Raw genomic sequence first — 115,343 nt, 5'->3', positions numbered from 1 at the left:
CGACGATTGGGGCGGCGGCGGCGGCGGCGGCTGGGGTGACACTGGCGGCGGTGGCGGCTGGGGTGATGACTCTGGTAGTGCTGGCGGTGGAGCTGTAGCTGAATCGTCTGATGAATTATATCCAGAAGATATCTATTTGATGGATGTAAAGGTTGATATCTTATTCGATAGAAGAAGAGGTAAGTGGATTCACGACATCCAAGTGTTATCATTAGTTCTTCCTGCTGAGAATAACGGTGGTACTCTAGAAAGACAAGTTGCTTCATTCTCTTACAAAGAGGTTGTTGAAAACTTATTCAAAGAAAACAGAGATGCACTATGGTACAATGATAAGAACCTTGCTGAAAGTAAAAACTTATCAGATGCATTCGATCTATTGTTATTCGATGGTAAGATCACTAAATACTCTAATACTCAAGATAAAGATATCGCTTTATTGTATGGAGATGCTAAAGGTGATATTGCCCTAATGAAAGGCTTAGAATACAAATATGATTTAGTTGAGTTTGAATCAGACTTATGGTCTAACTAATTCGATAAATCAAAATATATAAAAAGGACACTCTATTTTCTGTAGAGTGTCCTTTTTTGTAGAATATTTTTCCCAGTTGTTGTCAATCTATCATCCATTCATTTAATAAAAAAAGAGGTCTAATCAATGAAGATTAGACCTCTTTTCAATATAATTATTTCCTTTCGGAATGAATTACTTACCAGTTGAAACTCTGAAGAAAGATTTAACTTCCATACCAGATTTCACGCTACCTACGTAAGCTTTAACCGATTGGCTAGGCTCTTTAACGTAAGCTTGCTCAAGAAGAGTGTTTTCTTTTAAGAATTTCTTCACGTAACCGTCTGCAATACGCTCTAAGATATGCTCAGGCTTACCTTCTTGACGTGCACGCTCAACACCAATTTCTTTTTCTTTAGCGATAACTGCAGGATCTACATCATCAGCAGATAAAGCTAATGGACGCATAGCAGCAACTTGCATACCTACGTTTCTACCAGCTTCTAATACAGTTTCGTCAGCAGCTTCTGAAAGCTCAACTAATACCGCGATTGATGAACCGTGCTTATATGCAGCAACTGCAGCACCAGAAACGTTAGCGAAACCGCTAATTTCCATTTTTTCACCCATTTTTGCAGTAAGAGCAGTGATTGCTTCAGTAGCAGGAGCACCGTCGATCTCTAATGCAAGAACGTCTTCAGCAGTTTTAGCGTCTGAAGCAACAGCAGCGTCAAGTAATTTTTGACCTAATGCTTTGAACTCGTCGTTTACAGATACAGGTTCAGTTTCGCAAGCGAATGCTAAAGCAACTGATTTAGAGTTGTCATCGTTAGTGTAAACGAAAACTTGACCTTCAGTAGTCTCTCTATCAGCTCTTTTAGCAGCTAATTTTTGACCTTTTTTACGAAGGATCTCAACTGCTTTGTCGATATCGCCTTCAGCCTCAGCTAAAGCTTTTTTACAATCCATCATACCCGCACCTGTCATAGTACGAAGCTTTTTTACGTCTTGTGCTGTGATAGCCATCTCTAAAAGAATTTAAAAGATAGGTTAAAAATTGGTAGTATTACTACCTTGAATTTATTACGAACGAACCCGCAAGGTACTTGGTACGATGCGGGTTCGGTTTAAAACCCTAATATAAGTCTAAACTTATTTAGCAGCTTTTCTTACCGCCAAGCCTTCTTTAACTTTTGCTTTCAACTCAGCTACTTCCTTACGGATAGCTTCAAGAGCTGCAGCATCACGGTCAGCTTTTTTCTGCTTGAAGATATCGCCTTGCTTCACTTTTAAGTCGTGAAGTTTAGCTTCAAGCTCTTTGATATCTTTAATATCCATTGTTATTCAAAATTTAAAGGTAAAACGAGATAAGAATTACTCATTAGAAGCTTCGTCAGCCGCTTTCTTTTCTGCTTCAGCAGCAGCAGATGCAGCTTCGTCACGCTCTTTCTTACGCTCGCCAATTCCTTCTTCGATCGCAGAACCTACAGCACCCATGATAGCACTTACAGATTTGAATGCGTCGTCGTTTGCAGGGATAACGAAATCAACTCCTTCAGGATTTGAGTTAGTATCAACCATTGCAAATACAGGAATACCCAATTTTTGAGCTTCTTTTACAGCGATAGATTCACGCTTAACATCAACGATAAATAATGCTGCTGGAAGACGAGTTTGGTCAGCGATACCGCCTAATACTCTTTCTAACTTCTCACGCTCACGTTGCATCATTAGACGCTCACGCTTTGCAAGAGAGTTATACTCATCCGACTTCATTAATTTGTCGATTGATGACATTTTTTTCAATGACTTACGTACAGTTTGGAAGTTAGTAAGCATACCACCTAACCAACGCTCAGTAACGAAAGGCATTTTTAATCTTGCCGCTTCTTGTGCAACGATGTCTTTTGCTTGTTTTTTAGTAGCAACAAACATCACCTTACGACCAGACTTTACAATATTTTTTAAAGCATTTTGTGCTTGCTCTAAAGCAGTCTTTGTTTTGTTCAGGTCAATGATGTGGATACCATTGCGCTCCATGAAAATGTAAGGAGCCATTTTAGGGTTCCACTTTCTGGTCAAGTGACCAAAGTGAACGCCTGCATCAAGCAGTTCTTTGTATTCTAAATTTTTCATTCTTCTAACAAGTAGATTTTTTTTGCAAAACGTATTCTAAGCAGCGCGGCAGATAGTCTTGAAACAAGACCATCGTATACCGGCAAAACTGCAAAATACTTGATTAACGTTTCGAGAATTGGAATCTTCTTCTCGCTTTTCTGCGACCTGGCTTCTTTCTTTCCACCATACGAGGATCACGAGTTAAGAAACCTTCTGGTTTCAATGTCAATCTGTGTTCTGCGTTGATTTCGCAAAGAGCTTTAGAGATTGCTAAACGTACAGCTTCAGCTTGTCCGTTAATACCACCACCTTGCACATTTACGTTGATATCGTACTTGCCAGACTCATTAGTCAATTCTAATGGTTGTTGCACTTTGATTTGCAAAACCTCAGATGGGAAATAATCACCAAACTCACGTTTGTTGACAGTAATTTTTCCTTCACCTTGACTCAGGTAAATTCTTGCTACAGAAGTCTTTCTTCTGCCTGAAGTGTTAATTACTTCCATCACTTAATCTTATTAAAGTTCAATTTTCTTTGGTTGTTGAGCTTCGTGCTTGTGCTCTGTACCTGCATAAACATACAAGTTACGGTATAAGTCACGACCTAAACGCCCTTTTGGCAACATGCCTTTTACTGCGTTCTCTACTAATCTTGTAGGGAACTTTGCTCTCATTTCTGAAGCAGTTCTCGATTTTAAACCACCTGGGTATCCAGAGTAACGAAGGTAAACCTTCTCATCCTCTTTCTTACCAGAAAGCTTAACTTTCTCTGCGTTGATAACTACAACGTTATCACCACAGTCAACATTTGGTGTAAAGCTTGGCTTCTTCTTGCCACGTATGTACATAGCAATTTCAGTTGCTAAACGACCCAATGTCTTACCTTCAGCATCGATTAAAACCCACTCTTTTTGAGCTGTAGCTTTGTTCACTGAAACAGTTTTGTAACTGAGTGTATCCACTGTGATTCTTCGTTTAATAAAAATTAAAACTTGAAGCATTTACACTACTGAGATACAGATAGTTGCAAATACTTCGACCTGAACACGCAAAACGGGTAAACGTTTGCGACGGGCAAAGGTATTACTTTATTTTTTGATTACCAACAATTTAGCACTTATAAATGTCTAAATAATTCATAATTACATCATAAAAATAAGGTGTTCCTATCTGTATATGAACACCTTATAAATAAATATTTGGTAAACTCTCTGTTAATCTATTGTATATTGACTGTTTTTGACCATGTTCCAAACATAGGTTCACTATCACTTGTACAACCTATTGTAGAGTCAAAGAAATTATAGATAATATTGATTGTAAACTTGTCTTGAGGTAGCTCAGAATTATCTCCTGGTGTACTAACAGTATAAGTTGTACTGAAGTTGTAAGTGTAATAACCGTTGCTATCTTGTTCCAATGAATGATCCGTAACTTCGAAACCAATTCTATTTGAATGTGGTAAAGCTGATGTGTTATTATCTACTACTGCATCAAAAGCTCCTTCAAGAACACTTGTACTAAATTGAATACCTGTTTGACCAGAAACATTAATAGAGGTACTTGTTCCATTGAAAGGTAAAACTGATTTTATAGTACCTGTTAGTGTAAAAGTCGAATTTTCAGCAGCTGAAGTAGGGACATTACTATCGTCAATATCAATAATAAATGGAGCCTCTATTACTTTTATTTTTTGACTAATATTTGAAGTTTTCCCATCATCTGTATAAGCAGTAAATGTTATTGTATAATCTCCTTTAGAATAAGGAGCAGGCTGATTATAATTTAGATAGCCTTCATTTGCATTTAGAGTTGTGTCTTGTTGTTGAATACAATTGCCATCAGCATTTGTTTGGATGTCGCTAATCGGACGACCGTTATTTGTTTTTGCTAAAACATCTAGCTGTATGGGTTGTAATGGATAAACCTCTAGTATATCACTTTGATTATCTATTGAGATTGAAGGCCCATTATTGGGAGTTTCATTGTTGTCATTATTTCCACAGCTAAAGAAAGTGATAGTGAAGATTGATAAGATGATGATTGATAGATTTTTCATTGAGTAGTATAATTTGATATATTATAAAATACGTTAAAATCTATTATTCGTCGGTAAATTGTTTGCTAGCGTTACATTTATTATGTTAAAAACGATGAAAAACTTATTCAATGAGTTGAATGCTAGTGATTTGATATAAAAAAAGCTAAGTCCAATGAAGAACTTAGCTTTTAGTCAGCATTTGAAAATCAAATACTTATAATATGTTTAATTACCACTGAAATAATGGGAATTGACGCATCCACTCATTGATCTCAGTTTTCACTTTCTCAATTTCAGCATCATTTTCATGATTCATCAATACACGATCGATGAAGTCAACGATTTTACCCATATCAGCTTCTTTTAAGCCACGAGTAGTAACGGCAGCAGTACCAACACGCATACCAGAAGTAACAAATGGTGATTTGTCATCAAATGGAACCATGTTTTTATTGATTGTGATATCCGCTTTGATTAAAGTGTTCTCAGCAATCTTACCAGTTAAGTTTTTCGAACGTAAGTCGATCAACATCATATGGTTATCAGTACCACCAGAAATGATTTCATATCCTTTTGCTAGGAAGTGCTTAGCCATTTCTTGTGCGTTCTTTTGAACTTGAGTTACATATGCATCATACTCAGGAGTTAAAGCTTCACCAAAAGCAATTGCTTTAGCTGCGATAACATGCTCAAGAGGACCACCTTGAGTACCAGGGAATACACCAGAGTCTAATAAAGAAGACATCATACGTGTTTTACCTTTTGGAGTTTTTAATCCCCAAGGGTTTTCGAAATCCTCACCCATCATGATAACACCACCTCTTGGACCACGAAGTGTCTTGTGAGTTGTAGTAGTTACGATATGACAGTGTTTGATAGGATCATCAAGTTTACCTTTAGCGATTAAACCTGATGGGTGTGAAATATCAGCAAGTAATAATGCTCCAATTTCGTCTGCCACGGCACGTAATTTTTTATAATCCCACTCACGAGAGTAAGCAGAAGCACCAGCAATAATTAATTGAGGCTTTTCTTTACGAGCAGTTTCAACAACTTTATCGAAGTCGATTAATCCTGTTTCTTTTTCTACACCATAGAACGTTGGCTTGTAAAGTTTTCCTGAGAAGTTTACAGGAGAACCGTGTGTTAGGTGACCACCATGAGATAAGTCAAAACCTAAAATTTTATCACCTGGCTTTAATACAGCAAGCATAACAGCTGCATTTGCTTGTGCACCAGAGTGAGGTTGAACATTGGCCCAAGCCGCACCAAATAGTTCTTTTAGACGGTCGATAGCAAGGTTTTCTACCTCATCAACTACTTCACAACCACCGTAATAACGTTTGCCAGGCAAGCCTTCAGCGTATTTGTTTGTTAATACACTGCCCATAGCTGCTCTCACTTGCTCTGAAGCAAAGTTTTCTGAGGCAATAAGCTCGATGCCTGAAATTTGTCTTTCTTTTTCGCGATCTATTAGATCGAAGATGATATCATCCTTCTTCATGGTTGCAATAGGGTTTGTTTTTTAGTTGAAATTCCTAAAAAATAGGGGGTTGTACCTTTATAGACATCGCAAAAGTACTAAATTTCAAATATTCAATAATGGAATTTGAGAAAAAAGATGTTTTTCCGACGAAAAATTGTGAATTATATAAGAAATAGAGCAAAAAATTGAATAAAAAAAATAGCCATAACGTGTGAGGTTAATGGCTATTTATACCTATTTCTTGAAAAGAAGGACTTAATTAATCGTAGAGATGACTGATTTTTACTAAGCCATCAGGATTAATTATTTTGATACTTCTTTTGTTGATTTCAATCAGTTTCTCATGTTTGAACTCTGAAATAATTCTGATTGCGGTTTCTTTCACAGTACCTACAAGGCCTGCAAGATCCTCTCTAGTTAGGGTTATTTGTTCTTTGTCCTCAAAAGCTTTGTCTAATAGAAGCAAAGCTTCTGCAATTCTACCTCTTACAGGTTTGTAAGCGATATCAGTAAGTTTTGATTCAGCATTGTCTATCTCATCACACAGTAAATGAACGATTTGCTGGTAGAAAGCAACATTCTCATGGAGTAACTCCATAAAAATCGCTTTAGGAATAAGACAAATTGATGAATCTTCTATCGCTATCGCAGATGCACGATATCGATTGCCCTTAATTAAGGATTTGTAGCCAACAAAATCGCCAGGTTTAGCAATGCGTAAAATTTGTTCTTTACCGTTGCTTCCTAACTTAGTTACTTTGACTAGTCCATCACTGATACAAAAAACTCCAGTTGGTACTGACTCTTCTTGGAAAATAGGTTGCCCTTTTTTGTAGAACTGACAAGTATGTTGCTGAACTTTTTCTAGTTGATCAGGTGTAAGACAAGAAAACAAAGATTGGCTTCCCTTAGCTTTAAGTGCACAGGTGGGTTGTACCAATTTCATCTTTTTTATTGTAAGTGGATAATTCTGATAAAAGCGTTTAAAAGTAATACATGTATTAACAATTTTCCAAAAAAAAATGACATTTGTTACTTTTTAGACAAAAAAAACACAGCCAAGAGCGAAAATCACTCCCGACTGTGCGCTTTTATCAGAATTATCCATTGCAAAAGTAATTTGAGTTTTTCAAATTGCTTATGACAAAAGTTTTAATCAATAGTGAGAGAAGTCACTATTGAGACTTTTTTATTTTAACGATTCATAAATTTCTCTTCAAATGCTAAACTTAATGAAAACATTATTAAAGAGTTATCTCTTTTTAATGTTGCTTCTGCCGTTTACGGCCTACTCTCAAGCCACTAATTATTTTTCAGTTTTTTTTACAGATCAATTAGAACAAAAACTAAAATCTAGTGGAAAAACTCCCACAGGAGGTTATCAATTTATCGGAGATTCTATTGCAAGCCTTAAAACTGACGGCGGAACTGGACAAAGAGATGTTCAACTCTTTCATAAAGAAGAGTGGCTTTATAATTCTCCAGACACACTAGTGTGGAATCTTCAGGTTCAACAGAATTTTGTAGTCTCTTCATCACTTCAGAAAACAAATTTGACCAATTGGTGGATCATTGAAGATGAACTATGTATCCACCTTGGTAGTAACTTAAGGGTAGAACATTTTGGTGAACGTATTGTTTCAACAAATTTTCCATGGAAATATGGTGAGTTATGGAATGATGTAAGATTAGTGTCTTATGGTAATGAATGGTTCTTAAAAATTAATGGGACAGATGTTCTTCAGTTTTCGCTTTCTGTAACTGAAGGCCCTCATCGAACTGGTTTTAGTTCTTTATTTACATCTTCTGCTAGAGGCAAACATTTCTCGTACAAGAAATCATCGCTTGTTCGGCATGAAAAAGTAAAAGACACTTTTCCTCCAACGATTTTAATACTTCAAGCTAAGAGCCAAAATGAACTGGATATACTTTTTGATGAAGATGTTGTCCGAGATTGTATAGAGCCAACCTCTATCTTCTTTAATAGCGAAGAATTAGAAGTTAATCATCATGCTGAACATATAATTACCGTTCAGTTGCCTTCTGGTCTAACTTATAATGAGAAGTATCTGATTGAAGTGGAAAACCTCTGTGATACTGAAGGAAATTACCTTCTTTATGATAGAATGACCTATACACACAAAGATGAAGTTCCTCCTCACTTAGAAAGTGTAAAAATAGAAAGTCCGTTTTCTGTATCTTTTACTTTATCAGAGCCTTCAAAGTATGAATTAGTATCAATAAAAGATGAGGAACAGTCTTTATTTGAAAATTTTTCTTCTACACAAGACTTTATCATTTCGGATACCATATACATAAATGATGTATTTCCAGAAAATGAAGAATTGCATCTTACACTGTATAATAATGTAGATACTTTAGGAAATTCTGTTGATTCACTAGAAATGTATTTTGAATATGATACTCAATTACCCAAGGTTACTTCATTTGGTTTTTTATCTGACTCAAGTCTAGAAGTGATTTTCTCTGAAGAAATAGAAGAGTACTCACTATTGCACCGATTTAATTACAGTATTCAAGAAGAACAACCATTAGAAGTGGTAATGATTGATCTTAAAACTATTCATCTCATTTATCCTACTAGCTATTTTAAAGATTTGTATGAATACACTTTAGTAGTTCAAAATATTAAAGATAAGGCAGGGAATCTGATGAAGAAAAGAAGTCTCAAAATGCTTTTTGATCTCACCTTACCCTCATTAAAAAAAGTATGGACTCATAATGATACTTTACATCTCAGTTTCTCTGAGAAAATAATCAAAATGGATAGTATTAAGGTTTGTGGAAGGTTAATAGAAAATACACAAATTGAATGTTCGAAAACACGATTAAGTATTCTGAATCCTTTAGGCTGTAATCAGTATGTAGAAGTATTCGGATTGGAAGATGAAAATAAGAATGTAAACCATTATCAAAAAATAGACATTGCCTCTGAGTCTTTTGAATATTCTTATACGAATTTTGATCTAATTGTTGAGGATAGTAAAGTGATTAATCCCGATAAGTTGTATGTGTACTTTAATAAAATACTAGACAAGGATTCTAATATTGAATTTGAAAATAGATCTATTAGACATTGGGTAGTTGATGAGAATTCTATACTAATTCAGTTCGAAGAAAACTTAATTGAAAATGATGAATACACTTTAGACATAAAAGGATTAAAGACTTGTGAGGGAGATTTTCTTTCCAATGGAACGATTCGATTTACATTGGATCAAACTCCTCCGACATTATTATCAGCTGAGGTTTCTTCCATGAATAGTCTGACGTTATATTATTCTGAATCTATAGAAGAATCTAGAAATGAGATCAAAAGTCGTTTTTTATTAAAGGGAAATATTGTCGATAAAGTAGAAGTTGTAGATCAAAAAATAGTGATACATTTTAGTAACCCACTTAATTATAATGAGACATCGCTGTTGGAGATAGCAGAGGGAATATCCGACTTCAATCATAACTTAAGTGAGGCTGTTGCAATAGCAATACAATTCCCAAAAGCAATTACGGAACATGATATTGTATTTAATGAATTTATGATTGATCCTTTTCCTTCAATAGGAGGACCTGAGGCTGAATTTATTGAGATATTTAATTCTTCTAAGGATACTCTGAATCTAGTTGGTTTAAGATTGAAAGTAAATGAGGACACTATCCCATTGCCTAATTATTATTTACCTCCATCTGAATTTGCCGTACTTATCGATGTTGATGATTTAAGAAAATTTACTTTTAATAATAAAAGAAGAATAATTGAAATTGACGGACTACCTACTTTAACTAACTCGAATTTTGAATGTCAGTTGATCGATTATAGTCATATTGTTATTGATGATTTTACTTTTTCAGATCAATTGTTTCCTTCATCAAATGATGGTGGCGTAACTCTAGAACGAATTGATCCATTATTTAATTGTGATCCTTTAGTGAATTGGAATTATAGTGATAATTCTGCTGGACATTCTCTATGTGAACAAAATTCTATTTTTGGAACATTACAAGATTTTGAGGATCCGATAATCGAAAAAGTAAAAGTTATCAACAGTTATGAGATGGATGTTTATTTTTCTGAAGCTTTATTGTTAGAATCTTTGAAAAATACAATGGATTATTCGCTTAGCAATGTTGATAACTCTGTGAATAAGTCATATTTTGTTGATAACTACCGGTTGAAACTGATATTCGAAAAAGAGTTACCATCCGGAATGTTGATATATTTAACTGTTGATAACTTTGTTGATTGTTTTAACAACCTTCAAAATTCATATCGTAAGGGCTTTGTAATACCAAAATTAATCACTAGTCAACAACTGTTGATAACTGAGTTAATGATTGATCATTCACCAAAACGTCAAATGCCTGATTCTGAATACGTGGAGGTGCATAACCAAAGTAAGTATTATCTTTCATTGGATCGGTGCAGAATGTTAGTGAATGGTGATACAATACACCTACCTGATAATTGGATTATTCCAAGTGAATATCAAGTATTATGTCCTGTTGATAACTTACAAGAATTTGAAGATCTAGGAATTAGTGCAATTGGGGTAGAAGGATGGAGGTCATTACCAAATGAAGAGGGAGATATTTCTATTGTAAATCAAAAAGGTGAAATTATTGACCGAGTGAAATATCATAAATCCTTTTATCAAAGTACAAGAAAAAATGAAGGTGGCTGGTCTTTAGAATTAATTGATATTAATAGCTTGTGTAAAAGTGAAGATAACTGGTCAGCTTCCATTGACGACAGAGGTGGGACAGCAGGTGAACAAAATTCAATTTCTCAATCACTCATTGATATTAATGCACCAACCATTGCTCAAGCTTTTTCATTTAGAGATTCAGTAATTGTTCAGTTTACAGAAAATATAGATTGGGATATTTCATTAAATTATTCTGTTGAAGTGAATGGGAGATCAATAAATAATAATGACATCCATATTTTAGATCAAAAAAGTTTAGGGTTTCAGTGTTTATTTTTAACTGATGAAAATGAGGTAGTATTAGAGGGAATAAAAGATTGCTTTACTAATACAGAAATAATCTCTTCAACTATTCATAGACTAAATGAACACCCCGAAAATGATCTTTATTTATCAGAGATACTCTTTAATCCTTCTCCACTAAAGAATGATTTTGTAGAAATACATAATACTTCTGCTCAATATATTGATTTGAAAGAATACAAACTTGCTAACCTTAGAGATGGAGAAGTTCATGATTTTAAAAGGATATCCACAGATCATTTAGTAATACCACCTTTTTCTTATTTCGTGTTCACAGAAGATGTTGATAACTTTTTGAATTTTTATCCATCTGTTGATAAAGAATTACTTTTTGAGTTAAAACTTCCTTCTTTTCCGAATGATGAAGGTGGGGTAGCTATATTAAATGAAACGGATTCCTTAATTGATGCCTTTAGTTATCATGAAAGAATGCACCAACATTATCTAGAAAATGTTGAAGATGTATCCCTAGAGCGATCAAGTTTTGATAAGAAACATGACAGTTCCAAATATTGGGTGTCTGCTACAGAAAGTAGTGGATTTGCAACACCTACTGAAAGAAACTCTCGAGAAGGTAATGGAAATGATAGTTTTAATGATTTTGGAGGTTTAGTTATTAATAAAACATTGATTACACCTAATGGAGATGGTATTGATGATTTTCTTGAGGTACAAAATACGACTCAAGATGCCGTATATATTCTTCGATTAGAACTGTTTGATATGTCTGGAAAACTGGTAAAATCAATCGTAAATAATTATGAGTTGTCGTATGGTGATCAATTAAAATGGGATGGAAGTAGAGATGATGGACAACGATTTTATGGTCAGTTTATATTAATGTTACAGTCTGAAAATCAACAAGGAGACATTGAGTCTTTTACAAAGACAATTAGTGTAGCTACTTGGTTTTAACCGATTTAAGTAGATTTTGTTAGATATTTATAGTTGTTATAGAATAAGTTGCAATTTATTTTGTATCAGTGATTTAAAAATACTACTTTTGCATTTCGATTTGGGATTACAGAAAAAGTAAAAAATATTTTAAAGATGAAAAAAGACATTCATCCGGAGTTCAGACCAGTGGTTTTCCACGATTTGACTTCAAACGAAAAGTTCCTTATTGGATCAACAGTAGCTACATCTGAGACTATCGAATTCGAAGGTGAAACTTATCCTTTATTCAAAGTCGAGATTTCTTCTGCTTCTCACCCGTTCTACACTGGTAAGAAAGCTGCTATCTCTGCTGCTGGTCGTGTTGATAGATTCAACAAAAAATACGGAAAGAAGAAATAGTCATCTATTTCTTTACAAAGAGCCATGGTTTCATTTCGAAATCATGGCTTTTTTTTGTTATAGAAAAGTTTAAAACGCAATTTTGTAACAAAATCGATATACTGTCGTAATTATATCCGACCAAAGATTTTTTAATTTGTTCGTTATAAGCATGTTGCATGTGCAGCATTAATACCTAAATACATGAATATCATATTATTCGATAACCCTTTAGCAAGGGTACAATTGCTCCCTTTTACTTTTATTAGACCCATAGCTGATATACGCGTAGGCATTTTTAAAATCCATGAAAAGTGGGAGCAAGCTTTTGATAATTCAAAGATTTCATTTCTAACAGAAGAGTACCTACAAGGGAAATTTACGTTAAATCACGATACATCAGACCAATATTATATCAATGGTTCTTTATGTCCTAATAAGCCTTTAATTCAACGTATTGAAAATTTAAAGGAAGGGCAGGGATTAGTTTGTGGAGACGATTTATTGGTCTTACATACTTCTCATCAGTTTAATAAAATGACTGATGAACCAGGTGATTTCGAAAAAATCGAAGTACCTGCTGATGAAGTAGTACTTATAAAACACCCTTGGGAGATTTTTACTCACAATAGGGAGCAGATTATGTTGGATTTTGAGGTGGTGACTAGAGGTAGAGTCAGTCATCATATCGAAGATCCACATACAGTTGTATATGGTAGAGCAAATATTTTTGTTGAAGAAGGAGTAGAAGTGAGAGCATCTATTCTAAACGCACAAAAAGGGCCTATTTATATAGGTAAAAATGCTGTTATTGAAGAAGGAGTGATTATTCAGGGTACTTGTGCAATCGGAGAAGGAACTCGTATTAACATGGGTGCAAAAATTCGAGAAGATTGTTCATTTGGACCGCATTGTAAAATTGGTGGAGAAATTAATAACTCTGTTGTTTTTGGTTATTCTAATAAGGCTCATGATGGTTACCTAGGCAATTCTGTAGTTGGTGAATGGTGTAACTTAGGAGCGGATACCAATAACTCTAACCTTAAAAATAACTATGGTCCGGTAAGAATCTGGAGTTATAGTGATCGTAAATATGTGAGTACAGGACAGCAATTCTGTGGTATGATGATGGCAGACTATTGTAAAGCAGGTATTAATACTATGTTTAATACAGGTACAGTAGTAGGAGTTTCAGCACATATTTTTGGAGGAGGTTTCCCTCCGAAACATATTCCATCTTTTGCATGGGGTGCTATTGATTCTAATGATGTAGCCAACCTTGATAAAATGATAGAAATTGCAGAACGTGTATTTGCAAGACGTAAGGCAGACTTTACTATTCATGATCGTCAAATTCTTGAGAAAGTATTTGAATTAAGTGAGTTTGACAGAAAGTAGCTTAAAATAATATAGCGAAAGAGGTTGTACCAATATTACTTGATACAACCTCTTTTTTGTTAGTCGACATTCTTTTCTAAGTCTCCAAAGTATTTGATTAATTCATCTATCTTTTTGGTCTGTTTCTTAATTAATCTAGGTCTAAAAATAAACCAATTGATACCAACCCAAATGATAGTAGTTATAGCAATCGGTATAGAATAATTAGGACTTAGTGCGACTAGGTATTCTGCCATATAAAATCCTAAACCTAAAGAGAATAGAATGAAATAAAGAGAAGTTGTTGTTGTCTGAATCTTCCTTTGTTTTTCTTTTATCTCCTTCAGTTTTTTGATATAATCTATTGATGCAGTATCAAAACCTATATTATTAACGAGTTGGTATAGTGCATTAATAGAATAGATGTAGATCACTACCGCTAAGATCGATAAACCGATACCTATTTTTGGAAGAATGACTTCAGGGTCATAATAAAAAGCGATAAATAATAAATAAGCGATGGTACCAAAAGCGGTGATATGTGAGATGATCATCGACTGCTGAGACTTTTTCTTATATGATTTCGCTTTTTGTAATACTTCTTCAACATTAGGTTGTGAAGAAGATTGTTGTTGCCATAAATTCTTAAGATCTAGAGTACTCATAACGCGACATTTTTTTATTTAATTTTTCTTTTATTCTATGGATTTTAGTTCGAACATTTCCATTCGATAATCCTACGATTTCAGCAATTTCATTTTGTGGAACCTCCTCGAGTTCTAAAGAGATAATCAGTCTATCAATTTCAGATAATGTTGAGATACATTGGTAGAGAAACTTTATCTGATCATTGTCTTCAAATTGATTTTCTGGAGCAGACAAATCTTGAGGTAATTCAGTTGTTTGGTGCTTTTGTCTTTTTTCTACTGAACGTAAACAAGTATTTGAGGCAATTCTGAATATCCAAGTTCCAATACTTGATTGTTTATTGAAAGTAGAGAGCTTTTGGTACACAATAATGAAAACATCTTGTGTCAGATCTTTAGCAAGGTCATGATCATTGACATATCCCATTGCTAGTCGAAAGACTTTTTGCCAATAGTTCTGATATATTTCTTCAAATTTCATTGGTTATACATTGAGAGCTTAAATTTTTTGTTTTCATCTCTTTAGATACAAGTTATTGGGAAATGTTACACTGAGCCTCAATTATTTTTTGAAAAAGCAGTAAATGAGTTCTTTTGCGATCACTCTAGATATAAAAAAACGTCTGTATTGACTAAAATACAGACGTTTTTTGTTCATAAATATATTTATTAATCGAAGGTTACTTTAGCCTTTTTTATTCTATTAATTTTTCTTTTCGTATCGAAGATATCGCAGTTCAGAGAAAAGTAGAAGACATTACCACTAATTTGATTATAACTTAATGTTGTTCCTTGAATATTAGCTTGATTGCTTCCCCAAGAATCATTAAAGAATGGGTCTAAGTAATATTTGAATTTGAGGTTAGTGCCTTCGGCAAATTGAATACCTAGCATTACACTCTGTTGCACATTTACTCGATCAGTAAACCATAAAGAGAACTTATCCGTTTTATTCCCTCCTACAAATGTTTTTTCTTTATAATGTATTGGCTGTTCAATTTCATAACCTCCATAAAGAAAGAATCCATTGAGGTTACCGAGTTTAAAACCAACAGGAACACCTACGTTATAAGTTCTCATTTTTTTACGCATTGAACCTGTTATTCCATCCTCTTTATACTCGTCAGGAACATCAAAAATAAAACCTAGGTTTCGGATTGATAAACCTGCGAAAAGGCCAAAATGATTTCCAAGATCCATATTCACATAAGTCTGCCCATTAAAAAAGGGAGCAAAACGAATCACATCATTCTGTATTTCTTGATTGTTGATATTGACTGCCGTCATTCCTGAAAAAATGATTTCCAAACCACCAGAAAGGTAGAAATCAGTTTTTCTTTCATCTTGCCCATAGACTGATACGGATAGGAATAGAGTTCCTAAAAGAGGTAATAGAAGTTTACTTAATTTGATCATGATCTTATAGTTTTTGTTTCAGTAGTTATTGATTGTTTTTGAAGAGAGTTACTACTGATAATTTGCACTAGTATTGTTCTAAAGACAACAATTAAATGTGTAGGTTGCATCAATAATTAGAATTAGGAAAAATTTTTATTGATGGTTGACAGTATGAAAAAATATATAGCTCTTGATTTAGTTTTAACTCCTTCAAAAAAGCATATTGAAGAGTTAGTGAGTATTAATCAACAACTCTTAGATACCACTCTAAAATTAGAACGTACACATACGGTTCCGCATATTTCAATCAGTATGTGTAGGGTAGAAGCTAATCGTATTGATCAATTAATTAGTAAGTTAGAAGATTATTTAGGGATTTTGGATTTGTCAGAACTCTCTTCTCTAAGAATAAAATCATTATATCAGCATAATAAAAATACTATAGGTTGGAATTTAGAACTAAACAAAAGTTTAACTGGTTTGCATCATAGTGTTTGTGCATTAATGAAAAACTATCATTTCTCTGAAAGAGAAGAACATCAAAACGATGACTTTTGTGTGATACATAAAGATATGCCCTTTTCTGGGGTAAGCTATCTTAATCAATTTTTTGTGGATTATGCATATGAAAACTATCAGCCTCATATTACAATTGGGCAGGGAAAATTGGAAAATAAATTTCAGAAAATAGGAGAAAAAATCACCTTTGATCGAGTGTCACTTTATCACATGGGAACGGGGTGTACTTGTGAAAAAGAACTATGGTCAATGGATATTGACAACAATTATTAGCAAAGAAGAGAGTTAAACTTGACAAAAATCACTTTCACATTGTAATTGCCTTCGAATAAGATTGTTTTTTTATCGATTTATTAGCAGATTTGGGGCGAAAACGAAAAATTATAAAATATCTTTTAGCATCTACATCTTTATGCTTGATGCTAACACTCAACAACCGCAAGAGATGTCTCAAGAAGAAAAAGTACTGAAAGAAGAACGTGCATTCTCCAAAGAACAATATTGGGAATGGTATGAGAACATGTTATTAGTTAGACGTTTTGAAGAGAAAACGGCTCAACTATACGGTCAGCAAAAAATCAGAGGTTTCTGTCACTTATATATCGGACAAGAAGCTTGTGCAGCTGGTCAAGTTTCAGCGTTAACAAAAGATGATATCTATATTACAGCATATCGTGACCACGCGCATCCAATTATGTTGGGTACGGATCCAGGTGCGGTGATGGCTGAAATGTATGGTAGATCTACAGGTACAACTAAAGGTAAAGGTGGTTCAATGCACATTTTCGATAAATCTGTGAACTTCGCAGGTGGTCACGGTATCGTAGGTGCTCAAATCCCAATGGGTGCAGGACTTGGCTTTGCTGAGAAATATAAAGGAACTAAAAACCTTTGTGTAACTATGTTTGGTGATGGTGCAATCCGTCAGGGTGCAATGCACGAAGCCTTCAACATGGCGATGGCTTGGAAATTACCAGTTATCTTTATTGTAGAGAACAATGGTTATGCAATGGGTACTTCAGTAGAGCGTACATCAAATGTAACTCACTTATATGAATTAGGTGCTGCTTATGATATCCCATCTCGTCCAGTAGACGGTATGACGGTAGAAGAAGTACACATCGCAATGGAAGAGGCTGCTGCTCATATCCGTGCAGGTAAAGGTCCTTACTTCTTAGAGTTTAGAACTTATCGTTATAAAGGTCACTCAATGTCTGACCCTGCTAAATACCGTACTAAAGAGGAAGTAGCAGAGTACAAGGCTCAAGACCCTATCGAGAAAGTAAAACAAACGATCTTGAAGAATAAGTGGGCAACTGAAGAAGAATTGAAAGAATTCGATAAGAAGTTGAAAGCGCGAGTATTAGAAGCTGTAAAATTTGCTGAAGAATCTCCATATCCTGAAAAATCAGAAGCTTACACTGACGTTTATGTTGAAGAAAATTACCCTTTCTTAGATTCATAAACTGAAGAAAACATAAAAAAATTAGGCTACTCTTAAAAAAGGGTAGCCTTTTTTTATGAAATAAGTGTAATATTGATCATTTTTGAGTGCAAACGTAACTTAAAAATATTATGTTTGCCCGAAATTTTTTAAATTTGCCGACTGAAATATTGATTCAAGACATTTAGGCGACGAAACCTATAGTATATATACATGGCGATCATGAAAGAGAAAAACAAAAACGTAGAGAAAGGTAATACTCAAGATGAACACAAGGAGTTTGAGGTATTTGAGAGTGCAGAGGTATTACAAGAACACATTATTGAAACTCAAGGTTTCCTAGATAAAAATAAAAACTTAGTACTTGGTGCTATTGGAGCTGTTGTAGCTGTAATCGCTGGTTACTTCTTATATGGTTTAAACATTGAAAACCAAAACAAGAAAGCTCAAGCAGATTTATCTCCTGCAGTTTTCTATTTTGAGAAAGACTCTTTAGGTAAGGCACTTAACGGTGACGGTAACTTAACTGGTGGTTTCTTACAAATCGCAGATGAGTATAGCGGAACTAAAGCTGCTAATCTTGCTAACTACTATGCTGGTGTTTCTTATATGAGAATGGGCGAGTTTGGTAAAGCAATCTCACATTTAGAAAAATTCTCTTCTGATGATGAGTTGGTACAAGGTAGAGCATATGCTTTAATTGGTGATGCTTATGTACAACAAGAGCAATTTGGTAGTGCTATCTCTTCTTACAAAGATGCTGTAGCTTACAAGCCAAATAAAGAATTTACTCCTGCTTACTTGATGAAGTTAGCGTATGCTTATGAAGCAAACGGTGACCAAGCAAACGCTTTAGAAACTTACAACAAAGTAGCTAATGAGTATGCTAAATCTCAAGAAGCTAATGATGCTAAGAAATTTGCAGCAATGATGTCTGTAAAATAATATAGATCCTTCCAAAGGAAATAAAAAAAGTCAGTTGATACTATCAACTGACTTTTTTTGTATGTAGTGCCCTATACTCACTAGGACTACTCCCTTCTGTTTTCTTAAAGAATCTACTGAATGCTTGTAGGTCTTCATACCCCAATTCATAAGCGATTTCTGAAATAGACTTCTCTGTATATATAATCTGTCTTCTGGCTTCCAGTAATACTCTCTCTTGTATAAATTGTAGTGGTTTTTTTTGCCCTAATAACTTGAATACATTAGAAAGTGTCTTGGGAGATTTATGAAGCAATTCAGCATATTCTGCTACTGATTTCTTTTCTCTAAAGTGTTGTTCTACTAAGAAATTAAATTCTTTTACAATGGTCATCTTATCTTCTTCTATAGTGGATAAATCTGTTTGTCTCTTCATGATTCTTGTGCAGAGTATTAGAAGGCGTTTTAGAAGCATCTGTAACATCTCTAGTTGATGTTCATCAGAAGATTTCATCTCGTGTTCGAATACTTGCCAAAGAGACTTAAGTGTTTCACCATCAGTATTGGTGAGGTTTATTTTTGGAAGACTTGATGCCCCAAAAAATAAGATACCCTTACATCCTACATCAGTTTCGTGGTGTAAAATACAGTAAAATGGTCTGTTGAACCGTAAGATTTTTCCTTTGTTTAATCGAATATTTTCTATTTGATGAAACTCTGTAAGGAAAACAATTTCATTGGCCATGAACGTATATCTACGGCCATCAATAGTTAAGTAGTTATCGTTTTCAGTAAACCAAATTAGTGTAAGCTTCTCTTCTGAGTTTTCGAATAAGTTAGTTTGGTCTGATGTGATATCAAAATTCTGGATTTCTAGGTATTCACCGGTTGTTTTTAAAAACTTCATAGCTTATCGTTTATCAAAAAACACTTATTTATAGTAAGGGTATTCCTATCACAGAAGAAAGAAGTGAGTGAGTAAAAATGTTTACTCACTCTATATGATAATGGGATATTAGCTGACTAAAACGTCTAGCTGATTTCTTAATTCTTTTTCTCCTGTTAAGCCAACATGTGTATTTACCACTTCTTGATCTTTGATAAATACTAAATTAGGGATACTTCTTACTTTATGTAGTGTAGCAAGTTCTGGTACTTCTTCGATGTTTACCTTGTGGATACCCACTTTACCTTGGTATTCATCAGAAAGTTTCTCAACTGTTGGCAATAATGCCTGACAAGGTCCACACCAATCTGCGTAGAAATCTAGTAATAGAGGTTGACCTTGGCTGATCAACTCATTGTATTGATCGATGTTCTGGATTTTATTCATGATTAAGTTTTTTATGTTTTAAATAAATGAACAATACAAATATCCAGATTAATCACAGCACCTAAGTATGCATTTTGTCACATAAAGTTATCAAAAGTTCCTTAATTGACTTATTGGTCAAAAATAACAAAAAATAAACTACTTATCCAAAATATATGGATAAGCAGTTCAAAATTCGCGATCATTGTTTATTGATTAGAAGATGATTTTTTTGATAGTATCATTTTTTACTGGCCTCCATCCAAGTGTTTTATACTTTTTATAAGTATACTTTCTCCAGATGATTTCTCCTTTTTCATCATAATCTCTGATTTCCCAAATGATCATGCATGGCTGTTGGTCATGAGAGTCTTTGTAGACTCTTAAAAAGTGAATATCCTTCTGAAGCTTTGGAAATAGGATATTATCAGACTCAGTATCTACAACTAAATGCCTTGTTTGCTTTCTGTAATCTTTTAATAGACCCAAAGACCTTTCTGTTGATATATTAACAAGATAGGGAGCCTTCTTTACTTCCGGAGGAGTATTGAAGTAATCAAAATTTGCGGGATGTTTTGTAGGTTCGATAATGATGAGATCATTGTCTTTGTTTTTAGACTTTTTCTTATCATCATTAAATGAAGAATCTGCAAAAGCACTAAATGATACACAGTAGAGAAATTCTACAAGGAGTAGAATTAATTTAGAAGTTTTCATAGTTAATAAATAGATATGTTAGGTAAAGAAAATTTTTATATCAGTTGGGTCACTATTGGTTTTAAGTAATACAGATTCTATTGGGATAGGTAAAGATAGCGGTGTAATCTGTACTTCTTTGTTAACTAAAATTATATAAATAATCACTTAATAGTAAGGTTATTAAGTGATTATTTATATTGATTAACATATGTTATCGATTACTGCAATAGGTAAGAAAGTTTAAAATTACCTGTTGGCACTTAGTTGTTTCTTCAAACATTCCCATATGGCCAACATTTTCGAAGAAATAAACATGGGCATCTTTTGGCAGATGACATTGTTCTATACTTTTAGTAAGAGGAACAGCAACATCTTTTTTACCGACGATAAATAGTACAGGGATGTTGAGAGCACTAATAAGTTCACTACTGTCTTCTCTTGCTCTCATTGCCAAAGAGGTTTTTGCTATACTTTCGACATCCTCTTTTTCTGCTTCTTTGATAATTCTATTAATAATGCCTCTATGCTGTTCTCTATTTGTTTCATCAAATAGATTGGCAATCATTGGAGCAACAAAAGCTCTAGCACCATGTTCTCTTACAAATTCTGCAGCTTTTATTCTTACTTCTTTTTTTGCTTCATCATCTTCAAATGCTGTTGAATGGAAAAGTCCAATACCATTGAGATAGGAAGTGTATTTCTTAGCGTAAGCTAAAGTGACATACCCACCCAATGAGTGCCCCACCATACAATATTTTTGAACACCAATGCTTTGTAGTGTTTGATGAATTTGATCTGCAAAATCAGATAACTCTATAGTCGCTTGTGTAATGTTAGGACTTTCTCCACATCCAGGAAGATCAATACAGATTACTCGGAAGTAGGGAGTGATTATTTTAATAAAATCGTTCCATAAATTTTTAGTCTCACAGTAGCCATGGATGAGTACTAGAGTAGTTTGATTTTCTTTACTATCAGTATACGCTAACATAATTTTTTGAATAATAAGTCTAGGATAAATATAAAGCTTTAATAAAGTATATATTGTTTTATCGCATTATTAGATCAGTGAAACTACCGATTTATCCTTATATTCATTGGAATTAAAAACCATTTATTCAATGAAGAGTTTATACTCTGATTATCCACTTCCAAACTTAAAGACAATGAAAAACGCACTCTATTTTTACCTTTTAGTCACTTTCAGTTTTGTTGCCGCTCTATTGGCTCTTCATGAACCAGAAAAACCTAAAGAACCCGTATTGTGCCATGCAGATATAGAAGCTGTACATGCTTTTGCAGCATTTACAACTCAAGAATCTTTCAGAAATGCTCATTCCATGTCAAGGGATTTAGGAGATGTTTCTTTTAATGGTGCTGAAATTACTTTTGATGTAGCAGATGGAAAACAAGGAAAAGGATATTATGTAGCGTCAAAGAAAAAGTCGAACAAGTATATTTTTGTATTTCATGAATGGTGGGGGTTAAATGATTATGTTAGAAATGAATCCAATCGTCTGTCCAAAGAATTGGGAAATGTCAATGTGATTGCACTAGACTTATATGATGGAAAAGTAGGTACTACAAGAGAAGAAGCTGGAAAATTGATGAAAGCCTGTGACCCCAAAAGGGCTGCATCGATTATTCAGGGAGCTTTAGCTTATGTAGGTAAAGGTGCAGTTATTGCCACTATTGGTTGGTGTTTTGGAGGAGGTTGGTCATTACAGGCGGCACTTCAATTACAACAACAAGCTAAAGCTTGTGTCATGTATTATGGTATGCCAGTAAAAGATGTTGATCGCCTTGCATCATTAAATTGTGATGTCTTAGGAATCTTTGGAGAAAAAGATAAATGGATTAATCCAGAGGTAGTGGCCAATTTTGAAGACCACATGCAAGAGGCAAAAAAGAACCTTGAAGTTAAGATGTATAAAGCAGATCATGCATTTGCGAATCCTTCTTCTGACAGGTATAATGAAAAAGATGCAAAAGAAGCTAACAAAGTAGCATTGGCATTTTTAAAACAACATTTGAAATAATATCTACCTCATTGGTCAATAAAAAAGACCACCCAAAATTTAGGCGGCCTTGTTTGTAGTTAGCTTGCTTAAAGTAATATGAGGTTATCATTGATTTCTTAATACAATAATAAAAAAGTAGAACGTAATCTGTTTACGTTCTACTTTTTTTTGTTTATTTTTTTTCAAATCATTCTAAATATTTTCTTTTACACCAACATCTTTCTTTAAATTACTAGTAAATCTAATTTACAATTGTCATGAAAAACTTATTGATAGTATTGCTATTGGGATTTTCTCAAGTAGTACTTTCCCAAAACCTAAATGATATGCAATGGTTTAATGCCCCAGAGAAATGGGAAGTAGATGGTTCCTCATTAAAAATGTTCGTTACCCCACAGTCAGATTACTGGAGAAAAACACATTATGGATTTACCATAGATGATGGTCCATTTTATTATGCACAACGCGGTGGAGAATTTGAGGTTTCTGTAAAAATCACAGGAGAATATAGAACTCGATTTGATCAAATGGGATTAATGATTCGAGTGGATGAAAAACATTGGATCAAGACAGGAATTGAATATGTTGATGGGGTGTATAATTTTAGTGCAGTAGTTACTAATGACCATTCTAGTTGGAGTGTTATCGCTTTAGAAGGTAAACCAAAATCAATTTGGATTAAAGCCATCAGACGAAGAGATGCTGTAGAAATTTTCTACTCTTTAGATGGGAAAAAATACCAAATGAGTAACCTAGCTTATCTTCCAGATCACAAACCTCTTATGGTAGGTATGATGGCAGCAAGCCCTGATGGTAATGGTTTTAATGCAACTTTCGATGACTTTAAAATCACGCACCTTGCGGATGAAAGAAGATTGGAATGGTTAGAAAATAACAAAGAATAAACGAAAAGTTATTTTGATAGTTCAGGTTTAAAAAAAGGTTCATGTGAATTGAGTATCACATGAACCTTTTATTTATTTAGAGAGTATATTGTTTACTCAACGATAATAAATCTTTTCACTAATGGCCCTAAACCAGCAAAGAAGAATTCTACTGCCATTACCATAACGATAAGACCCATCAAACGTAACATCAATTTATTTCCTGTATCTCCTAACACTTTCATGATTGGTCCTGCGCTTAATAAGCTCAAGCATGTAGTGAGTAATACAGCTGTAATTGCAATAAATAGTGCTCCTACTTTAAAAGGATCATCGCTGGCTGAATCCATTAAGATAATTGCATTGGCAATAGATCCAGGACCACAAATAATAGGAATAGCTAGAGGAGTTATAGCAACATCATTGGCATATTCATGAATTTCATCTTTTGTGACTTTAACGCTTCCCAAGCGAGCTTGTAGCATATCAAATCCAACTAAAAAGAAGATCATACCACCTACAACTCTAAGGCTGTCGATAGAAATACCAAAGAACTTAAATAGTGATTGTCCTGAGATAGCAAAGAACAATAAAAAACAATAAGCGATGAATGTAGCTCTTAATGCTGTGCGTTTTCTCTCCTTGGCCTCTAACTGATTTGTGATAGTCATAAACACCGGCATAATACCTACCGGGTTAATTAGAGTAAAAAATGAAGTAAACGCCAATAGACCGTATGTAATTGCTTCGTTCATTATTTATAGACTAGTATGTGTGATGGCTACAAAGTAAAGACAAATAACTCTAATAATCTATTAGTTATCAGAAATAAGAAAGCCCAACTAAAAAATTTACGTTGGGCTTTCGATATATCAAATACTTATTCTTTCATTATAGAATGAATCCTATCTCACCTTTGTAAGGTGAAGCGAATACAAAATATTAATGCAATGCTTATAAACTTGACATTTCTTGTGGACTCATCACTACTTCTTGCTCTTTAAAAGTAATCCCTAGCGTTTCGAGTTCTTCTAAAACAGGTTCATATATGTTTTTATGAACTGGAATACACGTACCCGTTTTAGTAATCTTACCTTGAAGGATTAATTTCGTAGCAATAGCCAATGGAATACCTACTGTATCTGACATTGCAGTGTACGTTTGGTCTTTTCCTTTGACGACCATGTGTGATGTACGTAAAATATTTTCAGCTCCTTTCTTATAGAAAAGCTTATGGTACATCACAATCATATCTTTGTCATTCTTATCTAATGCCCATTTTTCCTCAAGAATCTTTTGAAGGATCTGAGCAGGAGTGGCACTTGGTAAGCCTACTTTCTTATCACTAAAGATATCCAACCACTCTAGTTTTTCCATTTCGATATCGTCTTGAGATAACTTAAGGTATTGCATCAATTTCAACTCTACAGAATCGTTTGGATTGTAACGTAGGAAGGAGTTGATGAACTCTCTATAAGTCATGTTTTCTGTATTTTCCATAACATAACTATCATCTGTTGCTCCTAGGGTGACAAAGCAATTCCATGCTCTGCAGAAACCAGGTCGGCGAAGTGTGCCTCTATATACAGTAGGTACTCCTTCTAAACCGTATTTTTCGACATATTTTAGAGAGTCTCTATTGGCATATCCTTCAAACTTTCCGTATTCATCAATTTCAATACGCTCTGTTCTTCGGAATAATTTATTATATGGAATGTATTTGTATTTTCCATTGTGTAAGAAACGGACCGCTCCACCTTGTCCAGCAATAACTACATTTCTTGGGTTCCAAGTAAACTTATAATTCCAAGGGTTATTATCTGATTCGGGAGCAATTAATCCACCTGTAAATGATTCAAATCCTTCGATGCTATGCCCTTTTTCTTTGACCTCTTCTATCATTTTCATAGCAGACATATGATCAATGCCTGGGTCTAGCCCAATTTCATTTAATAAAATGATACCTTTTTCTTGGGCTTCTTCATTTAAGGCCTGCATTTCTGGTGTAATGTATGATGCTGTCGTCATAGGTACAGCATGTTTTATGGCCACTTTTGCCACCTCAATATGGAACCTTGCAGGAAGCATAGAGACAACAATATCTCCCATAGCAATATACTTTTCCTTGTGTTCGTCATTATTGATGTCGAACTCGAAAGCAGACGCTACTTCTTCAAAACCTTTGATTTTTTCTGCAGCAAGAGTTTGTTGATAGTCGCCGACCATTATTTTCCATTGATGGTCTTTGGAGTGTTCACAGAGATAATGAATTAATGACGAAGCTGAACGACCAGCACCTAAAATGATTATCGTCTTCATAAAGTAGTGTTTATTGGTAAAAGTATGTGATGTAAAAAGTTATCGTTGTTGTACGATATGTTATTATATATGTGTTGTGGTGTAAATGTAATTTTTTTTGATGAAAAGTGAATAGAAAATCACTTTTTTCCTTCTTGATTCTCAAAAACGCTCCTATAAACCACAACGAAATAAAGTTGTAGTAATAATGTTGTATTCAAAATCTATTTGTATACCATCTACAATTATATCGAATTTAAATTACTTAAATATCTTTTAATCAGCTATTTGTGTTGTTTTATTATCTATAAAAATGCTACTTCTCCTAGCAACTCTTTGATATATTTTGGTGATTTGAAGAGGCTCTCATTTAAATGAAAAACTAACTAAAGAGCGATTACGCAAGTACTTTTTTGAATCATTTTTTTCTAGAGAGAATGATTCTAACAGAGAATAATTTAAATATCAGGAATGCTATGAAGAAAACAATCTTTATACTACTTACGATGATTAACTGTCATCTGAGTTTAGGAAATGAAATGAATATTAACTTTAAAAACAACAACACATGGAAACTGAATAACTACTCTTGTAATGCTACACCAATCCCTTCTACTATACAAAGTGAGTCTTATTGTAGAATGTTTGGTATATCAACAGAAACTACTCAAGATAATGGTGGAGGTCAGAATGTTGGCTATATAGACGACAATGATTGGATGAGTTATAATATCTCTGTCCCGGTGACAGGTTCTTATAAAGTATCGTATAGAGTAGCGTCCAATTTTGGAGGTAATGAAATACAGATCGATAAAGACCTTGGTAGTACAATTTTAGGTACAATATCAGTTCCTTCTACAGGAGGTTGGCAAAGTTGGGAAACTATATCACATTCGATACAATTAGAAGCAGGCGAATATGAAATAGGTATTAAGGCGAATATCGGTGGGTTTAATATCAATTGGTTTGCCTTTGAACAGGAATTTCCAACTGAGGAAGAAAATACTGATTTTTTACATACAGCAGGACAAAACATAGTTGATGGACAAGGTCAGAACTTTGTGATTAAAGCTGTTAACCTTGACGGTTGGATGGTTCAAGAAGGCTATATTATGGAAGTTCCTTTCGGGCCTCAATGGGAAATTATGGAAGGAATTGAAGATGTTATCGGTCAACAAAATACGCAAGAATTTCATGATGCTTGGTTAGATAATATGGTGACCGAAAGTGATATCCAACAGATTAAACAATGGGGCTTTAATAGTATCCGTGTTCCTCTTCACTATAATTTATTTACACTGTCTATTCAGGATGAACCCGTCGATTTCGAAAATACAGTAATAAATAAAGGTTATCAACTTATTGATCAGTTGTTAGTTTGGGCTGAGAAATATGAATTATACTTGATTTTAGATTTACATGCAGCTCCTGGTGGGCAGGGTGAGGATCAACCTATTTCAGATTATAATCCTGCATACCCGTCATTATGGGAGAGTGGAGAAAATAGGTCAAAAACGGTTCATCTATGGAAAGAAATAGCGAAGCGTTATGCAGATAAAAAATGGATCGGAGGTTATGATCTAATTAATGAAACAAATTGGGAGTTAGGCGATCAAAATCAATTGTTAGCAGATTTATACGAATCGATCGTGTATGAATTACGTCAAGTAGATAATAATCATATTGTCTTTATTGAAGGAAATTGGTGGGCAAATGATTTTAGAGGATTAACACCCGCTTTTGATGATAATATGGTTTATGCTTTCCATAAGTATTGGGCAGCTACTGATCAGGCTTCATTACAGGAATTTATTGACCTTAGAAACTCTACGAATACACCAATATGGTGTGGAGAAACGGGGGAAAACTCTAATCAGTGGTATGTTGAGAACTTTGAAATACTTGAAGCTAATAATATAGGGTATGCATTTTGGCCATTAAAAAAGGTCAACCAGATACAAGGTTTGCTAAATGTGGATCAGCCAGAAGGCTTACAAAAAGTACTAGATTATTGGAATGGTGAAGGTTCAAAACCAAGTGTAGCTGAAGCAAAATCAGCTTTAATGGAATGGGCAGTGAATACTAGATTAGACCGTTGTGATTATAATTATTCTGTTATTGATGCAACTACTCGAATGGTCGGAACGACGGATACAAAAGCTTATTCTACTGTAAGTATTCCTGATGATAATATTACTGCGGCACATTATGATTTAGGAAAGCAAGGACACGCCTACTTTGAACAAGGTGATCTTGGTGATTATGGGGACAAAGCTTGGTGGAATATCAATTGGACCTTTAGAAATGATGCGGTGGATATATATACTTTAGGTAATGAGTATTACATAGGAGAGACGAAAGACAATGAATGGTTACAATACACTATTAATGCAACGCAAAGTACAAATTATGAATTTCAAGTAGAGGTTGCAGCCAACAGTTCAGGAGGGAAATATCATATTGAGGTAGATGGAAATGATATTACAGGGTCGATAAATGTCAGTTCCACTAATGGATGGGAAGTTTTTTCTTGGCAAGATGCGGGTCAGACTTTTCTAAGTTCGGGAACAAAAGTGATTAAGTTTGTTTTTGAAAAAGGTGGCTTTAATCTTAAATCATTACGACTAGTTCCCATAACTACTGAAGATGAAGAAGAAGTGGTTGCAGAAGGCTGTTCTAACTCTGAAAATATAAGTTTAGACTTTAGTTATGATGGTATAGAAGAAAAGTGCTGGGTTGTTTCTGAAGATATCAATTATATAAACTCTTGGGGAGCAGAATACATTACGATTAATGGTGTTGATATTACTAATGTTTGGATAAATAGTAACCTTCCTCCGAGACAGAATGGTAAATACTATATTTCATTCAAAGGGTTAGAATCTTGGGCACATATTGAGATTATGGGAAATAGCTCTTCTCAAAGAAAAATAGATTTTACTACAAGTTCAGAGATACAAGTTTATCCTAATCCTTTATCAACATCAAATGTGACAATAAAGCATCACAATCGAAGTGGTGAGCTGATAAAAGTGTTAGACATTCATGGGAATATAGTATATGCTAATCTTATCGAAAATGATCAGACAATTTTATCAAGAAATTTATTTTACAGAGGTATCTATTTTGTTCTCATTGAAGGGCAAGATCAAATAGAAACAATCAAACTTATAGTAGATTAAGCAAAAACACCAGACTCAAATATGGAGTCTGGTACTTTTGTTATTGCAGGTTTTCCTTTAATTCTATTTCTTCTAAGAACCTTTTAATAACATCATTCCAATGGCCTTCTTTATGTTTAGGTCTTCCATTTTCATCTAAAGGAAAATAGTTGTGATCGCAGTTATACCATCTTTTAATAGTAAGGTTCTTTTTACCTTTTTCAATAAAAAATAAAGGGATAAGATCACAGAGTGCAGCAGCATGATCTTCCGTTCCATAGGTTAAGAAAATAGGAATACCCAGCTGTAGCCAATCATCAAATAAAGGTTCAGAAAAAGTATTGATACCTTTTAAGTAACTATGTTTGGCAACAGAATCGGGTTGAAACGAATCTTCATAATATTTATAATAAGAATTGATTCTTTCTTCAGCTTCTGTCCAAGATATTTTTTGATGTTGAGCATCAACTTTTGCTGTTCTCACATATTGATCAATCCTTCCAAAAGGATTAGCTCCACCAAGGCCAATATGTTTAATGTCTTTATTTTTCAAAGCTAATTTTGTAGCCACTTTACTTCCTTGAGAATGTCCAAAAACAACAACTTTAGAAGCATCAACCCAAGGTTGTCTTTTTAAAAACTGAAGTACTTCTAAACCGCGTTGTACATAATTATCTAAATAGTCGGCATTGGTAAAAGCTTCTGAAATCTGTGAAGGCTTTGAAGGATCTTCTATGTAATAATTACCGTATGGACTAAGATGAAGGCTATCAACAACCAATGGCGTATGTGGCATATTGATGACAACGAGATGATACTTCTTTTTTACTTCATTTATATCAAAATTTGAAATTCCTCCTCCAAATAAAAAAGGCGTATCTCTATTGGGAATGTCCATAAACATGGGTATAGGAAGAGATCCTTGACAGAACAGAAAAATCGGTTTCTTTTCTTCAAGCTTTGTGTCAACAACAATAAAATTTATGCTATCTGATTGATGTGGGTTTAATTGAAATGTGGTCACCTTATTAAATAAAATGCTTTCAGTTTGTCCTTGACATACCAGTGTAATCAATAGGCAACTGAGTAGTACTAATAGCTTGTTTTTCATTTGTAAGAGAATTGATTTTTAATGGTTAGTGATGAAAGTTTGCTAAAGGTATTATTTACATCGAAGTACATAATTTAATTCTAATATATAGCATATTTCATAAGAAATATTTTGCAAGACACACGTATTTTGAAAAAGTTAGGCCATCAATTAGTAAATTCTTGGTGATTCATTAATATTATTACTACTTTTATAACTTAACTCGCAATATTTTGCGAATTGTTTATTTTTAAGGACTAGCGAACAGGAACAAGGATGAAAGTACTCAAGTTTGGAGGAACGTCGGTTGGAAGTGCGAAAAATATCCAACAAGTAGCCAGTATCCTTTCCGATTATCAACAGAGCGGACAAAGGGTTGCCGTAGTCGTATCGGCAATGAGTGGCATCACAAACAAACTCATCGAAGTAGGTAATAGAGCTGCTTCAGGTGACGAAACCTACAAGTCATTATTAAAAGACATTGAGTCTACCCACTTGACCTGCATTCGTGAGTTGATTGAGGTGCGTAGACAGAGCAAGACAATTGCTTTTGTAAAGCTTTTATTAAATGATCTTGAGGACATTTTAAGAGGTATCTTTTTATTAAAAGAATTATCACTTCGTTCTCTTGATATTCTTCAGAGCTTTGGTGAGCGTTTGTCTTCATTTATTATAGCAGAATACTTAACACAAATTGGTGTTGATGCTGAGCAATTAGACGCGCGTTATGTTGTTCGTACTAATGCTGTATTCGGTGGTGCAAAAGTTGATTTTGTAACTACTAATTCTGCAATCACAAAGCATTTTGGAGAAACTGACAAAATGCAAATTGTAACAGGTTTTATTGCTTCGTCTGAAAGTGGTGAGACAACTACGTTAGGTCGTGGTGGTTCTGACTACTCTGCTGCGATTTTTGGTGCTGCATTAAATGCGTCAGAAATTGAGATTTGGACAGATGTTGATGGTGTTATGACTACTGATCCTAGAGTTGTACCAACAGCATTCTCGTTACAGCAACTTTCTTACGAAGAGGCAATGGAGATGTCTCACTTTGGTGCTAAAGTGATTTACCCTCCAACATTACAGCCTGCAATCAAAAAGAATATTTCATTAAGAATTAGAAATACATTCAATCCATCTTTCCCTGGTACACTTGTTACAAGTAAATCAGGACAAGAAGATTGGCCAGTAAAAGGTATATCTTCAATTAAAGATATCTCTTTAGTAACACTTTCAGGAAGTGGTTTAATTGGTGTTCCAGGTGTATCTTCTAGACTTTTTGGTGCTTTAGCAAGAGGTGGGGTATCAATGATCTTGATTACTCAAGCTTCATCAGAACATACAATTACTTTTGCAGTAGCTCCTTCGGATGCTGCAGCAAGTAAGAAAATTATTGAGGAAGAATTCTTCAATGAAATGGCTTCTGGTAAAGTAAATCCTGTTGAAGTAGAAAATAACTTATCAATTTTAGCCATTATTGGTGAAAATATGGCACATCGTCCAGGTGTTGCAGCTAAGTTATTTAGTGCATTGGGTAAAAATGGTGTAAACATCCATGCTATTGCTCAAGGTTCTTCAGAGTTAAACGTTTCTGTTGTTATCGAACAGAAGCATTTATATAAATCACTAAATGCATTACACGAAATCTTCTTCTTGTCTGATATGGCAGAGTTGAACGTGTTTATGTTAGGTCTTGGTTTGATTGGTAATACATTACTTACTCAAATGAGAGATCAAGCAGAATACTTATTAACAGAACGTAACTTACGTTTGAACGTTGTAGGTGCTGCTAACTCGAAGAAAATGATCTTCAGTGAGACAGGTTTAGATATTTCTTTAACAAAAGAAGAAATCTTAGCAGAAGGAGAAGCTTCTAATGCTGAGCAGTTTGTTGAGAAAATGATCGAAATGAACTTGCCTAACTCTGTATTTGTGGACTGTACTCCAGGTGAGAGTGCAGTGAAGCTTTACGAGAAAATCTTATTGAACTCTATCTCGATTACTACACCAAATAAAATTGCCAACTCTGGTACTCTTGAGTATTACTTAAGATGTCAGGCTGCTGCAAAACGTAGAGGTGTGAAATTCTTATATGAAACGAATGTTGGTGCAGGTCTTCCTGTTATCGGACCGCTTCAAGATTTAAGAAGATCGGGTGATAAGATCATTAAAATCGAAGGTATCTTATCAGGTACTCTTTCTTACTTGTTCAACACTTTTGCTGCAGGCATGAAGTTCTCAGAATTAGTGAAACAAGCAAAAGAAATGGGTTATACTGAGCCAGATCCAAGAGATGATTTAGGTGGAGTAGACGTTGCTCGTAAGATTTTGATTCTTGCTCGTGAGGCAGGGTATCACTTAGAGCCTTCTGATGTTACTGTTGAGCCTATCTTACCACAAGCATGTTTAGATGCTGCTTCAGTAGATGATTTCTTTGTTGAATTAGAGAAAGCAAATAGCTTATTCGAGAAACAAAGAGCAGAAGCAGAAGTAGAAGGTAAAGCTCTTCGTATTGTGGCTACATTAGATGAAGAAGGTAAAGCAACTGTAGCTTTAAAAGCTGTAGATAGCTCACATCCTTTCTATGGTCTTGTAGGATCAGACAATATGGTAGTGTTTACTTCTCGTAGATACTTCAATGAGCCGTTAGTAATTAGAGGCCCTGGTGCAGGTGCTGAAGTTACAGCTGCTGGTGTATTTGCTGAGATCATCACAATCGGAAATTTCTTGATTAACTAAGATTGAAGTGATATAAAGCGAAGTAGTTGAGTAATTCTCTTTCTACTACATACTTTATAAACTTCATAATTATATAGTGGGGACGAGGTATTTTACTTCGTCCTCATTCTCATTTTTGTTGACTCCAAATTCTTTGATATTATTAAACAAATTGAAAGGGATATTGTAGTCATTTTTATAGAATGGCCTTGAAGAGAAAAGCGATAAAAAATTAATAGAAGAACCGTAAAAAATCTTCATTTGTTTGAGTAAAGCGAGTCTGAAGATTTTAGGTGAAAGGAATTAGTTTTAGCTTTTGACTTCACAGTCTAGATTTTTTTGCTTCGTTTTTTTCATCAATGGAAAAAATGAAAGACAACTATGATTGAAAGAAGAACGATGATAATTATAACTACTGTCTCGTTCTTTAAAAGTATAAAACCATGAAAGAAGTAAAAGCTTTTGCCCCTGCTACTGTGGCTAACGTAGCTTGTGGCTTCGATATCTTAGGTTTTGCCGTAGATAGCCCAGGTGATGAAATAGAAATGAAACTTGTTGACAAGCCAGGTATTGTCATCAAAGACATCACGGGAGATGAAGGAAGATTATCTCGTAATCCTAGAGAAAATACGGCTACTGTTTCTGTATATCAGTTTTTAGAAAGAATTGGAGCAGAGAAAGCAGGTATTGAAGTAACACTTCATAAAAAAATGCCTTTTGGTAGTGGTTTAGGATCTTCATCGGCGAGTACTGTTGCTGGTGCTTTTGCTGTGAATGCATTATTCGATAATCCATTGACAACGGAAGAACTTTTACCTTTTGCCATGGAAGGTGAGCGAGTAGCTTGTGGAGCAGCACATGCTGATAACGTAGCTCCGGCATTATATGGAGGTTTCGTATTAGTAAGAAGTTATGATCCATTAGATGTAGTTCGTCTGAATGTACCGGAAGAACTATGTTGTGCAGTGGTTCACCCACATATCGAAGTTTCAACAAAAGATGCTCGTAATATTTTAAGAGGAGAGATTCCATTAGTAGATGCCGTACGTCAGTGGGGTAATGTAGGTGGTTTAATTGCTGGTTTAGAGCAAGAGAACTACGACTTAATTGGAAGATCATTACAAGATGTTATTGTAGAGCCTATCCGTTCAATGCTAATCCCAGGTTTTGATGAAGTAAAAAGAGCTGCTGTTTATGCAGGTTCTATGGGTACAGCTATTTCTGGATCTGGTCCATCAGTATTCTCATTATGTAGAGGTATTGATAAAGCAGAACGAATTGCAAAAGCTAAAGTTGAAGCATTCAAATCTATTGGTATTGATAGTGATTTGTTTGTTTCTAAAGTGAATAAAGTAGGACCGAAGATTATTTACTAATCTATCAGATAAATTCCTATAAAAAGAGCAAGGTGTTTACAATAACATCTTGCTCTTTTTTCTTTACAAAGAACTTTGAAAACACCTCTTGAGTAGAGTTTTTGTATTGATACTAACTCTCTATTAATTAACTATTTAAAACAGATTCTACCTTTGATATATGAAGTTTTTTTCATATTATCTGTCGCAGTGAAAAACTAAATTAATTATCTATTTGCAAGCATGACTGTACATATTATTATCATTCTTTCAGCCTTTATCGCTGGTTATATTGCATTAAGACTCAAATTTCCACCCTTAGTAGGTTTTCTAATTACTGGTTTTGTATTACACTATCTAGGTATAGATGATACGACACAGATTAAATCATTAGCGGATTTGGGTGTTACTTTATTGCTGTTTACCATTGGACTTAAGCTAGACATCAAAATGCTTATTGGTAAACACATATGGCTGAGTTCATTGATACATAATTTGGCAAGTTCTGTTTATTTTATTGCTGCTCTTTGGAGTTTACAATGGATGGGATTATCGATTCTTCAAGGATTATCATGGATGCAATTAATGCTCATTGCCTTTGCCTTATCTTTTTCAAGTACCGTGTTTGCTATAAAAACATTACAGGAAAAAGGGGTAATGAATGCAGTATATGGTTCATTAGCCATAGGTGTTTTAGTGATGCAAGATATTTTTGCCGTCGTGTTTATGACCATTAGTTCTGGTAAAATGCCTGAGGTTTGGGCGTTGCTACTATTTGCCCTTCCATTATTAAGACCTCTGTTTTTTAAGATTCTGGATAGTGTGGAACATGGAGAGATGTTAGTGCTTTTCGGAGTATTTATGGCTTTGGTAGTGGGTGCTGGATTATTCTCATTAGTTGGATTAAAAGCAGATTTAGGAGCCTTAATTATTGGTGTTTTATTATCAAGTCATAAAAAGGCATCGGAATTATCTAAAGCACTTTTTAATATTAAGGAGTTATTATTAGTTTTCTTCTTTTTAGATATTGGTTTAACGGCATCAATCACACTAAACTCATTATTATTTGCTATTGCTTTGGTGATCTTATTACCAATAAAAGGCTGGTTGTATTTCCAGATATTTGACCGTTTCAATTTTAGAATTAGAACTTCAGTATTCGGTAGCTTGATACTTATGAACTACAGTGAATTTGGTCTAATTGTAGGTGGTTTAGCTTATAAAATGGGATGGTTACCAGGAGAGTTATTGGTGAGTATAGCTATAGCAGTTTCTTTATCTTTCCTTATTTCTTCTCCAATTAATAATTGGAGTAATGAAGTGTATTTAGGTTTAAGTCAGTTTAAGAAAGAAGGCAACCGTTTAAACAGCATGGACAAAATGATCGATATTGCTAATGCTAAAATTTTAGTAGTAGGTATGGGGCGTATTGGTTCGGGTGTTTATGATGAGATGCAAAAGCAATTTGGAGGTTTAGTTTTAGGAGTTGAAGTCAATGAGCATACCGTCGAGAAGCAGCTGAATGAAGGTAGGAATGTGATCCAGGGTGACGCCGTAGATAATGACCTTTGGGAAAGGATTAATAACCTTGATGCTATCGAGCTGATATTTTTTGCTATGCCTCACCATCATGCCAATGAGTTGGGAGCAAGGCAACTTCAAAAAATGAACTACACAGGTAAGACCACAGCAATTGTGGAGTTTAATGATCAGGTTCAGCCATTGAAACAGCTTGGTGTTAATGCAGTATTTAATGTTTACAGGGAAGCAGGAAAAGGTTTTGCTCAGCATGCTATTGAAGAGTTTCAACCTCAGAAATTGATATCAGAGAAACCATTTAAGAAGGTTTCAATTACCATATAAAAAAAGCCGATAGCTACGTTTCAATAGCTATCGGCTTTTTACTTTCATAAAGATGTTCTACTAAGTGTAAATTTCATCAATTAGGTGTTTATACTTTTCATTGATGATTTTTCTCTTAGGCTTAAGCGTAGGGGTTACCTCGCCTGTATCGATGGTCCATTCATTTTCTAGGAGCTTGAACTTCTGTACTTGTTCATATCTAGCAAAATCTTTATTGGCTTGCATCACTTCCCTTTTGAATTTTTTCAGGACCTCAGGATTTTGAATAATATTCTGAGGAGCTGTATCGAAGATATGGTTTTCTTCACACCATTTTTCTAAAGCGTCATAATTAGGAACAATTAAAGCGGCAGGGAATTTTTGGTGATTTCCCACAACGGCAACTTGTTCAATAAAGAAAGATTCCTTTAATTTATTTTCTAAGAATTGAGGGGAAATATATTTACCTGCAGAGGTCTTAAATAACTCTTTCTTACGATCAGTTATCTTTAAGAATTTTCCATCAACCAATTCTCCAATATCTCCAGAGTGTAACCAACCCTCTTTTATTGTTTTAGCTGTAAGATCTGGTTGTTTAAAATAACCAAGCATAACATTAGGCCCTTTGATCAATATTTCTCCATCTGATGCAATTTTTAATTCTACACCATTTAGAGGTAGACCAACAGTTCCAACCATCATATCTTCCGGATTAACTCTGTTAACACAAACTACAGGAGCAGTTTCCGACATACCGTAACCTTCGCATACTTTAATACCAGCAGCCCAGAAAGAACGTATAAGTCTTGGTTGAAGAGCAGCGGCACCCACGTTCATGTTTTTGATATTACCACCCAATGCTTCTCTCCACTTCTTGAAGACTAATTTATCTGCAATAGCATGCTGGATATTGAACCACAGTCCCATTTTTTCTCTAGGATTATACTTTAGTCCTAAGTTAAGAGCCCAGAAAAAGATGGCTCTTTTAAGGCCTTTCGTTTCCATGCCTTTACTGACAATGGTATCGTAAACTTTTTCGAGTAATCGAGGTACAGTACAAAAAACATCAGGTTGTACTTCTTTTAAGTTTTCAGCCACCTTTGCAACATTCTCTGCATAGTAAACAGAAACACCGCCACATATATATGAATATACACTAGTACGTTCATAAACATGTGATAAAGGTAAGAAGCTAAGTGCTTTGGCATTTCCTCTAGTAACAGGTAAGGTTTCTGCTGCAGCAATTGCATCACTCACAACATTTTTATGTGATAACATTACCCCTTTAGGGTTGCCAGTAGTACCAGAAGTATAGACTATAGTGTAGAGATCATCTTCAGAGATTTCATCTTTTATCTGATTGATACTTTCCTGTTCCGAAATAGTGACATCAACTAAAGAACTCCAATGAATTTCTCCATCAATCTGATTAAATGTATAGACTTGTTCCAATAAAGGAAGCTGATCTTTTATCTTATTGATTTTGTTTGAAAGTGCTTTTGTTTCAATAAAAGCTACTTTGATCTCCGCATGATTAAAGATGAAAATATAATCATCAGGAGTGATTGTAGGGTAAATAGGAACTACTGTAACTCCTATTTGTGCACAAGCCAAATCAATAAAATTCCATTCTGGTCTATTATCTGAAACAATAGCAATTTTATCTCCTTTCTTTAGACCATAACGTAATAAGCCACTACCTAATTGATCGAGAAGTTCTGATATTTTTTCAGTAGAATATGTTATCCAATTACCATTTTCTTTATTGGCAAAACAAACATTGAGTCCACCGTAGTTTTCTTTTTGTTGGTCAATAAAATCAAAGACACGTTTAGGTTCCATGTAAATGAATTCTTATGCTTATATATGTTGATAAGTATGTAGTGCATTAATATTTGCACACATAATGCAAATAAACGCTTTTTTCACTGAAAAATAGGTTGTTTTCACAGAATAATCCAATGTTTTGTTTCTTAACTTATTGATAATCAAAAATAACAATATGAGTGAATATTCATTTTCAGTGTTTTGTAATTAATGTTACTTCGTCATTTTTGATAAAGTAGTATATTGCTCGAGTATTAACCGACATTCAAATGACAGATTTTAATAAAGAGGCCCATTGGCAAGATATTTATTCTAAAAAGCAATTAACTGAAGTAAGCTGGTATCAAAAAGTACCTAAGACCTCCTTAGATTTTATAGAAAGAGCTGTATTATCAAAAAACGATGCGATAATCGATGTAGGGGGTGGAGATAGTTTCTTGGTAGATCATTTATTAGAGGAAGATTATACAGATGTTACCGTATTGGACATTTCTTCTAAGTCATTAGATCGAGTAAAAAAGCGTTTAGGAGAAAAGGCTGCAAAAGTAAACTTTGTTGTAAGTGATGCCTCACTATTTAAATCAGATAAAACGTTTGCCTTTTGGCATGATAGAGCTGCTTTTCATTTTCTAACAGAACAAGAAGACATTGATAATTACAAAAAAGTGGTTGCAGATCATATACAATCAGATGGAATTTTAGTTGTTGGTACATTCTCAGATAAGGGACCAACAAAATGTAGTGGTATTCCTATTAAGCAATATACACCCCAACAGCTAGCAGAGGTTTTTCAAGATCATTTTGAATTGGTAAATACCTTGATCGAAGATCATGTTACCCCATTTGAGACCGTTCAAAATTTCTCTTTTGTTTGTATGAGGAAGAAATAGAAAATGGGTATCGAAGTTCAAAGTTCGATACCCATTTTTTTAGCTTGGCAAATTCAATTGGAGCTCATTAATTCCATTATAAGACTTAAGGAACTCAATAATGTAATGGTCTTTTTCTTTGAGGTATTGTTCTAGAGAAATACTTTTATCGTATTCTTTTACCAGTCCGGCATCTTCTAGATCGTCCCAATGTATTTCGTGGAAGGCCATGGCCCAAGTTTTAAAATTACGTTTTTCAATCTCACCAGAATAGACCTTTTGAACATACTGATGTCGGTTATCTTTCATGATTTTGTTATAAATATCATTGACATCATTTTCATCGCCTTCTAGTATTTGAATGAATTTGTCTTTTAGAAGTACTAAAATACCTGTAAGGTTCCTGAATCGGTTATTTTCTCTACTATGAAGAAGAATCTGTTTTAGTATGTCATCGTCAAGATCATGCTTTCTAGTGCTTATATAGCAAAGGCAGTACATAATAGTTAATTAAATAGGGTTAAAGATTATAATGCATACAATCGTATTGCTTTTGGGTTATTATTAATATACTAATTTTTTTGATGAAGTGAGGCAATTTCTTTAGGAGTGGCCTGAAATTTATCTTTAAAGTTTTCAGAAAAATTCGAAATACTCTTGAACCCAAAATGTCTAGATACTTCTGTGACAGAGATATTTTTTTGTGATAACATCTTATAAGAAAGTTCTAATCTATAGTTTAAATGAAACCTAGGTATAGTTGTACCAAAAGCACTTTCGAAATCTCTTTTTAGTTTAGAAAGTGATACTCCATACTTCTCAGCCAATGAATTAAGTGAAGGAGTTTTATCCATCAGTTGTGTTAACTCACCTTTAATAGAATGCATTCGTCTAATATCCTCGATATGCATATTATTATTTTGTACATCTCCTTGGTTTCTTCTAATGATCATATCCAAAAAAGTCCCAATGATTTCTGCTGTACGAGATAAAATGATACTATTTTTTCGTGGTGGAGTCATTTCATCATTCACAGAAAATAATTCATCGATTAAGATTTGAACATTTGTAGGTATGATATCATAAATGATCCATGGGTTATCAATATCGAAAACCTTCCCAATGTGTTCCTTCATATGCGACATATAATTATTGAAATGGTCTTCAGAGACTCTAACAGAGACCCACTCACTAATGTCACCTTTATTGGCTTTCATTTCTAGAGGGATATTAGTGCTCTGCATACTCATCAAATTTGTTGATGTTGACAATAACTTTGACGCCTCTTCTGTTGATTTAGGAGCGATATTATTTGAGTAATCAAATTGGAAGTAGATATATTTTTCTTTCTCATTACCATCGATAATCTCGATTTTGAAATCCTCTTTAAAAGCCACTTTATGCAACCCTATTTCGATACCTTGAAATGGAGTGAACCATTGGTAATCAATCTTCACTAAATTATTATTGATCAATAATTTATTATCTTCTGATGGGGTGATATTGAATGCCGATTCTAATTGTTGTATAGTGCTTCTAACCGACCCAGTTTTTATTTTAAGTTCTTGCATTGCTAAGAGGAGTGATCATTTTTATTAAGTGGATACATCACTTTATACATTGAAAATAAAATAAAGTTTCAAGAATAAATATGATTTGAGCTTATTACGATAGTTAGTGAACTAATCGATGTAATCTGAAGACTGACTTTTCAGTTTAATTAATCATCAATCATTTAATAAAACGAAAGATGAAATTGAAAAGTGTTCAACTACTAGGAGCTTCCCTGTTATTACAAATGAGTGCATCTTCAATCTATGCACAAACGCCATTATCAAAAGCATCACTGAAAGGTGATGAAATTATTGAAACTGTATATGGTGATATCGAACTAGAAAATAACTTTATCAACAAAGGTTCGGAGGAACTGTTTGATGCAATGGATTTTCAAAGAGCTTCTCAAGCTTATATCTGGTCTACTCCAATTGTTTCTATGAAAACTTGGGGCGATAGAGAAGATGCAGCGTATGATGCTGCAGGCCTTGAAAATTTTGTGGTATTAAAATCATTAAAAGAGAAAAGAGGCATTGTTACAGGTAACTTAACTACCCCTTATATTTTCACTTTTTCTAATCTAAAAGATGGAGCAGTAAAAGTTGATTATCCTAAAGGAATGACAGCAGGAGGTTTCTTGGATCTTTGGCAAAGACCTGTTGCTGATCTTGGTCTAACAGGACCAGATAAAGGACAAGGTGGTACTTACATCATCTGTGGCCCTAGTGATAATCCGGATAAGTATAAAGGTCAAGCTGATTTTATTGTTCAGTCAGAAACGAATAACTTTTTTATCGGATTAAGAATATTAGAAGCGGACCCGAGTGCTGTTGATAAATTTAAATCAAACCTTAAGCTAGGTAAAGTAGGTACAAAATTAAAAGATGCATCATTTATTGAAGATAAGGATGTAGAGTGGTCTGCTACTGCTCCAAGAGATTTAGACTATTGGAAAAAACTTCATACCATCATTAATGAAGAACCAGTAAGAGAGCAAGACAAAGCTTGGATTGCTATGATTAAGCCTTTAGGTATAGAAATAGGAAAACCATTTAACCCTACAGCAAGACAAAAAGAAAACCTAATGAAAGGGTTAAAGATGGGTGAGTTGATGTTAAGAAACCTACAAACAAATCCAAGGTTTAGTGAACCATATTGGGCTGGAACGAATTGGTATAAATCATTTGATTTTAATATTCCTCAAGCAAATGAAATGATGGTCTATTTGGATGAAAGAGCAGTTTGGTACTATGAGGCAGTAAGTTCTACAAAAGGGATGGTAGAGCCTTCACCAGGTTATGGTCAGATTTATATGACTTCCAAAAGGGATCAAAATGGTGATTTATTAAGAGCTGATCAAACTTATAAGTTACATGTGCCAGCAGACGTACCGGTTGATCAATTCTGGTCTGTGACTTTATATAGCGAAGATACGCGTAGACCGTATGATAATGGAGGAACAGAGATCGCCGATATCGGAATCAACTCTAGAAGAAAAGATGTTACTTATAATAAAGACGGTTCGATTGATATTTATATAGGTGCTGAACGTCCTGAAGGAGTAAATCCTGCGAACTACTTAAAGACAGTAGGAGATGATGGATGGTTTATTTATTTCAGATTATATGCTCCAAGAGAAGCATTTTTCGACAAATCATTCCAATTACCAGATTGGGAAAAAATCACTTCAGGTTTAAGTAAATAAATTCTTTATCCAACAATATATTTTAATTCTAGCAATCGAACTTCTTTTAGTTCGGTTGCTTTTTTTAAACATGATGAGATACCAATTATCACTGTTTTTCATATTACTGAATGTGTACTTATTGGCACAGGATGAAAAAACAGAGGTTCAGAAGTTGGCAGAGACAGCTTCTAATCCAGTGGCACCCGTAGGAAAATTAATCTTTCAGAATTTTACCCATACAGGGTCAGGAAATACTTGGTCCAATACTTTATTGGTAGAGCCAGTGATTCCACTTATGATCAATGAGAATATTAAGGTGATTAATTATGGAATTATTCCATTAGAAACAAATTATAATGGAGAAGCAAAAATTTCACAGACCCACCTTGGGAATATTTCTTATCAGGGGTTGATGGCGAATAGAAAGCCAATTAGCTTAGGAGAAAATGGCCACCTTACAGTTGCAGTAGGGCCATCTTTTGTGATGGGAACAAGTACAAATGAAAGGCATGGAACATGGAATGTAGGTGTTGCTTTGGCTGCAATTTATCATCACAAGAGTTTTATGGGGTTGGTAAACTACAGTCCATCTTGGGGAGTAGGAGGAAGTAGTATTGATCAGAGTATGTTTCAATACATTTTCAATTATACATTTAAAACAGGTACTTCTATCAATACCCAACCAATGATGATGAAAAGCGAGGCTTTCGTGGGAGATACAAAATGGTTGATTCCAGTAGGGGGAGGTGTAGGTCAAATGCTTCCTTTTAAGAGCCTACCCATGAATGTGAGCTTTAATGTTTACTATAATCTAGTTAGACCAGAAATAATGCAACATCAAGAGTGGCAATTTAATGTGAATATTGTTTGTGTATTGATGGGCAAAAATAAATACTAGAATAGATGTATAAACTGTGTGATACCCTTTGTTCTTCTCTTAAATTATGAAAAATCTATTAATCATTGTTCTATTCTCCATGGGTATAAAGTCATATGGCCAAAATTATGATGATGATATTCAGTTATTTGCAGAAACAGTAACAGACCCATCCTCACCCATTGGGAAAATCAACTTTCATAGTTATTCTCATGTCGGTACTGGGGATGATAAATCAAATATGTTATTGGTTAAATTCATATTTCCTGTAATGTTAACAGAGAATATTGAATTATTAAATTATGGGATTTTACCGATAGAATCAATTTATAATAGTGAGTTACAGACATCAAAGACATTCTTAGGTAATGTGATTTATCAAGGTTTAATAGCGAATAGAAAACCTATTGAACTTGGAAACGATGGTCAACTAACACTCGGTTTAGGGCCCTCGGCTGTATTTGCTACAAATACAATAAAAGGATTGGAAACATGGGATATAGGTTTCGCCATGGCTACAATTTATCATTATAAATATTTTATGGCTGGGGTAAATTATAACCCTACATGGGGAGTTGGGGGAAGTAGTATTAATCAAAGTGTATTTCAATATATTTTAAATTATACGTTTAAAACAGGCACTTCTGTAAATACTCAACCAATGATGATCAAAAGCGATGCATTTGTAGGAGATACAAAATGGTTGGTCCCAGTCGGTGGAGGTGTAGGTCAAATGCTTCCTTTTAAGAGTTTGCCTATGAATGTTAGCTTCAATGTTTATTATAATCTAATAAGACCTGAAATTATGCAAAAACAAGAATGGCAATTTAATGTGAATGTTGTTTGTGTATTGATGGGAAAAGACGCATGATTATATAAAAAAGCCATTGAACATTATTTTGTTCAATGGCTTCCATTATTATTCTATCACTAGTTTTTTTGTATCAAGTAGTCCTTTAGACTCGAATACTACATAGTATAGTCCATGTCTTAAATCATCTAAAGCAATAGAGATCTCTTCTTTTTGTTTTGCTATATCCATGAGTTCTACTCCAACTGCATTAATAATTTTGAGAGATCCATTAGAGTTAGAATACACATTGATAATCGAAGAAGAGGGATTTGGGTACATTCCCCAGTCAATCTTTAATGGTTGATCGGAGTGGGTAGGTTTTTCTTCTTCGTCTTTAGGGTATTCCTGTTCTGTATATTCATCATCAGGAAAAGGATACTCAGGTGATACATCACTTTCATTAGAATTTTCGAAGCTGATGTCATCAAAAAAAAATAGTGCTTCAGTACTCTCGATACTTTCAGCTTGGATTTTTATCTGAATTCTATCACCATTAATGATATTGGTATCTGACTTATCATTTCGTTCAAAAGAAGTATTTACTTCTACCCATTGTCCTTTCTTTATTGAACTTAGGTCTACATTTATCTCTTTATATGGTTTACTGAGAACAAAATCAATAGTATTGATCTCAGTAGATTCATCAATCCATATATAAAACGATAAAGTATTGGCTCCTTCGGGAAGATCAAGAGAACCATAAGGGGAGAAGGTTGAATAATTTCCTGTGAAAGGAGCATTTCCTTGATAACGTAAGCTAAAATCGCCTGTTCTAGCTTTATCATCTTTCATTCTCCAATTGGAGGCTTGTGATGACCACCAGTTTACACTTCTTCCTGAGAAATAGAAAGGACCTTCAAAACTTAAAGCATCAAAAAAAGATTGAGGTTCTTCTTTTTGCCACACTCTTACATAATCAATAATAAATTCAGCAGGGGAAGATAGATCTTCTTGGTTCGGTAAACCATACCATTCAAACACTTCAGAGTCTAGCCACATTTCCTGAGGATAATCGTATTTCCATTGATCTTTTTTCAGAAGTTCCTCTTTTGTAGCTGTCTTTATTAAATGCCCATCGAAATATATTTTCATATAGTTTTTATCCCATTCAAAGCCGTAAATATGAAAGTCATCTGCTAAACGACTATTCATAACATTTTCGATTTTCCATTCTTCATGATCTTCAGCCCTATCAGGGTCCCAACTAATGAGATTGGTTCTATATTTATATTCTAATTCTTCAGGTGTTTCTTCTGGATTTCCAATAGGTCGTTTACCATAATTTTCAACCATATCAATTTCACTATGGTAACCAGTAGTCCAAAATGCTGAAGTTACAGGAGCATCAGCAATTTTACATTTGATTTCCATATATCCATACTTGAAAAATGTTTCACTCATAATACATGCTTGAGTGATCGGTTTGGAAAGGTCAGCAGCTGTTTTTGTTCCTCCATAATAACAGCCATCATTGGTTTCGTTAGCAAAGTTGAAAGTAGGATCCCATTGGCTAGTAAGTTTCAGTTGTCCATCACTTACTTTTACATTGTGAGAGGCAAATTGACCAGGGGCTCTTCCTTTCCATTTACTTCTGTAATCGTTGTTTTCGCCAAGAATCCACCACTTGGTCTTGTTCAATTCAGTACCGTTAAACTCATCACTTATCCATTTATTTAAAATCCACTTTTGAGTGTTTTCTGGATCAGAAACAGGGTTGATTTGTGAGAATACTGGAAGTATAACATTCAATAAAAGAAGAGTGAAAAGAAGTATAATTTGATTTTTCATATTCGTCTGATAGTTGTTTAGGTAAAATTAGGTGAAGTTTCAGAGGGACTATTCCTCAAATTTACCCTTTTCCGAATATTCTGTAACAGAAAAGGTTACCTCTTACATTTAAAGAAGTAACCTTAATCTATTATTTATATTCTTCAATGAACGCCCGAACTTCATCGGTCCATATATATGGTTTCTCCCAATGTGGAGCATGGGCACATTCATCAAGTTGAACTTTGAATTTATCTTCGATAGGAGTATTTACTAAAGAATATACGGTATCAGAAACAGCAACTGGAACCGCACCGTCTTCTTTTCCCCAAATCAGTAAAGTAGGAATAGTGATATTCTTTGCTCTTGGCATAAAATCATAATGTGCCATAAAGTTAAAATCTTCGTATTGATTATGTAGCCATCCAAAAGAATAAGAAGCTAAAAAGCGTTGTTCAAAAACTGAATTGTTATGTAGAGCATCTGAAGTTTCTTTGTCATAAATATATCCTTCGAGCATTCGTACATGTTGGTAAGGTTCATCCATGCTTTCATTTGGATTGGGGTGATCTTCCCACCATTGGATAACTTCTTTCCATTTTTTATCACCTGTTGCTTCGTATTTTGCCTCTGCTCTTGGTACAATCCATTCTCTTTTCAACTCCATTTCATATTTGTCCTGAATGGCACCGTCTTCATCAATCCATCCATTAAACTTACTCTGATTTTCATCTTTTCCCATATATAGGATTGATAATCCACCACCCCAACTATGACCATACATAAACATGGATTTTGGAGCATATTTGTGTTCGATAAGAGTGACTAACTTTTCTAAATCTTCTACATGTTGTTCTATAGTAAGATCTTCTAAGCTAGGGTTTCCTTTTGATGAACCTGCCATTCTTTGGTCCCAATAAACTAGAGCATATTCCTTTTCTAATTGTTGGAAACTTTCAGTGGCAGTATGGAAATTCATACCAGAGTCATAACCTGGGCCTCCATGGTTTGTGATAATAAAGATACCTGATTCAACATTCCCAACGACCCAAACTGGCATAACAGCACCTTTATTTTCTAGGTAGAAAAACTCTCCATCTTTATAATCGTAAGCATCTTCGTCATTTCTGTTACAAGAAGTAAAACCAATTAGAATCGCTAATAAAGGAAGTAAATATAATTTCATAGTTGATTTAGTTTAATGTGATGGAATAACCGATTTCTACAGCTAAATGATAAAGTGATTGTTGATTGACTTGTGTTTGCCATGTCATACGAGGTCTTACCCAAAGGTATTGAGGGCGTTCTTTAGAGATTTGATAGCCAAAATCTACACTAGCCATATAAGTAAGGCTTGTACCTGCGTAATTAGAGTCCTTTTTAGAGACATTGCCGTTATCATCTACTTCATAAATTCCGTCATCGGAATGATGCCAAGAAGACATTGCTCCAATACCACCATAACCAGACATATACCATCTTTTTGTTTGGCCGAAGTGCCAACGTATACCAGGAGTAATTTCTAAAAAGACCGCTTGATGATTTCTTTTGTGGAAGTAATATCCTGTGGTTGCTCTTAAAGGCAGTGACCAGCTTTCACTAAGACTGATTTCATATTCTCCATTGATTGAGAAACCTGGATGAAAGATAGTTTCTCCGTAATAAGCGGCACCAACATTTAGTTTATTTTGAGCATAAGAGGAAAGGCTTACTACTCCTAAGAAGAGTAATAATAAATAGAATCGTTTTTTCATTTTAAGTGATTAATAAGATCAGTTGATAATGTGTATTGCTTGCTTTATTAATAAAAGTGTGGGGGAAATAAATTCCCCCGATTTTTTTCTAGAATGTGAAGTTTACACCTGCTTGGCCACCTACCCAAATGGCAGTTCTTGTACCATTATTTGTAGTGTTATCGTAGAATGCATGGTCTGGAACATCCAATGAACCTGGAGTTTCGTTACCATTTACTTTATAATCTGTAGTATAAACATTCAATGAAGGACCAGCGAAGATGCTGAAACATTTAGCTAATTGTACATGAACATTCAAATCAGCTTTGTTTAATAAGTTTAAGCCAGTGTTTTCGAATTGTCCATCGTAAATAACTTGGTTAGTAGAAAGGTCTACTGCTAAAGCTACTCTTTTTGCTAAATCGAATTTAGTACCGAAACCAAGACCGAATGTATTGATTTCTTTATCATTGTACTGAGAATAACCACCTTTAAAGATAGTATAGAATTTCTCTGTACCCATTTTAAAGTTTACGTTAGCCCAAATCGTCTCACCTGCAGATAACTCTACCGCATAGTATCCGTCTTTCACTACGTTGATTAAACCGATCGGAACACCACCATCAGTACCTTTTGCTACGATGTTGATTAAACCAATTTGTGAGCCTTTTAAACTATCTGTATAGTTAACTAAACCAACTTGAGCTCCTGTTAAATTACCTCTAACGGTATTAGTTAAACCAATTTGAGCACCATTTAAATCTGCATTTACAACGTTAGCGATACCAGAAACCTGAGCACCATTCATTTGTTGTTGTGAATAGTTATTGATTCCTGCTAAATGTAAACCTTTTGCTGTTTCTGTATTTAAGTTGGTGATACCTGATATTATTAAACCGTTACTTTCTCCTCTTGTAACGTTAGCAATACCTGCAATTTGTCCGCCAGTAACATTTCCATTATTTACATTGGCTAAACCACCTAATTCAAAATATCTAACACCTCCATTAACTCCCCATAAAACGTTGAATGAAACATCACTCGAAACATCTGTATTTGTTCCATTAATACCTAAAGGATATAAGAATGAAACTTGGGCAGGGATATGTTTTGTACTGTCTTGTGCAAAAACTGAAGTAATTGAAATGATAAGGATAAATATATTTGAGATTAACTTTTTCATCGGAATAATAAAATTTACTTTGTTGTTTTTTCTTGATGATTTTGGGAAAGAAGTAAAGGACGTCTCCTTTGTTATTCTTCATTTCCCGTTTTCATAGTAATGACCCCTTAGTGATCATATCCCCCTATCCCAAATCGAAAAAAAATAATAAAAATCTCATTAATTTATTTAACATGATGATATTCAGTTATTTATATCTTGATTTTTTCTTTGAAATAATTTTTTGAAAGAAGAAAGTTCTCGGATTTATCACCTTTTTGTTGTTTAAACAAATATTTTTAGATCAAAAGTTTGCGATATCAATTTTTCTCTCTACATTTGTTTAAACAAATAAAGTATAAACAAATACTACATCATACATAAGGAAATTTAATTATAAATATCATGGCAACTCAAACAGTTACATCAGCTCAAAGTAATTCAGAAACTAAAGTGACAATGGTAGTAAGATACCTTTTGGCATTTATGATGATCGTCTTTGGAGCGAATAAGTTCTTGCAATTTTTACCTATGCCTCCAGCAAACGACCAGGTGGCACAAGTATTTGGTTCATTAATGCTAATGGGAGTTTTACCGATCGTAGGTATTCTAGAAGCGGTAGGAGGAATCTTACTTGCTATTAGAAAAGCAGTACCAGCTACTTTAGTAGTTCTTGGAGCTATTGGTTTTAACGCGGTATTATTTCATGCAACATTGGATCCTGCTGGGATTGGTGGAGCAGTGTTCTTCTTAGGTATGGTTGTTTATTTAGCCTATGCTTATAGAGAGAAATTTGCACCGTTATTTAAATAATAGTCTGTACATTATTATTTTCTGCAAGCAGTTGTTATTCCGTAGCAACTGCTTTATTTTTGTCTTAATTGTTATCGACATTCAATTTTTTTAAGGCAAACTATTCTAAAAATGAACTTAAGCAAACTTATCTCCATTCTAGGAGTGTTATCATTCACTATCTTCAGTTGTACACCAACAGAAGACCTATCTATCGTAATAAATAAGTCTGGATCTTTATTGATCAAAGCAGAAGGGGTTACTAATGGTAAAGTAAAAGTCAACTATACTTATGGTGACAACATAATTTATGATAGCTTAGATGCAAGTGGTCAACTAAAAACGGAATTGTTATTAGAAGGTGCTTACTATGTTTCAGTAGAATCTGAACATAATAATATGAAGTATTTTGATGCGAAAAATACTCAAGTAATTGCTACAACTGAAAAAGAAGTAGTATTAAGTCCATTAGATAATTATGGTTCTATTGAAGTAGCAGTAACTTCAGATTATTACGATGACGAAAACTTCCAATATGTTTATGATGATTCATTGGCTAATGTCAATATCGGGATCATCTCTACAGAAAAGTATTCTGAAGTTTATGATGGATCAGACTTAACAATCATCAGTAACCTTCAAAATGCGACAGTTACAGATATGTATGGTGTCGCAAGGTTCGAGAATATTCCTTCAAGTGTTACCATGTTTGGAGAAAGAAACTATAACGCAGAATATTATATTTTTGTCATGAATAATGCAGGAACAGAAATTCTAAACTACCCAAATAGTATCTCGGTTCCTTATCAAAATACTTATAATACAAGAATTAGAATTTATAAAGACGATCTAACAGATTTCTAAATAGAGACTAATTTATTCGATAACATAAAAAAGTCATTCTTACAGTAATTAGGTAAGAATGACTTTTTTGTTTAATAACTAAATCTCTACTAAAAATAATTTTCGAAAAAGTAAAGTCGTTTTGTTGAAGTAAGGAGAACCACTAGACCCGTTGTCTAAATAGTAAATTAAAGAAAGTGGTCAATGTTATTGTTTACAGATTGTAATAGTGCACACCATGAAGCAGACTTAATCAATAAACGATAATATATGAGAAGACACTTACTAAATTTTATTTTATGGCTAGCTATTTCCTTGGGAATTGTCTCATGTGCCACAGACAATACTTCTTTTGATGATGAGCAACAATCTATAGGACCTGTTGTAGAGTTATCTACCAAGTTTTTTATGTCTCAAAGTCACCTTGATAAATCCTCGAATATGAAAACGGACGATGTGATGATTTCAAAAAATAACATTGAGGTATTTGCTAAACAAGGAAAAGAAAAAGCAGGAAGGTACGAATACTTATCAGAAGAAGAGCTACTCATTAATGTTCCTGTTGGGAAGACTGAATTTTATGCAGATTATAATGCCGCTATTCCAGAAACTCATCAATCGGTAATCGCACAGTGGATTCCTTCTAGTGCATTAGAAACTTCAAGCCTTTTAGCATTGGATTCTATTCGTAATTATAGAAACCCAGTTGTGGATTTTATATCCGAAAGAAGAACTGTAGAAGTATCTGAAACGGCTCAATTAAGACCATTTTACATGCAACCTTTAAATGGTCGTATATCATTTGGTATTCACTTTTACAGCCCTGACTCTTCATGGAGAATGAGTGCAGAAATGTATGCTTTCAATAAAAAAGGAAAACAAGTCGGTTATGCCAATAAGGGAATTCAGTTAAATGAAACAAACCAGATGACTTTTCCTTCTATTGGGATTGATTTTTCAGATATAGAAGCAGTATCAGGAGCTTATGTAATCGTTAAAGTGCACCTTTTTCAGTTGAATACAGAAGGTACACCAATCGACAACCAAGATAATAAAGAATGGGTTTTTGATGGATCTATAAATGAAAAATATATGGTAGTAAATGGGGTTTCAAAAGGATTTACAATTGATATTGATTCCACATTTACACCAACGATAACGTCTTATATCACTGAGTTTAACTTTATAGAAGAATAAAGAAAACGATGGTGTAGCAAAGATAATAGCAAGCAAATGGAAGGTCTTTCCGGTAATTTTACTGGATTGACCTTTTTGTGTTTACAATAAATAATAATGAAATACGAGAGACCAAAGAGAAGGAAAGTTGAAATAGTATCTACTCTTCAATTTCTTCTACTTTACTGTCCCATTTTACAGCTTCTTCTCCCCACGACGAAATCATTTCTAACAATGGAGTAAGTGTTCTTCCGAAATCTGTCATACTGTATTCTACTTTTAGTGGAGGTTTTTCAGTAGGAATCACTTCTCTTTTTATCAGTCCGTCTTCTTCTAATTGTTTTAGTTGAAGGCTTAATGTTCTTTCGCTTACAGTTGGAATCATTTTTCTTAATTCACTGTATCTTAAGGTAGTATCTTTAAGGTGAATTAAAATTACTGATTTCCATTTACCGCCAATGTATTTCATTGTTAAGCTCGTACAGCATGGGTATTCTTTACCATCTACTTTATATTTCATCACTCAAATCTTTTATTGAATAAACCTTAAAAATAGATACTTACATTTTTGCCCGTTATTGTATTGTTTAAAAACACTACTTATGTTTGTAACTATCAAAAGTAAAGTTACTTAAAAAAGTAAAGAAATAGTCGTTTATATAAATTTATTAATAGTTCTATTAAAACTTTAAGTGATTTTAGACCGTTTTTAAAATCAACAAATAAAAAAATATTATCATGGAATTTATCGACATCGCAAAATCAAGATACACAACAAAAAAGTACGATCCATCTAAAAAAGTTAGTGATTCGGACATTCAGAAGTTAAAAGAGATTTTGCAATTAAGCCCATCTTCAATCAATAGCCAGCCATGGAAATTTACAATTGTAGGTAACCAGGAATTAAAAGAGAAATTAGCTGAGGCTTCTTATTTTAATGCTCCAAAACTAATCGAGGGTAGTCATGTTGTTGTTTTTAGTGCAATCGATGACGTAGAGAAGTTTGAAAAAGATATCAACGATTACTTGCCAGAAGGTGCAGTAGGGTATTTTAATAATTTCTTAAAACCTCAGGGTGAAGAGAAAATCAAAAATTGGTTCTCAGATCAAGTATACTTATCTATTGGGTATTTCTTATCTGCAGTTGGATCAATGGGTATCGATTCAACTCCAATGGAAGGTATTGAACAAGATAAATACAAAGAAATTTTAGGATTAGAGGGTTATCAACCACTAGTTGCTGTAATGATTGGTTACAGAGATGCTGAGGATGGAAACCAACCATCTAAAAACCCTAAATCTAGATTGAACCTTAAAGAAGTAGTAGAGGTAATCTAATTCTACTTTTTTATAACACATTTACATTAGAAGAATATAAATCTGTATTGTAGATGAAATGAAAGTTATCTTATGAAAATAGGATAACTTTTTTTGTTGGTCGATGATAGGTAGTAAAATGATAATTCGAATATATTTGAACATTAAATCATTTCTCTATTCAATTTAATAAATCAAATCCATGGTACGACAAGCAACAGCAAACGACCTAGACCAACTCTCAGTACTCTTTGATGGTTATAGAGTATTTTATAGAAAAACATCTGATTTATCTGCTGCCAGAGCATTTTTAGCAGAAAGAATAGCTTTAAAAGATTCAAAAATTTATGTTTTTGAAGAGGAGGGGCAACTTTCAGGTTTTGTACAATTATATCCATTATTTTCATCAACTAGAATGAAAAAACTTTGGTTACTCAATGATCTCTATGTTGATGCTTCACAACGTGGAAAAGGTGTTTCTTTGAAATTAATTGATGAAGCTAAAAAATTAGCTTATGACACTAATGCATGTGGAGTGATGCTTGAAACAGAAATTACAAATCAGATCGGAAATAAACTATACCCTAGGACAGGGTTTGAATTAAATCAATCTTCAAATTTTTATGAATGGTCTGTTGAGTAGACAATGGTTGATGGGTTCTGAGAAATCCATCAACTTTTTTCATTGATGATTTCGATCAAACTACTTGTCGATTATGATAGTTATCAGAAGATAATTGTCTAACTTTCTATCTCTTCAAAGCAAATTGTATTTTACTTAAATCTGACAAACTAATAACATGCGAAAAACAACTTTAGCTTTTCTCTTATTTTTAATCACATCTATTTCTAGTTTAGGCCAATCTATCATTTATTTTAATGAGGACCATACCGAAGTAATGGATAAAAATGATGCTGTTTATTATGCCAACTCACACATTGGAGAACTTGAAAACGAAAAGTATAAACATACTACTTTTTATCTCGATGGTACTATCTATTCAACCTATTATACTAAGGAGAAAAAACGCTATAAAGATAAATTTGGTGATTTTGAATCCTATTATAAAAACGGGAATCTAAAGGAGAAAGGAGTTTTTGATGCGTCTAAGAAAGTGGGTATTTGGCACTATTATCACTCAAATAGCCAGGAGAATTTCAGTTATGAAATGAAATATAAGGAGGGAGAGTTTGAAGAAACTACCTTATTTATTAATGCTTGGGATTCTCTAGGAAATCAAACGGTGAAGAACGGAAATGGTCAACTGAAGTATTTGACAAAAAATAGTTTTTATCAAGAGGGTATGGTAAAGAACAAGTTGAAAACCGGAGAGTGGAATGGAACATATATTGACGGTAAACCATACTTTATTGAAACCTACAAAAATGGAAAACTAAAGAAAGGAAACAGTTGGGATAGTGAAGGTAAAAAATATAGTTACACAAAAACATATAAGAGGGCTTTCTACCCTGGCGGTATTTGGGATTTTTATAATTGGATAGGTAAAGTATTAAGATACCCAGACGATGCTAAAAAACAGGGAATAGAAGGTAAAGTTTATGTTGCCTTTATTGTTGACAAAAGTGGTCAACTGACAGAAATTAACGTTGTAAAAGGAGTTTATGAATCTATGGATCGAGAAGTGCTAAGAGTAATGCAATTAGTAAAACCTTGGAGCCCTGCGAAAAAGAGAGGGCAAAAGACCATATCAAGAATGATACTTCCAATATCTTTTAGATTAAGTTAATAAAAAACGGCCTTCTCAATAAAGAGAAGGCCGTTTCTATATCTATAAAAACTAGCTTAATTAAGCTAACTCTTGTGCTTTTGCAACAACAGCATCCAAACCGTTGATATCTTTACCACCTGCAGTAGCAAAGAAAGGTTGTCCACCTCCGCCGCCTTTGATCTCTTTCGCTAATTCCTTAACGATTTTACCAGCGTGAAGATCTTTTGCTTTTACTAATTCTTCATCGATCATAACTGCTACTTGAGGCTTACCGTCAACGTCAGCGGCTAAGATCAAGAACATATTTTCAACAACAGCTTTTAAGTCGTAAGCCAATTGCTTTAATCCTTGAGCATTTGCAACAGAAACTTTAGCTGCAATAAAGTTGAAACCGTCTTTAGCAACTGCTTTAGAAGCTAATTCGTTTTTCACTGCTTGTAACTCTTTGTTACGAAGCGTTTCTACTTCTTTCGATAAAGCTGCTTTTGCTTCTACTAAGTCAGCTACTGCTTTCTTAGGGTCTTTCGCTTTTAATAGCTCTTTAATCTCTTGAAGTAAAGTGATTTGCTCATCTACATATTCTTCAGCAGCATCTGCAGTAATTGCCTCAATACGACGTACACCTGCAGCTACCGATGATTCAGCAGTAATTTTGAATAAACCAATTTTACCTGTAGCAGGAACGTGTGTACCACCACAAAGTTCTACAGAGTAATCGCTATCGAAAGTAATTACACGAACGAAGTCACCGTATTTCTCACCGAATAATGCAGTAGCACCCATTGCTTTAGCTTCTTCGATTGGAACACTTCTTTGCTCGTTCAATTGGATATTCTGACGGATTCTTTGGTTAACGATTTTCTCGATCTTTTCAATTTCTTCCGCTTCCACTTTTTGGAAGTGAGAGAAGTCAAAACGTAAGTGTTTCTCGTTCACCAATGAACCTTTTTGAGCGACATGATCACCCAATACTTCTTGTAATGCAGCGTGTAATAAGTGAGTTGCTGAGTGGTTGTTCTCTGTTAGAGATCTACGCGTAGCATCTACTTTAGCCGTTACAGGAGCAGCTGGGTTAGAAGGTAATTTGTTAGCGAAGTGGATAATCAAATCGTTTTCTTTCTTCGTATCGAAGATAGCGATTGTCTCATCACCAGAAACTAAAGTACCTTTATCACCTACTTGTCCACCACTTTCAGCATAGAAAGGAGTTTGATCAAGTACTAATTGTATAATTGTTTTCTTCTTCTCTGTTACTTCACGGTAACGTAAGATAGAAGCATCTGATTCTAATGCATCGTAACCCAAGAATTCTACTGAGTCACCATCATTTACATCAATCCAATCGCCTTTTTCTGAAGCTGATGCTGCGCGAGCTCTGTCTTTTTGCTCTTTCATTGCTGCGTCGAATCCTGCTGTATCTACAGTAAATCCGTTTTCAGAAGCGATCAATTGTGTTAAATCAAGAGGGAAACCGAATGTATCGTACAAAGTGAAGGCTTCTTTACCAGCAATCGTTTTGTCTGATGCACCATCCATTGCTTTTTGAAGAATAGATAAACCTTTCTCTAATGTTCTTAAGAAGGCTTGCTCCTCTTGCATGACTACTTTCTTGATGAAATCTCTTTGAGAAATTACCTCAGGGAAAGTTTCTTCGAACTGATCAGAAAGAATATCAACCAACTCATACATAAATGGCTTGTTGAATTCTAAGAAAGTATATCCGTAACGTACTGCTCTACGAAGAATACGACGAATCACATAACCAGCTTTGTTGTTCGAAGGTAATTGACCATCAGCAATAGCAAATGAAATTGCACGGATATGGTCTGAGATTACACGGATAGCGATATCTGTTTTCTCATTCTCACCGTAAGCCTTACCCGACTTTGCTGCTAAGAATTGGATCATTGGTTGGAATACGTCTGTATCGTAGTTCGATTCTTTCTTTTGAATCGCCATACATAAACGTTCGAATCCCATACCTGTATCGATATGTTTGTTAGGAAGAGAAACTAAAGAACCATCCGCCTTACGGTTGAATTGCATAAATACAAGGTTCCAGATCTCTACTACTAATGGGTGATCTTCGTTGACTAAAGCAAGACCATCTTCTTTGGCTCTTTCCTCATCATTACGAAGGTCAATATGGATTTCAGAACAAGGACCACAAGGACCTGTTTCACCCATTTCCCAGAAGTTATCTTTTTTATTAGCAAGAATAATTCTTTCTTCAGCGATTAAGCCTTTCCAGATATCCTTTGCTTCTTGGTCCATTTCAGTACCGTCAGCGTCGTCACCTTCGAATACTGTAACGTACAATCTATCTTTTGGTAGTTGGTACACTTCAGTAAGAAGTTCCCATGCCCACTCAATTGCTTCTTTTTTGAAATAATCTCCGAAAGACCAGTTACCTAGCATTTCGAACATAGTATGGTGGTAAGTGTCAATACCCACTTCCTCCAAATCATTGTGTTTACCAGATACACGTAAACATTTTTGAGTATCGGCGACACGTGTATCCTCGGCGGCTTTGTTTCCTAAGAAATAATCTTTGAATTGATTCATACCTGCGTTGGTAAACATCAACGTAGGATCGTTTTTAATCACAAGTGGTGCCGAAGGAACGATGGCGTGCTGCTTGCTTTGGAAGAATTCCAAGAACGTGCGGCGAATACTTTTTGCGTCCATGTATATCTCTCTACTGAGTAATTTTTAAAAATTATACTTTTCAATCGGCAAAAATAAGATATTTCTTGAATCTAAATAGAAATATTAGTTAGTAAGTGCTGATAATAAGATTCTTTTAAAAAAAATTAGAGGAACTAGGAGTAAAAACTTACTAAACCATCATTTGAGAGAGACTTTATTTATCTATAAGCACAAAAAAAGAGTACCGTAATAACGGACTCTTTAAATTGAAACCAGCTGTGAAAATAGATTTACAGGTTGTAAATCGAAATAATAAGATCTGATATCACTGGACCTAAATTGTCTTCTTTGTGGTTGATCACTGTCCAGCCATATTTATCCTGAATATGAGTGATAATCATTTTGTCTCCGTCTTCATTTTGAAAAACATCAACCATAACACCACCAACATTCATTGTTGATACTTTTTCCTGATTTTGAGTAATGTGGTAATAATCATTATTGATATCACCTTTACATAGAGTGTATTCTGCATCAGCAACGCTACTTTGCACTTTACTATAAATGTTTCCAGCAAATGAGTTAAATGAGAATAATAATACGGTCGTAACTATATATAATATCTTGTTAAGCATAATCTATTTAAACTTTGGGGTAAAAAAGGTATACTTAACTAACGATAATGTTTAATTGGTAACTAAATGTATTTGTGCTTATTATGAAATAAATGATCGATTATAGACTAAAATAATCATATTTGCTCGATCGTTCAGTGTAGTATGAATTCAACTTTTATTGTTTGGTGTATTATGACTTTATTTATTATAAAAATGACTATCACTTAAATCTATTGATAATCTTTAAAGAACTAATCATATAATTCATTGTTATGCAAACGGTTGAAATTTTGGTTGGAAAAAGAACTTTCAAAATCTTCCCTATATTTGTTATATAACGATCACTGAATAACACTAGTGAATTTTGTTATACGTGCGAAATAGATAGGAAAAAACTAGCAAAGTCAATGAAGACGTTTGAAATTCGATTACCATATTCTGTATTAGAAACTGATACATGTTTTTCTCAGGAAAAGCCTGATTGGACTGAGTTAGAAAAATGGGTAATTAGAGCAAAAAAAATAGGAGTTAATGCAGTTGTTGTTCCCGTTCTTTGGAAAATCGTCGAAGGAGAAGGGAAAGCATCCAATGATTCCAACCATTATATTCAATACGACTGGACATACTACAGAAGTTTATTAGAGACATTAGCAAGCAATGAGTTACATATGGTTATAGAATTTAATTTCCATATGATCAACAACTATGAGCAAAGTTTCTTATGTACCTTACCAGATTGGCTATGGGGTAAATTGATGTCTGACCATGATGAGATCAAATACTTAAGTCAATTGAAGTATGTCAACAAGTCTGGGGGCAGTACACAAGACGCAGTGTCTTTATGGGCTGATCATTATGTAATGCCTTATTACGAAGAACTAGTTCTCTCATTTAAAAATAATTTCAAAGATCTTTCTCAACACATCACTAAATTTGTGATATCAACAACACAAAACGGTGAATTGTCTTATCCAATCAATGAATGTTCTTTCCCAAGGAGGAATATGCAATGTTATTCACCATTAGCATTAGACGATTGGGATAATTACGTTAGAGAAAAATATAAAGATTATGCTTCTGCCTCTAAAAAATGGGGTGTTGAAATAAAAGACAAAGAAGAACTGATCGCTTATTTTAAAGAGAATGATGTTCTTCAGAGTCGAAAGTACAATGATTCTGTTTTTGGTAATGATGTATCAACATGGTACAACAAGTGCCTGACAACACATGGTAACCGCACACTTCATATTCTACAAAGTGCGTTTAGTGACCATGGGTTCGAAGAGTCAAAACTGTGCTTAAGATTACCGATTGCTTATGCTGAGAAAAACTTAAAAAATATGTCTTCTCAGACAGAAGTAGGAGCTGGTATTATTGCAGTAAATGACGATACTGATCATAAAACAGCTTACTATAATTCAATGGATGCGATCGGAGAAGGTATCACTCCTTCACGATTAGGGTTTATCGTTCCTACAAAGAGTAGAAATGAATATAAATCTGAGTCGTCTTTTGCAGAAAAGGCAAAATCTATTCTTAGTTATGGTATGCATCATGAGGTGTCTTTCTATTTTGAAAATGAATCGATAGAAGGTTTAAACTCTCATGTGATCTGGGATAATGCAGCAACTTGGTTATTGAAATCGGACCAAATCAATGGTTTAATGATCAATAACTTAAAAGTAATGTTCGATAAGATGGCTACCGGTAGTACTCGTCTTCAAGAACTTATTCACAAGGTTAAATTCCATGACGATTATGTGGAAAAGAAACAGAAGTCGTTCAGAGTAATGGGGCCACTTCATGTGAAAACACATAACGCAAAACGTTTATTAGAAGAGAGAGATTGGCAGACTGTTTCCAAGCAATTGGACCGAATGAGAGATATTGGTGTGTCTGCTGTGTCTATTGATATATGGTGGGGATTGGTAGAAGGTAGACAGTCTGGAAACTTTGATTGGTCTTACTATGATAGTATGGTAAAACTAATTGAGTCGAAAGGCTTGAACTGGGTGCCTATTTTATCTTTCCACCAAGCTGGAGGTAACGTAAATGATGACTTCCTTCAGATGATCCCGTTATGGGTTTGGGGTAAAATTGTAGAAGAGAATCCACATTTAGAAAGTATTCAGGATTTACAATATGTTTCTGAAACAGGAGATGTAAGTGTTGAGTATGTATCACTTTGGGCTGATACTTTTGTAATGCCTTACTATGAGCGTTTCATGAAAGCATTTAAGCAACGTTACAAAAAGTATGCTTGGATGACTGACGAAATCAACATTAGTTTAGGACCTGCAGGAGAGCTTAGGTATCCATCGTACAACTCTCATGACTGGGGTGATTATCCAAACAGAGGAACTTTACAATGCTATAGTAGATTGGCCAAAGAAGACTTCCAAAGGTATATTTTAAATGCTTACGGAAGTATCGACTATATCAATGAAGTATGGCAAACAAAGTATGAAGGCCCTGAAGAGATTCCGATGCCTAATGCTGATGAATTGTTTAAAAACAACAATTACTCTACTTCGAGATATGGTTTGGATTTCTTCAACTGGTACAACCAAAGTTTAGCTAACCATGGTAATAAGATCATCAGAAAAGCGGTAGAAATCTTTGATGGTGATTTTAAGGATGTACCAGTAGGGTTTAAAATGCCAGGTATTCACTGGTTAATTTCAGATCCTAATCAACCAAGAGTAGCGGAGATTACAGCAGGTCTAATCGCTCCTTATCCAAATATCGGTGCAGTTGATAGAGGAGAGTATAAAGATATGTTGAAGAAAATCATTGATAGAGACTTCAAAGAAAGAGTGGTACTTCACTTTACTTGTTTAGAAAAAATGAACAAGGACTGGGAAGGATACTCTAGAGCAGAAGATCTTGTGATGTGGTTCTCTAATTCAGCAAAAGAATTGGATATACAAGTGATGGGAGAGAACGCTCTTTACCACGAGTTATATGCTCAAAGTGGATGGGATCAGATTGAGAAAGCCTTGACAAGAGCAAATACTAGTTATACTGGTATCACTATCTTAAGGATGCAAAATCTATTCTCTGACAATAACTTTGCGATTGAAAAATATGCTGAGTTAATAAATAGATTAAGATAGATTATTCTAATATATCACTAAAAATACCGTTGGAGATATCTTATTTCTAACGGTATTTTTTTATCTTAATATGAGGAAATTATACTTTTTAGACTATCAAAAAGAGAAAATCAATTAAAAATTAAACTGTTGTTAGACCATGAATTCGGAATTAAGTAAAGCTTTGTTAGCTTGGAATCAGGTGTTTGATGGAAGGATTGATGGTGATATTCTTTCTTTTAATAACGAGAAAGGCAAAGGTAAGGTGATTGCTTACGATTTTGACGATAATCTACAAGCTTTACAATTCAAGTTTAAATTAAACACACCATTAACTTGTTCAGGAAAGAAAATGAATGAGATTAATGAATATGTACCTATATTTTTTGGAGAGCCTGTCGAACAATCACTGGAAATTGAACAACAGTTAGAAAAAGGAGAAGGATTTTCTAAAGAAGACTTTTCGATTAATTCCCAAGGAGCATTCGCTACCAACACTAAGGATACAATCAATTGGGAGTTTTCCGATGCTAGAGAACTAACCTTTCTCTCCATTCGATTGAAAAAAGAACATTTTATAAAGTTGATACAGCGATCAGAGCGTTTAATTCAACTTTTCGACTTTGATGATTCCTTTTATATTTTTGAGGAATTCGATCCTATTATGTTTGGTATGTTTAATCGATCATTTGCCTTGTTAGAAGACGAAACCTTGATCTATAAAAAGGAATTAGTAGAAGCTTGTGTGAGACATCTATTCGCTACTTTTTTTACCAAAGTGAGTGAAAGGGAAGAGTTATTAGCTTCAAATAAATACCCTGTAAATACAAAAGCAGTTTTTATAGCGAGGACAATTCTGAAAAATCAATTAGATAAACCTATTCATATAGAAGACCTCTCTAGAGAGTGTGGTTTGAGTGGTAGTAGATTAAGAGCACTGTTTAAACAAGTGTTTGGTACCACTATTCATCAGTATCATCAAGATGTCCGTTTAGATAAAGCTAGAACATATTTAACCCAAGGGGAGAAATCAATGTCTATGATTGCGATGGATCTAGGGTTTTCTAGTGCAAGTCATTTTTCTGCAGTATTTAAAAAACAATATCACATGACTCCTAGGGAGTTTAAGGAAGATTTGAAGCAAAGAAAGTTTTAATAAATTTTTGATATCTTTTAATCAAAAACTATCATCAGTGACTCCAAAAAGCATCGTTTACATAACCAAATCAAAATAAAAACTATGAAAACGATGACCAAGCACTTTACATCAATTCTATTATTAGTAAGTCTAATGACTTCATGTGGCAGTTTACAAGATAATCCTGATGAAGTATCGGATTATGATACAGTGATCACTCACGAAGATCCAAGTTATGAGAATAGCTTTTCTACTGCTAGAACATTTGGAATGCCGGATTATGTTATCCATCCATCAGAAGATAACGAATCTCTTTCAAATTATGAGTTATCTTCTACGGACCAAGTAATCCTTGATCAAGCCATGGACAACATGTTAGCAGCAGGGTATACTTATGTGGAAGAAACTTCTGGAGAAAAGCCAGACTTAATTGTATTACCTTATTCTTTTGATGTGTCTTATGCCGGTACTGTTACTGCATGGCCAACATACGATTGGTGGTATGATTACTGGGGATGGGGCGGTTTCTACCCTGGTTGGGGTGGATATTATCCTTATTATGGCTATCCTGTATCAGCTGTTTATGCTTATGACCAAGGTACTGTTGTTTTAGAAATTGCAGACAACAGAGAGGTAGTAAAAGATAACGGTGAAGAAAAAACACCTATTATCTGGCAGGGTATCTTAAACGGAACAGAAACCAATACAATTGATAACCAAAACAGAATTGTTACTGGTATTGATCAAATGTTTACACAATCTCCTTATATCTCAACATCTAAATAAGCTAAAACCATGAAAAACTTTAAAAATCTTCTTTTAACAATCTCAGTACTTTTATTGGGAGCGACAGCATCTTTTGCTCAAGATAATATTGTGGGTATCACATACAGTATGGCTGTACCGACAACGGGAGTGAATAATTACATCAATGAAGCATCATTTTCTGGTGTAAATGTAGAATACAGAAAATTCTTAAACGATAACCTTTCTGTAGGAGCAAATATTGGATGGAATTACTTCCAACAGAGTAATGGAACACAAACTTATTATGGTGATAATGGAGCAATTACGGGTGAAGAATTTAGAGATTCGGATATTCTTCAGACAATGGTAACATCTCATTATTACTTTGGTGAAGAAGGTGGAATCAGACCTTATATCGGCGTGGGAGTAGGTGCTGCTGGTAACTATTTCGATAACCAAGTAGGAGGAATTGCAGTAGTAGATCACTATTGGAGTTTTGCAGTAACTCCAGAAGTTGGTGTTTTAGCACCTCTAGGTGGTAGTGGTACTTATCTTCTAACAAATGTGAAATACAACTATATGACAGAAGCTAAAGGATATGGAGACTATGGATTTTGGTCTTTTAATATTGGGTTAGCCTTTGATTTCTAATAGTATACCTATTCGTTAGATATATTTCAATTAAGAATATTTATATAAGCCATCCTTTTTAGGGTGGCTTTTTTACATTATTTAAAAACCGTTGTACTTGATGTTATAGATAAATCGTTTTTTGATAGTTTTCAATCGAATAATATAAATCATGTCAGTTAAATACAGCTTTCTTTGTACTTCTAAAATGAGGAAAAAATAACAATAGTATAGACAGTAGTTAGATTATATAGTTGAAAGAGGTATCCATTTTGGGTGCCTTTTTTTGAAATTAGTTATATAAAGTAGATAAGGCTGGGAGAAGCGACACTCCTGGCCGTTCTTTTTCTCATCTATTGCGAGTATAAATAATTGATAAAAGTTTGGACTCCTTTTTTCAATCGAAAGGAATGAATTTCACAGTGTTGATTTCTTAAATGTCTGTTTTTGAGTGAATTGAAATTTCGTATAGTCGGATTATGATATTAAATAATAGTAATCTGTCAATATTATTTTAATCAACTATCGTTTATAAATATGTAGATAGAATGATAACAGTAGTATAGACAGTAGTTAGATTATTATAGTGAAAGAGGCGTCCATTTTGGATGCCTTTTTTATTTGTTGAAAAATATAAAAATCAGATTGTGATATTTTAAAGTAAAATACTGAAAGTAGGTGGTTTACTTGTTTCGTTTATAAATATGTAGATAGAATGATAACAGTAGTATAGACAGTAGTTAGATTATTATAGTGAAAGAGGCGTCCATTTTGGATGCCTTTTTTATTTGTTGAAAAATATAAAAATCAGATTGTGATATTTTAAAGTAAAATACTGAAAGTAAGTGATTTATTTGTTTCGTTTATAAATGTGTAGATAGAATGATAACAGTAGTATAGACAGTAGTTAGATTATATAGTAGAAAGAGGTATCCATATTGGGTGCCTTTTTTTGTGTCTGTTAAAATAATGAAAATCAAAATTTGATAGAATACGATAATAATCTGATGATTTGTAGATAAAACTAACCGTTATATAAGATGTAGATAGAATGATAACAATAGTATAGACAGTAGTTAGATTATTATAGTGAAAGAGGTATCCATATTGGATGCCTTTTTTTGTTTCAAAACAGCATAAAAGCCAAAAAAATGACAGTAGAAGATTACATAGATAAAAAAATATTCTAATGTGTAAGAATTAGAGTAATAGAAAAAATTTAGGTTAAGTATTATGTCTTAAAAAAGTAGCTGTTTTGTAATATTTGTAAATATAATATAAATTTTCCTTGTTTGAAAGCTACTTTATAAAAAAGTGAGCAAAAAAAAACACTTGAAAATATTCAAGTGTCTTTCCACAGCTGGTTAATGTTACTGGTGTATCATGCCATACAATAGGTGACTAACCTATGATTCTTTACCCACTATCTTTAAGACATCAACTGTGCCATAACAACGTTTTTTGTGTAAATGCCTGTTAATGACCAGTTAGAGCGGTTTTTTGGTTTTGGCACACTTTCTTTCAGTTTCATTATGAAACTCATTTTCCAAATTTTGGAAAAATAGAATATTCAATTGTGTAAATTGTTTCTAACTTACTTCAACAGTATGACGAAACTCATTTTGAAACCACAATCAGCTACGTATATTCGCACCGAACTTAAAATCACATACATTCAAAAAAAATAGAACTATGAGACAAAAGATCGTAGCAGGTAACTGGAAAATGAATCTTCTTAAAGAAGATGCTGAAGTATTAGCTTCTGAAGTAGCAAACATGGCTAAAGATGAAACACCTTCAGATGTTACTGTTATTATGTGTACTCCATTTATCCACTTGAGCAAAGTAAAATCAATCGTTGGTAATTCTGCGAATGTATTTGTTGGTGCTCAAAACTGTTACACAGAGCCAAAAGGAGCTTATACAGGAGAAATTTCTGCTGCTCAATTAGCATCTTATGGTATTGATTACGTAATCTTAGGTCACTCTGAGCGTCGTGAATATTTTGGTGAGTCTAATGCTATGTTAGCAACAAAAACTGATGCAGTTATTGCTAACGGTATGAAGCCAATCTTCTGTTTTGGTGAAGTATTAGAAGAGCGTGAGGCTGGTACTCAAAAAGCTGTAGTAGAGAAGCAATTATCAGAAGGTTTATTCCACCTTTCTGCTGAGGACTTCGGTAAAGTAGTTTTAGCATACGAGCCAGTTTGGGCTATCGGTACTGGTAAAACAGCTACATCTGCACAAGCACAAGAAATGCACAAAGATATCCGTGATATGATTGCTGCTAAATATGGTCAAGAAGTTGCTGATGCTACTTCAATCTTATATGGTGGTTCTGCTAAGCCAAGCAACGCTCAAGAATTATTCGCTCAACCAGACGTTGACGGTGGTTTAATTGGTGGTGCTTCATTAGTATCAAGAGACTTTATCGATATCAGCAAGTCTTACTAATTCGTTAGTAAACTTAGAAAATATAGAGTTTATAAAGACTGTTCTATTCGTAGAGCAGTCTTTTTTTTGTATTCATTTTTTGGTATTTTTAATACTAACAACTTTAATGTCTCTACTTCAATAAAAAACTAAACATTTCTATGTCCAAATATGCACTTATATTACTCTTACTTACTTCTTTATTTTCAACAGTGACTGCACAGGAGAAAACCAAAAAGAAGAAAAAAACATTACTGTCCGAAGCTCAGAAGAATATTGAAGCTCAAAATAACATGACTAGAGATAGCATGGTATTTTATTTTAATGATTGGATGCAAGGATCTGTATGGTTAAAAAATGGTGCTATAAAAAGAGATATTCCCTTATTATTTGACCTTCAACATGACCAATTGGAAATGATGGAGATTGAAACTACTACTTTATATGGTGGTTTAGAAATGCAAGATACCTCTGTAAATGTGGTGGAAGTGAGTGAAGTAGAGAAATTTGATATCACTTATGTAGATGAAAGTAAACCCAATTTAGTGACCACATCAGAATATCATTTTATTAATGTCTATAAGTACACAAGAGAAGGAATTCCTGCTACTGGAATTTATGAATTAGTAGAAGGAGGCAGTGGTAAACTAGGTTTGTTGTCTTATCCTTTCCTTTTAAAGTCAGCTCATAAATACAATACATTTGATAATGATAGGGCAAAGATGGAACGTAACCGATTTACGAATGTACATGATAACAATGAAACTGTCTTTTATTCTTATCAGCTTAAAGAAAGGTTGTATTTCTTATCTATAACTGGAGAAATAATACCAGTAGATACCAAAAAGAAAGAATTATATAAGTTATTTATCGGGAGAGAAGAAGAGGTGAAAGAATATATTCGAACGTTAGAAGTTCCTTTAAGATCTAAGGAAGGACTAAGAAGGGTAGTTGCATTTTATAATGCAGAAAATTAATGATTCTTTGTCATCCAGTCTGAAATATATTTCCCAACAATTTCCCAATTTGGTTCAAACATAAAAGCATGAGCCATGTTATCGAAAATCTTGTACTCCTGTTGGTAGAATGATGCAGTTTTAATTACATCCTCCGGAAAAATAATTTTATCATCTTTGAAACCAATGTGATGCATTGGGCAGGTTACTTTTTTAGGTTCAATATTAAAGTCTCGAATAAGCATTTCTATCATTGCTTTTAACGATTCCCTTTGGATATTCTTATTGACATGTAATTGAACTTCCCTTGTTGGTAAAGTAGAATAAATACCTTCAGGAGCTTCAGTTTTAAAGAATTTCCAAAACGGAAAAAGTGTAGAAGCGGCAAATTTAGTTAAGCTGATAGGAGCTGAAAACATATGCTGTAACATAGGTCTAAATACTCCATAAGGAGGAACTGCTGCTAGCAAAATAACAGAAGTTAGACTTACTTTTTGTGCTACCATTTGTGCAACAAGCCCTCCCATTGAATGTCCAATAAGTATTGGTTTCTCTTCTAGGCTTGTAATGAGTTGGACGACGTCTTCAGTAAAATCATCAATTCCGTATAAGTTTAGCAGTAACTTATTTCCTTGGTTTCCATGTCCACTTAAACTAATAGCATAGGTGTCATATCCTTGTTTTGGGAAAAATTCTAGAAAGTTTCCTCTCCATGCTTCTGCACTAAACAAAGCACCATGTATTAATATAATAGGTTGGGAAAATTGTTTGTTTTCAGCAGGAATATAAATGACACTAGATGACATGTTATCTGGGATTAAATTTATGGTTTAGGATGAAGTTACAAATTCAAACACCCTAAACCATAATTTACTATTTAGTTATCGTATTTCTTCTTAAACTTTTGGTATAGCATTTCATGCTTATTGTTCAAATCAACTGTTCTACCATCAATAAACGCATGGGTGATAATACTTGTTCTCATATCTAGTACATCACCTTCGCTGATAATAAGAGTAGCTGACTTTCCAGTTTCAAGCGAACCAAATTGCTTTTCAATACCTAAAATAGTAGCAGTATTAGAAGTGATCATTTTCAAAGCATCTTCTTGACTTACTCCATATGCCACCAATGTACCGGCATAGAAAGGAAGGTTTCTGGAGTTTGATGCTGAGGAATGAGTTAATCCAACAAGAACACCTGCATCAGATAATAATTTTGCTCTTTTGAAAGGTAGGTCAACATCATCCTGTTCTCTTGTAGGGAGACTATGAACATCGGTCAATAATACCGGAATATCATTTTCCTTTAAGAAATCGGTGATTAACCATGCATCTGCACCACCAACAACAACGATATCTTTGATATGATACTTTTGAGCTAATTTCACAGAAGATATTATACTTTTAGCTTCATCTACATGTATATATAGCTTCTCAGTTCCTTGGAAAATACCTTTTAATGCTTCTAAAGGAAAATCAGGAACATTAGGAGTTGGAGCCATAGAATAAGCTTCTGCATCCATTAATGTTTGCTCAATAAGATCTACTGTTTTATAGTATGATTTACTGGTTTGTAAACTCTTGTCGGGGTTTGTCCATGAATTCTGGTAATACTTTTTTGGCCAGTGTAAGTGTTGTCCGTCATTTTCTTTTACAATGGCATCTTCCCAGTTCCAAGCATCAAGTTGGACAATCGAAGATCGGCCAGAAAATAGGCCACCTTGTGGCATCACTTGCTCAACTAAAACACCATTAGAGCGTACGGTTGGAATTACATGAGAATCCGTATTATATGCTATCACAGATCTCACTTCAGGATTACTCTTACCAGTTTCATAGGTATCACTCGAAGCACTTACAGCTTCAATTTCAACCAATCCAAGAGGAGATGTGGGCAGGATAAACCCTGGGTATAGATGTTTTCCTTGTACGTTAATAACGGAATATTCAGCATCAGAAAAATTATTTCCAATGAAGGAGATCTTTCCATCAATAAAAGCAACATCAGTATTTTCTTTTACATTGCCATTGCCATCATGGACGGTACCTCCTTTTAATACAATTCCTTTGTTTTGCTTTTCTCCTGGAGAAGGAACCTGTGCTTGTGATATTTGACAGATACCCAATATTCCAATAAAAGCAACGATATATTTATTGAATCTCATTTCTTTAAAATTAATCAAGGTGTAAATGGTCACAGTGTAATAAGTGGTTAGCTTTTGGAGCCACTTCTTTTACAGAAGCTCCATTCTTTTCTGCCTCTTGCATTTTACTGACCAGACGAGCTCTCTCAGCTTTCATCGCTTTACGTAGTTGTTCGTCTTTTTTCATCGAATAATAAATGGTACCATCAATCATTGTATATTCTGCTTTGGCATATATAGACAATGGGTGATCAGTCCACAACACAACATCGCCAGACTTACCTACTTTTATGGATCCTACTTGATCATCTATATGAAGAAGCTTTGCAGGATTTAACGTAACCATTTTTAATGCATCCTCTTCAGGCATACCAGCATATTTTACAGACTTGGCGGCCTCTTGATTTAATCGACGCGCCATTTCAGCATCATCCGAATTAATAGCTACTGTAACACCTTGACTAGCTATTAATGCAGCATTGTGAGGAATTGCTTCATACACTTCAAATTTATAGGCCCACCAATCTGAGAAGGTTGATGCTCCTGCACCATGTGCTGCCATTTTATCAGCTACTTTATACCCCTCAAGAATATGAGTAAAAGTATTTACATTAAAGTCAAATTGATCGGCAACATGCATTAGCATATTAATTTCTGATTGTACGTAAGAGTGACAAGAAATAAAACGTTCACTATTTACAATCTGTGCAAGTGCTTCTAATTGTAAATCTTTTCTTGGCGCTAAGCCATCACCATCAAATGATTTTTGAGCCTGATCATAAGCTTTTGCTCTACTGAATCCATCAATATACACTGCTTCAACTCCCATTCTGGATTGTGGGAATCGATGGGACATAGGCCAACTAGAACGTTTGACATTCTCACCTAATGCAAACTTGATAAAAGGTTCTGCTCCTTCGAATAACATATCATTAGGGTTTGTTTTTCCCCATCGTAATTTAATGATAGCCGATTGTCCGCCTACAGGGTTAGCAGACCCATGAAGTAACTGAGCCGAAGTAACACCTCCCGCTAATTGACGATAGATATTGACATCATTTGGATTGATAACATCTTCCATGCGTACCATTGAAGACATTACAGCAACATCATTTACTGAGAATAAAGCAATATGAGAATGTTCATCAATAATACCTGCAGTAAGGTGCTTTCCTGTACCATCAATAACTTTGGTTTTCTTGTTGGCTTTTAACCTTTTTCCTATTTGTGCAATCTTACCATCTTTGATCAGAACGTCGGTATCTTTTAGAATTCCTTCATTCTCGTTGGTCCAAACAGTTGCATTAGTAATTAAAATGGTCTCTTGAGTAGGAACTTGATCACTTCCATAAGCATTGAAAGGATAAATAACCGATCCTATAGCATCGGTAGTACTGTTAGTATCTTTTCCTTTTGTCTTTTCTGATGTTTCTTCAGGTTTAGTGCCCTTTATAGCCGACCATTTTAGCCAATTGCCAGCAATATCTTTTCCTTCTCCTGAGAAATTACCTTTCTGATCAGCCCATCCTGATAAACGAATTTGGTGTGTACTTTTACTAGTATCTGCAGCAAAAGATAAGGTCAACATTCCGTCGTGTAGTTTTGCCTTAGTATCCAATGCAGTGGAATCATTAATGTTGATTTTCCACTTTGCAGATTGAGGTGTATCTCCAGTTACCTCTAACTGATACTCTTTATTTGCTACTTGTAAGGTATAATCGCCTCTGAAATCATCTTGATTCCATGATTTTACCACAAAGCGTTTACCTCTAATCCAGTTTTCAAGAATATCGCCTTTTTCGAAGATATTATCTGAAGTGATGATCAGGTTAGCTATTTTCCCACTTTCTAATGTACCTAAGCGGTCGCTTGCATTAACAAATTTAGCAGGTACTGTTGTTAATGCAGCTAATGCATCTTCTTCCGATAGTCCTTGCTTTACCGCTAATCTAATATTTTTAAGGAAATCACCCTTCTTTTTAAGTTTACTTGTGGTAATAGAAAACTCAACTTCTGCTTTTGATAAAACAGATAAGTTAGTAGGGGCAAGTTCCCAATGTTTCATGTCTGCAAAACTCGCATTCATCGCGTCAATCGGGTCTTTTACATCTAATGCCTGAGGGTAATTAACAGGTACAATAATAGCACTACCTAAATTCTTTATTGAAACGATATCTTGATATTCATCTCCATTACCTAAATAGATATATGTCTTGTTGAATTCATTGGCCACTTTTGCAGCTCTTTCAATATCAAAACGATCTTGTGCAAAGAAGAATTGAGGTAAATTTTGGTTGGTGTTAAAAGCTTCCAAAGTTAAATCTGTAAACTGTTCATGTCCGCCGGCAGCGTACCATTGGGCATCATAATACGTTTGACGTAACAATGCGACATACCCCATTGTAGATACAGGGTACATTTGTTGAGAAGACCCTTTGCTAAAAGCATAGTGTGCTCCCACTTTAGAGTCAAGCATTAACTCATTGGCTTTGCCCTTCCCGAAAGTAACTAAAGCAGATGTTCCTCTAGCAACACCATCAGGTAAAAAAGTTACTGCTGTACCAAAACCAATAGAACGCATAGTTTTGGCATCTGATTCTTTACTCTTAAATAAGTCTGCTGCATTTGTATTGGCATTGATGGCATCATTTGCGTTGTAGGCCTTAGGGTTTTGGGAACCAATACTTTCTGGTTTTGAGAACGACCAAAAGCTTCCTTTTTTTACTTCTGGCATACCATAACTGGAATTAGCATCAATAAAGGACGCGTAAATATGTTTTCCTTCAACATTAATTTCAGCAGCACCTTTTGGAATATCATTAGAGGAATTCACACTCTGAATTTTTCCGTTTTTTATGACGATGGATGCATTATTGAGTGTTTTTGTTGGGGAAATATGAACTGTTGCATGGGTAAATGCATAGAAATTACTTCTATCATCCCTGACACCATTAATAGTAAAAGTTTCTTGTGCAAACAGAACATTTCCAATGGCCATAAAGGCACAAATGAATAGTGATAGTTTGTTCATATTGGAAATAAAATCGATGAAGTCTAAAATTCTCTCTAACTTAGTTAGAGCATTGATGTAATGCAAACAAAATTAAAGTTTGGAAGTTTTAATGAAAAGCATCAATTAAAGTATTACAAACATGAAAGTTCTGATCACTGGAGGCTCTGGGTTAGTTGGGCAAGAAATATCCGACAAGTTATACAGCAGAGGAGATGAAGTAAGATGGTTGTCTCGAAAAGAGGACCTTAATGCGAGATACAAAAGATATAAATGGGATATCCAAAATGACTTTATTGATGATAAAGCTCTCGAGGGTATTGATGCTGTGATTCATTTAGCTGGAAAAAGTGTCGGAGATGGAAGATGGACAGATACAGCCAAAAAAGAAATATTAGAAAGTAGAACGAAGTCTACTCATTTATTGATGGGAAAAATCAATAGTATGGAAAATCCTCCAAAGACAGTCGTTTGTGCCTCTGCAATTGGTTTTTATGGTGATCAAAAAGATAAAACCTGTGATGAAAACAGTGGGGTTGGAAACGATTTTCTTGCTGATGTTGTCAATCAATGGGAAACAGAACAGCAAAAACTTCAAAGAAGTAGATTAGTTCAATTAAGAATTGGAGTAGTACTAACGGAAAAAGGGGGAGCATTACCTAAAATGATGATACCTATAAAATTTGGGGTAGGATCACCCATTGGAGATGGGCAGCAATGGATTTCATGGATCTCACTTAGAGATTTATCCAACCTTTTTATCTATAGTATAGATAATACTGAAGTGCAAGGAATCATTAATGCTGTAGCTCCAAATCCTGTAACTAATGAACAGCTAACCAAAGCGATAGGAACGAAGCTTAATAGACCAGTTTTTTTACCTAATGTTCCTGGGTTTGTCTTGAAAACAATATTGGGTGAAAGTGCATCATTGGTTCTTTCAAGTACAAAAGTGGTTTCCGTTAAAGAAGTAGGATATAAATATGTAGATCAGATTATCGATGATGCATTAAAAGAACCTGAGAAATGCTGTTGATTTTCTAGTACTTACATATCAAAATTATAAATTTTATAAAAAGAGGAGTGATATGGTCGTAACATTTTACACTTTTCTAATAAAAGGGGGGATCTATAAAAGAATCCCTCTTTTTTTGTACTACAAATTCTTGAAAATGAGAGATTACTCTATTAAATAGATACAGAGTTTATAATCCTATTATCCACCACAACCCAATAATCTAATTAGAATTCAATTTGAAAATGAAAAAGTGATCTAATACATAATAATGATTCGGTAGTGAAACTATAACAATGCATTTACTGAGTTAATGAAGTATCATATTAGGATTGTGATGAAAGGTTCTATTTCATCAATATTGACTATAAAAAATTATAGAATAAAGTAACTACTTACCCTTGTAGGTTTTAAAGAAATAGTGTCCTTTTTAAGCTTAATGAGTTATCAAAACAGCTTTAATTGTATCGATTTCATTTACAATTGTATTCCTTAAAGTAAATCTGTTAATAGTTATCTTCTTGATACTGAAATTAGTAAATTTAAATAGTAACCTTAAATCTAACTATACTTAAAAATTTAATATTTTGACCAATTATAAACATTTCATTGACACGTCTTAATTTATTCTTTCTTCAATCGGGACTCCAAAAACTAAATATTTAACGACTTGAATTGACAATTTTCTTTTCGATTAAATGAAAATATCCCATTAACTCAATTATTTCTCAATTTCATGAAAAAGAATTTATTACTATTTGTAGCATTGCTATATATGGTTTGCAATGCTATGGCCCAAGAACGAACCGTTACTGGTACCATATCAGATGGTGCTGAACCTCTGCCCGGGGTTACTGTAGTTGTGAAAGGTACTAATTCGGGTACCATCACTGATTTAGACGGTAAATATTCCATATCTGTATCTGAAGGTAGTACACTGGTGTTTAGTTTTATCGGATATGCTACTCAAGAAATTCCTGTAGGAACTCAATCTGTTATTAATGTTCCAATGGAAGTAGATGCTGAAGAGCTAGATGAAGTTGTAGTAACAGCACTAGGTCAACAATCTGATAAAAAATCACTTGGTTATGCCGTACAGGATGTGAAAACAGAAGAACTTGTACAAACAGGTAACCCTGGTTTAGCTGGATCAATGCAAGGTAAGATCTCAGGAGTAGATATTAAACCTTCATCAGGTATGCCAGGTGCTTCAACTCAAATTAATATTAGAGGTGCAAGATCGTTTACTGGAAATAATACTCCATTATATGTAGTAGATGGTATGCCTATTAGTTCACAGGCAGACGTTTCAACAGGTAACTCGGTAACAGGTGCCGATATATCAAATAGAGCAGTAGATATTGATCCTAACGATATTGAAAGTATAAATATCTTAAAAGGTCAGGCAGCAGCTGCATTATATGGTATTAGAGCATCCAATGGTGTAATTATTATCACGACCAAAAGTGGTAAGGGTGGTAAAGCAGGTAAACCCATCGTTCGTATATCAAACTTTACCAGTTTCGAAAAAGTTTCAAGAACACCGGATTATCAAAAAACTTATGCTCAAGGTTATAGTGGAGCCTATAGTGCTTACAGTTCAATGGCTTGGGGACCACTTTTATCTGAATTACCGAATGATCCTAATGTAGGGGGTAATTCACAAGGTCAACAAGGAAAGTACTATGTAGACCAGCGAGCAAGAGCAGGATTAGATCCTTGGGTAGAACCTGGTTTATACGATAACTTTAATGATTATTTTGAAACAGGTCATACCATCAACTCTTCAGCAAGTATAAGTCAGTCTACCGAGCATGCTAATTATAGTATCGGCCTTTCTAATACGACTCAACAAGGTGTTGCCGCTGCAACAGGTATGAATAGATACAATGCGAAAGGTAAGTTTGATGCAACTGTAAATGACTTTTTCTCAACAGGTGTTTCAGCTAACTATGTTCAAACTGATATCGATAAGTTATCAGCTGGTAATGATGCATCATTAGCAGGTGTGTATGCAGCTCCAACATCGTATGATTTAAAAGGAATTCCTTACCATGAGCCTGATGATCCATACAAACAAATCTATTATCGTTCTCCTACTTTTGATAACCCGTATTGGGCAGCACAAAATAATGTATTTAACGAACGTACGGATAGATTCTATGGTAATGCATATATCCAATATGAAACAGATATCAATGATAAGATGGATATTCGAGTGAAATACCAATTAGGTATTGATACTTATACTACTCACTATCAGGATATTTTTGAATATGGTCATAGAAGTGGTGCGGGTTACATGTCAAATTATGGTGTCACCAATAATGTAATGAACTCATTAGCGACTGTTAATTTCAATTATGACATTAATGACAAGAATAACTTTCAGGTTATTTTAGGTAATGAGTTGAACGATACAAGGTTAAAAACATATACTGAAGATGGTAATGATTTTAACTTCGGTGGTTGGAAGCATATCTCGAATGCAAATGTTGTTACCGCAAATGAAACACAAAGAAGAACAAGAACTGTAGGTTTCTTTGCAAGTTTAACTTATAGCTATAATAACTTATTCTACTTAACAGCAACAGGTAGAAATGACTATGTTTCTACGATGCCATCTGGAGCAAGATCATTCTTCTATCCATCTATCTCAGCGAGTGTTGTATTGAGTGAATTTGATTTCTTGAGAAATGTTGATCAAGTTTCTTTAGTGAAAGTTAGAGGTTCATTCGCACAAGTAGGTCAGGCAGGTGATTATTATGAAAACTACTATTATACTCCATCATATGGAGGAGGTTGGTGGACAAATCCAACACCAATTAACTATCCATTGAATATCAATAATAGTAATGTTAATTCATATACTCAGTTCCCTCAGATTTATGATCCAGGATTAAAGCCTCAGAATACAGCATCATATGAGTTAGGCGCAGATTTAGGGTTCTTTGATGACAGAATCTCGTTATCATATACTTACTCTAGACAGAATGTAACAGATCAAATCTTTGCAGTTCCTTTATCATCATCAACAGGTTTCTCTGAATTATATACCAATGGTGGTAAACTTCATACAGATGCTCATGAGGTAACATTGACATTAATACCTGTATCTACTACAGATTTCAACTGGGCTATCAATGTAAATTACTCTCGTATTGTCAGTTTCGTAGATGAATTAGCAGATGGCGTTGAAAGTATCTTCCTTGGTGGTTATGTAACACCACAAGTAAGAGCGGCGGCAGGGTATGCTTATCCAGTAATTTATGGTTCTACATTCCAAAGAGATGATCAAGGAAGAGTTTTAGTAGAAGAAGATCCTAATTCACCATATAGAGGTATGCCACTTGCTGGTGAGCCGGGTATTATTGGTGATGTGAACCCAGACTTTATCTTAGGTTTCTCGACGAACTTCTCTTACAAGTCTTGGACATTAGCAGCTGTATTCGAATGGAAAAATGGTGGTGAAATGTATTCTGGTTCTAACGGTTTAGGTAACCTTTATGGTGTATTATCAACTACAGAAGACAGAACAACTCCATTTATCTACGATGGATATAAGTTAGATGGAACGAAAAACGATATACAAAGAGGTGGAGAGAATGATCCGCAAGCTTATCAATATTTATATTCTGATATCGAAGGTAACATCGATGAAGCATACATTTATGATAACTCATTTGTAAAAATGAGAGAGCTTTCTTTAGGATATAAATTCCCTGAAAAAGTGATTAAGGGAACAACTGCAATTGGTTTATCTGTATTTGCAAGAAACATTCTTTTATGGACAGCATTGCCAAACTTTGACCCTGAGTCTTCTCAAGGTAATACGAACATGGGTGGATCTTTTGAGAGATTCTCTATGCCTAATACGAATAGCTTTGGTTTCGGAGTAGACTTGACTTTCTAGAATAATGAAAACATTGAAATATATTTTCTTATTGGTTTTAAGTGGGATTTCATTGTCTTGTACAGATGAGATAATGGATGAAATCAATAAGAACCCTAATAACCCCGCAAATGTACCCTCAAGACTGATTATCACGGATGCTTTAAACAGATCTGTAGTGTCAGTAACTAATGGCGATTACGCTTTTTATGCATCTCTTTTTGTTGAACATCATGTTGGTATTTTCAATCAGTTCTACAATGCTGAGATCAGAAACGATGCATCAATGATTCAATCAACAACATACAATAATGCTTGGAACTCTTCTTATACAGCAATGAGAGATTTAAAAGATGTTATTGATAAGTGTTCCGAAGGGGGAATTGAAGACGGTAATTACCATACTCTAGGTGTTGCTCAGGTAATGATGGCTTATAACTTGGCAGTATTAACTGATGCTTGTGGAGATGTGCCTTGGACAGAAGCACTGCGTCCAACGGAATATTTACGTCCTCAATTAGATAAGCAACAAGCTATTTATGAAGATGTTTTTACATTATTAGATGCGGCAATTGCCAACTTTGATAAAACTACAACTTTTGATCCTTTAGGAGCTCAAGATGTTATTTACGGTATCCAAACAGACCCTCAGACCTATTGGAAAAAGTTAGCTTATGGTTTAAAAGCTAGATATACTATGCGTTTATCGTATATCGATCCAGGTAAGTATACTTATAGTGATGTAGTTTCATTTGCAGGACAATCTTTTGCTGATGCATCGGAACAGGCAAGTTATACTTATAATGGAGCAACATCTTACAACCCATATTATCTTCTTTTTCAACAAAGAGATATGTACGGTGCAAGTACAAGTTTAAGAGATAATATGAATGCTGCTGACCCAAGGATTGCCAAGTATTTTGTACCTCATCCGGATAATGCTGACAGTTTAGCATTTGCTCCAAATGGTGAACCGACTCAATTACAAGGTTTGTATGGTGTTTCAAGTTATTTTTCTAATTCAGTACAACCAACTTACTTAATGAGTTTTCATGAGCTGAAGTTCTTGGAAGCAGAAGCAAAAGAGAGAATGTCAGCCGGTACAGGTAGAGCAGCTGCTGAAGAAGCAATTCAAGCAGCAATGGTTGCTGCAGCAATAGAAACAGCAGATATTACTGCATATATAGCAGCAATTGCAGGTGAAAGTTTTGATGCAAAATATATTATGAAAGAAAAGTATATCGCTTCTTTCATTGTGGAGTCATTAGAAGCATATGCTGATATGAGGAGATTAAATGTTATGGGAGAGGGGGATTATATTACTTTACAAAACCCTCAACCAACTAAATTTCCATTAAGATTCACATACGGAGCAGACGATGTAAACAACAATACATTTGTAAGAGATGCTCAAGGTGATGGGCGTTTTATCTACACTGAACAAGTCTGGTGGGCAGGTGGTGATAGATAAGCAAAACACTTAATTGATAAAGAAAAGAGCTACCTGTTTGAGGTGGCTCTTTTTGTTTACACCTAACATTGTAAATGTTGTGTAGTAATCAGTGTTAGGTGTATGTTATTTTGATTTTGTTTTCTATTACCGGAAAAAGTTTTGTCAATAACTTTTATTATGAATATATATTTCAATAAGATGTTAAATATTGAAATATAATTATTGAACTATTCTAATATAGTTGTGTGTGTTGTTTTTGTGAAAATTATCTTACTGTTAAAGAAAATTTTAAATAAAAGTAAACAATTGAATTTTACTTAATTAACTGATAATCAGTGTTTATTTTATATGTTTAATATTTTGGTTTATTTTATTTACAACCATTAACCAAAAATAAGTAAACAATTAAATTTTTCAGTGTTAATATTGCATTATATCATTAAGGTTAATTAAGAGATTTTTTAAGTTTCGAATTAAATACAAACAATTTCTCTTGAGGACCAATTCAATTAATCCATTCATCTTGTAATTTGATTAACCTGTTTTAAACCTATTATATCTTTTACTGATGAATATCTGTTAGCTTAATTAGTTTAATTTTATGTACAGACGACTTCTATCTCTAATGGTACTTACTATCGGTTTTGTAGTAAGTGCTCTAGCACAAGAAAGAACTGTTACAGGTCAAGTAAGTGAGGCGGGTGAGCCTCTTCCTGGCGTAACTGTAGTAGTTAAAGGAACATCAAAAGGTACTATCACAGACTTCGATGGTAAATTCTCTATTATGGCAGACGAACAAACTGTATTAGTATTCAGTTTCGTTGGTTATGCAACTCAAGAAATCAAAGTAGGATCTCAATCAAAATTCAGCGTTTCTTTAGAACAAGATGCTGAACAATTAGAAGAGGTGACAGTCGTTGGTTATGCTAAAAAAGATATGGCAACGAACACTCCAGAGATTGAGAACGTAACAGACATTGTTACACCAAACATTGCTAACTCATTACAAGGTAAAGCAGCAGGTGTAAACATTAATGCTTCATCTGGTCAGCCAGGTTCTAAATCAAACATCGTAATTCGTGGTGTAGGTTCGGTAAATGCTTCATCTGATCCTTTATATGTAATTGACGGTGTAATCCAAACATCATCAGATATCATCTCTGCAAATCAGCAAGGGGAAAGAGATCCATTAGCGAACTTAAACCCAGAAGATATTAAAGATGTAAAAATCTTAAAAGATGCAGCTGCAACAGCTTTATATGGTGCAAGAGCAGCAAATGGTGTAATCTTAGTAACTACTAAAGGTGGTGCTTCAGGTAAAACACAAATTACTTTCAGTACAAAGCAAGGTGTTTCTTCAGTATATGAAGGTAACTCTAAAAGAATGAACGCTGATCAGTATGTAGAAGCACAATCTAAAGGTTTAGCTAACTACTACGGTACAGGTACTCCAGCAGATTACGTACAATATGTAAGTGGTGTTAAAGAAGATGGTTCTTATGCTAACACTGATTGGGGTGATCATTCATTCCGTCAAGGTAGAACAAGTTCATACGAAATCTCAATGAGAGGTGGTGATGAGAAAACTAAATTCTTAGTATCAGGTGGATACTATGACCAAGAAGGTATCTTAGTTGGTTCAGACTTCCAACGTTATTCAGCTCGTTTCAATGTAGATCATAAATTCAATGATAAATTAGATATCCAATTTATTGGTAACGCGTCTTACATTGATCAATTAGATGCTTCTGACGGTAACTTATTCTCGTCTCCTCTTTTAGGTACTTATATGAGTGTTCCTACGGTTAATCCATTTAACCCTGACGGTACTCCAAGAGCTTGGTTAGATGATAACCCTATCAACGCGAACTTTATCCATGACGTAGATAAAAACCCTCGTAGAACTAAATCTACTACAGGTCAGTTAATCGGTAAATTAAACTACCGTTTCAATGATTGGTTAGCATTCCGTCAAACAAACGCAGTAAACGTTGAGGACGTGAAGTTTGGTTACTATACTTCTGCTTTATCATATGATGGTAGATCAACTGGTGGTTCTAAGTCGAACTCATGGGGTGTAAGTACTACTTTAACAAATACATCATTATTAACTTTCGATAAGACAATCAATGATGTTCATAATATCTCAGCTATCGGTGGTTTTGAATACCAATCAAACAAAGTAAATGGTATCAACGCTTATGGTGAAGGTTTCCCAACAGGATTACAAAACTTAGACAATGCAGCTAAGCCAGTATCAGTAGGTGGTTATGAAACTGAATACAGATTCATGTCATTCTTAGGTCAAGCACAATATAACTATGATGGAAAATACTATGCGACTGCTTCTTACCGTCGTGATGGTTCTTCTAAGTTTGCTGCTAACAACAAATGGGGTGACTTCTACTCAGCTTCAGCTTCATGGTATATCTCAAGAGAAGACTTCTTGAAAGATAACACAATCTTAACTGATGCTAAAGTGAGATCTTCATATGGTGTAACTGGTAATGCTGAAATCGATAACTTCGAAGCTAGAGGTTTATATGCTTACTCAAGCTACAACAATGCTTCAGCAGCGTACTACACTCAATTATCTAACCCTGATTTAACATGGGAAAAGAGAAAGAAATTTAACGTAGGTGCTGACCTTACTTTCATCGATAGAATCACATTAAATGTTGATTACTACATCGAAGATTCAGAAGATTTATTATTAAATCAACAGTTATCAGGTACAACTGGTTTCGAATCTGCTCGTCGTAACATTGGTGCAATGAGAAACTCAGGTTGGGAATTCCAATTGAATACTGAAAACATCAGAGGTGAGTTTACTTGGACAACTAACTTCAACATCTCACTAAACAAAAACGAAATTACTCGTTTAGATAACGATCAAGATATCTTAATCGGTTCAACTCAAATCGCTAGAGTAGGTTCTTCAATGAGAACATTCTTCTTAAGAGAGTGGGCTGGTGCTGATCCAACAACAGGTGCTGCTTCATGGTATGTAAATGATGGTGAGGATCACACAGGTAAAGCAGGTTACTTCCAAAAAGACGGAAGATGGGCAACTACTTCATATAGTGCTGCACAAAGAGTTGAGAGCGGTAACCCTTATCCTAAAGCAATTGGTGGTATGACTAACAATTTTGCTTACAAAGGATTTGACTTCTCATTCTTCTTAACTTACTCAGTAGGTGGCAAGATTTACAACTCTACTCGTAGATATACTGATTCTGACGCTTGGTATCCATACAACATGCTTGAGTCAGCATATACTGCAGATAGATGGGAAAAAGAAGGTGACATTTCAGACAACCCAGCTTGGGGCTTAAACGGTGGCCAACAAAACTCTACAAGATTCTTAGAGGACGGTAGCTACTTAGCATTAAGAAATGTAACATTAGGTTATACTTTACCTAAGAGCTTATTAAGTAAAGCAAAAGTGAGCAACGTAAGAATTTATGCTTCAGCTCAAAACCTATTCATCCTTTCTGATTACAAAGGTTTCACTCCAACAACAGTGGATCCAACAGGAATCAACTTCTTCGAATACCCAGAAGGAAAAGTATTTACAGGAGGGTTAACAGTATCATTCTAATTTAGATCATACTGTAACGAGTAAATTATCAAATACTTTAGCTTAGAGAATAATGAAATTATATAAAATATTATTAGGTGCAGCACTAGTGGGAGCAATGTCTTCTTGTACATTAGATGTTGAACCTCAACAAAACGTAGATGTAGAAAACATCGAGTCTGTATTGCCTCAAGACCTTGTAGGAGGTTTATATAACAGAATGCAAGAAATGGGTTACTATGGTCGTAACTTCAACTTGTACGGTGATATCGGAACAGATTTAATTTCTGCAGCTCCTTCAACAAGTGGTCGTTTTGAATTTCACTACGAGTTGAAAAAGAACTTTGCAACAACTGGATCTGATGCTGATAAAAATACTTTTGATGCGATCTACGAAGTAATTTCAAATGCAAACCTAATCCTTCAAGCTGAAGGGTTAGATATGGAAGATTCAGATGTAGTAAATGCAATTGGTCAAGCATATTTCGTAAGAGCTTTTGCTTACACTGATTTATTAAAAGCGTACGGTAGTGTACCATTAGTACTTTCTGCTCCAACTACAGTAGAAGAAGCTATTGCTCTTAAGCCAGAGTTGGCAAGCCGTTCTGAGATCTTCACTCAGGTATATGCTGATATCGATAATGCAATTAAGAATATCTCAAATACATCAAAAATTAACGCTACTGTAGATGCTGCTAAAGCATTAAAGATTCGTGTTATGTTATTTGAGAATGAGTTGAATCCTTCAAAAGCAAGTGATAATGCTACAGAGATTATCAACTTAGCGGATGAGCTTTCAGCAAATTATACTTTAACACCAATCGATAAGTTATTTGATTACTACCAAGGGGAAGGTGGAGCTGAGACAATTTTCGAATTGAAGTTCGCATCTAACCAAGGTCGTGGTTCAAACAACTATGGTAACATTTATGGTTCACCAGATGCTGGTATGTATGGCGATTACATTGCTTCACCATTATTATTCCATGCTCACCCTGATACTGTAATCTTAGGTGGTGTAGTAAATGATGCTCGTTTTGAGGCTTCTGAAGAGATTGGTAAAACGCTTATCTATCAAACAGCAGATAAAGACGGTTCTACATTAAACTGGATCATGAAGTACTATAGTCATGATAATACTATTGGTCTTCATACTCCTAAGTTATTACGTTATGCTGAAGTGTTGTTAGCAAAAGCTGAAGCACACTTGATTAAAGGTGAAACAGCATTGGCTGCAGCTGCGATCAATGAGTTAAGACAGAATCGTATCGTTGGTTATACTGATGTAACTACTGTAACATTGCAAGATGTATACAATGAGGCTGCAAAAGAGTTCGCTTTTGAAGGTCACAGAATGTGGGATTTAAGAAGAACTAAGCAAGAAGTAGTTGTTACTGACCGTACAGGTGTTGAGATCGCTACAGAAGATCCAACGGTTGAAGGTGGTGTAAATAACGAAGGACAGCAAACTTGGTTCCCTATTCCGGAACGTGAAATGTTGGCAAATCCTAATATTCCTGAGAACAACTGGGGATATTAATAAATAATATACTTCTAATTATCTGTATAGATAGTTAAGACCATTGAAGCAGGTTATCATTTTTGGTAACCTGCTTTTTTATTTTAATAAATATTTAGGTGCAACGTGTTGGGTGTAGAATTATTTTCAAATATTAACTTTTGAAATATAAGTTGCATTATTCTATTAAATCGCTGCTAATCAGTTGTGTAATATTGTATTATTCTAAGATTTATATGGTAATATGCTAATGTTGGCATGAATTAAATGTGAAAAAATTATAACAATTGTTTAGATAATTAAAGTTAATGTTATATAATTGCAATGTGGCTTTTGAAAACCACATTACTGTACTATTTAAACATTCAATTATTTAACTTAATTTTCATAATACTATATGATCGCATTTCTACTTTTAAATTCAATCAAATCTATGGCTAGCAATTTTTTAATTTGTATTGCTACGAGCTAGTCCATTAACCTTTTATCCAATTCAATAAGAAAAACAACAGTCCGACACAATAGGTGAATTTCAATCTTAGCCTAGGACTAAACTTTAAGTTCCAATTCAATTATTTTTTTATCATGAGAAAAGCACTCTTGCTAACATCTCTTATGTTGAGCGTGATTTTTACATTCGCTCAAGAGAGATCCGTGACTGGTGTGATTAATGACCCAACAGGGGAACCACTACCAGGTGTTACAGTTATCGTAAAAGGGACGTCTCAAGGTACCGTTACAAATATCGATGGTGCCTATCGTCTAATGGTTTCTGGTGACAATCCAGTTTTACAATATCGTTTGATCGGTTACAAAACAGTAGAGAAAACAGTAGGTACTCAATCTACAATTTCATTCGACTTAGAAGAGGACGTTGAGCAACTAGAAGAAGTTGTAGTAACAGCGTTAGGTGTTGAGAGATCAGAAAGATCAATCGGTTATGCAATGCAAGAAGTTTCTGGTGAAACTTTAACTCAGACAAAAGAGCAAAACATAGTAAACTCTTTAGCGGGTCAGGTTGCAGGTGTACAGGTTCAAGGTACTGCAGGTAACTTAGGTGGTTCATCTCGTATTACAATCCGTGGTGTAAACTCATTCTTAGGTGATAACCAACCTTTATTCGTAGTAGATGGTCAGCCAATCGATAACTCTAACTTCGCTGCTTCAGGTCAAGAGAGAGGTTTTGGTGGCGGTGCTTACGATTACGGTAACGCAGCTTCAGATATCAACCCAGAGGACATTGAGTCAATGTCAGTATTAAAAGGTGCTACAGCATCTGCACTTTATGGTGCTCGTGGTGCAAACGGTGTAATCCTTATCACTACAAAATCAGGTAAAAGAAACACAGGTATCGGTCTTTCAGTAAGTACTGGTGTAACTTTAGAAAACGCAGTTAACATGATGGAGCACCAACAAATTTATGGTGGTGGTTCAATTAATGGCGACCGTGCTGATGGAATGTACGACTATGATGGAATCATTGGACCAAACTATGCATTAGATGGTTCTTGGGGTCCTAAATATGATCCTAACTTAATGGTTAGACACTGGGATTCATTTGATCCAAATGATACACAAAACTACGGACAAACTAGAGCTTGGGTAGCTCCTAACAAAGGATACCAAGAATTCTTCGAAACTGGTAAGACTTTCAATAACAGCTTCTCATTATCAGGTGGTAATGACAAAGGTGCTTTCCGTTTAGGTTACACTAATAACAGCTCTTCTGGTATTATGCCAAACTCTTCTTTAAATAAGAATACTTTTACTGTAAACGCTAACTACAATTTATCAGATAAATTAAAAGCTTCAGTTTCTGCTTCTTATATTAATCAAGATGCCTCAGGTAGAACTGCAACAGGTTACGATAACAACAACGTAATGCAAGGTTTTACTCAGTGGTGGCAAACACAATTAGACTTCGATCGTCTACAAAATTATAAGTCAGTTGATGGTTCTCAAAGAACTTGGAACATCATCAGCCCAACAAACTTATCTCCTAACTACTTTGATAACCCTTACTGGGTACGTTTCGAAAACATCCAAGGTGATACTCGTGACCGTTTAATGGGTAACATGACATTATCTTATGATTTAGCTAAAGGTCTTAAAGTTGTAGGTAGAGCTTCAACAGATAGATATACTCATACTTTCTATGAAGGTCGTCGTCCAGGTGGTGTAGATGTTTCTTCTTACAAAGAAGAAGTAAGAACACAGTCTGAAGATAACTTCGAAGGTCGTTTAATGTATGATAATCGTTTCGGTGAATTCTCTGTTAATGGTATCTTAGGTGGTAACATGATGGCTAGAAAGTACATGAGAACTACTACTGAAACAAATGGTGGTCTTCCATTAGATGGATTCTGGAATGTAAATAACTCAGCTTCTCCAGCTACTACAGACACTTACCAAAGAGAGCAAGCGATCAACTCAATCTTCTTCTCAGGATCAGTTGGTTATAAGGACATGGTATTCGTTGATGCTTCATTAAGAAATGACTGGTTCTCAACTCTACCTACAGATAACAACTCTAAGTTGTATCCTTCAGTAAGTACATCATTTGTATTCTCTGAACTACCTGCTTTCCAAAACTCAGAAGTAATTTCATTTGCTAAAGTAAGAGCTTCATATGGTGAGTCTGCATTCGGTGCACCAGTTTACTCTTTATATGATGTATATGAGCCATTAACTCCAGCTTTCGCAGGAAACCAAAGATATACTGTACCTAACACTCAAAACAACGCTAACCTTCTTCCTGAAACTACTTCAGAGTACGAATTCGGTTTAGATATGCGTTTCTTTAACGGTCGTTTAGGTGTTGACGTTGCTTACTTCAACAGAACTACAAGAGATCAAAACGTATCAGTTGATGTGTCACCAACAACAGGTTACATTTCAAGATACTTGAACGCAGGTTCAATGAACAACAACGGTATTGAATTAATGTTAACTGGTACTCCTATTCAAACAAACTCAGGTTTCAGATGGGATATCGCAGTGAACTACTCTAAAATCAATAACAAAGTTGTTGAGTTAGCTCCAAACTTACCATATATCGGTATGGGTGGTACTTGGGCTGCTGACTTAAGAATCAAAGAGAATGAGCCTTACATGTCAATCTACGGTAATGACTATGTTTACAATGACCAAGGTCAAAGAGTTGTTGACTCGAACGGTTTCTACCAATTTACTGAAGATAGAGTATTCTTAGGATCAGTAATGCCAGATTGGACAGGTGGTATCCGTAACACATTCTCATTCAAAGGTGTAACTGTTTCAGCATTAATTGACGCTCAAATGGGTGGTAAAATTCACTCAACTTCATTACAATGGGCTAAGTACTCTGGTTTATTACCAGAAACTGCTGAAGGCGGTATCCGTGAAAACGGTATGGTATTACAAGGTGTTAAAGAAGATGGTTCTGCAAACGATATTGCTGTAAGCCCTCAAGTTTACTATGGTTCTTACTGGAACATGGCTGCTCCTAACGTATTTGATGCTTCTTTCGTGAAATTACGTGAAGCTTCAATCGGTTACCAATTACCAAACAAAGTTGTTTCTAAATTACCATTTAGAGATGTAAACTTCAGCATCGTTGGTCGTAACTTATGGTTAATCCACTCTGAGATCCCTTACTTAGATCCTCAAGCAGTAACGACTACTTCAAACGTTCAAGGTTTAGAGAACGCGCAAACTCCTGCAACTCGTTCATTCAGCTTTAACTTGAGCTTCAAATTATAAGATTGACCATCTTTATTTAATTAGATTCAAATGAAAAAGTTATTATATACATTGTCCGCGGCCGCAGTATTAGGTCTGTCATCGTGTGACAACGGGTTCGAGGAAATGAACGTCGATCCTAACAACCCAACTTCAGTTCCAGTAGAGAACTTATTAACACAAGGTCAGTTTGCATTAGCAGATAGAACTTGGGGTACAGCAATGAACGCAGAATGGGGTATGTTACTAGTACAATACTGGGGACAAAACCAATATGCTTCAGAGTCAAGATACCAACATGACAAAGCATACTTCACAGGTTCATGGCAAAGTTACTATGCTAATTCTCTAAAAGACTTAACTGAAGTTGAAAGAATTTTAGGTGAAACTGAAGCTGTAACTCCTCAGTTAGAAGCTGAAAAGAAAAACATGCTTGCAATTGTGAAAATATTGAAAGTTCACGTTTTTCAAATTGTAACAGATACTTGGGGATCAGTTCCTTATTCTCAAGCATTAAACCCTGCAGAGTACCCATCTCCAGCTTATGATACTCAAGAAGATATCTATCTTGATCTTATCTCTAAGTTAGATGAGGCACTTTCAGAGCTTGATAACACAAATGCTGCATTTAATCAAGGTGATATCATTTATGATAATGATATCGATTCTTGGAAAAAGTTTGCAAATGCATTAAAAGCAAGAGTTGCAATTAGAATGATTGATGCTAACGGAAGTGCATCAACTTTCTTACAACAAGCGCTTACTGCAGCTGACAAATTCGAATCAAATGCAGACAATGCTACATTGGTATTCGATAACCAAATTCAATTAGCAAACCCATTATGGGTTAATGTTACTCAAGATAATCGTGATGATTATTCAGTAACTGAATTCTTTGTTGAGCATATGAAAACTATGAACGATCCTCGTTTAGGTTTATATGCTGCAATGAACGCTGATGATGAGTATGTTGGTTTACCATTTGGTTTAACTGATGCTGAGTCATTAGAAGCTTCTAAAGACGGTAAAACTTCTCGTCCTTCAGGTGCAACTAAAGACGAGCAAGATTTGCCAGGTATCAGAGCTAAGCAACAACCTGCAATCTTAATGTCATATGCTGAATTGAAATTTATTGAAGCTGAGGCAATCCAAAGAGGTGTTATCGGTGGTAGCGCTGAAACAGTATTCAAAGAAGCTATTGCAGCGTCTATGGATGCATGGGGTGTTGAAGAAGCAGATAAAGATGCTTATTTAGCAACTGTAACTTATGATGCTGCTAATTGGAAGAAATCAATTGGTGAAGCTAAATATGTTGCTCTTTATGGACAAGGTGTTGAAGCGTGGTCTGAGTGGAGACGTTTAGATTACCCTCAATTAACTGTTCCTGCAGCTGCAATTACTATTGGTAATACTGCAATCCCAACAAGAGGTTACTATCCAAATGATGAGGAAGGTTTGAATGCTGAAAATGTACCAGCAAACAACTATACTGATAAAGTTTGGTGGGATGTTAACTAATCTTGGATTAGTTTGATATAATAATATGTTAAAGGTCACTTATTTCGGTAAGTGGCCTTTTTTCTTTATTACGTATGTTTTTTAGTGTAAATAATTATAGAAATCGTATAAGAAACATCATTTTTTCAATAAAAAACGTCATCTTTGCATGCATCATAAATTAATCTCTGAATACTTCCAATAATATGGACAAGATCCTAATTTACGACTTTGGTTCGCAGTATACTCAATTAATTGCTAGACGCGTTAGAGAGTTAAATGTTTATTGTGAGATTTTCCCTTACAACCACGAACCAAAGATTGATCATTCTGAGTACAAAGGTGTTATATTATCAGGTAGCCCGCACTCAGTTTTAGAAGAAGATGCACCGAACTTCGACGTATCGGAAATCCGTGGAAAAATGCCTTTACTAGGTGTTTGCTTTGGTGCGCAAATGCTTGCCCATCAAAACGGAGGAACAGTTGCACGTTCAGAGCACCGTGAATACGGTCGTGCTAACCTTGATTTCATTGACCACACAAGCCCAATGTTCAAAGGGGTACCTGAAGAATCTCAGGTTTGGATGTCTCATGGTGATACAATCACTAACCTTCCAGAAAACTTTAAAGTAATTGCAAGTACAAGCAGTATTCCTGTTGCAGCATACAGAATCACTGGTGAGGAAACTTTCGGAATTCAATTCCACCCAGAAGTAACTCACTCTACTGATGGCAAATTCATGTTACAAGATTTTGTTGTTGGTGTATGTGGATGTAAGCAAGATTGGACTCCTGAGTCATTTGTAGATGCTACAGTTGCTGAGTTAAAAGAGAAGTTAGGTGATGATAAAGTAATCCTTGGACTTTCAGGTGGCGTTGACTCATCAGTTGCAGCAGTTTTATTACACAAAGCAATTGGACCTAACTTACATTGTATCTTTGTAGACAATGGTTTGTTACGTAAAAACGAATTCGAATCTGTATTAGAATCTTACCATGGTTTAGGCCTGAATGTAAAAGGAGTAAACTCTAAAGATTTATTCTATGCAGAGTTAGAAGGTAAAACAGATCCGGAAGATAAAAGAAAAGCTATCGGAAAAGTATTCGTTGACGTTTTCGAAATCGAGTCTAAGAAGGTAGAAAATGCAAAATGGTTAGGCCAAGGAACAATTTATCCAGATGTGATTGAATCTGTTTCTGTAAAAGGACCTTCTGCAACAATTAAATCACACCATAATGTGGGAGGTTTACCTGACTACATGAAGTTAAAAGTAGTGGAACCGTTAAACACTTTATTTAAAGATGAAGTTCGTTTAGTAGGTAAAACACTAAACATCCCTCAAGAAATTTTAGGTCGTCATCCTTTCCCAGGTCCTGGTCTAGGTATCAGAATCTTAGGAGATGTGACAGCTGAAAAAGTGGAGATCCTACAAGAAGTAGATCATATCTTTATCCAAGGTTTAAAAGACCATGGTTTATATGATCAAGTATGGCAAGCAGGTGCTATGTTATTACCTGTACAGTCAGTAGGTGTTATGGGTGATGAAAGAACTTATGAAAAAGTAGTAGCTTTAAGAGCGGTATCATCTTTAGATGGTATGACTGCAGATTGGGTACACTTACCATATGATTTCTTAGCTGAAATAAGCAATAATATCATCAATAGAGTAAAAGGTGTAAATAGAGTGGTATATGATATCAGCTCAAAGCCACCAGCAACTATTGAGTGGGAATAAAAAACATTAATCTAGTCTTATCTATATTAATCTTGATAGCTTGTGAACCTAAGCAGGTTATCGTCAATCAACAAGGACAGGGAGAAATCTCTGTCCTTTTTTCGTTTGTAACGTTTTGTAACCCTAGTAATTATTATATTTCAACTTTTTAGCGTCTATTTGAGGTACTACTTTATTTAGACAAGAGGTACACACTATTACTTTCACGACTATCAAATCGTTGCTTTATGAGATTTACTCTACTATTATTTTTTGTCATTAGCATGATTTACACTTCGCCGACAATGGGGCAAGGTGTCACTTATCTTTTAGGAGAACAAAATGAAATAACAGATTATGGTTATACCTTAAAAGATTTAGGTGGGGATGAAAACTATCCTATGAATCAGGATATGATAACTACACTTTATCCTAAAATAGAAGGAGAAAAAGTGAGTATTACATTTGAATATTTTTCTTTGGAAGAAGAATATGATTATTTATTTATTTATGATGGCACATCAGAGTCAGATGATTTAATTGCTGAATTAGATGGTACATCTGGAGAAAATAAAACATTTACTGCTACAAACGAAGATGGGGCATTAACGCTAGTGCTATCTTCGGATGAGATTATTAATTATCCTGGTTTTGTAGCTCATGTAGGAAGTCATAATTTTAGAGTTCAACTTTCTTCATCAAATTCGATTGTAGTAGATTGGCCATATCAGGCAAATTTCTTTGATAGTTATGAAATTACATTAAGTACAAAAGAGGATTTCTCAACAATTGTTGAAGAAGTTACAGTAAATAAGTTTACAACGAATGTACAGTTTGAGAATCTAGCTGAAGGAGATTATTACATAGCATTTCAATATTCTACAGATACAGAAATAAATCGAGTTAAACAGATAAGTATTGGTCATAATGTATCTGATGATGAGTATGATGCTTTAACAACACTCTATAGTGAGTTAAAAGGAAAGATCTGGAATGATAATTCAAACTGGTTGAAAAATACCGATGTAAATACATGGGAAGGAGTTACTGTTGAAAGTGGTAAGGTCACAGGCTTAAACTTGTTTAATCAGAATCTTTCAGGTATTCTTCCAGATGCTATTACTAGCTTAACCAATTTAAAGACACTTAATTTATCTTCAAATCCTCAATTGAAGGGGACTATCCCTTCTCAAATTGATGAAATTGAAAATTTAGAAGACATAGATTTGAGTTATTGTTCGTTTGAAGGTGATGTTCCCACTTCTATAAATGAATTAACTCAATTAAAAACTTTACAATTAGAGGGAAATGTTTTTTCAACTATACCAATTTTTTCAGTCCTTTCCCTTCAATTGGATGTGAGTCATAATGCGATAAGAATTTCTGGCATTGAAGATAATATTGATCTTTTTAGTGAAGAAGAACAATACAACAATCAGTCAATTGAACTTACGCCAAAAATAGCTTGGAATAATGACTTTTCAAGTTTTACACTTTCTGTAGAAAATATTGGAGGAGCTAACACTACGTATACTTGGTACGATGAGAGTAATGGAGTTGTATCTAATAGTAGAAATTTTTCATCGGATGTTATTGATGAAGAATATCATTGTATAGTGAGTAATGCAGATTACAACTTTAATGTTACTTCTTCTGATATTACAGTGACAGAAGCTCATGCCACAGCAGGTGTATCACAGAATGAATTCAATGCACTTAATGATATCTATGATGCATTAAATGGTGAAGAATGGGTAGAAAATACAAACTGGAAATCTTATCAATTAGCTGAAAATTGGTATGGTGTTACTGTGGAAAATGGACATGTTGTAGAAATTAATTTAAATGAGAATAATTTAAATGGAGAAATTCCATCTTCTATCTCTAAGCTTTCATATTTGAGAGTTTTAAATATCAGTCATGTACAAATTGAGGAACTTACTACGCTAAACCTACCAAAATTAGAGCAACTTTATGTATCTAATTCACCGGTAAAAAAAATAGAGACACAATCTAAGCTTACTTCCTTAAAAAGCTTGGTTGCGATTAATTCGAAAATACAATCTTTCGAATCTTTTGAAGGTTTAAGTTCACTAGAGAAATTATATATTCAAGGTAATTTATTATCAAGCTTACCGAGCTTATCTCCTTTATCACAGTTAGATACACTGATCATTAAGGATAACCAATTAACCTCTTTAATAGATCTTGATCAACTATCTGTATTAAGCTATTTTGATGCTTCAAATAACGAATTATCAGATCTGTCTTTTGCAGAGAATTTATCATTTGAGGAATTTGATGTTAGTAGTAATCAATTAACTTTTAGCCATTTGGATGAAGTTTATGATTATATGGAAAAAGATGAATTTAATATCGCACATACAAGTCAAAGTATAGATTTTGATATTAATATCACTTTTAATTCATCCAATTTTACATTAGAAGCGACAGATTTAGGTGGTGAGGGTACACAGTATTTATGGTATTTAGATGAAGAGGAATTAGAGATCACTACTTCTAATCAATATACCGGAACTGAATATGGAACCTATAAAGTAATTGCCACTAATGGTAAATATTCAGACAGTTATGAAGTATCGAAAAGTTTTAGTGATACCAACTCAGCTCCATCTTTATTATCCCTTTCAAATACTATAATTGATGGAATTCAAGATGAGCTAGTAGGAGTAATATCAGTTGAAGATGCAGACGAACTAGATTCTCACAATTTTAGTGTTGATAATAGCAATTTTTATATTGATGGTAATCTTCTAAAGGTAGCTAATGAATTAAACTTCTATGAACAAAATAGTTTTGATATAGAGTTAACTGTTGCTGATGCTAGAGGAGCAGAATTGACGCGTAGTTATACCATTGATTTAACTCCACCAACGGTAGAAATTAGTATCAATAAGATTGATGAAAATATCGAAAAAAATACAGCTATTGGGGTAGTAGGGTATAATAAACAAGCCTCTTTAACTTTAGTAGAAGGAACGAATTATTTCTATTTAGATGGTGATTCAATCAGGTTAAATAGAGTAATAAATTTTGAGCAACTAACAGAAGTGGAACTTGTATTTGAATATACAACCCTTTTACAAACTGAGGAGATAAGCACTATAATTTACATAAATGATGTAAATGAGGGAATTACAAAAATAACTTACGAATCAGATCAAGATATCTTTCCATTTGAAGTTTCTAATGAGACATCCTTTGGTACTTTCCTAGTCATCGATCCTGATGAAACAGATAGTTACACTGTAGAATTCACGAATAACGATGGTTTCTTTGAAGTATCAGATGGAAAGCTAATGGCTAAGAAAAACTTCTCAGCTGATGAATTAGAAAACTATACGGTAAAAATGACTTTCTTAGATAAAGGAGGATTGAGTTATAACCATAATGTTAAACTTCAATTTGAGGAAGGAGAATCAGATGATGATGGAGATGATAATAACGGAGGTGATTCTGGGGTTACATCTTTAGAAGATGATTTGACAAAAAATATTTTAATCTATCCAACAATCCTAACTTCACATCAGACATTGTCTGTAAAAGGATTGGATGTTTTTAATGGTCATGTTTCTGCCAATGTATATGCTTCAACAGGCCAATTGATAAAGAAATTTGCTGTTATACCAAATCAAGAAAACGTAGAACTCTTGTTGCCTTCTCTGAATAGTGGTATCTACATTATTCAAATTGGAGATGCAACAACCCAAAAGACACTAAGGTTTATTTTACGTTAAAACTATCTTACAAAACAAAATGAGGTTAGAGTTGATAACTCTAACCTCTTCTTTTTTATAGCTTGATTAATCATTTAAAAAAGATTAATCTTTTTCATATTTTACTGTAATGCCATGATAGGTATCTTGTTCTTTATAATCCTTTTGTAAAGGATGTCCAATCCAATCATCAGCAGATAGGATTCTACGAAGATCAGGGTGATTTTCAAATTTCATACCTACCAAGTCCCAAGCTTCTCTTTCATGCCAATTGGCAGCTTTCCATACAGAAGTAACAGATGGAAGTTTTGGATCTTCTCTATCAAGTACCACCTTTAGAGTTAATCTATAACCGTTGGGTATAGAATATAAGTGGTATAATACTTCCATTGATTTTTTTGCAGGGCCATTATCAAGACCTGTTAAACATGATAAAGTATCGAAGAATGTAGTTTTATCTGTTTTCAGAAACTGACAAACTTCTTCAATTTTATCAGCAGGAACAACAATTTCATGTTGCGGAAGCTTTGTATTCACCTCCAACTCACAGTCTTTTATATTTTCCTGAATTAATGCAGCGATTTCTTCTGTAGTCATTATTTTACAGTTTCTTTGTTCATTAATCGTTCAACAGCTTTAGGTGCCATAAGTGTTTCCTTACGGATTTCATCTCTTAATTTTAAGATACCACCAATAAGAGCTTCAGGTCTTGGAGGACATCCTGGTACATAGACATCCACAGGAATAATTCTATCCACACCTTTTACTACATTATATCCATGTTCCCAGTAAGGACCACCGCAATTGGCACAACTACCCATAGAAATAACATACCTAGGTTCTGCCATCTGTTCATATAAACGTCGAACTCTATCTGCCATCTTAAAAGTTACAGTACCAGAAATGATCATTGCATCAGATTGACGAGGTGTACCCCTTGGAATGACACCAAAGCGGTCAAGATCGTAGGTTGATGACCATGTTGTGATCATTTCAATTGCACAACATGCCAAGCCAAATCCTAGTGGCCAGAATGATGATAATCGGGCCCAGTTAATTAAATCATCTACTTTAGAGATGACAATTTCACCTTGCCCAAATCTTTGGTCCAATAAACCTTTCATATAGACTGAGTTGTTCGTTTGAGTTTATGAATTCTTCAGTGCTGCTAAAATTTCAGCACCTCCATTTGCTAGTGTGTCTTTTGCTATCTGTGTTCCTTTTGATTCCACTTCATCAGGAGAACAGGTATATGTATATCTAATTTCTTCAGTATTAGCTTGAGCTAAACCTCCAGTAATTTTTAGTTCATTATCAGCAGTCCATGTAGCAAGACAGAAAGCAGGGATACTACATCCGCCTTGAAGTTCTTTTAAGAAAGCTCTTTCTGCTTTTAAGCAAACTTCTGTCTTTTCGTTATTAATAGCTTTTCTAATAGCTGATCTTACTTCAGGATCTAAATTCGTAGCTGATTCGATGGCTACACAACCTTGTCCTGTCGCAGGAGTAAACGTATCTAATGGATGTTCATGAACAATCATATCGTTATAACCCATACGATGAACACCAGCATATGCAAGCATAAGAACATCACATAATCCATCTTCCATTTTCTGAATACGAGTTTGTAGATTACCTCTAACATCTACAATCTTTGCATTAGGAAAATGTTTTGTAAGCATAGCAACTCTTCTAACTGAAGAAGTACCAATAACAAACTCTTTATCTTTATCTACAGTAAATCCTTTTTTATGACTTACGAAAACATCATGACAAGCTTCTCTTTCAGTGAAAGCAATTAATTCAAAGTCATCTCCTAAAGAAGCTTGCATATCTTTAGCACTATGCACTGCAATATCTATATCACCATTACGAAGTTGGTCTTCTAATTCTTCAGTGAAAACACCTTTAGAACCAATTTTCGATAATGCTCTATCTAAGATTTTATCTCCTTTAGTTTCAATCAACACCAATTCACCTTTTAAACCATTTTGTTCAAGAAGTGCTTTAACATATTCGGCTTGCCATAAAGCAAGCTTACTTTTCCTAGTACCGATTTTTATTGCTCTCTCTATCATGTTATTATTAATATAAGTGCGAAGATAATAATTTTGAGGCGAGTAGAGGTAACAAATTAGGGATCGATAAGATATTAAAAATAAAAAAAAGACATCCAACAATATTGAATGTCTTTCCACAACTGGTTAATGTTACTGGTGTATCATGCCATATAATAGGCGATTAACCTATTATCTTTACCTATTACAAGTTTAAGGCTAAATTTTCTAACCAAAAAATTATGTATTGTAAAAATTTACTAATCTTAGAATTATTATATCGACTTGATTGATTTATTCTATTTTTACGTTGTTATGCAGGTTGTAATCCTAAGAAATGAAATATTTGTATATGTAATTTTAGCTCACAAAAACGATAACTTTGTGATTATACGGTGATTTCGATTTTATAAAACCCTTTTTTTCTGATTTTTAAGGAGATATCAAATGAATTCATATATTTGTGAACGCGAATTAAAGCATTGATATTTCTATGAAGCTAAAACACTTCAATTTATCTATAGGTACTCAAATAATGAAAGCCTTAGGTGAAGAATCACGTATAAGAATTATGCATCTGCTTTATGAAAATGAAGAGATGTGTATTTCAGATATTGAACTAGTACTCGACTTTACGCAAACAAAGACTTCAAGACATTTAATTTACATGAAAAATGCAGGTCTTTTAAATGTAAGGAAAGTAGATCAATGGTCGTTTTATTCTATCAAAGAAGAACTGATGGGAATAATAGAAACGATTTTTAAATATATGGAGAGAGATGCTCAATTGATTGAGGATCAAGAAACGTATAGAACACTTTCTAGTAATAGAGAGTTGGCAATGAATAAGATTGAACGCCGTAGAATGAGTCATCATTATCCGGAAGGAGATTAATAAGTAAAGAATGAGAAAGTTAAGCATGGATGAACTTAACAGAGTGAGTGCTGAAGAGTTCAAGAATCAAGAAAAAAATAATATTGTTGTTGTCTTAGATAACATCAGATCATTAAATAATGTAGGTTCTTCTTTTAGAACAGGTGATGCTTTTGCCATTGAGAAAGTAGTTTTATGTGGTATCACAGGAAAACCACCTCATAGAGATATTCATAAAACTGCCCTAGGAGCTCAGGATACTGTAACTTGGGAACATCATGAGTCTACAGTAGAAGCGATTGAAAAATTGAAAGAAGATGGATATAAAGTAATTGCTGTTGAACAAGTTGAAGGTTCTACTATGCTTCAGGATTTCGAAACAACTAAAGAAGAAAAAGTAGCTTTAGTTTTTGGTAATGAAGTAATGGGCGTTAGTGATGAAGCTATTGCAGCTTCTGATATGGCATTAGAAATTCCACAATTTGGTACCAAACATTCATTGAATGTATCTGTTACCATTGGTGTTGTTTTATGGCAAGTATTACAAAAGAAGATGTAATAGAGATCTTATATATTAAAAAAGGCATGTAGAAAAGATAATCTACATGCCTTTTTTATTTATATCAATCCAATTATTTTGTTTTCACTCTTGGGGATTTGTTAGATTTATTTTCAGACCTTCTTGAGAACTCGAATAAGCCAAGAACTAATAAACTAAAACCAATACCAAAGGCAGCTTCAGCTGAATTAGTTTGATAGAAAGCTACAATTCTACCAATCAATGAAACCAATGTTAGTGCCATACCAATGGTAATAATATTTTTACTGAAATAAACGATACCAATAATAGCAAATACCATTTGGAATAAAATATTCATTTCAGCTTGCCAACTCATTCCACCTTTCCAGAAATCGGCAAAATAAAGTCCCAGTAACATAAAGTAAAATACTAGTTGAGAAGGTGAGAAGGTAGGGATTTCTTCTTCTACTTTTTCTCCTTCATGATCATCATTGCCAATGAATATTTTAAATAGGATATAACCAATACCTAATGTAAATACATAGAATAATCCACCCCAAAGGCTTTGTTCCAAGATTTCAGTGGCAGTAAGCTTTTCAGAATATAATAGGAATGAATTGAGTGTAGCTAACACTACAATTGCCATAAACCCTATGATTAAATGAATAAAATTATTCTTTTGGAAGAAATAACGCAATACTAATAAACTAAGTATCATGGCCATTCCTTTTCGTGTGATACTATTTAATATAGTTTCTAAAAGAACTTCTTGTCCACCATAAAAAATATATAGGTTTAATATGACGCTCATCCATACGCCAAGCAAGCCAATCCAGAATAATGCTTTTTCCTTGTAGCTTTTAAGAATTGCTAATCCAATAAATAAAATAGCAGGAGTGCTAAATGGCACAATGATTAACTTTCCGATAACAGAAGTAGCTGCAACATTAGTTGTAAAAGCACCATAAATGAGTGGGAATGATTGAACTAGAATAGCTGCTAGTCCAAAAGCTAATCCAAATTTTTGGTACTCTTTTTTTGTCTGTAATGTTAGTTCCATGATGATGAATTTTAGACTAAAAAATACTTTAGGCGAAGACCAATAATACGCATTTTATAAAAAAAAACATATTTATCCACACTGTAAAGTTGTGTTCATGAATATAAAAGTAGTAATTAAATGCTTTTTAGTAATTCTATTAGCTTAGTAACTGCTTTACCTCTATGACTAATTTCGTTTTTTTCCGAAGCAGATAATTGAGCAAACGTCTTTTCATGCCCAATTGGTCTAAAAATAGGGTCATAACCAAAGCCTTGATCACCGGTACGTTCTTTTATAATTTCTCCTTCAGCAATACCATCGACTTGTTTAATTTCTCCATTCCAAACCAAAGTAATAACAGTTCTGAATCTTGCTGATCTATCCGATTTACCTTCAAGATTTTTCAAGACTAGGTCCATATTGTCATCGCTATCTCTTTGTGGACCAGCATACCTTGCTGAATATACTCCTGGATCTCCATTTAAGGCGTTAACTTCTAATCCGGTATCATCAGCAAAACAACTTACTTGGTAATTGTCCCATACATATTGAGCTTTTTGTGCAGAATTACCTTCTAGAGTTTCCTGTGTTTCAGGGAGCTCTTCATTACAATTGATTTCTTTTAAACTGACAACCTCATATAAACCATCTAATTGTTGTTGAATTTCTTTCAACTTATTGGGGTTATTGGTTGCGAAGCAAATCTTTTTCATGGTTAAATATATTTGACTTTAAATGTTTCTTATTTTGGAATAGGGTTATGAGTATTTCTCTTTAAAAGCTTTTAAAAAATCTTCATCATAAGGTTCTTCATCAATTGTCTCTTGTGTGATGTAAAACCCTAGCTTTTGATATATTCTAATAGCAGAAGGATGATCATATTCACAGGTATGTAGCCATACATCTTCAATTTGTAATTTTTTGAACATCATTTCTGTCGATTGACTTAAAAATGGTAAACCGAGTTGTCTGCCAATAAATTGCTTTAAAAGCCCAAAGTACACGATTTCAGCTTTGTTCTCCTGTGATAAATCAAATTCAATAAACCCTGCATGATCATTATCTACTCTTAGGATATACAAAACACAATTTTCTGAAAACAACCATTTCTTTAATTCATCTTGTGGCATAAGGATTCTTCCAGTCCATCCCCAATCGTCTCCCACTTGTTTATAAAGCGTTAAATACTCATCCACATTCTCAGGAATCCATCTCTCAATTGCTACCTTATTTTTAAATTCAAAAGGAACAATTTTGTCTTCTGTAATTTCCAGATAAGTTGTTTTAACTGGAATCGTTATGTATGCCATTTTAGGTATTAATATTTAAATTAATCATAGCAATATATAGTAAATATTTTATGTGTTACCTTCTTTTGTGCATATAAATTAAAAAGCAACCATTATCTTCACATGAATAAATATTAAGACCATGGCAGATTTTTTTAGAATCAATCCTGACAATCCACAAGAACGTATTTTAAATGAGGTAGTAAACGTTTTAAAACGAGGTGGATTAGTAATTTATCCTACAGATACTGTATATGGTGTAGGTTGTGACTTAACCAATCAATCAGCATTAAAAAAGTTACTTCGTTTTAAAGGTTTAAAAGCCAATAAAATGAATCTTGCATTTATTTGCTACGACCTGTCAGACATTACAAATTATGTAAAACAGATTGATACACCTGTTTTTAGAGTGTTGAAAAAATCGTTACCAGGTCCATTTACATTTATCATGAAGGCCAGTAGTTCTGTACCTAAATTGGTAGATACAAAAAAGAAAGAAGTGGGTATCCGTGTACCCGATCATAATATTCCAAGGGAGTTAGTAAGGTTATTAGGTAATCCTATTGTTACAACTTCTTTGAAACAAGATGATGATATTTTAGAATATCCAACAGACCCAGAATTAATCTATGAAGATTACGGAAATCAAGTTGATGCTGTAATTGATGGAGGGTATGGAAACATACATTTATCTACTGTTGTTGACCTAAGAGATGGAGATTTTGAAGTCATCCGTCAGGGGGCAGGAGATATTGAAGATTATCTTTAAAATTATTTTTTATTACTACGATACAATTAAGAATGAAAAGAGTACTGATTACAGGAGCGGCAGGCTTCTTAGGTTCTCATTTGTGCGATAAGTTTTTGGCAAATGGGTTTAAAGTGGTAGGAATGGATAACTTTCTAACAGGAAGTGAAGACAACATCTCTCACTTGTTTGGTAATCCCAACTTTGAGTTCTATCACCATGATGTAACCAAGTTTGTACACGTTTCTGGAGAATTAGACTACATTCTTCATTTTGCATCACCAGCAAGTCCTATTGATTATTTAGAGATGCCTATCCAAACTTTAAAAGTAGGCTCTTTAGCACCATATAATTTATTAGGATTAGCGAGAGTAAAGAAAGCTCGTTTCATTATTGCTTCAACTTCAGAAGTATACGGGGACCCAAGTGTACACCCTCAACCAGAAGAATATTGGGGTAATGTAAACCCAATTGGTCCAAGAGGTGTATATGATGAAGCAAAAAGATTCCAAGAGGCAATTACTATGGGATACCATAATTACCACGGTATTGATACTGGTATTGTCAGAATCTTCAATACTTATGGACCAAGAATGCGTCTGAATGATGGTAGAGCATTACCTGCTTTTATGAGTCAGGCATTAAGAGGAGAAGATATCACAGTATTTGGAGATGGTTCTCAAACTAGATCATTCTGTTATGTAGATGATTTGGTTGACGGAATTTATCGCTTAACATTGTCAGATTATCATTACCCAGTGAATATTGGTAATCCTCAAGAGATCACAATCAAGCAATTTGCGGATGAAATTGTTGAGATTACTAATTCAGGTAGTAAGGTAACTTACCAAGAATTACCTAAGGATGATCCCAAACAACGTAGACCAGATATTACAAAAGCAAAGGAAATCTTAGATTGGGAGCCAAAGATTGATCGATCTGAAGGTTTAAAAAGAACATTAGAATACTTCCAACAAAAAGTGAAGTAATCTCAAAATTGATAGATACTGAGAGGTAAAAGTGAAGGCTTTTACCTCTTTTTTATTACATAAGTAATCTATTTCATAGAAAGAATTTATTGAAATATGATAAAAGCTATTTTTCTCTAAGTTGTTTATTCACAAAGATTTGAAGTATAAAGTGTGAATATGAATAGTGTTTTACGTTAACGTTTATTTGGTTGAACGACTTATAATGTTATATTTGTCTTGATTAAACCTCGTTACAGGCAAAAATGACTAGTGAAGAGAAAAAAGCTTACTTATTGATCAAATCAGTGATATTCCATTATCACGGACTAGACGAAGACGAGCAGGCAATTTTGGAGGAAACTGCAACAAATATTCAAGGTCATGATGAGTTAGAGTGGGCTACTCAATTTATCGCAGAAGACTATGTGAATGCTTTTGACAGAGCAAAAGATTACCTATCAGAGGTAATGTTAGAATTCCCTTCAGAAACGCGCTTAAAATATATATGTCTCGCTTGGGATGCCAATAATAGAAAAGGCTACATAAGTGAGATGGAGGCTACTGCTATGCTAAAATTAGCGAATACACTAGGTGTTCAAGGGGAATTTTTGGCATACATCAAGTCTACGAGTTAAAATATTCTATCTTTTTTATAGATATCAACCTCTTCTTGCATTAGAAGAGGTTTTTTTTGTGCAATTTCGCAGTACAGTATCGTTTTGATCAAAGTTGTCATGAACAAGAAAGTAGAATTTCAAGATTTAGGTAATATGCCTTATGGCAAGGCATGGGACTATCAAACAGAGTTATTTGACGGAATCGTTCAAACAAAACTCGAGAATAGAAGAAGAAAAGACAGAGGAGAGGAAGAAATCCCTACAAAGAATTATTTATTGTTTGTGGAGCACCCTCATGTATATACTTTAGGAAAAAGCGGTAAAGAAGAGCATCTACTATTAGATCAAAAAGGTCTTGAAAGAGAACATGTAGAGTTTTTCAAAATTAATAGAGGTGGAGATATCACTTATCATGGTCCAGGCCAGATAGTAGGGTATCCTATTCTCGATTTGGATAACTTTTTTACAGATATCCATAAATATCTACGATTACTAGAAGAAGCAGTCATCTTAACTTTAGGTGATTACGGAATCAAAGCAGGTCGTATTGATGGACTTACAGGTGTTTGGATTGGTGAAAACGGCGATCCAAACCCAAGAAAAATATGTGCGATGGGTGTAAAAACATCCCGTTGGGTAACTATGCATGGATTTGCCCTCAACGTAAACGCAAACCTTAATTACTTTGGAAATATTGTTCCTTGTGGTATTTCAGATAAAGCTGTAACATCTATGCAGTTTGAACTAGGTAAAGAGGTGGACATGCAAGAAGTAGAAAAGGTACTTAAGCAGCATTTAAGTAATCTTTTTGAAATGGAACTATTTGAAAACCAACAGAACTAACAAAAAAGACGATGAAAATATTTCACCCTTCTAAAACTGTAAAGTTAGATGTGCCATTGGTATCATCTAAAAGTGAGTCGAACAGAGCATTGATTATTCAAGCTTCTGCAAAAGAAAACATTGAATTAGGAAACATCTCTAAAGCAAGAGATACTCAGACAATGATGCGTCTTTTAGCATCTAATGATGAAACTCTTGATGTTCTTGATGCAGGTACTACGATGCGTTTTTTAACTGCATATGTTACAGCCAATAATCGTAAGACGATCATGACAGGTACTGCTCGTATGCAAGAAAGACCAATTGGTATTTTAGTAGATGCATTAAGAAGCCTTGGAGCAGATGTTGAATATCTAAAGAATGATGGATACCCTCCTCATAAGATCAATGGTTTTACACAAAAAACAGATACAGTAAGTATTAGAGGGGATGTAAGTAGTCAATATATTTCAGCTTTATTACTAGTTGGTCCTACATTACCACAAGGGATCAAATTAGTATTAGAAGGAACGGTAGCTTCAAAACCGTATATCATGATGACTTTAAGTCTAATGGAACGTTTTGGAGTAAAGTATACTTGGGAGGATAATACAATTACTGTTGCTCCTCAAGAGTATAAAGCAGGTAATTATACTATTGAATCAGATTGGTCTGGTGCGAGCTACTGGTATTCAATTGCTGCTCTAAGTGAAGAAGCTGACATCAAGATTATGCACCTTAGAGAAGATTCTCTTCAAGGAGATAAAGCCATTGTTGAGATCATGGAGCAATTGGGTGTGAAATCAACTTTTGAAGCAGATGGTGTACGTTTAACTAAAACAGAAAAAGCAGAAAAGTTCTTTTTTGACTTTACACACTGCCCAGACCTTGCACAAACTATTGTATCTTTAGTAGCAGCTTTAGGTATGGAAGGGCGTATGATTGGTCTTCAAAGCTTGAGAATTAAAGAGACAGATAGAATTGCTGCTCTTCAAAATGAGATCAAAAAATTAGGTTTAGAGATTGAAGTAATTGGTGATGAAGAGATCATCGTTCCAGCTGGAGGTATTTCAATCGATGGACAAACTATTCATACATACGAAGACCACAGAATGGCAATGGCTTTTGCTCCACTGTCAATCTTGGGTGAATTAAATATTGATGAGCCAGAAGTAGTAGCAAAATCATACCCTAGCTATTGGGAAGATTTAACTGCAGCAGGCTTCAAAATTGAGGACTAAATAATTGATTAAATCATGACTGATTTTGATTTAAGTGTCAGCTTTAAAGCTGTTGCATCTGTAACCCTTATTTTATTTTCTGTAATTGATATTGTAGGTTCAATTCCTATTATTATTGATTTAAGACAAAAAGAAGGGAAAATTGAATCAGGAAAAGCCACGGTCGTTGCTGGGATTATCATGATCCTATTCTTGATTGTTGGTACACAAATACTAAATCTTTTTGGTATTGATGTAAATTCATTTGCTATTGCAGGTGCCATAATTCTGTTTCTTTTAGGAATAGAAATGATTTTAGGTATAGTTCTTTTTAAGAGTGAGCCTGATGCAGGTTCAGGGTCTATTGTTCCTTTAGCGTTTCCTCTAATTGCAGGAGCAGGATCAATGACTACGATTATATCACTAAAATCAGAATATTCAGAAATGAGTATTCTTTTGGGTATCATACTTAATTTACTTTTTGTTTATATCGTTTTGAAAAGCTCAGGATGGATTCAAAAGAAATTAGGTAAAGGAGGAGCAAATATTTTGAGGAAAGTATTTGGTATTATCTTGCTTGCTATCGCAATTAAATTATTCAAAACAAATATCTAAGCAATAACTTGAGTGATGTTTATGAATATCACACAAGCTGATAGAGAGACATAGATTGAATAGAAAAGGTATTCTTAATGTGAAAATTAGGAATACCTTTTTGTTTTCATTGTTTCTTATAAAAATTGACTTCTTACTTTCTTCAAAAATTATTAACTTAATTCTCTGTAAAACTTAAAAACTCATTCCGAGACTTTTTAAATGAGAAAGACAGCATCATACTTCTTTAAAATTCTATCTATTCTTCTCTTTACTGTTGAAGCCTCCGCACAAACTAATTTCAATGTTGATTTAGGAAGCAGTATGGCTTATATCAAACAAGGTGAAAACTTTACGGTAAAAGGTAGTGCCGGAACCCCATATTATGTGTATCATTTTTCTACAGATTTTATGCCTGCTCCACCACCCATGATAGAAAATCCAAACCTTGGCAACCCAATGGTAGTTGATTCTAGTTTTCAGATCATGGCCAATGAAGCAATAGATGTTAAATCAACTGGGTTGTATTTTATTCAATCAGATACTGCCAGTAGAGAAGGTGTTGGTTTTATGTCTGTTCCTGAGGATTTTCCTAAGTACAGAAAAATGAGACATATCTATCCTCCAATGATATATATATCTACACAAAATGAGATGATGTCTTTTAAATCGGGAGATCGACCGAGATTAGCATTTGAAAATTTTTGGTTAAATGTGGCAGGGTCACCAGATAATGCTAAACGTATGATCAAAATGTATTTTGATAGAGTAACGGAAGCTAATATTAAGTTTACAGATTATAAGGAAGGCTGGAAAACCGACAGAGGAATAGTATATATTATTTTTGGTGAGCCTAATGAGGTCTCTAATATAGACGGTGGAATTCGATGGTCATATGAGAGTAATTTAAATCATGGGCAGGTGGAATTCGACTTTATGGAAGACAATAATCAGTTTACGGGTACTCATTATGAATTAAAAAGATCCTTCGATTATAAAAGAGTTTGGTTCGATACCGTTAAAAAATGGAGAAACGGGACAATCCAATAATGAAATACATCGTATATTGTGAGCTGAATTAAACAAAAGTATAATCAGAACTACGAACAAGCTTCATGAAAAAGGCATTATTTATTGATCGTGACGGAACAATTATCGTTGAACCTCCTGTAGATTATCAGGTAGATTCATTAGAAAAGTTAGAGTTTGTTCCTATGGCTATTTCTCAATTACAAAAAATAGCACAAGAACTCGACTATGAATTAGTAATGGTAACAAACCAAGATGGCTTAGGTACTGATAGTTACCCAGAAGATACATTTTGGCCTGCACATAATAAAATGTTGGACACCTTAAAAGGTGAAGGAATTGTCTTTGATGATATGTTGATCGATAAGACTTTTGAGCATGAAAATGCCCCAACAAGAAAGCCTAGAACAGGTTTAATGACAGCCTACATGTCTGGAGATTATGACTTAAAAAATAGTTTCGTCATAGGCGATAGACTTACAGATGTTGAATTAGCAACAAATTTAGGTGCTCAAGGAATTTTTATTGGTGAAAAAGGTTCTTCAGAAGATGCAGTATTAGAAACTAAATCTTGGAAGGAAATTTATGAGTTTCTATCAAACTACTCTCCAAATGGAAGAGAAGCTAAAGTAGAGCGTATCACTAATGAAACATCTATTCTGATTAAAGTAAACTTGGACGGTAGTGGTAAATCAGACCTTTCTACAGGAATTGGTTTCTTTGATCATATGTTACACCAAGTTGCTCGTCATGGTAAAATAGACCTTACTGTAAAAGTAACAGGTGATTTATATATTGATGAGCACCATACAATTGAAGATACAGGCTTAGCTATCGGTGAAGCTTTCAAACAAGCATTAGGTGATAAAAGAGGTATTGAAAGATATGGTTTCTTTATCGCTCCTATGGATGAAGTATTAGCTCAAGTGGCATTAGACTTTTCAGGTAGACCTTGGTTTGTTTGTGATGCACCTTTATCAAGAGAAAGTGTTGGAGATTTTCCAGTAGAGATGTTCTCGCATTTCTTTAAGTCATTCTCAGATACAGCAGGCTGTAACTTAAATATTAAGACGACAGGAGATAATGATCATCATATTATAGAAGGGGCTTTTAAAGCATTCGCAAAAGCAATAAGAATGGCAATAAAAGTTGAAGAAGGAAATAATGAAATTCCAAGTACCAAAGGGGTACTATAGAATAAGAATTCTTTTTACGATATTTGAAACGGAAATCACTGATAATATTTTTTTAAGTGATTTCCGTTTTTTTATTGATTTGACAATCCATACAATATGAGAAAATATATAGCCCTATTACTTTTTATTTTTCCTTTCAGTTTACACGCTCAAGATATCAAACATAAGCCTAGAAAAAGTGAGACTGGAATGGCAACTCATAAAATGGAAGACGGTACTTACGTAAAAGTTACATACGGAAGACCAAAGATGAAGTCTGATTTCGATAAGAAATTTGGTGTTTCCGTACCTTGGAGAAAAATCTGGAGATTTGGTGATGATGATGCAACAGAAATCACAATAACTAAAGATGTGATGTTTGGGGGAGAGTTATTAGAAGAAGGTACTTATTCGCTTTATGCGATTCCAGATACAGCAGAATGGACCTTAATAGTCAACAAAGCACAAGGGTCTTGGGGTACCTACAAGTACAATAAAAATGAGGATGTATTTAGACTTAAATTACCTGCATTAAACTCGTTCAGGATTTTCCAAAAATTCTCTATTTTCCTACAAGATGATCCAGAAGGGTGTAATTTAGTAGCCATATGGGAAAGAATTTCTATTGTCGTACCTATTAGAAAACCAGAAGATTCTGAGGAATAATTTTTGAATTTTAAGAAAATAAGTGGAAATTTAACGTAATTCAAAAAAATAATTACGAATCACTTAAGTGTATCTAACTTGTTTTCAATAAATTATAGGAGTATTACACTCAACGATATAGTACTACCTAATACCCCTCACTAACATGATTTTACCATTTATAAAACGATTATCTATTACGATTTTAGGGGTTCACATCCTCTTTATTATTTATGTAGCTTTTAGTTCATTTTATTTAAAATGGGCCAATCCTACTATGTCTTTATATATGTGTGCCAGAGCAAATTTTGATATAAATCAGGTAAGTATACCAAAGTTTATTCCCAAAGATGCTGTTCCTAATGATATTCAAACTGCGATCATTGGGGTAGAAGATCCTACTTTCCAACAACATAATGGTTATGCTCAGACAGACCATCCACTAACGGATGCTACTATATCTCAAAAAGTAGCAAGAAATATGTTCTTAATGCCTCATCAGAATAACTTGGGAAAATACCTAGAGACTATTGGTGCTGTAGGTATGGAATGTATTCTTGATAAAGATCGAATCTTCGAGTTGTATTTAAACTATGTAGAATGGGGCGATAATATTTATGGTATCGGAGAAGCTGCAGACTTTTATTATAAAAAAGATCTTAGATATTTATCTAGAACACAAAAATTAAAACTTGCATCAGTATTATCGAATCCTGTTGAAATAGAACCATCTACCTATAACACTGACAAGATAATAGAGGCTAGATTTAACTTGCTGAATAGATTTATGCAATAGTCTAAAAAATATTACAAATATCTGTAAGGAGTATGCTAGTTGTAAATCTAGTTACTCCTTATTTTTTTACCCTTTAAAAACAGTATATTCGTAAGTGCTTTTTATCAAACTGTAAGTATGGAAGATTATAAAGAAGAATTAATGAAGGTGGTAAAAAACCTTCCAATGCAACCTGGAGTATATAAGTATTTTAATGATGAAGGAAAAATCATCTATATAGGCAAAGCCAAAAAACTTAGAAACAGGGTGTCTTCTTATTTTCTGAAGCAGGCCACAATGAATCGTAAGACGAAACGCTTAGTGACTGAGATTCGAAAAATTGAATTCATTGTAGTGGATACTGAATATGATGCTTTATTACTTGAAAATAACTTAATAAAAAAGAATCAACCCAAATACAATATTCTTCTAAAGGATGATAAAACATATCCCTATATCTGTGTAACGAAAGAGCGATTTCCAAGAGTATTTTATACCAGAAATACAGAAGATAAAAGACATAAATATTTTGGTCCTTATCCTAGTTTAAGGACAATGAATGCTCTTTTGGATCTTTTTAAACAGTTATATAAAATCAGAAACTGTACATATAATTTATCAGAAGATAATGTTGCTGCAGGAAAATACTCTGTCTGTTTAGAATACCATATCAATAATTGTTTAGGTCCTTGTGAAGGAAAACAAAAGGAGGAAGATTACCAACAAGATATTAATCAGATATTACAGATCCTGAAAGGTAATTTAAGTGTTCCCAAAGAGTTCTTTACACAGAAAATGGAAGAGGCTGTTAGTGCTTTAGCTTTTGAAGAGGCACAACAATGGAAGCAGAAGTTAGATCTTCTTACCAATTATCAGTCTAAATCATTGGTTGTTTCTCCTACATTCAGAGAGTGTGAAGTATATGCGATAGTTACTGATGATAAGTTTGCCTACGTTAACTTTATAAAAATAATGAACGGAGGAATTATGCATTCAGAATCCAATCAACTGACAAAAAGAATGGACGAATCTGATAGTGAACTTCTCCTTTACGCAATCATGGATTTTAGAGAACGATACTCTACAAATTCAAGAAAAATATATACGAATATCGACCTTAGTGATGTTATTGATGAAGATGAACGTATGGAATTCTCAATACCTAAAATTGGTGATGGGAAAAAATTAATACAATTGTCTTTTAAAAATGCAATGTATTATAAAAGGGAAAGAGAAACATCAAGAGGAGAAATAAATGATAAGAAAAGTAGCTATCAGACATTACTTCAACTAAAAAATGACCTTCAATTAAAAGAGGTTCCTGTTCATATTGAGTGTTTTGATAACTCAAACATACAAGGTTCAAACCCAGTTTCTGCATGTGTTGTTTTCAGAGATGGTAGACCAGCGAAAAAAGATTACAGACATTTTCATGTGAAAACTGTAGAAGGCCCTAATGACTTTGCATCTATGGAAGAGGCTGTATATAGAAGATATAGAAGGTTACTCGATGAAAAACAAAAATTGCCACAATTGGTAATTATCGATGGGGGTAAAGGGCAACTGAGTTCAGCTGTAGAGGCATTAGAAAGGTTAGGCTTGTATGGAAAGCTTCCGGTGATTGGTATCGCAAAAAAATTAGAAGAGATTTTCTTTCCAGAAGATCCAATACCACTACATCTTAGTAAGAAATCGAGGTCTTTACAATTGGTACAAAGATTAAGGGATGAAGCTCATAGATTTGGTATCACTTTTCATAGAAATCTAAGAAGCAAAGGAAGTATTCATACGAAGCTTGAAGATATCCCAGGAGTTGGTCCAAATACAATAAAAAAATTACTCACTCACTATAAAACCTTATCAAATATAAAGGCTGCATCTGTAGATGAAGTGGCAGATCTGATAGGACAAAGTAAAGCTCAAAAAGTGAAAGACGGTTTAGCATAAAAAAAGCTCTTGGTTTATACCACCAAGAGCCTTTTTTATAAATCTTCTGTCATATGTACATCATCAACATTAAGAATAATATCACCATTATTATCTACAGTAAAGTTTCTGATAAACTTCTTATTTTCTTCAAATTCTGATGCAAAATAGGAGAAGTAAGTATATGTATCCTGACCAAAAGTTTCATCAAAACCATTCAGTGTAATCAACATTTCAGTTTGTCTATCCACTAACTCTTTTAAATTAATACCATACAAAGGACTGTTTTCATCAATGATATGAACAATAGTCCAAGTAAGTGGTAAAAACATAATGCTACTACGCTCTAAGGATAAATCATAAAAATCTCTTTTTAATCGAAATTCTCCTGGTTGTTGTGATTTAGCATTAATTGATAAATACACTGAAGCTCGAATATTTAGTAAGGTATTAGCCCTTTTATTTACAACTCTGAATTGGATGGAATCGTACTTTGTATTCTTGTATGGTGTAAGTAAGGCCGTTTGCGAAAACTTAATTTTAGATATTGGTCTTGAAAAACGACCATAAAGAATACCGGTAGAAAACGCAGAAAGTAATAGCCCATTAAAAGCTTCTAAACTGGCTATTAAACTTGTGAGGTTTCCAATAGGAGCCATAGCTCCATACCCAACAGTAGTGAAAGTTTGGACACTAAAAAACAATGCACTTATAAAATCATCCATAAGGTAGCCACTTGGTTGAACGCCACTGATGTGTTCTACACCTATTATGAGATATACCAATGCATAAACGAAATTCGTTGCTAAAATTACACTCGTAACTACCGCAATAAAAGGAGCCCAAGGAATAGTAATTAACCAATGGTAGGCATCGTTGATAATATTTAATGTACCAACTCTCTTTACATTAAAAGAACCATCTGGATTAATTATCCTTTTTGTTTTATGCTGATAGCTAGCCCCAACTCCAGGGTCTTGAATTTTTGAACTTTTATCAGGCATTATAAATCAATAATCATTAAGGTACTTCGTGTCCTTCTGCAGCTTGTAGAATTCTAAACCAATCTTCTCTTTCTAATGTTTTGTCCATTACTTCTGCTGCTGCAACAATACGACTTCCTTTTGTTGTGCCTAAAACAGGAATAATTCTCGTTGGATGAGATAAATGCCAAGCAAAAATAGTCTGATCTAAGGCAAGACCATATTTCTCTCCAACTTCACTTAGAACATTTTTCAGTGAGTCAATTTCCGGAGAAGATTCTGTAAAGATTCTACCATTGCCAAGCGGTGACCACGCCATCGGACGGATATCATTTTTCAGACAGTTGTCTAAAGATCCATCATATAGAGCCGTTGTGTGCAATGGTGAAATCTGAACTTGATTGATCTCAATATTAACCTCTTTCTGTAATGCATCTACCTGATGAGGAAGGAAGTTACTAACACCAAAAGCTTTTACTTTACCAGCAGTTTTTAGCTCTTCGATAGTTTCTGCAACTTCTTTAGGTTGTAATAAAGGATCAGGTCTATGAATTAAGATATAATCTAAAACATCCACCTGTAAATTTTCTAGAGACTTATCTACAGACTGAATAATATGAGATTTACTAGTATCGTAAGATTTTAACTGATGTGATGGACGATTTGGATGTAATAACTTAATGCCGCATTTAGTGACAATCTGTAATTTACTCTTCAATTCTGGTGATAAAGCTAATGCATCACCAAATAATTTTTCAATTGTATATCCACCATAAATATCTGCATGATCAAAAGTTGTGATACCTGCATCAATACTTTGGTGTATTAGTTTATTTATTTCTTGAGGTGAAAGATCTCCCCAATTCCAAACTCCTGTAACAATTTGTGATAACATATTAGTATTATAATTTTTCGTTTTTTCTATAAATTTTTAAATTGTAAGGACAATCAAATTCAACACAATAACTACTGGCTATCTAAGGAACTCCCGAAACTATGTTCAAACCGTCATTGCTATCAAATATAGATAAAGACAATACAATCCCTTTTTTACAAATACAAAAAAAGGACTTCTTATTACTAAATGAAAATAAGGCGGCTATCTTTTTGTTTGATATTACGGATGAACACCTAAAATACAATTCATTTTTTGATTTATGTCCCATAGAATGGAAGGGAGTTTTTCTAGGGTCTTTCAATGAATTAGAGATAGGTCAGAAAGTTAAGAAAGAGTTATATGATCAAGAAGGAAATCGATCAACAATTATAATTGAAGATGCGATAGAAGGGTATTTTATTTATCCTGATATTTTTGAAAAGAACCAGTTATCTCATTTTCCTCAAAATGCGATCATTCAATTATTAATCAAAGACTCCAGAGACGCGATAGCATTAGTCAGCCAAGAGAATAAGTTTATCGATTATAATAGTGCTATGGTTAATCTTTTAGAAAGGTTAGTCCCTAATGAAATAGGTTTGCTTAATCAGTACAGAGCATTATACAATCGATCTAAAAGAGTAAAAACAGGAATAAACTCTGCCTTAAATGGAGAAACATATACTACAGAAGTAGCCTATTACACAAAAGATGATGATTCTGTTTATGTAAAAACGATTTATCAGCCCATCTTCAATGAAGCAAATCAAGTATATGCATGTCTAGTAAGATGTAAAGATGTTACTGCTAGAAACTCTGTAGAAGACATGTTTAGTCTAATGCTTAATTCAGGGAATACTGGATATATTTTGGTAGATCAATACTCAAAAATTTGTAAGGTAAATAAGCACTTAGCTGACTTGCTGCAATATTCTCAAGAAGAATTAATTGGGGTTTCATTTCTTGAATATGTCCATTCATCCATAAGAGAACATGTAAAGAAAGAGTTTCATCAAATCGTATCATCAGATTTAAAGACAAGTATTAATGAAAAGACATTCTTAGATATCAATAGAAAGGACGGAGAGTCTTTATTATTTGAATTGGATGTCAAACGAGTAATTCTAGGAAATCATTCATTCGGAATGTTTGTGACACTAAAAAATATTACTCAAAAAGAAAGAAATAGTCATATTCTTAGAGAGATGCAACGCCTAATCAAGGCTTGTGGTTGGGTATATGATCGTTTCTCTAAAAAAATGCTTGTAACAGAGGAGGTTTCTCAAGTAGTAGGGGTATCCAAAGAGTTTGTAGAAAAAAATCCATCTTTCTTGTTATCAATGTGTGATAATAAATCAAGAAAAGAAGCGATGGTAATTCTTAGAAATGCCTATAAGAAACAAGACGATTTTGATTTAGAACTATGTATTAGACTAAAATATAAAGGAGAACAATGGGTGAGACTTACAGGACGACCAATTATTAGACATAATAAGGTAGTTGGTTTGTATGGAGGTTTACAAGATATTTCTCAACAGAAAAATGCCCTAACTCAATTAAAACGACATGAAGCCTACATGAAAGAGATTCAAAGAGTCACTAAAGTAGGTAATTGGGTATATGAAGTAGACGAACAAAGATATTATTGGTCGGACTACTTGTTTAACATGTTAGGAGCAGCCGGTACTGAAAAGCAAATACCTTCATTAAGACATCAATTTAAATACATCTATAATAGCTATAAATTTCCTTTAATGGAGGCTGTTAAACAATTGTCTATTCATCATCAACCTATTGATCTAGATGTAAGGTGTAATAATTGTATGAAGGAAATCTCAGGAATTGAATATTTGAATATTCAAGCTAGACCTATTTTCAACAAAAAAGGAAAACTATTACGCTTTGTAGGAGCCGTTACTGACATTACCGATAGAAAGCTAGAGGAGGAATCTAATAAGAGTAAAAAGATTTGGCTGAAGTCAATGATCAATGCAGCAAGAGATAGTTTTATTGCAGAGTATTCTGGCAGGGTGGCAAATTATAATCGAGGGTTACAAAAACTTCTCGGTTACAATAACTTTTTTGATCTCAGAGGAAGTGTGATCATAGATTTTTTCCATAAAGAAGATCAAAGAAAAGTGATTGTCTACCGACAACAGTGTAGAAGAGGAGATATTTCAGCACCTCAAAAGATAGAGGTGAGAATGAAAAGAAGAGATGGAGTTTACGTAAATGTAGAGTTAAGTGCTAATCTTGCTAAAATCAAAGGGCGTTTATATACTATCTTCAATGCTCATGATATCTCTAAAAGAAAAGAATACGAAGAAGGGCTTCTAGAAAAAAATCATGAACTAGAAGTAACCAATAAAGAACTAGATCGCTTTTTATATAGTACTACTCATGATCTAAAGGGTCCTATTACATCTATTAAAGGCTTGCTGAATCTTGCTAATAAGGAAACTGCCGATACTGTAAAACAAACCTATTTACCTATGATGGATAAAAATGTAGATAGGATTTTAGATCTAATTAAAGATTTTGGTGAGTTTTTAAGAAACAACAGAAATAAAGTTGAACCTAAATCAGTATCACTTAAAGATGAACTGAAATCAATTATTGCAACTCATCAATTTAGTATGTTACCTCAACAGAAGTTAAATATTGAGGTTAAAATGAATAGAGGCTTTAATACAGATAAGAATAGGATAAGGAGTATTCTGACAAACCTATTCACGAATAGTATTAAGTACTTTGATGTAGATAAGGAAAACCATTTCTTAAATATCAAAATATATCCCGAGAAGAAAGGTATTATGATTGCATTTGAAGATAATGGTGAAGGTATTGGAAAAAATGATCAATCAAAGGTGTTTGACATGTTCTATAGAGCAAGTGAAACAGGAGATGGTACAGGTTTGGGTCTTTTTATAGTAAAAGAAGCCGTTGAGGTATTAAAAGGAACGATCTCTTTAGAGTCAATAAAGGGTAAGGGAACGGTAGTTAAAGTATATGTTCCTGAATTTATTTAATTATTTATTGAAATATACTATACACGTTGTTAGTGTGTTGTGTGATGATTAATTTTCATTTAATATAATAATAGCTAGAAAATATTGCATTTATCAAGTTAGCTATTACCTTTGCACTCCCTTCAAACGGAAGGCCAACTGAAAAACACTCCTAGTGGGTGCTATTCATTTCAACATTTTGCAAAGAAGACAGCGATGTAAATTAAAATTTCAAATGAAATCAAATAAGCATTGCATATTAAATTTCTCTTCTTACCTTTGCACT

General features: G+C 34.2%; 91 protein-coding genes (1 of these 91 running past the window's edge). 52 read left to right on the top strand and 39 right to left on the bottom strand.

The genetic code is table 11. The features are described 5' to 3' along the window. Nucleotides 1-532 carry the 3' portion of a gliding motility protein GldN gene (locus tag HGP29_RS26245; RefSeq protein WP_168885443.1) on the top strand. Its footprint begins 362 nt before the window's first position, so only the last 532 of its 894 coding nucleotides appear in the window; the start codon falls outside the window, past its left edge; the stop codon is at nucleotides 530-532. Nucleotides 533-706: 174 nt separating this feature from the next. Here HGP29_RS26245 and tsf read toward each other — a convergent pair whose 3' ends face one another. From tsf to HGP29_RS26205, 8 genes are all read right to left on the bottom strand, one after another. Beyond that, nucleotides 707-1,537 carry a translation elongation factor Ts gene (tsf, locus tag HGP29_RS26240; RefSeq protein WP_168885442.1) on the bottom strand — a complete coding sequence of 277 codons (831 nt, stop codon included), beginning with the start codon at nucleotides 1,535-1,537 and terminating at the stop codon, nucleotides 707-709. 126 nt (nucleotides 1,538-1,663) lie between these two features. Beyond that, a complete protein-coding gene (locus HGP29_RS26235; protein ID WP_168885441.1) occupies nucleotides 1,664-1,849 on the bottom strand; it encodes a hypothetical protein in 186 nt (61 codons plus the stop codon). A 36-nt stretch (nucleotides 1,850-1,885) separates the two neighbouring features. Then, entirely contained in the window at nucleotides 1,886-2,647 is a 762-nt protein-coding gene (gene rpsB, locus HGP29_RS26230; protein WP_168885440.1) for a 30S ribosomal protein S2, read from the bottom strand. Between the two features lie 103 nt (nucleotides 2,648-2,750). Beyond that, on the bottom strand, nucleotides 2,751-3,137 hold the full coding sequence (gene rpsI, locus HGP29_RS26225; protein ID WP_168885439.1) for a 30S ribosomal protein S9: 387 nt from the start codon (nucleotides 3,135-3,137) through the stop codon (nucleotides 2,751-2,753). A 12-nt stretch (nucleotides 3,138-3,149) separates the two neighbouring features. Continuing rightward, the gene (rplM, locus tag HGP29_RS26220; protein ID WP_168885438.1) at nucleotides 3,150-3,593 is read right to left on the bottom strand and encodes a 50S ribosomal protein L13; all 444 of its coding nucleotides are present in this window, start codon (nucleotides 3,591-3,593) and stop codon (nucleotides 3,150-3,152) included. Nucleotides 3,594-3,850: 257 nt separating this feature from the next. After that, entirely contained in the window at nucleotides 3,851-4,690 is an 840-nt protein-coding gene (locus tag HGP29_RS26215; RefSeq protein ID WP_168885437.1) for a hypothetical protein, read from the bottom strand. A gap of 211 nt (nucleotides 4,691-4,901) precedes the next feature. Next, nucleotides 4,902-6,176 (bottom strand): serine hydroxymethyltransferase, encoded by a 1,275-nt coding sequence (glyA, locus tag HGP29_RS26210; protein ID WP_168885436.1) that lies wholly within the window; start codon nucleotides 6,174-6,176, stop codon nucleotides 4,902-4,904. A gap of 241 nt (nucleotides 6,177-6,417) precedes the next feature. After that, nucleotides 6,418-7,104 carry a Crp/Fnr family transcriptional regulator gene (locus tag HGP29_RS26205; RefSeq protein WP_168885435.1) on the bottom strand — a complete coding sequence of 229 codons (687 nt, stop codon included), beginning with the start codon at nucleotides 7,102-7,104 and terminating at the stop codon, nucleotides 6,418-6,420. Between the two features lie 286 nt (nucleotides 7,105-7,390). Between HGP29_RS26205 and HGP29_RS26200 the strand changes: the two genes are divergently transcribed. From HGP29_RS26200 to HGP29_RS26190, 3 genes are all read left to right on the top strand, one after another. Then, nucleotides 7,391-12,100: a hypothetical protein gene (locus HGP29_RS26200; RefSeq protein WP_168885434.1), complete on the top strand. Its 4,710-nt coding sequence runs from the start codon at nucleotides 7,391-7,393 to the stop codon at nucleotides 12,098-12,100. A 135-nt stretch (nucleotides 12,101-12,235) separates the two neighbouring features. Next, nucleotides 12,236-12,481, top strand: a complete 246-nt coding sequence (locus HGP29_RS26195) for a type B 50S ribosomal protein L31 (RefSeq protein ID WP_168885433.1) — start codon at nucleotides 12,236-12,238, stop codon at nucleotides 12,479-12,481. A 183-nt stretch (nucleotides 12,482-12,664) separates the two neighbouring features. Next, complete coding sequence (locus HGP29_RS26190) at nucleotides 12,665-13,858, top strand: GlmU family protein (RefSeq protein ID WP_168885432.1); 1,194 nt, start codon at nucleotides 12,665-12,667, stop codon at nucleotides 13,856-13,858. A gap of 59 nt (nucleotides 13,859-13,917) precedes the next feature. Here the strand turns inward: HGP29_RS26190 and HGP29_RS26185 are convergent, their stop codons facing one another. The 3 genes from HGP29_RS26185 to HGP29_RS26175 form a co-directional block, all read right to left on the bottom strand. Further along, the gene (locus HGP29_RS26185) at nucleotides 13,918-14,502 is read right to left on the bottom strand and encodes a hypothetical protein (protein WP_168885431.1); all 585 of its coding nucleotides are present in this window, start codon (nucleotides 14,500-14,502) and stop codon (nucleotides 13,918-13,920) included. Further along, on the bottom strand, nucleotides 14,483-14,965 hold the full coding sequence (locus HGP29_RS26180) for an RNA polymerase sigma factor (RefSeq protein WP_168885430.1): 483 nt from the start codon (nucleotides 14,963-14,965) through the stop codon (nucleotides 14,483-14,485). Before HGP29_RS26180 ends, HGP29_RS26185 begins: the two co-directional genes overlap by 20 nt. Nucleotides 14,966-15,153: 188 nt before the next feature. Then, the gene (locus HGP29_RS26175) at nucleotides 15,154-15,900 is read right to left on the bottom strand and encodes a hypothetical protein (protein WP_168885429.1); all 747 of its coding nucleotides are present in this window, start codon (nucleotides 15,898-15,900) and stop codon (nucleotides 15,154-15,156) included. Nucleotides 15,901-16,053: 153 nt separating this feature from the next. On the opposite strand from HGP29_RS26175, the gene HGP29_RS26170 reads away from it, so the two are divergent. The 3 genes from HGP29_RS26170 (at nucleotide 16,054) to HGP29_RS26160 (ending at nucleotide 18,790) form a co-directional block, all read left to right on the top strand. Then, nucleotides 16,054-16,674 (top strand): hypothetical protein, encoded by a 621-nt coding sequence (locus HGP29_RS26170; RefSeq protein ID WP_168885428.1) that lies wholly within the window; start codon nucleotides 16,054-16,056, stop codon nucleotides 16,672-16,674. A 172-nt stretch (nucleotides 16,675-16,846) separates the two neighbouring features. Then, a complete protein-coding gene (gene pdhA, locus HGP29_RS26165; protein WP_211093429.1) occupies nucleotides 16,847-17,866 on the top strand; it encodes a pyruvate dehydrogenase (acetyl-transferring) E1 component subunit alpha in 1,020 nt (339 codons plus the stop codon). Between the two features lie 201 nt (nucleotides 17,867-18,067). Continuing rightward, nucleotides 18,068-18,790 (top strand): tetratricopeptide repeat protein, encoded by a 723-nt coding sequence (locus HGP29_RS26160; RefSeq protein WP_235958355.1) that lies wholly within the window; start codon nucleotides 18,068-18,070, stop codon nucleotides 18,788-18,790. A gap of 43 nt (nucleotides 18,791-18,833) precedes the next feature. On the opposite strand, the gene HGP29_RS26155 is transcribed toward HGP29_RS26160, so the two are convergent. The 4 genes from HGP29_RS26155 to HGP29_RS26140 all read right to left on the bottom strand — a co-directional run bounded on the left by HGP29_RS26155 (nucleotide 18,834) and on the right by HGP29_RS26140 (nucleotide 21,771). Further along, nucleotides 18,834-19,676 (bottom strand): helix-turn-helix domain-containing protein, encoded by an 843-nt coding sequence (locus tag HGP29_RS26155; protein WP_168885425.1) that lies wholly within the window; start codon nucleotides 19,674-19,676, stop codon nucleotides 18,834-18,836. A gap of 108 nt (nucleotides 19,677-19,784) precedes the next feature. After that, nucleotides 19,785-20,102 carry a thioredoxin gene (gene trxA, locus HGP29_RS26150; protein WP_168885424.1) on the bottom strand — a complete coding sequence of 106 codons (318 nt, stop codon included), beginning with the start codon at nucleotides 20,100-20,102 and terminating at the stop codon, nucleotides 19,785-19,787. A 195-nt stretch (nucleotides 20,103-20,297) separates the two neighbouring features. Further along, nucleotides 20,298-20,798: a hypothetical protein gene (locus HGP29_RS26145; protein ID WP_168885423.1), complete on the bottom strand. Its 501-nt coding sequence runs from the start codon at nucleotides 20,796-20,798 to the stop codon at nucleotides 20,298-20,300. A gap of 193 nt (nucleotides 20,799-20,991) precedes the next feature. Next, entirely contained in the window at nucleotides 20,992-21,771 is a 780-nt protein-coding gene (locus HGP29_RS26140; protein ID WP_168885422.1) for an alpha/beta fold hydrolase, read from the bottom strand. Between the two features lie 130 nt (nucleotides 21,772-21,901). On the opposite strand from HGP29_RS26140, the gene HGP29_RS26135 reads away from it, so the two are divergent. After that, on the top strand, nucleotides 21,902-22,819 hold the full coding sequence (locus HGP29_RS26135) for a dienelactone hydrolase family protein (protein WP_211093426.1): 918 nt from the start codon (nucleotides 21,902-21,904) through the stop codon (nucleotides 22,817-22,819). A 239-nt stretch (nucleotides 22,820-23,058) separates the two neighbouring features. Continuing rightward, a complete protein-coding gene (locus tag HGP29_RS26130; protein WP_168885421.1) occupies nucleotides 23,059-23,706 on the top strand; it encodes a DUF1349 domain-containing protein in 648 nt (215 codons plus the stop codon). Between the two features lie 92 nt (nucleotides 23,707-23,798). On the opposite strand, the gene HGP29_RS26125 is transcribed toward HGP29_RS26130, so the two are convergent. Continuing rightward, nucleotides 23,799-24,440: a MarC family protein gene (locus HGP29_RS26125; protein WP_168885420.1), complete on the bottom strand. Its 642-nt coding sequence runs from the start codon at nucleotides 24,438-24,440 to the stop codon at nucleotides 23,799-23,801. 199 nt (nucleotides 24,441-24,639) lie between these two features. Further along, on the bottom strand, nucleotides 24,640-26,004 hold the full coding sequence (locus HGP29_RS26120; protein WP_168885419.1) for a saccharopine dehydrogenase family protein: 1,365 nt from the start codon (nucleotides 26,002-26,004) through the stop codon (nucleotides 24,640-24,642). Nucleotides 26,005-26,459: 455 nt separating this feature from the next. Here HGP29_RS26120 and HGP29_RS26115 point away from each other — a divergent pair, with 455 nt between their 5' ends. Beyond that, nucleotides 26,460-29,165, top strand: a complete 2,706-nt coding sequence (locus tag HGP29_RS26115; RefSeq protein WP_168885418.1) for a carbohydrate-binding protein — start codon at nucleotides 26,460-26,462, stop codon at nucleotides 29,163-29,165. Nucleotides 29,166-29,205: 40 nt separating this feature from the next. On the opposite strand, the gene HGP29_RS26110 is transcribed toward HGP29_RS26115, so the two are convergent. Continuing rightward, complete coding sequence (locus HGP29_RS26110) at nucleotides 29,206-30,255, bottom strand: alpha/beta hydrolase (RefSeq protein ID WP_168885417.1); 1,050 nt, start codon at nucleotides 30,253-30,255, stop codon at nucleotides 29,206-29,208. A gap of 255 nt (nucleotides 30,256-30,510) precedes the next feature. Here HGP29_RS26110 and thrA point away from each other — a divergent pair, with 255 nt between their 5' ends. The 3 genes from thrA to HGP29_RS26095 all read left to right on the top strand — a co-directional run bounded on the left by thrA (nucleotide 30,511) and on the right by HGP29_RS26095 (nucleotide 36,170). After that, entirely contained in the window at nucleotides 30,511-32,973 is a 2,463-nt protein-coding gene (thrA, locus tag HGP29_RS26105; protein ID WP_168885416.1) for a bifunctional aspartate kinase/homoserine dehydrogenase I, read from the top strand. Between the two features lie 422 nt (nucleotides 32,974-33,395). After that, complete coding sequence (locus HGP29_RS26100) at nucleotides 33,396-34,328, top strand: homoserine kinase (RefSeq protein WP_168885415.1); 933 nt, start codon at nucleotides 33,396-33,398, stop codon at nucleotides 34,326-34,328. Nucleotides 34,329-34,550: 222 nt separating this feature from the next. After that, on the top strand, nucleotides 34,551-36,170 hold the full coding sequence (locus tag HGP29_RS26095) for a cation:proton antiporter family protein (RefSeq protein WP_168885414.1): 1,620 nt from the start codon (nucleotides 34,551-34,553) through the stop codon (nucleotides 36,168-36,170). A gap of 60 nt (nucleotides 36,171-36,230) precedes the next feature. Here HGP29_RS26095 and HGP29_RS26090 read toward each other — a convergent pair whose 3' ends face one another. Continuing rightward, nucleotides 36,231-37,991, bottom strand: coding sequence for an AMP-dependent synthetase/ligase (locus HGP29_RS26090; protein ID WP_168885413.1), 1,761 nt, complete (start codon nucleotides 37,989-37,991; stop codon nucleotides 36,231-36,233). Between the two features lie 254 nt (nucleotides 37,992-38,245). Here HGP29_RS26090 and HGP29_RS26085 point away from each other — a divergent pair, with 254 nt between their 5' ends. Continuing rightward, the gene (locus HGP29_RS26085) at nucleotides 38,246-38,866 is read left to right on the top strand and encodes a class I SAM-dependent methyltransferase (protein ID WP_168885412.1); all 621 of its coding nucleotides are present in this window, start codon (nucleotides 38,246-38,248) and stop codon (nucleotides 38,864-38,866) included. Between the two features lie 39 nt (nucleotides 38,867-38,905). Here HGP29_RS26085 and HGP29_RS26080 read toward each other — a convergent pair whose 3' ends face one another. Together HGP29_RS26080 and HGP29_RS26075 are read right to left on the bottom strand one after the other, a co-directional pair. After that, on the bottom strand, nucleotides 38,906-39,346 hold the full coding sequence (locus HGP29_RS26080) for a BLUF domain-containing protein (protein ID WP_168885411.1): 441 nt from the start codon (nucleotides 39,344-39,346) through the stop codon (nucleotides 38,906-38,908). A 71-nt stretch (nucleotides 39,347-39,417) separates the two neighbouring features. Next, on the bottom strand, nucleotides 39,418-40,416 hold the full coding sequence (locus tag HGP29_RS26075; RefSeq protein ID WP_168885410.1) for a helix-turn-helix transcriptional regulator: 999 nt from the start codon (nucleotides 40,414-40,416) through the stop codon (nucleotides 39,418-39,420). A gap of 179 nt (nucleotides 40,417-40,595) precedes the next feature. Between HGP29_RS26075 and HGP29_RS26070 the strand changes: the two genes are divergently transcribed. The 3 genes from HGP29_RS26070 (at nucleotide 40,596) to HGP29_RS26060 (ending at nucleotide 43,834) form a co-directional block, all read left to right on the top strand. Further along, entirely contained in the window at nucleotides 40,596-42,104 is a 1,509-nt protein-coding gene (locus tag HGP29_RS26070; protein ID WP_168885409.1) for a DUF1254 domain-containing protein, read from the top strand. 70 nt (nucleotides 42,105-42,174) lie between these two features. Then, entirely contained in the window at nucleotides 42,175-42,984 is an 810-nt protein-coding gene (locus tag HGP29_RS26065; protein ID WP_168885408.1) for a hypothetical protein, read from the top strand. Between the two features lie 46 nt (nucleotides 42,985-43,030). Continuing rightward, nucleotides 43,031-43,834, top strand: coding sequence for a hypothetical protein (locus HGP29_RS26060; RefSeq protein ID WP_168885407.1), 804 nt, complete (start codon nucleotides 43,031-43,033; stop codon nucleotides 43,832-43,834). A gap of 48 nt (nucleotides 43,835-43,882) precedes the next feature. Here the strand turns inward: HGP29_RS26060 and HGP29_RS26055 are convergent, their stop codons facing one another. The 4 genes from HGP29_RS26055 to HGP29_RS26040 form a co-directional block, all read right to left on the bottom strand. Continuing rightward, entirely contained in the window at nucleotides 43,883-45,604 is a 1,722-nt protein-coding gene (locus HGP29_RS26055) for a family 16 glycosylhydrolase (protein WP_168885406.1), read from the bottom strand. A 130-nt stretch (nucleotides 45,605-45,734) separates the two neighbouring features. Further along, nucleotides 45,735-46,769 (bottom strand): alpha/beta fold hydrolase, encoded by a 1,035-nt coding sequence (locus HGP29_RS26050; RefSeq protein WP_168885405.1) that lies wholly within the window; start codon nucleotides 46,767-46,769, stop codon nucleotides 45,735-45,737. Nucleotides 46,770-46,776: 7 nt separating this feature from the next. Beyond that, nucleotides 46,777-47,337, bottom strand: coding sequence for a DUF3575 domain-containing protein (locus HGP29_RS26045; RefSeq protein ID WP_168885404.1), 561 nt, complete (start codon nucleotides 47,335-47,337; stop codon nucleotides 46,777-46,779). A gap of 88 nt (nucleotides 47,338-47,425) precedes the next feature. Further along, nucleotides 47,426-48,499, bottom strand: a complete 1,074-nt coding sequence (locus tag HGP29_RS26040; protein WP_168885403.1) for an LA_2272 family surface repeat-containing protein — start codon at nucleotides 48,497-48,499, stop codon at nucleotides 47,426-47,428. Between the two features lie 384 nt (nucleotides 48,500-48,883). On the opposite strand from HGP29_RS26040, the gene HGP29_RS26035 reads away from it, so the two are divergent. From HGP29_RS26035 to HGP29_RS26025, 3 genes are all read left to right on the top strand, one after another. Beyond that, complete coding sequence (locus HGP29_RS26035; RefSeq protein ID WP_168885402.1) at nucleotides 48,884-49,291, top strand: hypothetical protein; 408 nt, start codon at nucleotides 48,884-48,886, stop codon at nucleotides 49,289-49,291. 111 nt (nucleotides 49,292-49,402) lie between these two features. Next, a complete protein-coding gene (locus HGP29_RS26030; protein WP_168885401.1) occupies nucleotides 49,403-50,134 on the top strand; it encodes a hypothetical protein in 732 nt (243 codons plus the stop codon). A gap of 249 nt (nucleotides 50,135-50,383) precedes the next feature. Then, nucleotides 50,384-51,310, top strand: a complete 927-nt coding sequence (locus HGP29_RS26025) for a hypothetical protein (RefSeq protein ID WP_168885400.1) — start codon at nucleotides 50,384-50,386, stop codon at nucleotides 51,308-51,310. A 139-nt stretch (nucleotides 51,311-51,449) separates the two neighbouring features. Here HGP29_RS26025 and HGP29_RS26020 read toward each other — a convergent pair whose 3' ends face one another. Beyond that, nucleotides 51,450-51,809: a winged helix-turn-helix transcriptional regulator gene (locus tag HGP29_RS26020; protein WP_168885399.1), complete on the bottom strand. Its 360-nt coding sequence runs from the start codon at nucleotides 51,807-51,809 to the stop codon at nucleotides 51,450-51,452. A 218-nt stretch (nucleotides 51,810-52,027) separates the two neighbouring features. Here HGP29_RS26020 and HGP29_RS26015 point away from each other — a divergent pair, with 218 nt between their 5' ends. The 3 genes from HGP29_RS26015 to HGP29_RS26005 all read left to right on the top strand — a co-directional run bounded on the left by HGP29_RS26015 (nucleotide 52,028) and on the right by HGP29_RS26005 (nucleotide 54,354). Next, nucleotides 52,028-52,627, top strand: coding sequence for a nitroreductase family protein (locus HGP29_RS26015; protein ID WP_168885398.1), 600 nt, complete (start codon nucleotides 52,028-52,030; stop codon nucleotides 52,625-52,627). Nucleotides 52,628-52,808: 181 nt separating this feature from the next. Continuing rightward, on the top strand, nucleotides 52,809-53,249 hold the full coding sequence (locus HGP29_RS26010; RefSeq protein WP_168885397.1) for a GNAT family N-acetyltransferase: 441 nt from the start codon (nucleotides 52,809-52,811) through the stop codon (nucleotides 53,247-53,249). 157 nt (nucleotides 53,250-53,406) lie between these two features. Continuing rightward, complete coding sequence (locus HGP29_RS26005; protein WP_168885396.1) at nucleotides 53,407-54,354, top strand: energy transducer TonB; 948 nt, start codon at nucleotides 53,407-53,409, stop codon at nucleotides 54,352-54,354. Nucleotides 54,355-54,414: 60 nt separating this feature from the next. Here the strand turns inward: HGP29_RS26005 and alaS are convergent, their stop codons facing one another. Beyond that, complete coding sequence (gene alaS / locus HGP29_RS26000) at nucleotides 54,415-57,024, bottom strand: alanine--tRNA ligase (RefSeq protein WP_168885395.1); 2,610 nt, start codon at nucleotides 57,022-57,024, stop codon at nucleotides 54,415-54,417. A 251-nt stretch (nucleotides 57,025-57,275) separates the two neighbouring features. Further along, nucleotides 57,276-57,620 carry a hypothetical protein gene (locus HGP29_RS25995; RefSeq protein ID WP_168885394.1) on the bottom strand — a complete coding sequence of 115 codons (345 nt, stop codon included), beginning with the start codon at nucleotides 57,618-57,620 and terminating at the stop codon, nucleotides 57,276-57,278. Between the two features lie 389 nt (nucleotides 57,621-58,009). On the opposite strand from HGP29_RS25995, the gene HGP29_RS25990 reads away from it, so the two are divergent. The 6 genes from HGP29_RS25990 to HGP29_RS25965 all read left to right on the top strand — a co-directional run bounded on the left by HGP29_RS25990 (nucleotide 58,010) and on the right by HGP29_RS25965 (nucleotide 66,622). After that, entirely contained in the window at nucleotides 58,010-60,718 is a 2,709-nt protein-coding gene (locus HGP29_RS25990) for a family 14 glycosylhydrolase (RefSeq protein ID WP_168885393.1), read from the top strand. Between the two features lie 139 nt (nucleotides 60,719-60,857). Further along, on the top strand, nucleotides 60,858-61,853 hold the full coding sequence (locus HGP29_RS25985) for a helix-turn-helix transcriptional regulator (protein WP_168885392.1): 996 nt from the start codon (nucleotides 60,858-60,860) through the stop codon (nucleotides 61,851-61,853). Between the two features lie 93 nt (nucleotides 61,854-61,946). After that, on the top strand, nucleotides 61,947-62,621 hold the full coding sequence (locus tag HGP29_RS25980; RefSeq protein ID WP_211093425.1) for a DUF4136 domain-containing protein: 675 nt from the start codon (nucleotides 61,947-61,949) through the stop codon (nucleotides 62,619-62,621). Nucleotides 62,622-62,630: 9 nt separating this feature from the next. Beyond that, nucleotides 62,631-63,233: an OmpW family outer membrane protein gene (locus HGP29_RS25975; RefSeq protein WP_168885390.1), complete on the top strand. Its 603-nt coding sequence runs from the start codon at nucleotides 62,631-62,633 to the stop codon at nucleotides 63,231-63,233. 1,671 nt (nucleotides 63,234-64,904) lie between these two features. Next, nucleotides 64,905-65,666 carry a triose-phosphate isomerase gene (gene tpiA, locus HGP29_RS25970; protein ID WP_168885389.1) on the top strand — a complete coding sequence of 254 codons (762 nt, stop codon included), beginning with the start codon at nucleotides 64,905-64,907 and terminating at the stop codon, nucleotides 65,664-65,666. Between the two features lie 140 nt (nucleotides 65,667-65,806). After that, entirely contained in the window at nucleotides 65,807-66,622 is an 816-nt protein-coding gene (locus HGP29_RS25965; protein WP_168885388.1) for a hypothetical protein, read from the top strand. Here HGP29_RS25965 and HGP29_RS25960 read toward each other — a convergent pair. From HGP29_RS25960 to HGP29_RS25950, 3 genes are all read right to left on the bottom strand, one after another. Beyond that, nucleotides 66,619-67,407 carry an alpha/beta hydrolase gene (locus HGP29_RS25960; protein WP_168885387.1) on the bottom strand — a complete coding sequence of 263 codons (789 nt, stop codon included), beginning with the start codon at nucleotides 67,405-67,407 and terminating at the stop codon, nucleotides 66,619-66,621. The genes HGP29_RS25965 and HGP29_RS25960 overlap by 4 nt on opposite strands. A gap of 71 nt (nucleotides 67,408-67,478) precedes the next feature. Further along, nucleotides 67,479-68,768: an amidohydrolase family protein gene (locus HGP29_RS25955; protein ID WP_168885386.1), complete on the bottom strand. Its 1,290-nt coding sequence runs from the start codon at nucleotides 68,766-68,768 to the stop codon at nucleotides 67,479-67,481. 10 nt (nucleotides 68,769-68,778) lie between these two features. Then, nucleotides 68,779-71,778, bottom strand: coding sequence for an amidohydrolase family protein (locus HGP29_RS25950; protein WP_168885385.1), 3,000 nt, complete (start codon nucleotides 71,776-71,778; stop codon nucleotides 68,779-68,781). Between the two features lie 121 nt (nucleotides 71,779-71,899). Between HGP29_RS25950 and HGP29_RS25945 the strand changes: the two genes are divergently transcribed. The 9 genes from HGP29_RS25945 to HGP29_RS25905 all read left to right on the top strand — a co-directional run bounded on the left by HGP29_RS25945 (nucleotide 71,900) and on the right by HGP29_RS25905 (nucleotide 93,906). Next, on the top strand, nucleotides 71,900-72,793 hold the full coding sequence (locus tag HGP29_RS25945) for a TIGR01777 family oxidoreductase (RefSeq protein WP_168885384.1): 894 nt from the start codon (nucleotides 71,900-71,902) through the stop codon (nucleotides 72,791-72,793). Nucleotides 72,794-73,508: 715 nt separating this feature from the next. Then, on the top strand, nucleotides 73,509-76,685 hold the full coding sequence (locus HGP29_RS25940) for a SusC/RagA family TonB-linked outer membrane protein (protein WP_168885383.1): 3,177 nt from the start codon (nucleotides 73,509-73,511) through the stop codon (nucleotides 76,683-76,685). 4 nt (nucleotides 76,686-76,689) lie between these two features. Continuing rightward, a complete protein-coding gene (locus HGP29_RS25935; RefSeq protein ID WP_168885382.1) occupies nucleotides 76,690-78,135 on the top strand; it encodes a SusD/RagB family nutrient-binding outer membrane lipoprotein in 1,446 nt (481 codons plus the stop codon). Between the two features lie 583 nt (nucleotides 78,136-78,718). After that, nucleotides 78,719-81,718: a SusC/RagA family TonB-linked outer membrane protein gene (locus HGP29_RS25930; RefSeq protein ID WP_168885381.1), complete on the top strand. Its 3,000-nt coding sequence runs from the start codon at nucleotides 78,719-78,721 to the stop codon at nucleotides 81,716-81,718. Between the two features lie 52 nt (nucleotides 81,719-81,770). Further along, entirely contained in the window at nucleotides 81,771-83,237 is a 1,467-nt protein-coding gene (locus HGP29_RS25925) for a RagB/SusD family nutrient uptake outer membrane protein (protein WP_168885380.1), read from the top strand. Nucleotides 83,238-83,801: 564 nt separating this feature from the next. After that, nucleotides 83,802-86,957: a SusC/RagA family TonB-linked outer membrane protein gene (locus HGP29_RS25920; RefSeq protein ID WP_168885379.1), complete on the top strand. Its 3,156-nt coding sequence runs from the start codon at nucleotides 83,802-83,804 to the stop codon at nucleotides 86,955-86,957. A gap of 30 nt (nucleotides 86,958-86,987) precedes the next feature. Beyond that, nucleotides 86,988-88,454, top strand: coding sequence for a SusD/RagB family nutrient-binding outer membrane lipoprotein (locus HGP29_RS25915; protein ID WP_168885378.1), 1,467 nt, complete (start codon nucleotides 86,988-86,990; stop codon nucleotides 88,452-88,454). Nucleotides 88,455-88,639: 185 nt separating this feature from the next. Beyond that, nucleotides 88,640-90,169, top strand: coding sequence for a glutamine-hydrolyzing GMP synthase (gene guaA, locus HGP29_RS25910; RefSeq protein ID WP_168885377.1), 1,530 nt, complete (start codon nucleotides 88,640-88,642; stop codon nucleotides 90,167-90,169). 227 nt (nucleotides 90,170-90,396) lie between these two features. Then, nucleotides 90,397-93,906: a CUB domain-containing protein gene (locus tag HGP29_RS25905; RefSeq protein ID WP_168885376.1), complete on the top strand. Its 3,510-nt coding sequence runs from the start codon at nucleotides 90,397-90,399 to the stop codon at nucleotides 93,904-93,906. 84 nt (nucleotides 93,907-93,990) lie between these two features. Here HGP29_RS25905 and HGP29_RS25900 read toward each other — a convergent pair whose 3' ends face one another. From HGP29_RS25900 to hemC, 3 genes are read right to left on the bottom strand one after another with little or no spacing between them, the layout of a single operon-like run. Further along, on the bottom strand, nucleotides 93,991-94,482 hold the full coding sequence (locus HGP29_RS25900) for an NADH-quinone oxidoreductase subunit C (RefSeq protein WP_168885375.1): 492 nt from the start codon (nucleotides 94,480-94,482) through the stop codon (nucleotides 93,991-93,993). Continuing rightward, on the bottom strand, nucleotides 94,482-95,009 hold the full coding sequence (locus tag HGP29_RS25895) for an NADH-quinone oxidoreductase subunit B (RefSeq protein ID WP_168885374.1): 528 nt from the start codon (nucleotides 95,007-95,009) through the stop codon (nucleotides 94,482-94,484). Before HGP29_RS25895 ends, HGP29_RS25900 begins: the two co-directional genes overlap by 1 nt. 24 nt (nucleotides 95,010-95,033) lie before the next feature. After that, on the bottom strand, nucleotides 95,034-95,963 hold the full coding sequence (gene hemC / locus HGP29_RS25890; protein ID WP_168885373.1) for a hydroxymethylbilane synthase: 930 nt from the start codon (nucleotides 95,961-95,963) through the stop codon (nucleotides 95,034-95,036). Between the two features lie 472 nt (nucleotides 95,964-96,435). Here hemC and HGP29_RS25885 point away from each other — a divergent pair, with 472 nt between their 5' ends. Together HGP29_RS25885 and HGP29_RS25880 are read left to right on the top strand one after the other, a co-directional pair. Beyond that, nucleotides 96,436-96,837 (top strand): ArsR/SmtB family transcription factor, encoded by a 402-nt coding sequence (locus HGP29_RS25885; RefSeq protein ID WP_168885372.1) that lies wholly within the window; start codon nucleotides 96,436-96,438, stop codon nucleotides 96,835-96,837. A 10-nt stretch (nucleotides 96,838-96,847) separates the two neighbouring features. Next, a complete protein-coding gene (locus tag HGP29_RS25880; protein ID WP_168885371.1) occupies nucleotides 96,848-97,375 on the top strand; it encodes an RNA methyltransferase in 528 nt (175 codons plus the stop codon). 73 nt (nucleotides 97,376-97,448) lie between these two features. Here HGP29_RS25880 and HGP29_RS25875 read toward each other — a convergent pair whose 3' ends face one another. The 3 genes from HGP29_RS25875 to HGP29_RS25865 all read right to left on the bottom strand — a co-directional run bounded on the left by HGP29_RS25875 (nucleotide 97,449) and on the right by HGP29_RS25865 (nucleotide 99,688). Continuing rightward, nucleotides 97,449-98,396 (bottom strand): hypothetical protein, encoded by a 948-nt coding sequence (locus HGP29_RS25875; protein ID WP_168885370.1) that lies wholly within the window; start codon nucleotides 98,394-98,396, stop codon nucleotides 97,449-97,451. 116 nt (nucleotides 98,397-98,512) lie between these two features. Beyond that, nucleotides 98,513-99,091, bottom strand: a complete 579-nt coding sequence (locus HGP29_RS25870) for a non-canonical purine NTP diphosphatase (RefSeq protein ID WP_168885369.1) — start codon at nucleotides 99,089-99,091, stop codon at nucleotides 98,513-98,515. A gap of 45 nt (nucleotides 99,092-99,136) precedes the next feature. Next, nucleotides 99,137-99,688 (bottom strand): GNAT family N-acetyltransferase, encoded by a 552-nt coding sequence (locus tag HGP29_RS25865; RefSeq protein WP_168885368.1) that lies wholly within the window; start codon nucleotides 99,686-99,688, stop codon nucleotides 99,137-99,139. Between the two features lie 121 nt (nucleotides 99,689-99,809). Here HGP29_RS25865 and HGP29_RS25860 point away from each other — a divergent pair, with 121 nt between their 5' ends. From HGP29_RS25860 to uvrC, 11 genes are all read left to right on the top strand, one after another. Continuing rightward, nucleotides 99,810-100,436: an L-threonylcarbamoyladenylate synthase gene (locus tag HGP29_RS25860; RefSeq protein WP_168885367.1), complete on the top strand. Its 627-nt coding sequence runs from the start codon at nucleotides 99,810-99,812 to the stop codon at nucleotides 100,434-100,436. 32 nt (nucleotides 100,437-100,468) lie between these two features. After that, complete coding sequence (locus HGP29_RS25855; RefSeq protein ID WP_168885366.1) at nucleotides 100,469-101,404, top strand: UDP-glucuronic acid decarboxylase family protein; 936 nt, start codon at nucleotides 100,469-100,471, stop codon at nucleotides 101,402-101,404. Nucleotides 101,405-101,649: 245 nt separating this feature from the next. Beyond that, nucleotides 101,650-102,021: a hypothetical protein gene (locus tag HGP29_RS25850; RefSeq protein WP_168885365.1), complete on the top strand. Its 372-nt coding sequence runs from the start codon at nucleotides 101,650-101,652 to the stop codon at nucleotides 102,019-102,021. Between the two features lie 99 nt (nucleotides 102,022-102,120). Then, complete coding sequence (gene lipB, locus HGP29_RS25845) at nucleotides 102,121-102,846, top strand: lipoyl(octanoyl) transferase LipB (RefSeq protein WP_211093424.1); 726 nt, start codon at nucleotides 102,121-102,123, stop codon at nucleotides 102,844-102,846. Nucleotides 102,847-102,857: 11 nt separating this feature from the next. Continuing rightward, on the top strand, nucleotides 102,858-104,066 hold the full coding sequence (aroA, locus tag HGP29_RS25840; RefSeq protein ID WP_168885364.1) for a 3-phosphoshikimate 1-carboxyvinyltransferase: 1,209 nt from the start codon (nucleotides 102,858-102,860) through the stop codon (nucleotides 104,064-104,066). A 15-nt stretch (nucleotides 104,067-104,081) separates the two neighbouring features. Further along, entirely contained in the window at nucleotides 104,082-104,660 is a 579-nt protein-coding gene (locus HGP29_RS25835; protein ID WP_168885363.1) for a MarC family protein, read from the top strand. Nucleotides 104,661-104,861: 201 nt separating this feature from the next. Beyond that, nucleotides 104,862-105,689 (top strand): GWxTD domain-containing protein, encoded by an 828-nt coding sequence (locus HGP29_RS25830; protein ID WP_168885362.1) that lies wholly within the window; start codon nucleotides 104,862-104,864, stop codon nucleotides 105,687-105,689. Between the two features lie 65 nt (nucleotides 105,690-105,754). Beyond that, a complete protein-coding gene (gene hisB, locus HGP29_RS25825) occupies nucleotides 105,755-106,864 on the top strand; it encodes a bifunctional histidinol-phosphatase/imidazoleglycerol-phosphate dehydratase HisB (protein ID WP_168885361.1) in 1,110 nt (369 codons plus the stop codon). Between the two features lie 96 nt (nucleotides 106,865-106,960). Next, nucleotides 106,961-107,509: a DUF2911 domain-containing protein gene (locus tag HGP29_RS25820; RefSeq protein ID WP_168885360.1), complete on the top strand. Its 549-nt coding sequence runs from the start codon at nucleotides 106,961-106,963 to the stop codon at nucleotides 107,507-107,509. Nucleotides 107,510-107,654: 145 nt separating this feature from the next. Continuing rightward, nucleotides 107,655-108,284: a transglycosylase domain-containing protein gene (locus HGP29_RS25815; protein ID WP_168885359.1), complete on the top strand. Its 630-nt coding sequence runs from the start codon at nucleotides 107,655-107,657 to the stop codon at nucleotides 108,282-108,284. Between the two features lie 117 nt (nucleotides 108,285-108,401). Further along, on the top strand, nucleotides 108,402-110,210 hold the full coding sequence (gene uvrC, locus HGP29_RS25810) for an excinuclease ABC subunit UvrC (protein ID WP_168885358.1): 1,809 nt from the start codon (nucleotides 108,402-108,404) through the stop codon (nucleotides 110,208-110,210). A gap of 35 nt (nucleotides 110,211-110,245) precedes the next feature. Here the strand turns inward: uvrC and HGP29_RS25805 are convergent, their stop codons facing one another. Then, nucleotides 110,246-111,193: an ion channel gene (locus HGP29_RS25805; protein WP_168885357.1), complete on the bottom strand. Its 948-nt coding sequence runs from the start codon at nucleotides 111,191-111,193 to the stop codon at nucleotides 110,246-110,248. A 16-nt stretch (nucleotides 111,194-111,209) separates the two neighbouring features. Beyond that, nucleotides 111,210-112,067: an aldo/keto reductase gene (locus HGP29_RS25800; RefSeq protein ID WP_168885356.1), complete on the bottom strand. Its 858-nt coding sequence runs from the start codon at nucleotides 112,065-112,067 to the stop codon at nucleotides 111,210-111,212. 101 nt (nucleotides 112,068-112,168) lie between these two features. On the opposite strand from HGP29_RS25800, the gene HGP29_RS25795 reads away from it, so the two are divergent. After that, nucleotides 112,169-115,078, top strand: a complete 2,910-nt coding sequence (locus HGP29_RS25795) for a PAS domain S-box protein (RefSeq protein ID WP_168885355.1) — start codon at nucleotides 112,169-112,171, stop codon at nucleotides 115,076-115,078. Nucleotides 115,079-115,343: the final 265 nt, after the last annotated feature.

Origin of the sequence: Flammeovirga agarivorans, from assembly GCF_012641475.1 — a bacterium.
Taxonomy (GTDB): Bacteria; Bacteroidota; Bacteroidia; order Cytophagales; family Flammeovirgaceae; genus Flammeovirga; species Flammeovirga agarivorans.
Note: the sequence above shows the minus strand (reverse complement) of the source record. Positions and strands in the feature narration are given on the sequence as shown.

What these genes read in the sequence shown, in the direction of transcription:
- tsf (WP_168885442.1), bottom strand. Translation starts at nt 1,537, where the DNA reads ATGGCTATCACAGCACAAGACGTAAAAAAGCTTCGTACTATGACAGGT.
- HGP29_RS26235 (WP_168885441.1), bottom strand. Translation starts at nt 1,849, where the DNA reads ATGGATATTAAAGATATCAAAGAGCTTGAAGCTAAACTTCACGACTTA.
- rpsB (WP_168885440.1), bottom strand. Translation starts at nt 2,647, where the DNA reads ATGAAAAATTTAGAATACAAAGAACTGCTTGATGCAGGCGTTCACTTT.
- rpsI (WP_168885439.1), bottom strand. Translation starts at nt 3,137, where the DNA reads ATGGAAGTAATTAACACTTCAGGCAGAAGAAAGACTTCTGTAGCAAGA.
- HGP29_RS26215 (WP_168885437.1), bottom strand. Translation starts at nt 4,690, where the DNA reads ATGAAAAATCTATCAATCATCATCTTATCAATCTTCACTATCACTTTC.
- glyA (WP_168885436.1), bottom strand. Translation starts at nt 6,176, where the DNA reads ATGAAGAAGGATGATATCATCTTCGATCTAATAGATCGCGAAAAAGAA.
- HGP29_RS26205 (WP_168885435.1), bottom strand. Translation starts at nt 7,104, where the DNA reads ATGAAATTGGTACAACCCACCTGTGCACTTAAAGCTAAGGGAAGCCAA.
- HGP29_RS26200 (WP_168885434.1), top strand. Translation starts at nt 7,391, where the DNA reads ATGAAAACATTATTAAAGAGTTATCTCTTTTTAATGTTGCTTCTGCCG.
- HGP29_RS26195 (WP_168885433.1), top strand. Translation starts at nt 12,236, where the DNA reads ATGAAAAAAGACATTCATCCGGAGTTCAGACCAGTGGTTTTCCACGAT.
- HGP29_RS26190 (WP_168885432.1), top strand. Translation starts at nt 12,665, where the DNA reads ATGAATATCATATTATTCGATAACCCTTTAGCAAGGGTACAATTGCTC.
- HGP29_RS26185 (WP_168885431.1), bottom strand. Translation starts at nt 14,502, where the DNA reads ATGAGTACTCTAGATCTTAAGAATTTATGGCAACAACAATCTTCTTCA.
- HGP29_RS26180 (WP_168885430.1), bottom strand. Translation starts at nt 14,965, where the DNA reads ATGAAATTTGAAGAAATATATCAGAACTATTGGCAAAAAGTCTTTCGA.
- HGP29_RS26175 (WP_168885429.1), bottom strand. Translation starts at nt 15,900, where the DNA reads ATGATCAAATTAAGTAAACTTCTATTACCTCTTTTAGGAACTCTATTC.
- HGP29_RS26170 (WP_168885428.1), top strand. Translation starts at nt 16,054, where the DNA reads ATGAAAAAATATATAGCTCTTGATTTAGTTTTAACTCCTTCAAAAAAG.
- pdhA (WP_211093429.1), top strand. Translation starts at nt 16,847, where the DNA reads ATGTCTCAAGAAGAAAAAGTACTGAAAGAAGAACGTGCATTCTCCAAA.
- HGP29_RS26160 (WP_235958355.1), top strand. Translation starts at nt 18,068, where the DNA reads ATGAAAGAGAAAAACAAAAACGTAGAGAAAGGTAATACTCAAGATGAA.
- HGP29_RS26155 (WP_168885425.1), bottom strand. Translation starts at nt 19,676, where the DNA reads ATGAAGTTTTTAAAAACAACCGGTGAATACCTAGAAATCCAGAATTTT.
- trxA (WP_168885424.1), bottom strand. Translation starts at nt 20,102, where the DNA reads ATGAATAAAATCCAGAACATCGATCAATACAATGAGTTGATCAGCCAA.
- HGP29_RS26145 (WP_168885423.1), bottom strand. Translation starts at nt 20,798, where the DNA reads ATGAAAACTTCTAAATTAATTCTACTCCTTGTAGAATTTCTCTACTGT.
- HGP29_RS26140 (WP_168885422.1), bottom strand. Translation starts at nt 21,771, where the DNA reads ATGTTAGCGTATACTGATAGTAAAGAAAATCAAACTACTCTAGTACTC.
- HGP29_RS26135 (WP_211093426.1), top strand. Translation starts at nt 21,902, where the DNA reads ATGAAGAGTTTATACTCTGATTATCCACTTCCAAACTTAAAGACAATG.
- HGP29_RS26130 (WP_168885421.1), top strand. Translation starts at nt 23,059, where the DNA reads ATGAAAAACTTATTGATAGTATTGCTATTGGGATTTTCTCAAGTAGTA.
- HGP29_RS26125 (WP_168885420.1), bottom strand. Translation starts at nt 24,440, where the DNA reads ATGAACGAAGCAATTACATACGGTCTATTGGCGTTTACTTCATTTTTT.
- HGP29_RS26120 (WP_168885419.1), bottom strand. Translation starts at nt 26,004, where the DNA reads ATGAAGACGATAATCATTTTAGGTGCTGGTCGTTCAGCTTCGTCATTA.
- HGP29_RS26115 (WP_168885418.1), top strand. Translation starts at nt 26,460, where the DNA reads ATGAAGAAAACAATCTTTATACTACTTACGATGATTAACTGTCATCTG.
- HGP29_RS26110 (WP_168885417.1), bottom strand. Translation starts at nt 30,255, where the DNA reads ATGAAAAACAAGCTATTAGTACTACTCAGTTGCCTATTGATTACACTG.
- thrA (WP_168885416.1), top strand. Translation starts at nt 30,511, where the DNA reads ATGAAAGTACTCAAGTTTGGAGGAACGTCGGTTGGAAGTGCGAAAAAT.
- HGP29_RS26100 (WP_168885415.1), top strand. Translation starts at nt 33,396, where the DNA reads ATGAAAGAAGTAAAAGCTTTTGCCCCTGCTACTGTGGCTAACGTAGCT.
- HGP29_RS26095 (WP_168885414.1), top strand. Translation starts at nt 34,551, where the DNA reads ATGACTGTACATATTATTATCATTCTTTCAGCCTTTATCGCTGGTTAT.
- HGP29_RS26090 (WP_168885413.1), bottom strand. Translation starts at nt 37,991, where the DNA reads ATGGAACCTAAACGTGTCTTTGATTTTATTGACCAACAAAAAGAAAAC.
- HGP29_RS26085 (WP_168885412.1), top strand. Translation starts at nt 38,246, where the DNA reads ATGACAGATTTTAATAAAGAGGCCCATTGGCAAGATATTTATTCTAAA.
- HGP29_RS26080 (WP_168885411.1), bottom strand. Translation starts at nt 39,346, where the DNA reads ATGTACTGCCTTTGCTATATAAGCACTAGAAAGCATGATCTTGACGAT.
- HGP29_RS26075 (WP_168885410.1), bottom strand. Translation starts at nt 40,416, where the DNA reads ATGCAAGAACTTAAAATAAAAACTGGGTCGGTTAGAAGCACTATACAA.
- HGP29_RS26070 (WP_168885409.1), top strand. Translation starts at nt 40,596, where the DNA reads ATGAAATTGAAAAGTGTTCAACTACTAGGAGCTTCCCTGTTATTACAA.
- HGP29_RS26065 (WP_168885408.1), top strand. Translation starts at nt 42,175, where the DNA reads ATGATGAGATACCAATTATCACTGTTTTTCATATTACTGAATGTGTAC.
- HGP29_RS26060 (WP_168885407.1), top strand. Translation starts at nt 43,031, where the DNA reads ATGAAAAATCTATTAATCATTGTTCTATTCTCCATGGGTATAAAGTCA.
- HGP29_RS26055 (WP_168885406.1), bottom strand. Translation starts at nt 45,604, where the DNA reads ATGAAAAATCAAATTATACTTCTTTTCACTCTTCTTTTATTGAATGTT.
- HGP29_RS26050 (WP_168885405.1), bottom strand. Translation starts at nt 46,769, where the DNA reads ATGAAATTATATTTACTTCCTTTATTAGCGATTCTAATTGGTTTTACT.
- HGP29_RS26045 (WP_168885404.1), bottom strand. Translation starts at nt 47,337, where the DNA reads ATGAAAAAACGATTCTATTTATTATTACTCTTCTTAGGAGTAGTAAGC.
- HGP29_RS26040 (WP_168885403.1), bottom strand. Translation starts at nt 48,499, where the DNA reads ATGAAAAAGTTAATCTCAAATATATTTATCCTTATCATTTCAATTACT.
- HGP29_RS26035 (WP_168885402.1), top strand. Translation starts at nt 48,884, where the DNA reads ATGGCAACTCAAACAGTTACATCAGCTCAAAGTAATTCAGAAACTAAA.
- HGP29_RS26030 (WP_168885401.1), top strand. Translation starts at nt 49,403, where the DNA reads ATGAACTTAAGCAAACTTATCTCCATTCTAGGAGTGTTATCATTCACT.
- HGP29_RS26025 (WP_168885400.1), top strand. Translation starts at nt 50,384, where the DNA reads ATGAGAAGACACTTACTAAATTTTATTTTATGGCTAGCTATTTCCTTG.
- HGP29_RS26020 (WP_168885399.1), bottom strand. Translation starts at nt 51,809, where the DNA reads ATGAAATATAAAGTAGATGGTAAAGAATACCCATGCTGTACGAGCTTA.
- HGP29_RS26015 (WP_168885398.1), top strand. Translation starts at nt 52,028, where the DNA reads ATGGAATTTATCGACATCGCAAAATCAAGATACACAACAAAAAAGTAC.
- HGP29_RS26010 (WP_168885397.1), top strand. Translation starts at nt 52,809, where the DNA reads ATGGTACGACAAGCAACAGCAAACGACCTAGACCAACTCTCAGTACTC.
- HGP29_RS26005 (WP_168885396.1), top strand. Translation starts at nt 53,407, where the DNA reads ATGCGAAAAACAACTTTAGCTTTTCTCTTATTTTTAATCACATCTATT.
- alaS (WP_168885395.1), bottom strand. Translation starts at nt 57,024, where the DNA reads ATGGACGCAAAAAGTATTCGCCGCACGTTCTTGGAATTCTTCCAAAGC.
- HGP29_RS25995 (WP_168885394.1), bottom strand. Translation starts at nt 57,620, where the DNA reads ATGCTTAACAAGATATTATATATAGTTACGACCGTATTATTATTCTCA.
- HGP29_RS25990 (WP_168885393.1), top strand. Translation starts at nt 58,010, where the DNA reads ATGAAGACGTTTGAAATTCGATTACCATATTCTGTATTAGAAACTGAT.
- HGP29_RS25985 (WP_168885392.1), top strand. Translation starts at nt 60,858, where the DNA reads ATGAATTCGGAATTAAGTAAAGCTTTGTTAGCTTGGAATCAGGTGTTT.
- HGP29_RS25980 (WP_211093425.1), top strand. Translation starts at nt 61,947, where the DNA reads ATGACCAAGCACTTTACATCAATTCTATTATTAGTAAGTCTAATGACT.
- HGP29_RS25975 (WP_168885390.1), top strand. Translation starts at nt 62,631, where the DNA reads ATGAAAAACTTTAAAAATCTTCTTTTAACAATCTCAGTACTTTTATTG.
- tpiA (WP_168885389.1), top strand. Translation starts at nt 64,905, where the DNA reads ATGAGACAAAAGATCGTAGCAGGTAACTGGAAAATGAATCTTCTTAAA.
- HGP29_RS25965 (WP_168885388.1), top strand. Translation starts at nt 65,807, where the DNA reads ATGTCCAAATATGCACTTATATTACTCTTACTTACTTCTTTATTTTCA.
- HGP29_RS25960 (WP_168885387.1), bottom strand. Translation starts at nt 67,407, where the DNA reads ATGTCATCTAGTGTCATTTATATTCCTGCTGAAAACAAACAATTTTCC.
- HGP29_RS25955 (WP_168885386.1), bottom strand. Translation starts at nt 68,768, where the DNA reads ATGAGATTCAATAAATATATCGTTGCTTTTATTGGAATATTGGGTATC.
- HGP29_RS25950 (WP_168885385.1), bottom strand. Translation starts at nt 71,778, where the DNA reads ATGAACAAACTATCACTATTCATTTGTGCCTTTATGGCCATTGGAAAT.
- HGP29_RS25945 (WP_168885384.1), top strand. Translation starts at nt 71,900, where the DNA reads ATGAAAGTTCTGATCACTGGAGGCTCTGGGTTAGTTGGGCAAGAAATA.
- HGP29_RS25940 (WP_168885383.1), top strand. Translation starts at nt 73,509, where the DNA reads ATGAAAAAGAATTTATTACTATTTGTAGCATTGCTATATATGGTTTGC.
- HGP29_RS25935 (WP_168885382.1), top strand. Translation starts at nt 76,690, where the DNA reads ATGAAAACATTGAAATATATTTTCTTATTGGTTTTAAGTGGGATTTCA.
- HGP29_RS25930 (WP_168885381.1), top strand. Translation starts at nt 78,719, where the DNA reads ATGTACAGACGACTTCTATCTCTAATGGTACTTACTATCGGTTTTGTA.
- HGP29_RS25925 (WP_168885380.1), top strand. Translation starts at nt 81,771, where the DNA reads ATGAAATTATATAAAATATTATTAGGTGCAGCACTAGTGGGAGCAATG.
- HGP29_RS25920 (WP_168885379.1), top strand. Translation starts at nt 83,802, where the DNA reads ATGAGAAAAGCACTCTTGCTAACATCTCTTATGTTGAGCGTGATTTTT.
- HGP29_RS25915 (WP_168885378.1), top strand. Translation starts at nt 86,988, where the DNA reads ATGAAAAAGTTATTATATACATTGTCCGCGGCCGCAGTATTAGGTCTG.
- guaA (WP_168885377.1), top strand. Translation starts at nt 88,640, where the DNA reads ATGGACAAGATCCTAATTTACGACTTTGGTTCGCAGTATACTCAATTA.
- HGP29_RS25905 (WP_168885376.1), top strand. Translation starts at nt 90,397, where the DNA reads ATGAGATTTACTCTACTATTATTTTTTGTCATTAGCATGATTTACACT.
- HGP29_RS25900 (WP_168885375.1), bottom strand. Translation starts at nt 94,482, where the DNA reads ATGACTACAGAAGAAATCGCTGCATTAATTCAGGAAAATATAAAAGAC.
- HGP29_RS25895 (WP_168885374.1), bottom strand. Translation starts at nt 95,009, where the DNA reads ATGAAAGGTTTATTGGACCAAAGATTTGGGCAAGGTGAAATTGTCATC.
- hemC (WP_168885373.1), bottom strand. Translation starts at nt 95,963, where the DNA reads ATGATAGAGAGAGCAATAAAAATCGGTACTAGGAAAAGTAAGCTTGCT.
- HGP29_RS25885 (WP_168885372.1), top strand. Translation starts at nt 96,436, where the DNA reads ATGAAGCTAAAACACTTCAATTTATCTATAGGTACTCAAATAATGAAA.
- HGP29_RS25880 (WP_168885371.1), top strand. Translation starts at nt 96,848, where the DNA reads ATGAGAAAGTTAAGCATGGATGAACTTAACAGAGTGAGTGCTGAAGAG.
- HGP29_RS25875 (WP_168885370.1), bottom strand. Translation starts at nt 98,396, where the DNA reads ATGGAACTAACATTACAGACAAAAAAAGAGTACCAAAAATTTGGATTA.
- HGP29_RS25870 (WP_168885369.1), bottom strand. Translation starts at nt 99,091, where the DNA reads ATGAAAAAGATTTGCTTCGCAACCAATAACCCCAATAAGTTGAAAGAA.
- HGP29_RS25865 (WP_168885368.1), bottom strand. Translation starts at nt 99,688, where the DNA reads ATGGCATACATAACGATTCCAGTTAAAACAACTTATCTGGAAATTACA.
- HGP29_RS25860 (WP_168885367.1), top strand. Translation starts at nt 99,810, where the DNA reads ATGGCAGATTTTTTTAGAATCAATCCTGACAATCCACAAGAACGTATT.
- HGP29_RS25855 (WP_168885366.1), top strand. Translation starts at nt 100,469, where the DNA reads ATGAAAAGAGTACTGATTACAGGAGCGGCAGGCTTCTTAGGTTCTCAT.
- HGP29_RS25850 (WP_168885365.1), top strand. Translation starts at nt 101,650, where the DNA reads ATGACTAGTGAAGAGAAAAAAGCTTACTTATTGATCAAATCAGTGATA.
- lipB (WP_211093424.1), top strand. Translation starts at nt 102,121, where the DNA reads ATGAACAAGAAAGTAGAATTTCAAGATTTAGGTAATATGCCTTATGGC.
- aroA (WP_168885364.1), top strand. Translation starts at nt 102,858, where the DNA reads ATGAAAATATTTCACCCTTCTAAAACTGTAAAGTTAGATGTGCCATTG.
- HGP29_RS25835 (WP_168885363.1), top strand. Translation starts at nt 104,082, where the DNA reads ATGACTGATTTTGATTTAAGTGTCAGCTTTAAAGCTGTTGCATCTGTA.
- HGP29_RS25830 (WP_168885362.1), top strand. Translation starts at nt 104,862, where the DNA reads ATGAGAAAGACAGCATCATACTTCTTTAAAATTCTATCTATTCTTCTC.
- hisB (WP_168885361.1), top strand. Translation starts at nt 105,755, where the DNA reads ATGAAAAAGGCATTATTTATTGATCGTGACGGAACAATTATCGTTGAA.
- HGP29_RS25820 (WP_168885360.1), top strand. Translation starts at nt 106,961, where the DNA reads ATGAGAAAATATATAGCCCTATTACTTTTTATTTTTCCTTTCAGTTTA.
- HGP29_RS25815 (WP_168885359.1), top strand. Translation starts at nt 107,655, where the DNA reads ATGATTTTACCATTTATAAAACGATTATCTATTACGATTTTAGGGGTT.
- uvrC (WP_168885358.1), top strand. Translation starts at nt 108,402, where the DNA reads ATGGAAGATTATAAAGAAGAATTAATGAAGGTGGTAAAAAACCTTCCA.
- HGP29_RS25805 (WP_168885357.1), bottom strand. Translation starts at nt 111,193, where the DNA reads ATGCCTGATAAAAGTTCAAAAATTCAAGACCCTGGAGTTGGGGCTAGC.
- HGP29_RS25800 (WP_168885356.1), bottom strand. Translation starts at nt 112,067, where the DNA reads ATGTTATCACAAATTGTTACAGGAGTTTGGAATTGGGGAGATCTTTCA.
- HGP29_RS25795 (WP_168885355.1), top strand. Translation starts at nt 112,169, where the DNA reads ATGTTCAAACCGTCATTGCTATCAAATATAGATAAAGACAATACAATC.